Raw genomic sequence first — 111,053 nt, forward strand, 5'->3', positions numbered from 1 at the left:
CATGCGGAAGTCGTCGCCGAAGTGCCCGTCGACGGCGAGAGCGCCTTCCTCGACATCGATACGCCGCAGGCGCTGGAAGCGGTGAGACGCGGATGATTCCGTAGGGTGGGCAAAGCGAAGCGTGCCCACCACTTCTCCCTCAATCCGCGAAAGATGGTGGGCACGGCGCAAGAGCGCCTTTGCCCACCCTACAAATCGGGTCTCCTCGTCGCCTCCCAATCGCCCGATTTCAACCACTCGTTCACCATCTGGAAACGACCGGCCGATAGAGTCCCCTCCGCCTGCCTCGGGGGAGGGGAATATCCATGGCTTCGAACGTCGTCGCGCGCCGTTGCGCGATGTTTTTCTTTGGGCTGAGCGTTATCGTGGCAGGAGCCCGCTACGTCACGGATGCGCACGCTGCCGGCGCCTTCGCGGTCGGCAAATGCGGGGCCTACGGCCACGCCTACGACTTCTCCGGCGAAGCCGCGGCGCGCGCAGCAGCACAGAAGCAGTGCAAGGGCGAGTGCACGACCGTGACCATGAAGCGCGCCTGCGCCGCGATGGCGATCGATCTCGCCAACCCCTGCGGCGCCTACGGCTATGCCGTGAAGCCGAAGATATCGAGCACGCTCAACGCCGCCACGCGCGAATGCTACAAATATGGCGGCAAGGAATGCGTGATCCGCGCCTGGGCCTGCGACGCCAAAGGTTGAAGTCTGCATCCTCCGCGGTGGCTTGCGGTGGCCTGACCGATCAGGCCTCCGCCTCGATCGACCAGGGGACTTTCGCTTTCACGAAGTCCGACCACACTTTCCTAAGGCGCGGTTCGGTGCCGACCATCGCGTGTGCCTGCCAGCCGGCGATCGCGGCAGCCGCAGTGCTGCCGCTTGCGGACTCCATGCCGATATCCGCGAGCAGCGAAGCCGTTGCCGCCATGTCGTTGTAGATGCCGAGCTCGTGCTGCAGATCGGCCAGCCGGTCGGAGAAGCGCGTTGCGGACTTGCGCTGTCCGTAGAGCGGCAATAGGAAATCGGCGACATAGCGCAGTTTCTTGACGGCCAGCCGCAAGCGGTGCAACTCTTCAGCCGTGAGCGACTTGAAGCGGCGGCCGCGCTTGAGCACCTTCGCATGCTGGGTCGACAGGATGCGCCGCGCGAAATTCATGGCTGGCTCGGCCAGTTGCGCGAGTTGCTCCGCAGCGACGTCGCCGCGCCAGCCGCGCGCTTCGATCCAGCCGCCAAGCCCGATCACGAAATACGAGGCCCGTCGGTCGGTCAGCGCCAGGCGCGCCTTGTCGTATGAGTCGGTGCGGTGCTGCTCTGCGGCCCGCTCCAGCGCGTCGAAGCCGGCGATCGAGGGGCAGCCTTGCGCGACGGTGCGCAGTGTCTCGTGCTGGAAGACGTCCCACTCGCGTGCGGCGGAGAGATTTTGTCCCAGCCACTTGGCGTCTGCGCGCAGCAGGTCGAGCTTGCTCACCGGCAGGACCGATTGCATCAGGTGCATGGCGGATCGGAGGCGCCGCAGCGCGACGCGAAGCTGATGAATCCCTTCGGGATTGCGGCCGTCCTCGGCGGCGGGAAGCGACTGGAGAAGATGAAGGAGGCAGGCGCGCAGGATCGCGGCAAAGGTCTCATCGAGGGAGGCCGATGGGTCGAGGCGCAGCTTGCGCGGCCTTCTTGCCGTCGGCGGGGTGTCGGCGGCGAGGTCAAATCCGCGCGCCGATTTGCTGCGGATGGATGGTCTGACCGGCCCATGCTCGGCGAGCCGCAGGGCAAGCTCGTAGATCGCAGACGCGCTGCCGGACTTGAGCTCGAGCTCGATCTCGCTGACCGGCATCGATCGATCGCCGGATTTGAGGAAGCCCTGGTCGAACGCGACCTCCACCGTGCCTGATGGCAGGTCGATGATGCGCTGACGCCGGTGGATGTCGGTGGTGAAGACCGCCTCGAGCGGACGACGATCGAGACCGGCGCGCAGCTTCTCCGGGATGAACGGCAGTGCCAGCGCGATATCGGGAGCAGCGGATGGTACGCTCGCCTCCCACTCGCCACGTCGGAGCGGATCGTTCGCGGAGTCGGCCTTCACGGTCTGCGTGAATCGCGCGCCGCTCTGGCGGACCCTGAAGCTCAATCCGTTGCGCTGAAGCGCACGCTTGGGCGTATCGTAGTAGACGGCCTTGAGGTGCTTTCGCGTACCATTGCTGCGCGCGTTCGCCGCGATGATCGGTGCATTGTTGAAGTCCGCCAGGCGATCGGCGTCCACAAGCAGCTTGAGCTCGAGTTCGGTGGTGCGTGGAGCAACGTCGCCAGAGGTTTCGGGGCGAGGTGCCTCGGCACGAGCTTCGTCAGCACCAATATCTTCGGTGCGCAACGGCTCGCTGCGAAAAAAGTCGGCTTGAACGAGTTCCAGCGAGTTGGGCGCTTGCTTCTTGCTGGTAGCGATAGGGGCCCTGGTTTTCTTTTTGATCTCCGGAGCGAGATGACCGTTCGGCTCGGCTACGCTCCGCACGGTTTCGAGGGCCGGCTTTATCGCGCCAGTTTCCGACATGTAATTCTTGTGACAGTTTGATGACAGGTGCCGATATATATCCGACTCTGTTCGAGCGGGGAAGCGGTCCCCGGTTGCATTCAACTTGAAACTTTCGAATTGTGATCAATAGGTCAAATCACATTACATTCGGCCTCGGACAATGCTCGCGCGAGGAATCTTATTTCTCGATGCGCGGGATGCGTGGGGGAGGTCATGCAGTTCGACACCAAGATCGCCGTCGTGATCCGCACCGACCTCCAGACGTGGCAGAAGCTCAACGTGGCGTCCTTCCTCACCAGCGGAATCGCCTCAGCCTTTCCGGAGTGCATCGGCGAGCCTTACGAGGATGCGTCCGGGACGAAATATCTTTCTTTGATCGGTCAGCCGATCCTGATCTATGGCGCCGATAGTCCTGCACTGTCCCGCGCGCTCGATCGCGCGCTGGCGCGCAACGTGACGCCGGCGGTCTATACCGAGGACATGTTCGCGACCACGCATGATGCCGCCAATCGCGAGGCGGTGAGGGCGGTCAGCCGCGCCGATCTCAATCTTGTCGGTATCGCGATGCGTGCCGAGCGCAAGGTGATCGATAAAATTTGCGATGGTTTGAAGTTCCATAGCTGACGCTTTCGCTGAACTCTCGAGAAGTTGTTGTCGCTGCGTCGTCATACTGGTGCTTCGCCGTGCGCAAAGATTGTGCTGTTTGACCCCAATCAAGGGCGCGCCGCGCTCGGCCAGTAGTCTGTCTCCCGCAAATGCAAAGGAGCAGACCGATGCCGACCATGAAAGCCGCTGTCGTCACCAGTTTTGGCAAGCCGCTCGAGATCCAGGATGTACCGGTGCCGCAGCCCGGTCCTGGCGAGGTCCTGGTCAAGGTGAAGGCTTGCGGGGTCTGCCACACCGATCTGCATGCGGCCTCCGGCGACTGGCCGGTGAAACCGGTTCCGCCTTTCATTCCCGGTCATGAGGTTGCCGGCACTGTCGCGGCGCTGGGACCCGGCGTCACCAACCTCAGGGTCGGCGATGCCGTCGGGGTCGCATGGCTGCACGATTCGTGCATGGCTTGCGAATATTGCGAGACCGGCTGGGAGACGCTGTGCGAGCACCAGCACAACACCGGCTACAGTGTGAATGGTGGCTTTGCCGAATACGTCATCGCCTCTGCCGCCTTCGCGGCGAAGCTGCCTGCCAATATCGATTTCGCCGGCGTTGCGCCGATCCTGTGCGCCGGCGTGACGACGTACAAGGGGCTGAAGGAGACCGAGGCACGGCCCGGCGAATGGGTGGTGATCTCGGGCGTCGGCGGTCTCGGGCATGTCGCGATCCAATACGCCAAGGCCATGGGGCTCAAGGTTGCCGCCATCGACATCGCCGCGGACAAGCTCGCGCTGGCGCACACGACCGGCGCCGATCTCGCAGTCAACGCGTTGAATGCGGATGCCGTCGACAAGGTGCTGGCCGCGACCGGGGGAGGGGCGCATGGCGTCCTGGTGACGGCCGTCTCCACCGCCGCCTTTGCGCAGGCGCTGAAGATGGTGCGCCGGAAGGGCACCGTCAGTCTCGTCGGTCTGCCGCCGGGCGAATTCCCGACCCCGATCTTCGACGTCGTGCTGAAGCGCATCACGGTGCGCGGCTCGATCGTCGGCACGCGCAGGGATCTCGACGAGGCCATCGCCTTCGCCGCCGACGGGAAGGTCCACGCCGAAGTCACCAAGGTGCCGCTCGCCGAGATCAATACGGTGTTTGACAAGATGAAGGCCGGCAAGATCGACGGCCGCATGGTGCTCGATTTTACCTAGCGCCGGCGCCTCACGCCGGCGGCATGGTCTCGAACTTCGGCAGGCTCGGGTCGAGGTGATCCCAGCCATGACCGCGCGCGGCGTAGGTTATCACCTGCGGCTTGTAGCGGGAGGGATCGTCGAGGCTCGCGGCGCGAATGGTGAAGATGTCGGGCATCGCGGCGAAGGTCATGAAGACCGGCAAGCCGCACACGGAGCAGAAGGCGCGTGTCTTCACGTTGCCACTGTCGCCGACCATGTCCCATTGCTTGGCCTCGCCTGTCACCGTGACGCCTTCACGTGGGAAAGTCATGTACGAGCCGTGACCGCTGCCGCTTTCACGCTGGCAGTCCCGGCACTGGCAGTGATTGCTGAACAGGGGCTCGCCGGTAATCGAATAGCGGATCGCGCCGCAAGCGCAGCCGCCGGTAAAGGGCTTGTCCATTGCGATATCTCCCACTCACTCTTCGCCGCTGATCTCTTCGAGCTGTCTGACGACCTTTTTCCAGCCGCCGCTCATGACCGTGTAGGCCGAGTCGTTCCTGGGCATGACGAAGCCCGCATGAACCAGGCGGATCCGCGTGCCGGCCTCGACCGGGGTGAGGGACCACGTCACGACAGTGTCGAGCGGCGCGCCGTAGCCGGTGTTGCGCTCATCGCCGCCCTTCCAGGCGTAGACGAGACGCCGGTTCGGCACGACCTCCAGAACCCGGCAATGGATGACGCCATCCCAGGCCCCGCCCGGGGTGGTCTGGAATGTGAAGGCCTTGCCTTCGATCGCTTCGAAGCCGGTCGGTGGCATCAGCCAGCGCGCGATCAACTGCGCACTGGTCAGCGCCTTCCAGATCGTCTCGGTCGCGTGAGGGAAGACCTCGTCGATGACGATGTCCTTTGTCTCGGCTTTCAACTCGGCTGCACTCACGGATCGATCTCCTTCAAGAGGTCACGCAGGTTCTGGAAGCGTTCGCGCCAGAAGACGCCGTAGTGATCCATCCACTCGACCAGAGGCTCGAGCCCTTGCGGCGCGGCGCGGTAATAGACGTTGCGGCCCTCCGCGCGCTCGGCGACGAGACCGGCTTGCTTCAGCGACTTCAGGTGCTGCGAGATCGCGCCCTGGGTCACGCCGCTGCCGCGCGTCAGCTCCACGACGCTGATCTCCTTGCTCTCGAAGACGCGCTCGAACACGGCCCGGCGGGTCGGATCGGCGAGAGCGCGCATGACGGTGGTGATGGGGTTTGGGACCGCTTCGAGCATGATCATTAAATTAGCAATGGCTAATGCATTAGTAAATACTAATTTGTTTCGATATCTCGGGCATAACGATTGCTTGACATTGACTGACCGGTCAGTCATAAGTTGAGGATGACAAAGAAGCCGACCAAACCCGCCATGTCGTCCGCAGCCCGCGCCAAGGGTCATGCGCCCGAAGCCAGCGACGAAGCTGCCACTCCCGGATCAAACCGCGCCACGCGCGCGGCGGAGCGACGTGCGGCGATCGTGGAGGCGGCGCTGGAGGAGTTCATCGCGCGCGGCTTCGCGGCGACGCGGCTCGACGACATCGCCAAGCGCGCAGGCGTGGCGAAAGGCACGATCTACCTGCACTTCAAGGACAAGGAATCCATGTTCGAGGAGCTGGTGCGCATCGTCATCGTGCCGGTGGTCGAGCGGCTCACCACACTGCCGCCGCCGACCGGCTCGGTGCGCGACCTCGTCGAGGCCTTTGCGACCAATTTCCTGAAGGAGGTTGCGAACACCAGGCGCGGCGACCTCGTGCGCCTGATCGTTGCGGAGGGACCGCGCTTTCCGGCCGTGGCCGACTTCTACTACCGCGAGGTCGTCTCACGCGGGATGGCCGGCATGCGCGCGCTGATCGAGCTCGGGATTGCCCGCGGTGAGATTCAGCAAAAGAACCTCGCGCGCTTTCCCCAGATCCTGGTCGCGCCGGCGCTCATCGCGGTGATCTGGCAGAGCCTGTTTGCGCGGCATTTCCCGCTCGATGCGCAGGAGATGCTGCGCGTCCATCTTGATTTGATTTTTGGCGAACGGAGGACGACATGAGGTCGTCGCAATTGATTGTCCGCAGCGTATTGGCCGTTGCTCTCACCATTGGACTTGCCGGCTGCAAGGAGCAGCGCGATCCCGGCTTCCAGGGTTGGGTCGAGGCCGACATGATCTTCGTCAGTCCTGATGAGGCGGGACGTGTGATCAAGCTGAACGTTCGCGAGGGCGACGAGGTGAAGGTCGGCGACGCCCTTTATTCGGTCGACGACGATCTCCAGCTCGCCGATCTCAACCAGAACAAGGCGACGCTGGCGAACGCGCAGCAGACCTATGATCGGGCGGCCTCGCTGAGGGGAACTGGCGCCGGCACGCAGGCCAATCTCGATTCCGCGGTCTCGGCCTTGCGGGTCGCGGAGGCGCGCGTTGCGACCTCGGAAACGCGGCTTGCGCGGCGGAAAGGTTTTGCGCCGGTTGCCGGCACCATCCAGCAGATCTATTTCCGCGAGGGCGAGATGGTGGCGGCGCAGCGGCCGGTGCTGTCGATCATGCCGCCCGGAAACATGAAGCTGCGCTTCTTCGTGCCGGAGACCGAGCTGCCAAAGCTTGCGATCGGCGATCAGGTCCGGGTCGTCTGCGACAATTGCGCTGATGATCTCACCGCGAAGATCTATTTCATCGCGACCACAGCCGAGTACACGCCGCCGGTGATCTACAGCCTCGATGAGCGCAACAAGCTCGTCTATTTGATCCAGGCGCGGCCCTCCCGGCCGGATGCGCTGCGCGTGGGCCAGCCGATCAGCGTTTATCTCAATCCCAAGACTTCTGAAATCAAGACCCCGGTAGCGGACAAGCGATGAACGGGACAGCCGGCAACGGTATCGCGATCGACGTCAAAGGGCTGACAAAGTCCTTTGGCGGCCGTGAGGTCGTGCATGATCTGTCGATGCAGGTGAAGCGCGGCTCGATCTACGGCTTTCTCGGCCCCAACGGCTCCGGCAAGACCACGACCATCCGCATGCTCTGCGGGCTTTTGACGCCCGACAGCGGCGAGGGCACCTGCCTGGGGTACGACATCAGGCGCGACGCCGAGCGGATCAAGCGCCAGGTCGGCTACATGACCCAGCGCTTCAGCCTGTATCAGGATCTCTCGGTGCGGGAGAACCTGGAGTTCGTCGCACGGCTCTACGGCATGCGCGATGCGCGCGGCGCGGCGGGTGAAATGATCAAGCGGCTCGGCCTCTCCGGCCGCGAGGAGCAGCTCGCGGGCGAGCTCTCCGGCGGCTGGAAGCAGCGGCTGGCGCTGGGGGCCTGCACGCTGCCCAATCCGCAGCTCCTGCTGCTGGACGAGCCGACCGCCGGCGTCGATCCTAAGGCGCGGCGCGACTTCTGGAACGAGATTCATGCGCTCGCGGCCGAAGGTCTCACCGTGCTGGTCTCTACCCATTACATGGACGAGGCCGAGCGCTGTCACGAGATCGCGTACATCGCCTATGGGCATCTCCTGACGCACGGTACCGTGGACGAGGTGATCGCGAAATCCGCGCTCACGACCTACACCGTCACCGGCGATGATTTGAATGGCCTCGCCACCGATCTCACCGGCAAGCCCGGCGTCGACATGGTGGCGCCGTTCGGCACCTCGCTGCACGTCTCGGGCCGCGACGTCGCAACGCTTGATGCCAGCATCGCGCCCTGGCGCGACAAAGGCGGCCTGCACTGGCAGAAGTCGCATCCCTCGCTCGAAGACGTCTTCATCGAGCTCATGAACCGCTCCAGGGACAATTTCCAATAAGGACAGTTTCCAATGAGCGCTACTGACGTATCAGGTCACGGTCACGACATCCGCGAGCGCTTCGGCTTCTGGCGGCGCTCTTATGCGATGGTGGTGAAGGAGTTCATCCAGCTCCGGCGCGACCGCGTCTCCTTCGCCATGATCGTGATGATCCCCGTGATGCAGCTTCTGCTGTTCGGCTACGCCATCAACACCACGCCGCACAATCTGCCGAGCGCCGTCCTGCTGCAGGAGGATAGCGATCTCGCGCGCTCCGTGCTGAAGGCGCTGGAGAACACCGCCTATTTCCGTTTCACCCGCGAGGTGCACGACGTCGCGGAGTTCGACAACCTGCTGAAGTCCGGCAAGGTGCTGTTCGGCGTCGAGATTCCGCGCGGCTTCGAGCGGGCGGTGCGGCGCGGGGACAGGCCGGCGCTGCTGGTCGCGGCCGATGCGACCGATCCGGTCGCGGCCAGCGCCGCGCTCGGCTCGCTCGGCATGATCGTGCAGACCGCGCTCAAGCACGATCTCTATATCGGCGATCCCCCGGAGATGCCGTTCGAGATCCGCGCGCACGCCCGCTACAATCCGGCCGCGTCGTCGCGGCTGAACATCGTGCCGGGCCTCGTCGGCACCATCCTGACCATGACCATGCTGATCTTCACCGCGCTGTCGGTCACGCGCGAGGTCGAGCGCGGCACGATGGAAAGCCTGCTCTCGATGCCGATCAGGCCGGTCGAGGTGATGTTCGGCAAGATCATCCCTTACGTGCTGGTCGGCTTCATCCAGGCCTTCCTGATCCTCTCGATTGGCGTGTTGCTGTTCGGCGTGCCCGTGCTCGGCAGCCTCACCTTGCTGGCGCTGCTGTCGACGCTGTTCATCACCACCAATCTCGCGATCGGCTACACTTTCTCGACCATCGTGCAGAACCAGCTCCAGGCCATGCAGATGTCGATGATGTTCTTCCTGCCGAGCATTTTGCTGTCCGGCTTCATGTTCCCGTTCGCTGGCATGCCGGTCTGGGCGCAATATCTCGGCGAGGGGCTGCCGCTGACGCATTATGTGCGTATCGTCCGCGCCATCATGCTCAAAGGCGCAACTGTTCAGAACCTGCAATACGACGCGTTGGCGCTGGCGGCCCTCATGCTGGTCGCCATGATCATCGCCGTGACGCGCTTCCGCCGCACGCTCGATTGAGGCAAAATGCCCGCAACGAGAAGGGGGCGCAGATGGTCAGTTTTGCAAGCAGGGCAGCCGGGCAGCAAGCCGCGATATCGGCGGATTTCGAGCACGAGCTGGCACGCGAGGTGCTGCGGACCGAGCTGTTGCGCGTCAAGGCCCTGATCGTGACGGGATGCGTCATGATCCTGTTCATCACTGCGATGTACCTGTTTGCCCCGAGCGTCGTGGAGCGGGTCTGGCATGGGACGTCCGGGCTGATCGAGGTCTACGGCGTGCTGATCGGGTTTGTCCTGTTCGAGGTCTGGGTTCAGTCCCAGATCAGGCGAAATCTCAGGCTCGATCGAGACGTGCCGGTGGTCAGACGGTATGTCGGCGCGCTGATCGAAACCTCGCTGCCGACGGTCATCCTCGTCCTGGAGATCCGGAGCATGGGGGCGATCCCGGCACTCGGTTTTGCCGTGCCTCTGGTCTATTTCATCTTCATCATTCTCTCGACGCTGCGCCTCGATTTCCGGTTGTCGGCCTTCACCGGTTTCGTGGCGGCGGCCCAGCTCTTCGCCGTTGCACTCTATTTTGATCCCGTCAGCGGCGCCGGCGAGCCTCAGGCCTATTTCCACGCCGTGCGCAGCTGCATCATCCTGGTCTGCGGCGTGCTCGCAGGCGCCGTCGGCGCACAACTCCGCCGGCAGTTCGCGGCAAGCATCACGGCAGCCACCGCGCGCGACCGCGTCACAAACCTGTTCGGCCAGCACGTCTCGCCGCAGGTCGTCGAGCGGCTGATGGCGGAGGGAACTAGCGCCGGCGGCGACATCAGGCGCGTCGCGGTGATGTTCGTCGACTTCCGCGGCTTCACCGCCGGCGCACGCTCGCGCTCGCCGCAGGACGTGGTCGATCGGCTCGACGGCGCCTTCGCCGTGCTGGTCGACATCCTCGATCGCCATGGCGGCATCGTGAACAAGTTCTTGGGCGACGGCTTTCTCGCACTGTTTGGGGCACCGCTCGCCGCATCCGACGCCGCGCACCGGGCCGTCGCTGCCGGCCGCGAGATGCTCACCGCGATGGACCGCATCAACGCACAATCGAGCTGGCCGCTGCGGATCGGCATCGGCATCCATTTCGGCGAGGTCGTCGCCGGCAATATTGGCTCACCGCGGCGCAAGGAGTACACCGTGATCGGCGACACCGTGAACTTTGCTTCAAGGCTGGAGGCGCTGAACAAGGATTTCGGCTCGCAGCTCCTGATCTCGTCCGCGGTGCGCGATGTGCTCGGCGATGATGGCGACGATGCCGTCGCGCTTGGAGAGGTCGAGGTGCGCGGCTACGAGCGGCCGATGGCGGTGTTTCAACTGGGATAGTGGATTCCGCTGATGATGCCCGTCATTCCGGGGCGCCCGGAGGGCGAACCCGGAATCTCGAGATTCCGGGCTCGGCTCTTCGAGCCGCCCCGGAATGACGGTGCGTCTGGCCTGAGAGAGGTATTATCGTAGCGCTTGACTCCAATTTCATCTAGTCATCTATATGACTATATGAATTCAGTCCCGCTCGACGACCGCCTGCCTCGCTATCAGCGTCTGCGCGACGATCTCGCCGCGCGGATCAACCGCAATGAATGGCGCCCGGGCGAGCCGATCCCGTCGGAGGCCGAGCTCGCTGCGCATTACGGCGTCGCGATCGGCACCGTGCGCAAGGCGATCGATCAGCTGGTCAGCGACGCCGTGCTGGAGCGCCAGCAGGGCCGCGGCACCTTCGTCCGCCGCGCGCGCTTCAACTCCTCGCTGTTCCGCTTCTTCCGCTTCCAGTCCGAGAGCGGCGAGCGCCGCGTGCCGCAAAGCCGCATCCTCAGGCGGAAATGCGTGCCGGCTACCTCCGCCGTCGCATCCGCGCTGCGCATCCCCCAAGGCGAGCCCGTGATCAGCCTGTCGCGCCTGCGCCTGATCGACGACGTGCCGCTGCTCGCCGATGAGATCTGGCTGCAAAAGTCGCGCTTCGCGGCGATCCTCGACATCGACCCGTCCGAATTCGGCGACCTGCTTTATCCTCTCTATGAGGAGCGCTGCGGTGAGGTGGTGGTGTCGGCGGAGGAAATCCTGACGGTCGAGACCGCGAGCGAGATGCAGGCCCGCCTGCTGCGGCTCGAGGCGCACGCGCCGCTGATCGTCATCGAGCGTCTCGCGCTCGATCTCGAACGGCGCCCAATCGAATGGCGCCGCTCGCGCGGGCCTGCCAACCGCTTCCGCTACCACGCCGAGATCCGGTGAGCGCGGGCGACACACACACACATCAAGCAATAAAGAATTCAGGGGAGAGACGATGGCAAACTGGTACAGCGAAAGCTCGCCGCTGGAGCGGCGCACCTTCTGGGCAAGCTTCGGCGGTTGGGCGCTCGACGCACTCGACGTCCAGATGTTTGGCCTTGCCATCCCCGCGCTGATCGCGGCCTTCGGGATCAGCAAGGCTGATGCCGGCCTGCTCGGCTCGATCACGCTGTTCTTTGGCGCCTTCGGCGGCTGGATCGGCGGCGCGCTCGGCGACCGCTTCGGTCGCGTCAAGGCGCTCCAGATCACGGTCGCCACCTTTGCGCTTGCGACCTTCGCCTGCGCCTTTGCGATGACCTACACCCAGCTCCTGGTGCTCAAGGCCATTCAGGGCCTCGGCTTCGGCGCCGAATGGGCCTGCGGCGCGGTGCTGATGGCCGAGATCATCCGCCCCGAGCATCGCGGCAAGGCGCTCGGCTCGGTGCAGAGCGCGTGGGCGGTGGGCTGGGGCGCAGCCGTGCTGCTGTCCGCCCTGGTCTTCACCTACGCGCCGGCGGACATCGCCTGGCGGATCCTGTTCGCGATCGGACTGTTGCCCGCGCTGCTGATCATCTTCATTCGCCGCGGCCTGAAGGAGCCGCAGCGCGCGGCGGCGAGTGCAGCCCCGCCGCCGTTCTTCGCCACGCTCGCCGGCATCTTCCATCGTGACGTGCTGCGCGCGACCCTGATCGGCGGTCTCTTCGGGACCGGCGCGCATGGCGGCTACGCCGCGCTGACGACGTTCCTGCCGACCTATCTTCGCGAGGTACGGCATCTGTCGGTGCTGGGCTCGAGCGGCTATCTCGCCGTCATCATCATCGCATTCTTCTGCGGTTGCGTGATGAGCGGCATCGTCAGCGACCGCATCGGCAGGCGCGCCAACGTCGCGCTCTTCGCCACCGCCTGCATCGTCACCGTGCTGGTCTACATCTTTGCGCCGCTGACCAATTCGCAGATGCTGGTGCTGGGTTTCCCCTTGGGCTTCTTCTCGGCAGGCATCCCGGCGAGCATGGCGGCGCTGTTCAGCGAGCTCTATCCGGCGGGTGTGCGCGGCACCGGAGTCGGCTTCTGCTACAATTTCGGGCGCATCGTTTCCGCCGCGTTTCCGTTCCTCGTCGGCTATCTCAGCGACCATATCGGCCTTGGGCCCGCGATCGGTATCGACGCGGCCTTTGCCTATTCGCTGGTGCTGATCGCGGTGCTGCTGCTGCCCGAGACCCGCGGCAAGGTGTTTGAGCAGGCCGCCGTCGGTACGCGCGCCTGATCTGCGAATGTGGAGTAACAGACATGACGAGAAACGAACGCGGCCTGACGCGCCGTCAATTCGGCGCGGGCGCTGCTGCCCTTGCCTCAGTGATCGCCAGTGCGGGCAGGGCGATGAGTGAGGTGAAAATTCCGGCGATCGATACCCATGCCCACGTCTTTCACCGTGGCCTGAAGCTCGCTCCCGGCCGGCGTTACGCACCGGACTACGACGCGCCGCTCGATCTGTATCTGCAGCAGCTCGATCGGAACGGCATGACTAATGGCGTGCTGGTACAGCCGAGCTTTCTCGGCACTGACAATTCCTATCTTGTCGAATGCCTGAAGGTGGCCGGCGGCCGGCTGCGCGGCATCGCCGTCGTCGATCCCGCGGTCCCTGCCGAGGAGCTTGCCGCGCTCGATCGCGAAGGCGTGGTCGGCATCCGTCTCAACCTCGTCGGCCAGCCCTTGCCGGATCTCGGCGCGCCCGAATGGAAGTCGTTGCTCGCATCGGTCAAATCGCTGGGCTGGCAGGTCGAGATCCAGCGCAACGCCTCCGATCTCGCAACGCTCGCGCCGCAGCTGCTCGACCGCGGCATCACCGTCGTGCTCGATCACTTCGCGCTGCCCGATCCGAAACTCGGCGTCGCCGACCCGGGCTTCCAGGCTGTGCTGAAGCTGGGTGCGACCAAAAACGTCTGGGTCAAGATATCCGCGCCGTACCGCAACGGTGCCGCCGGCGAAAGCTTTGCGAAGGAAGCCTATCCCCTGCTGCGCACAGCTTACGGTCTCGACCGTCTGTTGTGGGGCAGCGACTGGCCGCACACGCAGTTCGAGGCGGTGCAGACTTACGAGAAGAACCGCCGCTTCCTCGACGAGCTCGTCACGGACAAGGACGAGCGCGCGCAAGTGTTGGCCTCGCCGCGACCACTCTTCCGCTTCTAGATTCTCTTGCGCGATTGCACCGAGTGCTCCGAGTTTTGGGGCATGACGGCTTATAGCGTCGGCCTGTAACATGCAGGCCGATGCAGCCGGTCGAGGCTGCAATTTGCGTGAGGGAAGCAAGATGCAACGGCGCTACATCACAGTCGACGTATTCACCAACCGCATCTTCGGCGGCAACCAGCTCGCCGTCGTGCTCGATGCCGGCGGGCTGTCGACGCAGCAGATGCAGGCGATCGCGACCGAGTTCAACTATTCCGAGACCATCTTGGTGCTGCCGCCGCGCGACAAGGCGAACGATGCCGAGGTGCGCATCTTCACGCCCGTCAGGGAGCTTCCCTTTGCCGGGCATCCCAATGTCGGCACGGCGTTCGTGCTTGCAACGCTCGCCAGGGAGCCGAAACAGCGTCTGCTGTTCGAGGAGAAGGCGGGCCTCGTGCCGGTGGACATTCAGCGGGAGCAGGGCAGGGTGGTCAACGCCGAGCTCACCGCACCGCAGCCCTTGAGCCGCCTCTCGCAACTTTCTGCAAACGACGTTGCAGCCTGTCTTTCGCTGAGTGCAGAAGACATCAGGTTGGATCGGCACGCGCCGCAGGTTGTCGGCGTGGGAACGCCGTTCGTGGTGGCGGAGGTGGGCTCGCGCGATGCCGTGCGACGGGCGAAACCCGACGCTGCGGCGTTCGGCCGGGTGATGCCGCGCGACGGCGCCTTTGGGGTCTATTTCTACACGCGCGACGTTCCTGCCGCTGAAGCGCCTTGCGATCTCCAGGCGCGGATGTTCTTTCCCGGCGCCAGCGGCCTGATCGAGGACCCCGCCACCGGCAGCGCCACGGTCGCCGCTGCCGCCCTGTTCGCCGATCTCGATCCCCAGCGCGATGGCGAGTTGAAGCTCACCATCGGCCAGGGTTTTGATATGGGCAGGCCGAGCATCCTGCTGACGCGCGTGGTGAAGCAGAACGGCGCGCTGCTGTCCTCCCACGTCGGCGGCTAGTGCGTGCAGATGATGGAAGGAACGTTTCGGCTCGCGGGGGAGGGGTAGGCTCTTTCCACTCGTCATTTCTGACAAGCGACGCGCGCCCCTGGCAGACCCGTCATCCTGAGGTGCGAGCCCTTGCGAGCCTCGAAGGATGGACGGCCGAGGTGCTGCAACGTCAGCGGCACGCCGTCGTCCTTCGAGGCCTCCGCTTCGCTACGGCACCTCAGGAGGACGGCTACTGCTAGATCGTCATCTCGTCTCGCGCCCGGAATGACGGCGGAGCCAGCTACACCTGCCGCCCGACCAAATTCTCCACCTTCACCCCATCGCGGTCCTCGATGATCTCCGCGATCATCTGGCGGTGGCAGTGGGTGTGGTCGCGCTCGTAGCAGAGCAGGCAGACGGGGCCGCCCTTCTTCACCAGCGCCGACAATTCGTCGAGCTCTTCCTTCGCTTGCGGCGTCTTCAGGTGCTTTGAGTAGATCTTTTCAAGCGCCGCATACTCGCCGCTGCGCGCGGCGAGGCGTCCTTCCTTCGGCGTGCCCAGCGCCGCCAAATGGACATAGGCGATGCCGCGCTCGTCGAGCCCTGCCGCGAGCTGCTTCTTGGAAAAGCCCGGCCGGCGCGAGGACGTCACCGCGCGCACGTCGACGAGCAGCTTGACGCCGGCCTGCTCCAGCTCGTCCAGCACCGCCTTGGGCGGCGTCTGCTCATAGCCGATGGTGAAGAGCTTTTTCGCTTTGGCCATGCCGGACCTCAGGCAACGCGCGCGATCAGTTCCATGGCGCCGGCTGGCGCGCGCACCTTGCCCTCGTGGATGACATAGGCGAACACGTCGCGCGGCTCCTTCTTGGGCTTTGCCTTGTCAACCTTCGGCAGGTCATCCGGTTCACTACCCGAGGCCCAGGCCTGAAACCGCGAGCCCCAGGCAACGAGATCCCTGGGCGGATAGCAGGTCTTCAGCTCGTCATTGCCCTTTTGAAGCCGGGCGTAGACGAAATCGCTGACGACATCCGCAATCGCCGGATATTTGCCGTGCTCGGCGAACACCACCGGCGTCTCGAACTCGCGCAGCAGCGCGACGAAATCGGGCGTGCAGAAGCTGTCGTGACGAACCTCGACCACATGACGCAGCGCGCGGCCATCGAGCTTGCGCGGCAACAGCTCCAGGAACTTGCCGAAATCGGCGCCGTCGAACTTCTTGGTCGGCGCGAATTGCCACAGCACGGGTCCAAGGCGGTCGCGCAGCTCCAGCACGCCGGAATCGTAGAACCGCTTGATGGAATCGCCGGCCTCCGCCAGCACCCTCCGGTTGGTGGCAAAGCGCGGTCCCTTGACCGAGAAGACGAAGCCGTCGGGCACTTCGGAGGCCCATTTGCGAAAGCTCTCCGGCTTCTGCGAGCCGTAATAGGTGCCGTTGATCTCGATCGAGGTCAGCTTCGATGCGGCATAGGACAGCTCCTTCGCCTGCGTGAGCTTCTCCGGATAGAACACGCCGCGCCAGGGCTCGAAAGTCCAGCCGCCGATGCCGATGAAGATGTTGCCCGATTTTTGCGACGCGGTTTTTGCTTTGGCCACGGAGGATCTCGCGCGGATGAGGGGAGGGCTCTCATCCTAATCAAACCAGATGTGATTGGCCAGTTGCAGCGTCCCGTCTAAGCTCGCGACCGGGATCTGCGATAACAGGAGAACAAGATGCGGATGCTGATCGCGCTGGTGCTCGTCATGATGACGTCTGCTGCCATTGCCGATGACGATGATGCGGGAGGGGCGCACAAGCTGGCGATCCAGGGCCGCGACGATTATTGGCACTGCCTGGCGCGGGAATATTCGCGCGACAGCAATCAAGGTCTCTCGGAACAGGACTTTTCCCGCTCGGTCGCGGGCGCCTGTCCTTCCGAGCGGCAGTATTATCGGGTCGCGTTGCTCGACTATCTGACGACGCAATATCCCAGCATCGATGCCGGCGCTCATCTCGCGACCGCGAACAGGGCGGTGGAATCGGCGCAGAAGGACATCGTGATGGCCTTCGTGAAGCACAGGGCACCCGGCACTGGCTCCTCCAATTAACCGTCGGAACCCGCGGCCCTTCCGGCCGGCCGCGCTTCCGTGATATCAGAAGGGTTCATCGGAACGGGAACGGGCAGGATGACGTCTGAGTCGGTCGGAGGCATTTTTGGCGCGATCGTCGCGGCGGTCGTGCTCGCGGTCGCCGTCGTGTTCGGTCCGATCGGACAATATGGCAAGCCGCCGAAGCCCAAGGCCGCAGCCCAGCCTGCACCGGCTGCAGCCGCAGCCCCTGCCGCGCCCGCCCCGCGGGGACCGATCATTCGGGAAGTGCCGAACCAATAGCGGCGGGCCCCCTTGCGGATGGGCATTGCAGTTCCTATTTAGCTTTTAACGGCGACGTTGCAGCTCACCGCTCCGGCGCCGGGACGACCTTGGAATAGCTCGGCTGCGCCGGATGTACGCGCGGTCCGTTATTCTGGGGTCGTTGGCATTTTTGGTCCCCTTTTCGGCGCTTTCCCCTTAAAACCCCGGCTTGGCATCGCAGGACGCGGCGGATATACGCTCCCCGTCATGAATGAAGCGATCAGACCGGGCCCCGAATCCTCGCCGCAGGCCCCGCAGCCAGGCCCGCGCTCGCCGGAGCTGTCCGTCGTCGTCCCGACTTTCAACGAGCGTGACAACGTCACGGTCCTGTATCGGCGGCTGGAGGCAACCCTGGCCGGCATCGCCTGGGAGGTCGTGTTCGTCGACGACAATTCGCCCGACGGCACCTGGGACGTGGTGCGCGCGCTCGCCAGGCGCGACAGCCGCGTGCGCTGCATCCGCCGCATCGGCCGCCGCGGCCTGTCGGGGGCCTGCATCGAAGGCATTTTGGCCTCAAGCGCACCCTATGCGGCAGTGATCGACGCCGATCTCCAGCATGACGAGACGCAACTGCCGAAGATGCTCTCGCTGCTCGCGAGCGGAGAGGCCGAGCTCGTTGTCGGCAGTCGCTATATCGAGGGCTACAAAAGCGAAGGCTTCAACAAGCAGCGCGCCGGCGCCAGCGCGCTTGCGACCGAAGTCGCCAAGCAGGTGCTGCAGGTCGAGATCGCCGACCCCATGAGCGGCTTCTTCATGATCCGCACCGACCGATTCGAGCAGCTGGCGCCAAAGCTCTCGGTGCACGGCTTCAAGATCCTGCTCGATGTCGTCGCCTCCGCGCGCGGCGGCTTACGCGCCGTCGAAATTCCCTACACCTTCGGCGCGCGCCAGCATGGCGAGAGCAAGCTCGATTCCATGGTCGCGCTCGACTTCCTGGGCCTGGTGCTGGCGAAGCTCACCAACGACGCGGTGTCGCTACGCTTCCTGCTGTTCGCGATGGTCGGCGGCATCGGCCTCGTCGTGCATCTGACGACGCTGTTCATCGCCCTCGAGGTCTTCAAGGCGCCGTTCGCGGAGGCGCAGGCCTCCGGCGCTCTCGTCGCCATGACCAGCAACTTCATCCTCAACAACTTCCTCACCTATCGCGATCAGCGGCTGAAGGGCTTTGCGATCCTGCGCGGCCTGATTGCCTTCTACATCGTCTGTAGCGTCGGCCTGTTCGCCAATGTCGGCGTTGCCTTCTCGGTCTACGACCAGGAGCCGATCTGGTGGCTTGCCGGAATGGCCGGCGCGCTGATGGGCGTGGTGTGGAACTACGCGATGTCCGGACTGTTCGTCTGGCGCAAGAAATAGCGCATCATGGGCGGGGCCGACGCGCGGATCGTCCGTAACACCGCGCTGATCATCATCGCGCTCGTGATGCTGCGGCTGGTCGCTGCCGCATTCACGCCGATCACCTTCGACGAAGCCTATTACTGGATTTGGTCGAAGAGCCTGGCGGGCGGCTACTACGACCACCCGCCGATGGTCGCCTACGTCATCCGCGCCGGCACCATGATCGCTGGCGACACCGAGCTCGGCGTGCGGCTGGTCTCGATCCTGCTCGCGCTGCCCATGAGCTATGCGGTGTATCGCGCCGCCGCGATCCTGTTCGGCGGCGCGCGCGTTGCCGCAACCAGCGCGATCCTGCTCAACGCGACGCTGATGGCCGCGGTCGGCACGCTGATCGTCACGCCCGATGCGCCGCTGCTGGTCGCCTCCAGCTTCGTGCTGTTCTTCCTGGCCAAGGTGCTGGAGACCGGGCGCGGCGTGTGGTGGCTTGCGGTGGGTGCTGCGGTCGGCGCCGCGCTGCTGTCGAAATACACCGCCCTGTTCTTCGGTGTCGCGATCCTGATCTGGCTCGCCGCCGTGCCGAAGCTGCGGCGCTGGTTCATCTCGCCCTGGCCCTATCTCGGCGGCATCGTGGCGTTTGCGATCTTCTCGCCCGTGGTGCTCTGGAATGCCGATCATCAATGGGTGTCGTTCCTCAAGCAGTTCGGCCGCGCGCGGATCGAGGATTTCCGTCCCGTCTTCATAGCCGAGCTCATACCCACGCAATTCGCATTCGCAACGCCGCTCGTCTTCATCCTCGGTGCGATGGGTCTTCACGTGCTGACCTGGCGGCGGATCGGCGCGTCGGCCTCGCGCATCCTGGTCGAAACGATGTTCTGGACCATCGTCGTCTATTTCGTCTGGCATTCGCTGCACGCGCGCGTCGAGGCCAACTGGTTCGCGCCGGTCTATCCCGCCTTCGCGGTTGCGGCCGCGGTCGCCGCGCACATCGCGCAATGGAAGCCGCGGCAGCAGGAGCTCGTCGCATTCTGCCTGAAATGGGCGGCACCCACCGGCATCGCGATGTTTGCGGCCCTCATCGTGCAGGCCAATACCGGCTGGCTATCCGGCTATCGCCGCGACGCCACCGTGCGCAGCGTCGGCGTCGGCTGGCGCGCGCTCGCATCGGAGATCGAGGCGGTCCGCGCGAAGACCGGCGCGGCCTGCATCCTCGCGCCGGACTACGGCACCACGGCCTGGCTCGCCTTCTATCTGCCGCGCGGCACCTGCGTGTTGCAGCGGGACCAGCGTATCCGCTGGGTCAATATGGGCGAGCCCGATCCGAAACTCCTGGCCGGCAAGTTGCTCTATGTCGACGAGCTGCGCGCCGACGGTCACCCCTTCCTCAACGACACCTTCTCGCAGGTGACGCGCGTCGCGGAATTGCAGCGCAAGAGGGGGCCGCTTGTCGTCGAGACCTACGGGATCGATCTGATGGAGGGCGCCAAGGGCGAGGTTCTCGACCGTACGCCGCCGCCGGAGGTCCGGTAACGGGTTTCGAGCTCTCAGCCCGCGACGCCGGCCTCAGCCGCGGCTTGTCCCGGCTGCCGCTCTTCGTGCCAGAACCAGACGGTAACCGCACCGGCGCGGCCGCGAACCTGCGTCTGCAACGGTCCCGTCAGAATGCCGCGGGGGTCGCCGTGAAAATCGGCCGCGTCCAGCAGGGTATCGCTGAACGCGAGCCGCGCATCGTGCTGGGCTGCGACCTCCATCAACCGGTTCGCCACGTTGACGTTGTCGCCTGTCGCGGTGATGTGCTGGTGGCTTCCGCCGAGACGCGAGGCGACGATCGGACCGAAATGCGCGCCGATCTTGAAGCCGAGCTGATCCCTGTATGATGCTGGCAGCGATGCCCTCCAGCTTTCCACAACGCGGTGCAACTCGACCGAGCATTTGACGGCTCGCGCCGCGTCGTCAGGCGTTGCGCGCGGCAGGCCGAACAGGATCATGGCGCCATCGCCGAGAAATCCGGTGATCATGCCACCGGATGAGACCGCCGTCGTGTCGACCAGCGCATGAAACGCCTTCAACAGGTCGCGAAGCGTGTCCGGATCGAGCCGTTCGCTGAGCGCAGTGAAGCCGGAGAGGTCGATGAAGACGACAGCGGCATTCTGGTGGACCGGCTCGCTGAGGAAATCGGGATCGCGCGCCAGCCACTCCTGCACGGCGGGCGCCTGGAATTGCGCCAGCGATCTGCTCCTTGCCGTCAGGTACTGCGTCCTGCGGCCTCCCGCCCACAATTGCACGCCGGCAAAGATCACAACCGGCGGCACTGCGGCCGCGAGCGTGGTTGCGGCGTTGAGCCAGATGCCGTGCGTGAACGCGAACAGGTTGAGAGCGGCCCAGGCCATCATCACCACGGCGGCCGCAATCAGGCCGATCGCGCTTCGCCGCCAGGCAAGCAGGCCCACCAGGACCATTGGCAGCAGGATCGCGGCGAATGCATCGGCGATATGAACCTTGCGGTCGCGCACGATGCCGTCGCCGGCGACGAGATGCGTGATCGCGGTCGAGACGACCTCGACGCCGGGCATCAGGGTATCGAACGGCGTCGGAAAGAAATCGCCGCCGCCGGCGACCGATGCGCCGATCACGACGATCCGGTTCTCGATTGCCCCGCGATCGAGCGTGCCGTCGAACACGTTCTGCGCGCTCAACGTACGGATCGTGCGGCGCGGGCCGTAATATGCAATGGGTAGCGAAAAGTCCGTGTCGGTCGGGACAGTGCGCTCGCCGAGCATGAGGTGATCGGGCGCAATCGTCAGCGGCTGGCCGAGCGCCCGGCTCGCCACCCGCAGCGGAAACGACAGCTCGACCTTGTCGCCCGTCCGGAACAGCATCGGGACCGAGAGTGGGGAGCCGGACTGCCCCGTCGCAACGTTGACGATGCCGACCTCGGCGTGATCGGCGAAGGCCGGCAGCGGCAGCAGGAAACGTTCGGCCTGGGGCAGGGCGGCGAGCGGCCCTTCGCTGCTGGTTGCCACGGTATCGGTGGCGGTTGGAAAGATCGCCGCGGCGGCCAGGACCGTGGACGCGGCGGCGAGCGAACGTGCCAGCATGGCATCGCCGAGTCTGGCGCCAGGATCGACCAGAAGGAGGTCGACGGCGATCACCTTCGGCTTGAATTGCGCGACGGCATCGACGACGCGCGCGAGGTCGGCGCGGGGAAGCGGATAGCGGCCGCCGCGCTTCACGACGGTGTCGTCGACCGCAATGATGGTGACGAGGTCGGGGGGAGGCTGCGGGCCGCGCGCCAGCGTGCGCAAGTCCGTCAGCGTCGCCTCGAGACGATCGAGAAACTGCAGGTGGCCGTTCGCGTGAGCGACGCAAATGGCGGCGCCCCACAGCGCGGTGAGGACGAGCGCAACCAGGATTTGAACGCGTCGGCTACTCATACCCGTCGTTCTGCCGTCACCTATTGTCCGAGCCTTATTGTCCAAGCCTCTATTGTCCAAGTCTTATTGTCCGAGCCTTGCCATCAAGGCGTCGATGCGTGGTTGGCCCCAACGCTTGACCTCCGCCATGCTGGTCGTCTCGACGTCGACACCTTCGCCCGGTCCGAGCAGGACGGCCCGCCCGCGGGCCCTCTGGCTGACGCCGACACGTCCGTCGGCGACGAACACGGACGTCTTGCTGCCGTCGGCGGCATCGACGGCCCATTTCGTGCCGCGTACTGCGGCGATCGCCTGCGGCGTCAACACCTTGAAGGGATTGCCGCCGGGCTTCTTGGGAACCTCGACCAGCAGCGCCTTGCTGCTCAACTCGACCGAGTCGATATGTCCGTCGCGGTTGGCGTCCTTAAGTTCAAATCTGGCGCCATTTTCCGCAACGATCGTGATGCCGTTATCGCAGCGCCACATCTGCGTTCCCGCGGCCGACGGCGACGACGTGCAACCCGCAATGGCAGGCTGCGCGACAGCCTGACCGATCAACAAGAACGACGACGCCAGAGCCCAAAATCCGGCGTGTGAGACCCTTCTCATGCCAGCCTCCATTGGCGTGCTAGGCACATTTCAAGGCGATGTGTTGATACGGTACCGTATCATTCGCAGAGGCTGCTGAAAAGTGCCGAGGTTGGACCTATTTTGCCGCGGGGCTCTTTTCCAGATGATGCGCGATCAACTCTCGGTCAGCGCGCCGTGTCGCGCGAGCGCTCGGTGCGCGATGTGATGTGTGCTCGCGTGTCGCGCGTCGCATCGAAGGTGGGGTCCGCCAGCCTCGCGCAACGCTCCGTCGCTATGATCGGGCGGCGTTCAAGATCACGAAAAGGCCGTTGTTGGATGCGTCATGAGATGCGGCTGGAGGCACGCCAAACCGGCCGAGAAACATGGTTAACAACTTCGTCTAAGTCCGTAGTTCTGCGGACTATTTCCCGAAACGGGACAGCTCTGCCGAGCCGCCCCACATCCGCCCGAACTTAATCCGCATTTAACTAAAAGTCGCCTTAATGACGCTCCGACCCTCTGCGAGATGCAGCTTTCGGATCGTGACCAGCAGCGGCACTTCGAAGGGGGACTGAGTGACACCGTCCTGGACGCAAGGCGAATGAGTACGAGTATCGCTGCGCAAAGTAACGCGGCACGGAAGTCCAAAAAATCTTCTCGGAAGTCTTCCCGGAAAGTGACCACCCAGACCATCGTCGGCGCCGCCGCGATCGGCTGTCTCGTGCTGGGCGCCGGCTGGACCGTCCACAACTACATCTTCGGTGCGAGCGTCTATCCGACCGTCGGCACCGCAGGCTACGACGAGCCCGTGATCAAGCGCGCGCCGAAGGTCGCTCTGCGCGAGGCCGGCGAAGCGGTCAGGGAAGTCTTTGCGATGCTGCCCGATCGCGGGCAGGTGGTCACGCCGATCACGCGCGAAATGTTCAACGAGCGCTTTGCTGCTGCGGCCCCACAGAGCGTGGCGTCCAACGCGGCGAACGCCGCGCCGCAGGCTCCCGCTACGAACGTTGCCGACGCCAAGGAGGCCGCGAAGCCCGCCGCGCCCGCGAAGGTTGCGGAAGCGCAAAAGGCGCAAGGCCCCGCCAAGATCGCAGACGCCGCGAAGGCCAAGCGTGGCGCGGATGCGCCTGTGCAGGTTGCTTCGGCCGAGCCGGCCGAGACCGCGCGCGTGCCGGAGGCGAAGCCCACGAAGTCTTTCGCCGATCGCGCGAAGGCGGCGGTGATGGCGATCACCGGGCCGCGGCAGTCGATGGTCGAGAAGCTCTGGGGCAAGCGTGAGCCGTCAGGCGGATTGCTGGCTTACGCGTCAGCCGATGCCAGCGTGACCGCGAGCATCGCGCCGAGGGAGCAGAACCCGATGTTCGGCGGTGCGCCGCCCTATGACCGCGACACCGCGGTCTACGACATCACCGCGAAGATGGTGTACCTCCCCGACGGCACCAGGCTCGAGGCGCATTCCGGCCTCGGCTCCAATCTCGACGACCCGCGCTCCTCGCGCGTCCGCATGCGCGGCGTGACGCCGCCGCACATCTATATGCTCAAGCCGCGCGAGGCGCTGTTCCACGGCGTGCCCGCGTTGCGGCTGACGCCGGTTGGCGGCGAGAACGCGATCTACGGTCGCGACGGCCTGCTCGCGCACACCTTCATGCTCGGGCCGAACGGCGATTCCAACGGCTGCGTATCGTTCCGCGACTACTCCGCCTTCCTCGACGCCTACCGCAACAAGGGCATCCGCAAGCTCGCCGTGCTCGCGCGCGTCGAGTGAGGCCTTAAGCCGTCACCGTCTTGCGCAGCGCAGCCTCGATCGCGATCGCCTCTCTCAATCGCGGCCGCGCCTGCATGCGGTCGAGATAGCCGGCCAGTGTCGGCCATTGCGCAATGTCGACGCCCGCGGGACGGAGCAGCAGCAAAGCCCAGGTCAGATGCGCATCCGCAATGGTGAAGCGGTCGCCGACGAGGAATTCGCGGTCGGCGAGATGCGTGGCCGGCACCGACAATGTCTGTCCGATTCTTGCGCGGGGCTTCGCAAGCGATGCGTCGTCCTTGTACCAGAAGAACGGAAACAGGAAGCCCTTGTGGATCTCCGCGCCGATGAAGCTCAGCCATTCCTGCAGGCGATAGCGATCGGGAGTGCCGAGCGGTGGGGCGAGGCCCGTCTCCGGTTTGAGATCGGCGATGTATTGCAGCACCGCTGCGCTCTCCGTTAGCCGGTCGCCATTCTCCAGGATCAGGACGGGCACCGCGCCTTTGGGCGAGACCGCGCGGAAGTCGGTATCATCCTCGATGCGCTTCTTGGTCAAGAGGTGGACGAGATGGTAGCGCGCCTCGATGCCGGCCTCCATCAAGGCGATGCGGCTGGCGAGCGAGCAGGCCATTGGCGAGAAATAGAGCTGCAGCATGGTCCAAGGACTCCGTTTCCAGATTGATCAGCTCAGTGCGTCGCTGCGCGCGATGATCGCGAAACGATCGGACAATTCCGCGAGCGCGACGTCGTGGATGGTGGCGGCGGGAATTGCCCCGCCGCGGCCGTCGGGCAGGTCGCGCGTCGCGCAGGCATCCGAAGCGATGGTAGTGCGCAGGCCCAGATCGAGCGCGGCGCGCGCGGTCGAGCTGACGCACATGTGGGTCATGAAGCCCGCGAGCACGATATTCTTGCGTCCGGTCGAGGCCAGCCGCGCTTGCAGATCCGTTCCGGCGAAGGCGTTCGGCAGCGGCTTTTCGATCACCGGCTCGGTTGCGAGCGGCGCGAGGCTCGCAACGATCGCGCCGCGCTCCGCCTCGCGGTCGAACAGGCCGCCGGCTCGGCCCTTGTGCGCGACGTGAAAGATCGCAGCACCCGCCTGTCGCGCGCGGGAGAGTAGCCGCTCTGCGCGCGCGATGGCCGGCTCGGCGTCGGGCAGCGCCAGCGGCCCCGTGCGATATTCGTTCTGCAGGTCGATCAGGACGAGACAGCTTTCGCTGAGCCGGGGCGGGCTCAGATCGGCGCCGGCGAGTTCAAGGAGGGTTTTGGGAGCGGTCATGGCGGAAGGCTGCCTTTTGGTGGAGTTCGGATGGATGAAACCTAGCCGAGCTCCGGCCTGCCATTGTGCAGGACTATTGCAGCAGATGGCTGCAAATTTGCAGGCAGGCCGGACCCCATGCTAAACGAGGGGAATGAACTGGGACGATCTGCGCATCATTGCGGCCGTGCGGGACGAGGGCACCTATGCCGGCGCCAGCGCGCGGCTGCGCATCGACGAGACCACGGTGGGGCGGCGGCTGGCGCGGATCCAGCGGAGCCTCGGCGTGCCGCTGTTCGAGGCGGTCGATGGTTTGCGCCGGCCGACCCGCCACTGCGAGGCGGTACTCGAGCACGTCAAGGCCATGGCGGCGCATGTCGCCGCGATCGATCGCATCGGCGAGAGCGAGCCCGGCGCCGTCGGCCGCCTGCGCATCGCCTCCACCAACACGGTCGCCGAGGAGCTGTTGGCGCCGCGCGCGGAAGGCTTTCTGCGCGACAATCCGGGACTGACGCTGCAATTCCTGACCTCCAGCGAGAACGTCAAATTCTCGCGCTGGCAGGCCGATCTCGCCATCCGCCTGCGCAAGCCGGACAAGGGCGACTTCACGATCTCCAGGCTTGCGGATGTGCGCCTGTATTTCTTCGAGCCGGCGGACCGCAGCGAGGTTGATCCGATCGTGTGCGCCTATCCGGACGAGCTCGACACGATCCCCGAGGCGCAATTCCTGCGCGCGAAGCGGCTGAAGAATGCGCGCTGCGTCACCGACAACGTCCGCGTCATCCGCACCCTGATCCAGTCGCATCAGGCGATCGGCGTGCTCCCCGAATATGGCTGCGAGGCGTTGCTCGCCGATCGCAGCCTGCGCGCCACCTTGCTCGCAAGGCGCCGCGACGTCTGGCTGCTGGTGCAAAATCACCTCAAGCGCGATCCCGCGACGCGCCTGACGATCGAGTGGGTGCGCCGATGCTTCAAGGATGTCGCGCGGGAATGATTGATCAGCGCTTGACGAACGTGAAGTTGCAGGGCCGCAATTCGTTGCGTTTGCCGGTGCCGCGGGTGCGTTCGAATTGGGCGTCGATCGTGTACGCGTAGGCCGAGCCGGGAGCGGCGTTGTTGACGGTGTAGGCGCTCGGGCCTGTCGTGCCCCGAGCACTCAGCGTGGCCTTTCCGTCCGCTTGAATTTGTCCCTCGATGGCAAGCCAGTTCGCCTTTGCCTGGTCCGCATCCTCGGCGTGGAACGCTCCGTTTGCGATCGTGGCCGTGAGGCTCCTGGTGTAGCCGAGCGCCTTGCCCGCATTCGCACAACTGACGCTGACGTCCCATTTGCCGTCGAATTCCTTGCTCGCGGCGGGCTTCGCGTCGGCCGCCGGCGCGAGCGCGGTCTTCTGTTTCAGGCCGTCAATCCTCGCCTTGGCGAGATTGGCGAAGCTGCAACCTGAAAATCTTGCGAGATGATCTTCGTAGGCGGCGATCGTGCCGATTGCGTCGGCAGCCTTCCAGTGTGCCTCGGCGGCGGCGCACGGATCGGCTCGCGGCGCAGGCTGAGGAGCCGACGGAGCAATCGTCACCGACACCGGTCCGTTCAGATAAAATTTGCCGATGATCGACAGCGAGAGCTCCGGGAGCTGGGTCTTGCCGCTCGTCTCGTAGACGTCACCGCTGATGTCGCGAAAGATGTCGCCGATCTCGTGCGGCTCCCCGATATGCTTCAGGAATGCGGACGTATAGGGGCTGTTGCGGCCGCTTCCGTCTGCGGCCGTTTGCCCGGATTGCGTCGAGAACGATACGATCGTGCCGAGCGGCGCTTCAACTTTCAAAAGCCTGCGTCCGATCGAAGCGGCGCGCGTCGCGCCGGCGGAACGCTTCAGGCTTTCGGCCAGCGGATTATCGCGACAGGAATCGAGCACCAGGATGCGCAGATTCTTGGCCTGTTGCAGATCGTTCAGGATGTCATCCACGCGGACGAAGCGCTTCAGATCCGCTTCGTCCGTGAGCACGGCGTCGACCGGCATCAGATAGTTGACGCCGTTGTACTGCATCGCGTGACCGCTGTAGTAGAACATCGCGACGTCGGCTTTGCCTGCGGCGCGAGCGAAACGGATCGTCAGGTTCTGCATGTCGGCCTGGCGCAGGTCCGTGCCCTGGATGACCTCGAAGCCGCTGCGCGTGAGCGCGGTCGCAACGTCTTCCGCATCGTGCGACGGATTGGCGAGCTGAGCCGTATTGACGTAGGCGCCGTTGCCGATGACCAGCGCCACCCGCGTCTCCGCCGATGCGGGACACGAGCCGAACCAAGCGGCTGCGAGGACAACGCAAATTCTGCAAAATGCGCGCATGGATGTCCCCCGAGAGAACATCGGAAATATCGCTGAGATTAGCGCATGCTAGGCCAACATCAATGCCGTCTCTGTGAAGCCGGTCACATCCGCCAGCGGGCACACGGCCGCTGAGCTTACGACAGGCAGAGCGAAATATTCGTTCGACCCTCTTGCCAAGTCGCCGCGCTTGCCTTATGAGCGCGCTCCTTCGCGATGGCCATGGGTTCGGGCTCTCTGAGACCCGACTGGCGCGGGCCGGTTTCCGGTTTCGTGTTCCGCCGAACGAAGGAGAAAAGCAGGCGTAGCTCATGGAGAGCGTCGGGCTGAAACCCCGAAGGCATCGGTTCGATTCCGGTCTCTTGCTCCACAAAGGATAGCTCAGTGGTAGAGCAGATGACGTTTAATCATCGTGACGCGGGTTCGAATCCCGCTCCAGCGCTACGGGTCAGCCTGAAAAACTGACACCTCTGACGAGGACCGGACGCGCGCTTCAGTCGCAGTCCGGCCGTTTTGCCCAAAAGGCTTCCGTCCGAACAACGACACTGTGAGACCGGCTTCGCGCCGCGGTGGATACCGCTTGCGCTGATGCCGGGTGGCTCGGCATGACCGCTCGACACGCGCCGAGCGATCGCGCGCGTGCGCCCGGCATCACGCAAGCTCAAGCCCCGGCCCGCCGTTTTTTCAGGAAGCGTCGTCCGTGTCCTCACGTCCTTTGCAAACGAAACCCGCCGTCCGGCCGCGTCTGGCCGGAGGGCAACATGATGGAGGCGTGCCATGAGCTGGCATTTGCTGATGCTGAACGTGACGGTGAAGGATGGCGAGCGTGCGTTGCTCACGCGCAACGGGCAGCTCGTGCGCGTGCTCGCGCCCGGTCGGCATCGCCTGTTCGATCCCTTGCACGAGCTGAAGGCCGAAGTGCTCGATGTGGTCCGCAGCGAATTCTCTGCGGATCGCTACGCGGTGCTGAAGGCCGCGCGGCCTGATCTTGCCGCCGAGCTGTTCGAAGCGGTCGAGACCAAGGCGGACGAGATCGCCATCGTCAGCCTCGACGGCCGGCCCGTGCATCTGATGACGCCCTGGCAGGTGCGTGTCTACTGGAAGGTCGCAACCCGCATCGATGTCGAGCGCATCGATGTGTCGCGCGATCCCCGCGTCGACGCGCGGCACCTGACCATGATCGAGCGCAACCGTTCGACCGTCGTGAGCGAGACGGTGGTCGAGAACCACGAGGCGGGCCTGCTCTATGTCGAGGGCCGGCTCGTGGAGCGGCTCGCGCCTGGCCGGCACGCCTTCTGGATCGTCGGCCGCAAGATCGAGGTGAAGCGCCTCGACTTGCGGCCCCAGGCGGTCGAGATCACCGCGCAGGAGATGCTGACCAGGGATCGCATCGCGCTGCGGGTGACGCTGACCGCGTTCCGCAGGATCGTCGATCCCGAGCGCACGGTCGCGACCGTGCCTGACGTGGATGCGTGGCTGTACCGCCTGGTGCAGTTCGCGATCCGCGAGGCGGTGGCCGGCCGCACGCTGGACGAGGTGCTGTCTGCGAAGGCGGCGCTGGATGCGGAGCTGCGCGACTATGTGCGCGCACGCGTCGCGGTATCAGGCGTGGAGGTCACCGAGCTCGGCGTCAAGGATGTGATCCTGCCCGGCGAAATCCGGGAGCTGGTGAACAAGGTGGTCGAGGCGGAGCGGGTCGCGAAGGCGAACCTGATCCGCCGGCAGGAAGAGACCGCGGCGACGCGCTCGCTTCTGAACACCGCCCGCCTGATGGAGGAGAACCCCCTGCTGCTGCGGCTCAAGGAGCTGGAGTCGCTGGAGCGGCTGGTCGAGAAGGTCGGCCGCATCGACCTCCATGCCGGTGACGGCGAGGGCCTCGATGCCCTGCTCACCCGGCTCGTGCGCCTGAAGGCGCCTGAGAGCGTGTGAGTCAAGAAAGGCCGCCCACGGGCGGCCTTTCGTTTGTCCGGTAAGTGAAGTGCGCGGGCGCAGCGACCGAGTTGAGGCGAGCATTGCGCGCGCCGTCCTGCGCGAGGAAGGCAGTGAGGTGAGGGATTCTCGGCTCGTCATTCCGGGCTCGCGACTTCGTCGCGCCCCGGAATGTCGTCACAAACAAAAACCCCGGCATCGCTGCCGGGGTTTCGCATTTCGCAATTTGCTTGGAAACGGCTGGATCAGAAATCCATGCCGCCCATGCCGCCGCCCGGAGGCATGGCGGGGCCGGCAGCTGCCTTCTTCGGCAGCTCGGCGACCATAGCCTCGGTGGTGATCAGCAGCGCCGCCACGGAGGAGGCGTTCTGGATCGCGGTGCGCACGACCTTCGTCCGGTCGATCATGCCGATTTTGACGAGGTCGTCGTATTCATGAAGTCTTTTGGCCGAGCATGGCTCGTAGGAGTTCAGTTGCGGCCGTCAAACCACGAGCAGTCAGAGTGAAACCGGTTTCCTTGCTTCCGCCCGCGTCGACAGCGAACGATCTGATGTAAGCTGCGAAATTTGCGCCGTCGTACGCATCATAGTGTAGGCACGCTTCTTTGAACTGCTCGAAGGTGACGCGGGCGGCGCCCGTGCCCAGATAGGCCGCAACCCCCTTCAAGAGTAGCACATTGTGCATGCGTTCCTTCTTGTTGCCGCCAGGTATGGCTCTTGCAACTAGATCAATCTCGTCTATCCCAAGACTAAAGAATGGTTGAAGACTCTTCGGATCTAGATTGCTACGTTTGAGCCACTTCAGCGCCACTGAATTGATGCCCTCGGAATCGTCGCTGGAATGGTCATCCTCTGGTCCCCTAGGAGCTGGAGAAGAGACGGAGCCCGCGAGTTGCCGATCATTATCGCGTGCGACGGTAGTTGCACCGGCGATGTCGTACTTCAGTCCAAGCATCTCTGCCGCATATCGCAAAACACGAAGCTGCGCGGAAGCGTCAAGGTCCTGCAGCGCCGAGTAGACATTTCCAATTGCGGCGATCTCTGGCGAGTCAGCATTCCGGCCGGGCTTCTTTCCCATTATCTATCTCTCCCCTGCAAGGTAGTGGGCCACAGTGCATCCCATTCGGCTTTTAGAAAATCGACGGCAAATTCAGCAGCCATGAACGCTGCAAAGGTCTGCCAAGAATCCGTCTTTTCCGCCGCGAAATCGCACACAGCTTTGAATGAAGCCATACGCGGCTTTGGATCAGGAGATTCGTGGCATGCTCGATAAACCGCGTAGGTTTCCATTTCTACGCCGACAAGCTTTCGCCAATTCTTCGTAATCTCCAGAATCCGGGTCGGATCGTCGATTACCTGATCTGCGGCTCCGACCGGTCCAATGTGCAATCTATTCCCGTTCTTGGGTGTCGCTCCAGTCCAGCGTTCCCGTATCCTAGTGAATACCTGCTTATTTCCAGAATATCTCTGCAAAACGCTACGGAGCCGAGCGTTCAAGCCAATGGGATATGGATCGGGTAGGAATTCGCGTATTCCATTTACGTCGACGACCTTTCCGGAATTGTAGTCGACGCTCGGGTCGGCAACTAGAACGTCTCCAAATTCTTTGTTCTGAACCGCCACGGGTTTGCCGGAGGCTCCAACTCCTGAGAGGATGGAGCCATGACAAGCAAGACGACGAACAAGTTTTCACCCGAGGTCCGGGCTCGTGCGGTTCGGATGGTTCTGGATCATGCGAGCGAGCACCCGTCGCGGTGGGCGGCCGTGACCTCGATTGCGGCCAAGATCGGCTGCACACCGCAGACGCTGCACGACTGGGTCAAGAGGGACGAAGTCGATAGCGGACACCGGGCCGGCGTTCCGACCGACATGGCCGAGAAGCTGAAGGCGCTGGAGCGGGAGAACCGTGAGCTTCGGCAGGCGAATGAGATCCTGCGCAAGGCGAGCGCGTATTTTGCGATGGCGGAGCTCGACCGCCGGTCCAAGCCATGATCGCCTTCATCGACGATCATCGTGGGGCGCATGGGGTCGAGCCGATCTGCAAGGTCTTGCCGATCGCCCCTTCGACCTACCACGCCCATGTGGCCAGGCGGCGCGATCCTGCCAGGCTGTCGGCGCGCGCCAGGCAGGACGCTACCCTGAAGATCGAGGTTCGGCGGGTGTTCGATGAGAACTTCCGGGTCTATGGCGTGCGCAAGGTCTGGCGGCAGCTCGAGCGGGAAGGCTTCGATGTTGCCCGCTGCACGGTGGCGCGACTGATGCGGGACATGGGTTTGCAAGGAGTCATCCGCGGCAAACCCGTCAAGACCACGATCAGCGACAAGGCCGCGCCATGCCCGCTGGATCACGTCAACCGCCAGTTCAGGGCGCCAAGGCCGAACGTTCTTTGGCTCTCCGACTTCACCTATGTCGCGACCTGGACCGGCTTCGTCTACGTCGCCTTCGTCATCGATGCCTACGCCCGCAGGATCGTGGGGTGGCGGGTCTCGCGCACGGCGCATGCGGGCTTCGTGCTCGATGCGCTGGAACAGGCCCTGCACGATCGCCGGCCGGTCCATCGCGGCGGGCTCGTGCACCACAGCGACAGGGGCAGCCAATACGTCTCGATCAAATACACCGAGCGTCTGGCTGAAGCTGGTATCGAACCTTCTGTCGGCAGCGTCGGGGACTCCTATGACAACGCTCTCGCCGAAACCATCAACGGCCTCTACAAGGCCGAGGTGATCCATCGGCGCGGGCCATGGCGCAGCTTCGAGTCCGTCGAGTTCGCGACGCTGGAATGGGTGGACTGGTTCAACAACCGAAGGCTCCTCGAGCCCATCGGCAACATCCCGCCGGCCGAAGCCGAGCAACGCTACTACGCCATGCTGGAACAACCCGCCATGGCGGCATAACTTAAACCAAATTGCCTCCGGCAAACCCGGGGCGGTTCAGTTCCCAGATCGAGTCCCCGCTGCAATTCCTATCATCACGACTAGGCGGGGTCGAAACTGCAAGATTAATTGCGTCGTAGCGATGGCTGCCGCCGTAAGGCCCATAGACGTGGAAGCGGTCGCAACTACTCGCAGCTTTTTGCCGGAGTTCGTCGTTAACGTCGTCTCTTGATAAACATGCGCAAAACTTGCATCGCCAATCTCTCGCCAGGCCTTCGCTCCTCCAAAGGCTTCTCGAACCGCATCAAGTTCGGGCTGCTCAAGTGCGCAGATTATTCCAATATCCGTACCAAAGGCGGCCTCGGGTTCGACGGTAGGCAGGGCAAGGTCGCTTAGACTTCGTAGGCGACCGATACCTTCCGGCTTGAGGAGCCAGCGCATCGGAGGACCCGGGTCAACAGGCTCGACGTACGAACTGTATTTTCGAAGACTTGCGCTCACATTCGATGGCATTTTCGCGCCAAGATGAAGCCTCAGCACTTGGCTTATCTGCTTAACTGTGGCGGGAAGCAACTCGGCATTCAGTGAATGGAGCGCTGCTAAGATGACGTACTGGTCGCTGCGGTCGCGTGGTTTGACGGCGCTCAAAATTGTCGAGAAGCTTATTGGCAAAACCGCCTCATGCAACAATCAGTATTATTCAAGGAGCCACAGGCTAAAGCAACGACCCCATCATACAACGATAAGTAGCGGTGCTCAATTCGCCAAAAACAAAAACCCCGGCATCGCTGCCGGGGTTTCGCATTTCTTGAGTTTGCCTGAAACGGCTGGATCAGAAATCCATGCCGCCCATGCCGCCGCCCGGGGGCATGGCGGGGCCGGCGGCTGCCTTCTTCGGCAGCTCGGCGACCATGGCCTCAGTGGTGATCAGCAGCGCCGCCACGGAGGAGGCGTTCTGGATCGCGGTGCGCACGACCTTGGTCGGGTCGATGATGCCCTTGGTGACGAGGTTGCCGTACTCGCCGGTCTGCGAGTCGAAGCCGTAGGAGTACTGATCCTTCTCGAGGATCTTGCCGACGATCACCGAACCGTCTTCACCGGCGTTGATCGCGATCTGGCGGGCCGGAGCGGACAGCGCCTTGCGCACGATCTCGACGCCGGTCTTCTGGTCGTCGTTCTTGGTGCGCAGGCCCTTGAGCTGCTCGGAAGCACGGAGCAGGGCGACGCCGCCGCCCGGGACAATGCCTTCCTCGACCGCGGCGCGGGTCGCATGCATCGCATCATCAACGCGATCCTTGCGCTCCTTGACCTCGACCTCGGTCGCGCCGCCGACGCGGATCACCGCGACGCCGCCAGCGAGCTTGGCGAGACGCTCCTGGAGCTTCTCACGGTCGTAGTCCGAGGTGGTCTCCTCGATCTGCGCCTTGATCTGGGCCACGCGCGCCTCGATGTCGGCCTTCTTGCCGGCGCCGTTGACGATCGTGGTGTTCTCCTTGTCGATCATCACCTTCTTGGCGCGACCGAGCATGTTGAGCGTGACGTTCTCGAGCTTGATGCCGAGATCTTCCGAGATCGCCTGGCCGCCGGTCAGGATCGCGATGTCCTGCAGCATGGCCTTGCGGCGATCGCCGAAGCCCGGAGCCTTGACGGCCGCGACCTTCAGGCCGCCACGCAGGCGGTTCACGACCAGGGTCGCGAGCGCTTCGCCTTCGACGTCCTCGGCGACGATGATCAGCGGCTTGCCGGTCTGCACCACGGCCTCGAGCAGCGGCAGCAGCTCGTTCAGCGAGGAGAGCTTCTTCTCGTTGATGAGGATGTAGGCGTCGTCCATTTCAACGCGCATCTTGTCGGCGTTGGTGACGAAGTAGGGCGAGATGTAGCCGCGGTCGAACTGCATGCCTTCGACGACGTCGAGCTCGGTCTCGAGCGACTTGGCTTCCTCGACGGTGATGACACCCTCGTTGCCGACCTTCTTCATGGCGTCGGAGAGGAACTTGCCGATCTCCTGGTCGCCGTTGGCCGAGATGGTGCCGACCTGGGCGATCTCCTCGTTCGAGGTGACCTTCTTGGAGTTCTTCTGGAGGTCCGCGACGACGGCGTCGACGGCGAGGTCGATACCGCGCTTGAGGTCCATCGGGTTCATGCCGGCGGCAACCGCCTTGGCGCCTTCACGGACGATCGCAGCCGCGAGCACGGTCGCGGTGGTGGTGCCGTCGCCGGCCGCGTCAGCGGACTTGGAGGCGACTTCGCGCACCATCTGGGCGCCCATGTTCTCGAACTTGTCGTCGAGCTCGATCTCCTTGGCGACGGTGACGCCGTCCTTGGTGATGCGGGGAGCGCCGAACGACTTGTCGAGGACGACGTTGCGGCCCTTCGGACCGAGCGTGACCTTCACGGCGTTGGCGAGGATCTCGACACCGCGCAGCATGCGGTCGCGGGCGTCGACGCCGAATTTCACTTCTTTGGCTGACATATTGGTTTCCCTGAGTTGTCTTGGTCTCATCTCACCCTTGGCGAGGCGCCCGGCAGGCGCTCCTCAGGGGTGAGCGATGCGAGCGGTTGAACTAGGCGGCCTTCTTCTTCGAAGCGGGAGCTTCGAGCACGCCCATGATGTCGCTTTCCTTCATGATCAACAGGTCCTGACCGTCGATCTTGACCTCGGTGCCCGACCACTTGCCGAACAGCACGCGGTCGCCGACCTGGACGTCGATCGGGATCAGCTTGCCGCTCTCGTCCCGGCCGCCGGGGCCGACGGCGATCACTTCGCCCTGCGAGGGCTTTTCCTTGGCCGTATCGGGAATGATGATGCCGCCAGCGGTCTTCTCTTCTGCGTCGATGCGCTTGACCACGACGCGGTCGTGAAGCGGACGGAATTTCATGCAGTCCTCCTAAGCATTTGCACAAGATGGAGATTTTTGGATGTTAGCAGTCGATGCCCGCGAGTGCTAGTGCGGGCGAAGCTGAGATAGGACAGGTTTTTTACGGGAGCAAGGGCTTCTAGCAGAAAAATCAGCACTCAGAAGGCCTGTCTGCCAAAAACATTTTCCATCGTTAACCGGACCCCGCCCGGCTATTAGCAGGCGCCGCGATCTGCTGCTAAAGCATTGAATTTCAACAACTTGTTAAACTTTTGGGCTTGAGATGGGTTGGCAGTGTGCGTCACATTTCTCTCATGTGAGCGCATCGTTTCCGGGTGGCTCTTTAGGGCAGTCCGAGTAAGTCACCCCTTGAATATGCGCTCCTGCAAAGGAGGCTGGCATGGGCTTGCGGGTTGGGGGTGTTTCCGACGACTTCCGGAAACAGTTGCTGGGTTACGGGCTGACGACGGCGCAGATCCTTTATCGGATGCCGGATCATCCCTCGCTGCTCCAGACCTACATCTGGCAGAACTACGATCTGTTTCCGAAATTCCCGGCGCTGACGGATTTCCTCGCCTTCTGGGAGGAGAAGCTCGACGGTCCCCTCTATTCGGTGACGGTGGCGCACTCCAAGCTGATCAAGCCCGCCGAGCTGCGCGCCGTCGATGGCGTGTTCAGGCTGCATTGAGAGCTGCCGTAGGGAAGGCAAAGGCGCGAATGCGCCGTGCCCACCAAACGCGTCCGCCATTTGGTGGGCACGCCACCGGCCGCGCGTTCGCGCGACCGCCGGCTTTGCCCACCCTACGATTCCCAAATTCCGTGCTAGCTTCCCATCAGAACAAGAACGGGAGGCAGACAATGGCCAAGCGGAAGGTGACCTCGCGCAGCGCGGCGCAATCAGCGGTGAAGAAGAAGTGGCACGGCAACAAGGTCGCTAAGCGATCTTCGGCCCGCAAGGCAGTGAAGGCCAAAGCTCGCGCGACATCTGCGAAAACGCGCACCCGGCCCAAGCAGCGCATCGCCGTCAGCCATCACCGCGAAGAGGATTTCAAAGCCGACGGCCTGCGCGCCTACGCGCAGTATCGCGATCTCGGTATCGCAGCGGCAACGCATGGTCTCGCGCAGGCCCATGTCATCCGCCTGCTGCCGCCGTGCAATCCGGCCGAGGTTTCGAAGCTGCACTATCACGCCGTCGAATTCCAGATGGTCTACGTGCTCAAGGGCTGGGTGAAGACCTACATGGACGGCCAGGGCGAGACGCTGATGAAAGCGGGGAGTGCCTGGACCCAGCCGCCGAAGATCAAGCACATGATCCTGGATTATTCGGACGACGTGGAATTGCTGGAGATCATCCTGCCGGCGGAGTTCAAGACGGTGGAGATCACGGCGTAACCATTCGCAGTCATTCCGGGTTCGGTGCTTCGCACCGCCCCGGAATGACGGAGCAACCTACGTCAACACCCCCACGATCGCGCCCATCAGGCACGTCGTCAGCGTCCCCGATACGATCGACTTCAACCCCAGCGCGTTGATTTCCTCGCGTCGCTCCGGGGCCATGACGCCGAGGCCGCCGATCATGATGCCGAGGCTCGCGAAGTTGGCGAAACCGCACATCGCGTAGAGCATGATCAGCCGCGAGCGCGTATCGAGTGCGTCGGGTGCGAGTTTCGACAGATCGACATAGGCGATCAGCTCGTTGAGCACCGTCTTGGTGCCCATCAGGCTGCCGGCCGTGACAGCCTGATCCCAGGGCAGCCCCATCAGCCAGCACACCGGCGCCATCACGAGGCCCAGCAGTCGTTGCAGAGAGATCGCTGCGCCGCCGATGCTCGGCAGCAGGCCGAGGACGGCATTGACGAGATAGACCAGCGCCACCAGCACGATCAGCATGGCGACGATGTTGAGCAGCAGCTCGAGCCCTGCTGAGGTGCCCTTGACGATCGCATCCATCGTGCCGGAGGCGTGCATGTCGGGGTCTTCGAGCGAGCCGCCGGTGAGCCGGTCGACCGTCTCCGGCACCATGATCAGGCTGATCAGGATCGCGGCCGGCGCGCCGAGCACCGAGGCAATGACGAAATGCGCGGCCGCGTCCGGGATCAGCGGCGCAAGCAGCGTCGCATAGAGCACCAGCACCGTGCCGGCGATGCCGGCCATGCCGCCGGTCATCACCAGGAACAATTCGCTGCGCGTCATCTGCGCCAGATAAGGGCGCACGAACAGCGGCGCTTCCACCATGCCTAGGAAGATGTTCGCTGCAGTCGACAGCCCGACCGCGCCGCCGACCCCCAGCGTGCGCTCGAGCAGCCACGCCATGCCGCGCACGATCGGCGGCAGCACGCGCCAATAGAACAGCAGCGTCGTCAGCACGCTCATCACCAGCACGATCGGCAGCGCCTGGAAGGCGAGGATGAAATCGGCGCCGGGTGCCTTGAGGTCGAAGGGCAGGGGGCCGCCGCCGACATAGCCGAACACGAACGACGTGCCGGCGCGCGCGGCCGCCGAGATCGCGCCGACCGCGTCGTTGATGGCGCCGAAGGCATGCGCGACGAACGGCAGCTTGAGCAGGACGATCGCGGTGAGGAAGGTGACGACGAGGCCGATTCCCGCCTGGCGCAGCGAAACCGCGCGACGGTTCTCCGCCAGCGCGAACGCGATCAACAGCAATGCGAAAATGCCGAGTGCCGATTGCAGTCGCAGCATGATGTCCCCAATCCCGCAATGATTATGGCAGCCGGGCCGTTGCAAAGGCAATGCCGGGGCGCACCGGAGCCCGACCGGTTGTTGACAAGACTTCCGGGCTCAGTCACGCCTCAGCGTCAACACCAGCCGCGCGGGGCGCCACGGGCCTCGCCGAAAAAGAGCAGCTTCAAGAGCAGCCGATGTCCGCGAACCCGCCGGTCAGTGCCGGCGACCTCCTCAAGCACAAGCCGTTCCTCTTCTTCCTGCTCTCGCGCAGCCTGTCGCGCTTTTCCAGCCAGATCGCGGCGGTCGCGATCGGCTGGCAGATCTACGATCTCACGGGTTCAGCCTTCGCGCTCGGCATGGTCGGGCTCGTGCAGTTCCTCCCCACAGCGCTTCTGGTGTTCGTCGCTGGCCATGCCGCTGACCGTTTTGAGCGCAAGCGCGTCGTCCAGCTCTGCCAGCTCGCGGAAGCCGCGACCGCGCTCTATCTCGCCGCGAGCACCTATCTCGGCGCCATCGGCGAGGTGCAGATCTTCATCGCCACCTTCGCGCTCGGCATCGCCGGCGCATTCGAAAGCCCGACCACCGCGGCGCTGCTGCCGTTGATCGCGCCGCAGGGCTCGCTCCAGCGGGCGACTGCGATTGCCAGCGGCGCGGCGCAGGTCGCGACCATCACCGGGCCGGCGCTCGGCGGCTTCGCCTATGCGGTCGCGCCGCACTTCGCCTATGCCGTGATGGTTCTTTTCTGGATTCTCGGCATGATCCTGACCGGTTTCATCCAGCCGGGCCCGCAGGCTACGCCCAAGGATGCGGCGGATGACGACATCTTTGCCGGCGTGCGCTTTATCCGCTCCAATCCGGCGATCCTCGGCACCATCTCGCTCGATCTGTTCGCGGTGCTGTTTGGCGGCGTCACCGCGCTGTTGCCGATCTATGCCCGCGATATCCTCCAGGCTGGCCCTCTTGGTCTCGGCGTCCTGCGCGCCGCGCCCGCGGTCGGCGCGTTGATGATGACCATGGTGCTGGCCCGTCACGCCATTTCGCGGCATGTTGGCATCAGGATGTTTCAGGCGGTGATCGTGTTCGGCATCGCCACCGTGGTGTTCGCGCTGTCGCCGTGGATGTGGCTGTCGGTGCTGGCGCTCGCGGTGCTGGGCGCCGCCGACACCATCAGCGTCGTGATCCGTTTCTCGCTGGTGCAGCTAGCTACGCCCGACGAGATGCGTGGCCGCGTCGGCGCGGTCAACTTCCTCTTCATCAACGCCTCGAACCAGCTCGGCCAGTTCGAGAGCGGGCTCACCGCCGCACTGTTCGGCGCGATGCCGGCCGCCGTGCTCGGTGGCATCGGCACCATCGCGGCAGCGTTGCTATGGATGAAGCTGTTTCCGAGCCTGCGGAAGGTGGAGCGGCTGGAGTAAAATAATACCCCCTTCTACCTCTCCGCCTACTGTGCATGGGGTTGTTTTTCACTTTTTTTGAGCGGGGGCGACGCTCTCCCCGCAAGCGGGGAGAGCGAGAGGACAGAATTTAGCCGCGGCCCACGAACGGCATCTTGGTCGCCATGACCGTCATGAACAGCACGTTGGCGTCTAACGGCAGACCGGCCATGTAGGCGACGGCATCGCCGACCGCCTTCGCGTCCATGCGCGGCTCGTGCTTCATCGTGCCATCGGGCTGCATCACGCCGGGGCCGGCGACCATGCGGTCGGTCATCGGGGTCGCGGCATTGCCGATGTCGACTTGGCCGACCGCGATGTCATAGGCGCGGCCGTCGAGGTTGGAAGCCCTGGTGAGGCCAGTGATCGCGTGCTTGGTCGAGGTGTAGGCGGCCGAGAACGGCCGCGGTGCGTGCGCCGAGATCGAGCCGTTGTTGATGATGCGGCCGCCACGCGGGTTCTGGTCCTTCATGATGCGGAACGCGTGCTGGGTGCAGAGGAACGGGCCGGTGAGGTTGGTGTTCACCACCGCCTGCCACTGCTCGAGGCTGAGATCCTCGAAATTCACCGGAGGGGCGCCCATGCCGGCATTGTTGAAGAGCACGTCCAACCGGCCATAGGTGTCCTTGACCTTGGCAAACAGCGCGGCGATCGAGCCGGGATCGGTCATGTCGGCGGAGACGCTGAGGCTTTTTCCGGCAGGTCCAAGCTTTGCGGTCTCCTCGAGCATCTCGAGCCGGCGTCCGGCCAGCACCACGGTGAAGCCGGCGTTCATCAGCGCCAGTGCGGCTGCGCGTCCGACACCGGTGCCGGCGCCGGTCACCACTGCGATCTTTTTCGCTTCGCTCATCGTTTCCTGCCTTTTCTTCTCTTTCAGGTTTTGGATTCTTTGTCGTTCTTGTAGGGCGGCCGCGGAATGTTCTGATGCGCGGCGCGCAAGGCCGCCGACCAGCGCGAGCGCAGGTCGTGGAAATAGGGTTCGCCCGCCTCGATGCGATGGTTGAGATCGGCGTCGCACGCATCGGTACGCACCACCAGCACGTCGATCGGCAGGCCGACGCCGAGGTTGGAGCGCATCGTCGAGTCCATCGAGATCAGGCTGGTCTTCAGCGCCTCATAAAGCTCGATGTCGTAATGCATGGCACGGTCGAGCACCGGCTTGCCGTATTTGTGCTCGCCGATCTGAAGGTACGGCGTGTCGGTGGTGCACTCGATGAAATTGCCGGCCGGATAGACCATGAACAGCCGCATCCGCGAGCCCTTGATCTGGCCGCCGAACATGAACGACACGTCGAAATTGATGTCCTCGGCCTTGAGCGCAGCCGCCTCGGTCGAATGCACGGCGCGGATGGCGCGGCCGATGCGCTGCGCCGCCTGGAACATGGTCGGCGCGTTCATCAGCGTCTCGATGTCGCCGGTGTCGGGATCCTCGAGACCCTCGGTGAGCGTCGACAGCACCGACTGGCTGATCGCGAGATTGCCGGCGCTCGCAATCGCCATGATGCGATCGCCGGGTTTTGAGAAGATGTGCAGCTTGCGGAAGGTCGAGACGTTGTCCAGCCCCGCATTGGTCCGGGTGTCGGCGATCATGACCAGACCTTCCCGAACCAGGATTCCGCAGCAATAGGTCATTTCAGTCCCCGAACGCGAACAAGTTGCGCAAGACTAGTAGCCAATTTCGCGTGGCCCTCCAACCCCATTTCCCCGGCCGCGGGGCCCGTGAAACCTTATCCTTGGCGCGCGCCGTAGCAACCCGCTAGAAGGCAGGCGAGGGACGAGGGAGGGGAGATGAGAAAGCTGGTGATCGGCAGCCTGATTGCGGCTGCGCTGGGCATGACGAGCCCCAAGGCCACTGCCGGCCCATGGGAAGACGGCATGGCCGCCTACAACCGCGGCGACTATGTGCCGGCGATCCAGGTGTTCCGCGGCATGGCGAAGGCCGGCAATGCGAAGGCGCAAGGCATGCTGGGCGCGATGTATCAGCGTGGGCAGGGTGTGGCGAAGAGCTCGGCGCGCGCCTTCATGTGGCTGAGCCTGGCTGCCTCGCGTGGTGATGCCACGGCCAAGGCGCAGCTCAAGACCGTCTCGGCGACGATGACGCCGGAAGACAAGGCGCGCGCGAAAGAGATGATGCAGGCCTGCGAGACGTCGGACTACAGGAATTGCGAGTATTGAATTTCTTTCCTCATGGTGAGGAGCGTGCGAAGCACGCGTCTCGAACCATGAAGGCCCCGCTGTCGCCCCCGGCCCATCCTTCGAGACGGCGCTGACGCGCCTCCTCAGGATGAGGTCCGCGAACTACCCCTGCCACTGCGATTGCGACTGACCGGAACGTCCGGCCTGATCCACCTTCACCGTGACGCTCAGCGTCTCCGCGCCGCCGCCATAGCGGGTGCCGCGCACGGGGGCGGCGCCGAGATAGTCGAGCCCGATCGCGACGCGGACATGGGCATCGGTCGAGCAGATGCAGTTGGCGGGATCGAAGCCGACCCAGCCCAGATCAGGCACGAAGGCTTCGGCCCAAGCATGGCCGGCGTCCTGGTGGACGGTGCCGTCCGAGCGCAGGAAATGGCCGGAGACGAAGCGCGCCGGCACGCCGGCGGTGCGGGCGCAGGCGATGAAGATGTGGGCGTAGTCCTGGCAGACGCCGCGCTTGAGCGTGAACGCCTCGACCGCCGAGGTTCCGCTGTTGGTCGGGTCCTCGTCGAACGTCATGTGCTCGCTGACCTCCGACATCAGCGCGTGCAGGAAGCCGAGCGTGTCGCTCTCGGCTTCGCTGCGCAATTGGCGCGCAAAGCTCGCCATTGCCGGATTGACCGTGGTGAGCTCGGTCGAGCGCAGGAACAGCCCCGACGGAAAGCGCTCGTCGGCGCCTCGCAGCACGCCGCCGGTGTCATGGGTCTCGATCAGGCCTTCGGCGCTGATCTTGATGTCGGCGACGGGACCACAGGACAGCACATGGGTGACGTTGCCGAAGGCGTCCTCGTGCATGTCGAGCTTGGTGTCGGCGGAGACGTCGATCTGCCATTCCGCCACATACTGCCCGTCATGGCTGCCGGGCGTCATGCGCAGGATCTGGATCACGCTCGTTGCCGCCGGCTCGTAGCGATAGGTCGTGGTGTGCTGGATTCGCAGGCGCATGGTGTTTCTAGGTCGGTCATTCCGGGATGGCTCGAAGAGCCAGACCCGGAATCTCGAGATTCCGGGTTCGATGCTTCACATCGCCCCGGAATGACGAAAGGGTGAGAGGGTCGGTCCTGGCTAGATCAAATACTGCTTCGTGACGATTTCGCCCAGCCTTGAATTGTCCGCGATGAATTCCTGAATGAATTCATGCACGCCGTGCTGGAAAATGTCGTTCATGTTGGAGTGTTCCAGCCGGTTGCGGATGCCGCGGGCGTGGCGCTGGGCCGGGCCCTGGCGGCCATAGGCGACGCCGATCTGGTCGAGATTGCGCACGAGATTGCCGTAACAGCTCGCCAGCGACCGCGGCAGCGTGTCGTTGAGGATGAGCAGATCCGCGATCAGCCAGGGTTTCAACGTCTCGCGATAGACCCAGTGATAGGCGGTCAGCGCCGAGACCGAACGCAGGATCGAGCTCCACTGATAGAAGTCGAGCGGGCCCCCGACATGCTCTTCTTCCGGCAGCAGCACATGGTACTTCACGTCCAGAATGCGCGCGGTGTTGTCGGCGCGTTCCAGATGCAATCCGAGCCGCGAGAACCAATAGGCGTCGTTGCGCAGCATGGTCCGGTAGGCCGAGCCGTCGAAGCGCAGCGAGGTCTCCTGCACGAAGCGCAGGAATTTTGCCAGGTCCTCGCGTGTCGAGGTGCCCTTGCTCCAGACCTCCTGGAGCTCAATCCAGGCCGAGTTGATGGTGTCCCACATCTCGCTGGTCAGCGCGGTGCGGACCGAGCGCGAGTTCAGCCGCGCCGCCTCGATGCAATTTCTGATCGAGGACGGGTTGGTCGCCGAGAACGAGAGATAGTCGATGACGTTGCGTTCGTTGGCTTCCTCATAGGTCTGATAGAAGCTTGCGGCGACGCCGGCGGTGAGTAGCGCCGAGTCCCATTCGTTGGTCTTGCCGACATAGGTCGCCGGCAGGGCGGTGACGCGCAGCGTCGCATCGATGGTGCGCGCGAGATATTCGGCGCGCTCGACATAACGGGCGAGCCAGTAGAGGTTTTCGGCGGTACGCGACAGCATTCTCTCTACTCGTCCAGTATCCAGGTGTCCTTGGTGCCGCCGCCCTGGCTCGAATTCACGACCAGAGAGCCTTCCTTCAGCGCCACGCGGGTGAGCCCGCCCGGCACGATGGTGGTGCGCTTGCTGCCCGTCAGCACGAAGGGCCGCAAGTCCACGTGGCGCGGCGCGAGGCCGGTTGCGGTGCAGGTCGGGCAGGTCGACAGCGCCAGCGTCGGCTGCGCGATGAAACCTTCGGGCTCGCGCTTCAGCTTCTCGCGGAAGGCTTCGATGGTCGCTTTCGTGGCAGCGGGGCCGATCAGCATGCCGTAGCCGCCGGAGCCGTGCACTTCCTTGACGACGAGCTCGCTCAGATTGTCGAGCACATAGGCGAGGTCTTTCGGCTCGCGGCAGCGCCAGGTCGGCACATTCTTCAGGATCGGCTCCTCGCCGAGGTAGAATTTCACGATGTCCGGCATGTAGGAGTAGATCGCCTTGTCGTCGGCAATGCCGGTGCCGACGGCGTTGGCGAGCGTGATGTTGCCAGCCGCATAGGCCGACATCAGCCCGGGCACGCCGAGCACGGAGTCGGGGCGGAAGGTGAGGGGATCGAGGAAGTCGTCATCGACGCGGCGATAGATCACGTCGACGCGTTTCAACCCTTCCGTCGTGCGCATGAACACTTCGTTGTTCTTGACGATGAGATCTCTGCCCTCGACGAACTCGATGCCGAGCTTGTCCGCGAGGAAAGAGTGCTCGTAATAGGCGGAGTTGTAGACGCCGGGCGTGAGCAGGGCGACCGTCGGCTCGGCCGAGGCACTGAGCGGAGCCACCGAGCGGAGTGCGGCGAGCAACTCGTCCGGATAGCGCTCGACCGGCGCCACCTTGTGGCGGGCGAACAGGTCCGGAAACAGCCGCATCATGATCTCGCGGTTTTCCAGCATGTAGGACACGCCGGACGGCGTGCGCGCATTGTCCTCCAGCACGATGAAGTCGTTGGCGTCGACCCGGACGATGTCGATGCCGGCGATGTGCACGTAGACGTCGTGCGGCACCTGCTGGCCGTTCATCTCGGGCCGGAACACCGGGTTGTGGAAGATCAGGTCGTCGGGGACGACCTCGGCGCGCAGGATATCGCGGCCATGATAGATGTCGCGCAGGAACATGTTCAGCGCCCGCACGCGCTGCTTCAGGCCCTTCTCCAGGAGCGCCCATTCCTTGCCCGACATGATCCTGGGAATCACGTCGAACGGGATCAGCCGCTCCGTGGATTCGGAATCCCCATAGACTGCGAACGTGATGCCGATCCGGCGGAACAGGAGCTCCGCTTCCTGACGGCGATATTCGAGCGCCTCGGGAGGCGTCTCCTTGAGCCAGCGTGCCAGCTCCTGATAGGCGGGGCGCAGGTCCCCGCCGGGAATGTTCATTTCGTCAAACGCGACTGCCATAGATCCCGACTGCTCTCCGTGGCCATGCTTGCGAGAGTGCATGACTTACCCCGGTAGTAGCAAGGGCCGGGCCAGCGCGATAAGCATCTGCTGTGGGCATTTGCCGGGGATGGCCGGAGACTTGCCTGAAAAAATGGCTGAGGACTGCTTATTTCGGCAGCAAAACCGCGTGACTTCAACGCGTTACCTCGGCAAAGTCGGCGTCACAGGTGAGGGACAGGTTTATGAGCGATATCGTCACGGCGGGCATTCTGGTCATTGGGGATGAGATCCTGTCCGGCCGGACCAAAGACAAGAATATCGGCTTCATCGCCGAATATTTGACCAATATCGGCATCGACCTGAAGGAGGTCCGGGTCGTCTCCGATGACGAGCCCGACATCATCGCGGCGTTGGATGCACTGCGGCATCGATACACCTACGTCTTCACCACCGGCGGCATCGGGCCGACCCATGACGACATCACCGCGGACAGCGTGGCAAAGGCCTTCGGCGTCGGCATCGACCATCACCCCGAGGTGGTCGCCCGCTTCCGCGAGCGCTGGAGCGAGCAGGACCTCAACGAGGCCCGCCTGCGCATGGCCCGCATCCCCGACGGCGCCGAGCTGATCCAGAGCGCGACCATTCTCGCCCCCGGCTTCAAGATCGGCAATGTCATCGTGATGGCGGGCGTGCCGTCGATCATGCAGGCGATGATGGACATCGTCTCGCCCAAGCTGAAGTCGGGCGTGCGCATGCTTTCCGAATCGGTCCGCGCCAATGCACGGGAAGGCGACATCGGCGGTCCCTTGCGGACGATCGCCGGCGCCCATCCCGACACCATCATCGGCAGCTACCCCTTCATGGACGAGGAGCAGAAACCGAACACCAACCTGGTGGTGCGCTCGCGCGATCCGGAAAGGCTGGCGGCAGCGATGGCGGCGGTGAAGGAAATGCTGGCGGGATTGAACGTTAGCCGCTAGCAGAAGACGCTTGAGACGAATGGAGACGACGATGGGCCAGGCGCCGGAACTGAGTGCGCAGGAGCGGGCCGGCAAGGCCTTTCCGGTTTCGTGGGACCAGTTTCACCGCGACTGCCGGGCTCTGACCTGGCGCCTCAACGAAGTTGGTCCGTTCCACGCGGTGATCGCGATCACCCGCGGCGGCCTGGTGCCGGCGGCTATCGTGGCGCGCGAGCTCGGGGTGCGCGTCATCGATACCGTCTGCATCGCGAGCTACGACCACGACAAGCAGGGTGATTTGCAGGTTCTCAAGGGCATTTCCGACGCGGCGATGAAGCTCGGCGGCGGCACGGGCAAGGGCCTTCTGATCGTCGACGACCTCGTCGACACCGGCAAGACCGGCAAGCTCGTCCGCGAGATGCTGCCCGACGCCCATTTCGCCACCGTCTATGCCAAGCCCAAGGGTCGTCCGCTGGTCGACACTTTCATTACGGAAGTTTCGCAGGACACCTGGATCTTCTTCCCTTGGGACACCGCGCTGTCCTACCACCCGCCGCTCCGCGACGGCGCGGCCTAAGCAAGCGGGATGATCGGCGATGGCTGGACAGGCGCGGTTGGCATGGTTCGGCTTCGTCGTAGCCTTCGCGGTGACGCTCTTCGCGGCTGAGGCCCGATGCCAGGATCGCCAGGCCTCGGCTCTTGACCCTGCCGTGATCGAGGACATCGTGGTCGGCAGCCGCGTTCTCGCCGAGCTCGGGGTGCTCGACGGCTTCGGCCATGTCAGCGCCCGTGATCCCAAGGGTCCCAATCACTTTTTGATGTCGCGCTCGCTGGCACCGGCGCTCGTCACTGCCGACGACATCATGGAGTTCGATCTCGACGGCAATGCCGTGGACGCCAAGGGGCGCAGCGTCTTCCTGGAGCGCTTCATTCACAGCGAGATCTACAAGGCCCGTCCCGATGTGATGGCAGTCGTGCACACGCACTCGCCCGGCGTAATCCCGTTTACGGTCAGCCAGGCCGGCTTGCGGCCGGTCTTCCACAACGCGGCGTTCCTCGCCGCGGGCGCGCCGGTCTGGGACATCCGTAAGGATTTTGGCGAGACCAACATGCTGGTCAGCAATTCGGCCATCGGCAAGGGACTGGCGCTCGCGCTCGGCGACAAGACGGTGGTGCTGATGCGCGGCCATGGCGACGCGACCGTGGGACCGTCCGTGAAAGTCGCGGTCTTCCGCGCCTACTACACTGACGTCAACGCGCGGCTGCAGTCGCAGGCGATCGCGCTTGGCGGCGAGGTGAATTATCTGACGGCAGCGGAGGGTGCCAAGGCCGATGCGATCAATCTGCAGGTTCTCGACCGCGTCTGGAATCTGTGGAAAATGCGCATCACCACGGCGCCACCAAAATAGTGCCGCTGCAAAACCGTGTCATGCCGACGGGTGAGATCATCGCCACCCCACATCGCGGCATGTTCACGGGCAACCGCGGCATCATCCACGATCCCGCGACGAAGACGCTGCTGAAAAAACGCTGGTCGACGCCGGCCTGGCTGACCTGCACGTGCGAATTCCGCGGCCGTCGCCGCGAGGTGATGGCAACGCAGAGCTGGACCGAGCTGTTCTTCCTGGACGAGGCCACCGCGCTCGCTGCCGGCCATCGTCCCTGTTTCTATTGCCGCCGCGACGATGCCAATCGCTTCCGGGCCGCATGGCAGAAAGGCAATCGCGTGCAGGATGCCCGCATGCACGACATCGACGCGGTGTTGCACCACGAGCGGCTCGATCACGGTCAGAAACGACTGCACGCGCTGCTGATGCCGCTCGACCAGCTTCCCGTCGGCGCGATGGTGAGCCAAGGCGAGGAGAGTTTTCTGGTGACGCAGGGCAGGGTGCTCTTGTGGTCGCCGGCAGGCTATGCCGAGGTCGAGCGCCAGCCCGGCGAAGCAAAGCTGCTGACGCCGCCGTCGACGCTGCGCACACTCCACGCCGGCTATCAGCCCGTGCTGCATGCGACCGCGTCGCCCTAGCGCAGAGCCGTCCCTGTTCATCCACTGTCATCCGCGCATCGCGCAGCGCCCATTCGCGGATCACCTGGCGGCAGCGAGAGATCTCGGCATCGCTTGCCACGCCAGTATCCTTCGCCGCGCGCTCTACCGTTGCCTTGCAATTGACGAGCACGGAACGGTCCTCGGCGTGCGCCGGCATCGCCAGCGCTGCCAGCAGCCCGATGCTGTAGGCAAGCGGCATCAACCCAGCCTCTCGCGCGCCAGCGCAGCGCCGGCGCCGAGCGCCATCAGCTTGGCTTCCGCGATCTCCCGCCGCATCGGCGCCATGCCGCAATTGGTGGTGGCGATGATGTTGCTCTTGGGCACGAATTTCGACACTGCGTCGATCACTTGAACGACATCATCCGCCGTTTCCACCGTGTCGCTGGCGACATCGATGACGCCGGCCTGAACGATCTTGCCCTTCAACAGCGCGAGCAGATCGAGCGGGACCCTGGAATTGCGGCATTCGATCGCAACCTGCTGGATCGAGCTGGCATCGATCGCGGGGAAGATCTGCTCATACTGCCGCCATTGGCTCCCGAGCGTCTCCTTCCAGTCGGTATTGGCCTTGATGCCGTAGCCGTAGCAGATGTGCACGGCGGTGGTGCAGGTGAGGCCCGCGGCGGCACGCTCCAGAGCCTTGATGCCCCAATCGTTGACCTCGTCCATGTAGACGTTGAAGGCGGGCTCATCGAACTGGATGAGATCGACGCCGTCGGCCTGCAAGGCCTTGGCTTCCGCGTTCAGGAGATCGGCGAAGGCAAAGGCCATCTTCACCCGATCGCCATAATAGCGATCGGCGATGGTGTCGATGATGGTCATCGGGCCGGGCAGGGTGAATTTCAGCTTCTTCTTCGTGTGCGTCCGCGCCACGCGCGCTTCGAAGGCATGGACGCGGTCCTTGAGCTGCAACGGCGCGACCACCTGCGGCACCATCGCCTTATAGCGATCCTTTCGGATTCCCATCTCAACCTTGTGCGCGAAGTCGATGCCCTCGATCTTCTCGAGAAAGCCGTGCACGAAGTGCTGCCGCGCCTGCTCGCCTTCGGTGACGATGTCGATGCCGGCGTCTTCCTGGACCTTCAGCCAGATCAGCGTCGCGTCGCGCTTGGCGCGCAGCAGCTCGTCACCCTTCGACTTCCAGGGCGCCCAGAGCATGTTCGGCTCGGCGAGCCATTCCGGTTTCGGCAAGGAGCCGGCGATGGTGGTTGGAAACAGCATGGCGCCCTCCGCATCTGATATCATTGCGCACCTTCCTGCCATGTCTTAACGTCGAGGTACAGAACGACAAAAGTCGGTTGTTCCGGGAAGCCGTGAGCCATCACCACCTCGTCATTCCGGGGCGCGACGAAGTCGCGAGCTATGATGCGCAATTGCGCATCTGAGAATCCATAGCCGCGATCGGGAGTATGGATTCCGGGCCTGCGCCGTTCCAGCGCATCCCGGAATGACGCTGACGAGAGAGCGAGCGAACAAACGAAAAGCGACCTAAGGAAACGCCATGATCGAGTTCTTCTTCGACTGCTCCAGCCCCTGGACCTATCTCGCCTTCCACAACATCCAGCCGCTGGCAAAGGAGCTCGGCGTCGAGATTTCCTGGCGGCCGATCCTGGTCGGCGGCATCTTCAACAGCGTCAACCCTAGCGTCTACGCGCAGCGCGAAACGCCCGTGCCGCTGAAGGCGCGCTACATGCTGAAGGATCTCAACGACTGGGCGCGCTCGTCGGGGCTTGCGATCAAGATGCCGCCGACGGTGTTTCCGGTGAACAGCGTGAAGGCGATGCGCGGCTGCATCTGGTTCGGCAACGACATGGTGCCGTTCGCGACCTCGGTGTTCGAGACCTATTGGGGGCAGGACAAGGACATCTCGCAGGACGCAGTGCTCGCCGACATCTGCAAGACGGTCGGCGTCGACGCGCAAGAATTCTTCGCCGGCATTTCCGAGCAGGCGATCAAGGACCAGCTCAAGGCCAACACGGAAGAGGTCGTCGCGCGCGGTGGCTTCGGCTCGCCCACCATCTTTCTCGACAAGACCGACATGTATTTCGGCAATGATCGGTTGCCCCTGATCCGCGAGGCGCTGCTTCGCCGCAAGGCGAGTGCGGCCTGATGGTGCGGGCTGTCGTTTGCCGCGCGCTCGGTCCGCCCGAAAGCTTGCGGCTCGAGACCTTCCCGTCCCGGCCGCTAGGGGAAGGCGAGGTGCGGGTTGCGATCCGCGCCGCCGGACTCAACTTTCCGGATATTCTGATGGCGGCCGGCGAATATCAGCTCAAGCCCGAGTTGCCGTTCACGCCGGGCGTGGAGGCCGCGGGCGATGTGACCGAGGTCGACGCCGCGGCGCGCGGCGTTGCGGTGGGCGACAAGGTCATCGTGAAAATGCGCTACGGCGCCTATGCCGACGAGGCAGTCGTGGCGGACTCGCAGCTCACGCGGATGCCGTCGACCTTCGATTATGCGGAAGCAGCGACCTTTCTCGCCGGTCACGGCACCGCCTATCACGCGCTGATCGATCGCGGCAAGGTCGAGCCGGGCGAAGTCCTTTTGGTGCACGGTGCCGCCGGCGGCGTCGGCCTGGCGGCGGTCGAGTTGGGCAAGATGCTGGGCGCGACGGTGATTGCCTGTGCGTCATCGGACGAGAAGCTCGCGATCGCGAAGGAAAGGGGCGCCGATCACCTCGTGCTCTATGCGCGCGAGCCGTTTCGCGATGCCGTCAAGCGCATCACGGACGGCCGCGGCGCCGATGTCGTATTCGATCCGGTCGGTGGCGAGGTCTTTGAGAACTCGATGCGCTGCATCGCCTGGGGCGCGCGGCTCCTGGTGATCGGCTTCACCGGCGGTATCGGCTCGGCGAAGACCAATCTCCTGCTGATCAAGGGCGCGAGCGTGCTGGGCGTGCGCGCCGGCGAAGCGGTACGCAAAAATCCGGCGCTGGGCGAGGCGCGTCTCAAGGCGCTGCTCGCGTGGGCCGATGAGGGTAAGCTGCGCCCCAACGTCTCGCATCGCCTGCGGCTGGAGGATTATGCGAAGGCGATGCGGCTATTGATCGACCGCAAGGCGATCGGACGCGTGGCGCTGGTGATGGATTGATGCTGTGTAGGGTGGGTTAGCGAAGCGTAACCCACCACTTCTCTCGACACGCGGAAAGTAAAGAGGTGGGTTACGCGCAGCGGACTGCGCTTCGCGCAGCCGCAGGGCTAACCCACCCTATGATCTCGAACTACGAACGCGTCGGGAAGCGTCCGTTCTGCAGGAAGGCGATGGTCGCAGCGATCGCTTCGTCGTTTCGCATCAACCACGGATGCGACGCGTGCACCACCATGTGGTCGGCCATGCCGTCGACCCCGGTGTTCGCGACCGAGACCCGCCCGTCGTGGGGGCGCGGCAGCAAGGCGCCGGCCACCGGATAGATCGAGCGATCGCCGGCGATAATGCCGAGAGGATAGTTGATTGGCGGCAGCAGTGCCGTCGTCGCGGCGTCGCGATGCGTGCCGAGCTGCTGTCCGGCCGGACCGAAAAAGGCGCGGTAGGGGAAAGAGCCCATCAGGCGGTCGGCGATTTCGCTGCCGCCGTTGGGCGTTCCCAGCATCACGACGCGCCCGAGGTTTTGCGTCCGGTGCCGCGCGAGATAGACGCGAGCCAGGAGGCCGCCCATGGAGTGGCAGACGAAATGGACGGTGCCGCTCACCGAGCCGGCAAATGATTCGATCGTGGGATGAACGTCGTCCGCGAGTTCTTGAAGCGCCTTGCGGCGGCTGGCGTAGTCGAGGTTGAGTGTTGCGTAGCCGGCGCGCTCGATCGCGATCTCCATCTTGCGAAACGAGCGCGCCGTCCGGCTGATCCCGTGCAGGAGGACGACGCCGTCTTGCGGCTTCGTCGGCTCCAGGCTCACTTGTACTCGCGCTCCGTCCACCACGGAAAATAGTCCGGCATGTCGCTCGACACCTTGTTCTTGAATTGTGCGGGACGCTTCTCCAGGAACGACGTCACGCCTTCCTTGACGTCGTCGGAGCGGCCGCGGGCATAGATGCCGCGGCTGTCGACCTTGTGGGCTTCCATCGGATCGTCGGCACCCATCATGCGCCACATCATCTGGCGGATCAGCGCGACCGACACCGGGGCGGTCTTGGCCGCAATCTCCTTGGCGAGCGCGCGCGCGGTCGGCAGGAGGTCATCCGGCGGCACCACCTTGCTCACCAGCCGCCCGGCGATCGCCTCCTGCGCCGGGAAGACGCGGCCGGTGTAGCACCACTCCAGCGCCTGCGAGATGCCGACGAGGCGCGGCAGGAACCAGCTCGACGCCGCCTCCGGCACGATGCCGCGCTGGGAGAACACGAAGCCGAAGCGCGCAGCTTCCGAGGCAATGCGGATGTCCATCGCAAGCTGCATGGTGACACCGATGCCGACCGCAGGCCCGTTCACCGCGGCGATCACCGGCTTGAGGCTCTTGAAGATGCGCAGCGTGACCTGGCCGCCGCCATCGCGCACCTGCGGATCGCTGTAGTCGACCTGGCCGCTCGCAAGCCGCTTCACCGGCCCGCGCCGCGCGTCGCGGTCAAAGGTGTCGGCGCCGGAGGACAGATCGGCGCCGGCGCAGAAGGCGCGGCCTTCACCGGTGACGATGATGGCACGGATGTTGTCGTCCTTGTCGGCGGCGTCGAACGCCTCGATCAGCTCCGCCTGCATCTTGGCATTGAAGGCGTTGAGCTTCTCCGGCCGGTTCAGCGTGATGGTGAGGATCTCGTCGGCGATCTCGTATTTGATCGTCTCATACGCCATGGTGGTTTCCTTCCCTCGTTTCTTGTCTTGACATCTAGCACGTCATTCCGGGGCGATGCGAAGCATCGAACCCGGAATCTGGAGACGTGGCGCGAGATTCCGGGCTCGTCGCTCGCGCTACGCCCCGGAGTGACGAGGGGGCTACTTCGCCGGCGGCGACGGCCAGGGCCTTTGAGCGCCGCGCAGTCCCTCGAACGCCTTGGCCAGGCCGAGCACGCCGATGTCGTCGAAGCGGCGGCCGACGATCTGCACGCCGATCGGAAAACCCTTCGCGTCGAAGCCGCCATTGATGGAGACCGCCGGGTTCTCCGACATATTCCACGGCACGGTATAGCAGATGTGCTCGAACGGCTTCATCGGATCGTTGGTGGGCGAGGCGAACTCGGCCGGGAAGTTGACGTTCGGCGCCGTCGGCGAGATCACATAATCGAGCTCGCAGAACAGCTTTGCCGCGGCAGCGCGGATCGCCATGGTCTGGTTGAAGCCGCGGATCACCTCGACGCCGGAGAGTTTTGCGCCGGACTCGCCCCATTTGAAGATGTAGGGCAGCACCTTGGCTTGCTCGGCAGGCGCGAGCTTCGAAAGATCGTCCCACATCCGCGCGCGCCAGAAATTATCGAGGCCATCGAGCATCTCGCGCGTCAAGATGCCGTCGATCTCGGTGACGACGGCGCCGGCGGATTCGAACGCCTTGGCGGTTTTCACCGCGACCTCGCGCACCGGCTTTTCCAGTGGCAGACCGACGCCGAGATCGAGCATCAGCCCGATGCGCAGTTTGCGCGGCGATTTTTCCAGCGCCTTCCAGTTGATGGTGTCGGCTGGCAGGCTCATGCCGTCACGGCGATCGGGCTTTGCGATCACGCTCATCATCAGCGCGCAATCATCGACCGTGCGGGTCATGGGACCTGCGACACGGCCGACATAGGCTGGATCGATCGGCACGCGGCCAAAGCTCGGCTTTAGGCCGACGAGGCCGCACCAGCCGGCAGGCAGCCGCACCGAGCCGCCGATATCGGTGCCGAGATGCAGGGGACCGTAACCGGCCGCAGCAGCGGCGCCGGCACCCGCGCTCGAGCCACCGGGATTTTTTGAGAGGTCCCAGGGGTTGCGGGCCAGCGCATGGAAGCTGGAAAGACCCGACGACAGCATGCCGTAATCGGGCATGGTGGTCTTGGCGAAGATGATTGCGCCGGCTTCACGCAGGCGCGCGGCTGGCGGGGCGTCCTTCACCGCCGGCACGAGCTTAACGCTCGCCGCGCCCAGCGGCACCGGCACGCCCTTGGTCGCGATGTTGTCCTTCACCGTGACCGGCACGCCGTCGAGCGGACCGGACGGCTCGCCGCCGGACCAGCGCGCGGTCGATGCCTTTGCGGCCTCGCGCGCGCCGTCGGGATCGAAGGCGTAGAGCGCCTTGAGGTGCGGCTCCCACGCTGCGACATGCGCGATCACGTCCTCCAGCACCTCGCTCGGCGAGAACTGTCTGGCCTTGTAGCCCGCGATCAGATCGACCGCGGACAGATCGTGCAGCGAGGTGAGCGTCTCGTCGGCGCGGGGCTTATGCATGGCCACCGACCGGCATGCGGGACTCGATGATGCGGGCGAACATGCTGGCGCCGATCGGCAAAATCTTGTCGTCGAGCAAATAGCCGGGATTGTGCACGGGCACCGAGCCGTCATGCCCGACCCAGAAATAGGCGCCGGGAATGGTCTGCAGCATGTCGGCGAAATCCTCGCTGCCCATCTTCGGCTGGGTGCGGGTGATCACCTTGGCGGGATCGACGACGGTGCGCGCGACCTCCTCGACGACCTTGGACTGCTCGACCTGGTTCACCAGCACGCCAAAGGCGTCGCGGATGTCGGCCTCGATCTCGACCTGGAAGGCGCTGGCGACGCCGGCGCAGATCGTGCGCATGCGCTCGCGGACCAGCGCGCGCACTTCATCGGAGAAGGCGCGCACGGTGCCGCAGAGATGCGCTTCGCCGGGGATGACGTTGTAGGCGGAGCCGGCATGGATCTGGGTGATCGACACGACGGCGGCCTGCAGCGGCTCGACGTTGCGGCTGACGATGGTTTGGATCGCCTGCGCCAGCGTTGTTGCGATCACCACGGCGTCCTTCGAGCGCTCCGGCATCGCGCCATGCGCGCCATAGCCGTTGATGCGCAGGTCGAAGAAATCGGCGCCGGCCATTGCAGGGCCGGGCAGGATCGCGACCTCGCCGAGATTGAGGTCAGGCGCATTGTGCAGGCCATAAAGTTCGTCGCAGGGAAACTTCTCGAACAATCCGTCCTTGATCATGGCACGCGCACCGCCGAGGCCTTCCTCGGCCGGCTGGAAGATCAGATGCACGGTGCCGTCAAAGTTCTTCGTCTCGGCGAGGTAGCGTGCGGTGCCGAGCAGCATGGTGGTGTGGCCGTCATGGCCGCAGCCGTGGAAGCGGCCTGGAATGGTGGAGCGCCATTTCAGATTGGTGTTCTCCTCCATCGGCAGTGCGTCCATGTCGGCGCGCAGTCCGATGCGCTTTCCGCTCGAGCCCTTGCCCTTGATGACGCCGATCACGCCGGTGCCGCCGAGCCCGCGATGCACCTCGATACCCCAGCTCTTCAGCTTGTCGGCGACGATGCCGGAGGTGCGGACCTCCTCGAAGCCGATCTCGGGGTGGGCGTGGAGGTCGCGGCGGATGGCGGTGAGTTCGTCGGCATAGCCGTCGATGCGGTCGATGGTGGGCATCTTGTCGTTTGTCCCGTTAGCGTGATGAAGGAATGAATGCGGGGCCGTTTGGCTTGATGCGGATTCCGGGACGCAGCCGCGTCCAGGGCAGCGAGGCGGTATCCGCCGGCATCGCGCCGGGCGCGGCGCAGATCAAGAGCTTCGCGGCGATCGGCTCGAAGTCGGCGCGGAAGTGCACCGAGCTCTTGTTGACGAGGATTTTTTGCGCGGTCGGCTCGATGCCGACATAGCGGTACATCGCCTGGTCCGCGAGCTGCGCCTTGTGCGAGCTCACGACGATGCGGACCTCGCCGATGCGAAGGCAGGCGGAGGGACCCATCTCCATCTCGCGGCCACCGTAATAGGGGCCCGGCGCGATGAAGCGGCCGTCGGACAGCTTTTCGACGACAAACGTCTCCTGATAGGGCTCATCGCCGGGAATGCCCGACTTGCCGCCGAGCGACAGCGCCACGGTCGCACCAGTGCCGGCCGCATGCGCGGCCTTGGCGGAGACCGGATCATAGATCACGCCGGTCGCCGCGCTCGCCTTGTTGCGCACCAGCGCACGCAGCATGCCGGTGGTGTCGGAATCTCCGCCGGCGCCGGGATTGTCCTGGGTGTCGGCGATGATGATCGGCTTGCTGGCGCTCTTCGCAAGCTCCATGGCGTGACGGACACCTTCGTCGGGCGAAAAGATCCTGCCGTCGAAATCGTCCTCATGGCTTTCGATCAGTTTGACGATCGCGTCCGCCGCGCGGTCGGCGTCTTCTTGCGTCTCGCCATAGGCGAACACGCTCGGTCCGCAGTCGCGGAAATCGGCGGCGGGGAAGCCGGGCGCAAAGGATAGCGTCGGCACCGCATCGCTTTCGAGCGCGGCAAGCTTTTCGTAGATGCTTTTGGTGGGCTGGTCGTTGGTGCACTGCCAGCTGATCGGGATCAGGAACGGTACCTGGCGGAACGCCTTGGCGAGGCGCTGCTTGGTCTTAAGAAGCAACGCGAGGTGCCTGGCGCAGGCGCGGCCCGTGTTGGCCATGTCGACATGCGGATAGGTGCGGTAGGCGATCAGCGCGTCTGCGTGTTCCACCATCTCCGGCGTGACGTTGGCATGCAGATCGAGGCTGGCGACGAGGGGAACATCCGGACCGATGACGCGGCGCACGCGTGCGAGAATTTCGCCTTCGCCATCGTCGAGATGCTCGGTGACCATGGCGCCGTGCAGGTCGAGATAGACCGCATCGAGCGGGCCTGCCGCTTTGATGCCGTCGACCATCACCTTCACGATCCGCTCGAAGGCATCCTTCGTGACATGTGCCGAAGGGCTCGCACCGCAGGCGATGGTGGGGATGAGTTCCCAGCCATTGACCTCAGCCGCGTCGACGAAACCGGCGAGACCGACATTGATGCCACGCATCACCTTGAGCACATCGGCGCCTTGCGTCATCGCCGGCCAGCCGCCGCCATGCTGGAAGTCCGCGAACGTCGCCTTCGTCGGAGCGAAGGTGTTGGTCTCGTGCAGGAAGCCGGCGACGGCGATACGGGTCATTCAATTCTGGTCCAACGCAAACGATGCGCGCGACGTTACCCGCCTTTGCGGCAAGAGCAAGCAAGGGACTCCATCGCGCCGCGCATGGCCTCAAGCCGTTTTGGGAATGGTGCGACACACGCCACTGTTGTTGGGACCGACAAGCAGCCACATCTTCGGAGTCGTCCCGGCGAAGGCCGGGACCCATAACCCCAGGAAGAAGTTTGGCGAAGACTGGTCGTTCGGGACGCCCACCGAGCACGATGGATAGATTCCGCGGTATGGGTCCCGGCCTTCGCCGGGACGACCAATACGGGAAGATCTTACGCGCTCGCCGCCGCGCCTTCCACCGGCCGGAAATTGGCAAAGTCCCAGCCGCGGCCTGGTGCCGCATCGAGCAGGGACCTGGTGTAGGCTTCCTTCGGGTGCGTCAGCACCTCCGCCGCCGGGCCCTGTTCGACGACGCGGCCGTGCTGCATCACGACGACCTCGTCGCAGATTTGCGCGGCGACACGTAAGTCGTGGGTGATGAACAGGATCGCGATGCCGAGCCGCTTCTGGATCTCATCGAGCAGTTCCAGCACCTGCGCCTGTACGGAGACGTCGAGTGCGGAGACCGCTTCATCCGCGACCAGCACGTCGGGATCGAGTGCGAGCGCGCGCGCAATCGCAATGCGCTGGCGCTGGCCGCCCGAGAACTGGTGCGGATAGCGCGACACCGCATCGGCGGGCAGGCCGACCAACTCCAAAAGCTCGCGTGCCCGCTTCAGCGCATCGGCGCGCGAGACGCCGTAATTGATTGGACCTTCCGCGATGCTCTCGCCGACGCTGACGCGTGGATTGAGCGACCGGTAGGGATCCTGGAACACGATCTGGATTTTCTGGCGATGCGGCTGGAGCAGCCGTCGCGACAGGTCGGAGATTTCGCGGCCCGCCAGCCGCACGCCGCCCGAGGTCGGGTCGATCAGGCGGACGATGCAGCGCGCCACCGTCGACTTGCCCGAGCCGCTTTCGCCGACGATGCCGAGGGTCCGACCCTTGCGAAGCGTAAGGGTGACCTTGTCGGCGGCGACCACCTCGCGGCCTTTGCCGAAGAAGGTGCGCTCGCGATAGACTTTTCCGAGGTCGTTGGCCTCCAGCACCACCGGCTCCTTGGTCTCCGGACGCGCCGCGCGCGGCACCAGGCTCGGGACCGAGGCGAGCAGGTTGCGGGTGTACTCCATCGACGGATTGCGCAGGATGCCGTCGAGCGTGCCGGTCTCGACCAGGCGGCCCTGCCGCATCACCGCGACACGGTCGGCGATCTCGGCCACGACGCCCATGTCATGGGTGATGAACAGCACGGCGGTGCCGTGATCGCGCTGGAGGTCGCGGATCAAGGTGAGGATCTGCTTCTGCGTGGTGACGTCGAGCGCGGTGGTCGGCTCGTCGGCGATGAGCAGCTTGGGCTCCAGCACCAGCGCCATCGCGATCATGATGCGCTGGCGCTGGCCGCCGGAGAGGCGGTGCGGGTAGGAGGCGAAGATGCGCTCGACCTGCGGCAGCCGCACCTGCTCCATCATCTCGAGGATGCGCTTGCGCCGGGCCTTGGCGTCGAGATCGGTGTGGGCCCGCAGGACCTCGTCGATCTGGCGGCCGACAGGAACGACCGGGTTGAGCGCGGTCATCGGCTCCTGGAAGATCATCGCCATTTGCGTGGCGCGCAACTGCCGCAGGCGGCGGTCGGTCGCGGTGAGGAGTTCCTCGCCGACGAGCTTGACGCTGCCGCCGGTGGGCGTGAGCGAGCCCTTCTGCAAAAGGCCCATCACGGTGAGCGAGGTCACCGACTTGCCGGAGCCGCTTTCGCCGACGAGGCACAGCGTCTCGCGCTCGCGGACCTGGATGGAGATGCAGTCGATGATCTTCGGTCCGCTCGGCGTCTTGCCGATGGAGACGGTGAGGTTGTTGATGTCGAGGACGGTGCTGGTCATGCAATCTCTCCACCGTCGTTCCGGGGCGCGCGCAAGCGCGAACCCGGAACCTCGATATTCCGGGTTCGGTGCTGCGCACCGCCCCGGAATGACGGACTAAATGGTTTCACTTGCCCTCCCGCTGCTTCATGCGGGGGTCGAGCGCGTCGCGGGCGGCGTCGCCGATCAGATTGATGCTGAGGATGGCGAGCGAGAGCAACAGGCCCGGCCAGAAGATCAGCGACGGCTTGATCTGGAAGAACTGGCGTCCCTCGGCCATGATGTTGCCCCAGGTCGGCGTCTCCGGCGAGATGCCGGCGCCGAGGAAGGAGAGGATGGCCTCGGTGAGGATCGCGGAGGCGCAGACGTAGGTGCCTTGCACGATCAGCGGCGCGATCGTGTTCGGCATCAGGTGGCGCCACATGATCTTTGGCAGGGACGAACCGACGGAGATCGCCGCTTCCACATAAGGCTCTTCGCGCGCGGACAGGACGACGGAGCGAACCAGGCGCGCCACGCGCGGGATCTCGGGAATGGTGATCGCGACCAGCACGGTCCAGATGCTGGCGCCCGACAGCGACACGACGGCGATCGCGAGCAGGATGCTCGGCATCGCCATCAGGCCGTCCATGACGCGCATCATGATGGAATCGACCAGCTTGAAGAAGCCGGCGACGAGGCCGATCGCCAGCCCAATGGCGATCGAGAGGATCGCCGAGCCGATCCCGATCAGCAGCGAGACGCGGCCGCCATAGATCACGCGCGACAACAGATCGCGGCCGAAAGCGTCGGTGCCGAGCAGGAATTGCGCGGAGGAGGGCTTCAGCCGCTGCGAGGGCGCGAGCAGGACCGGATCATGCGGCGCGAGGACCGAGATCAGCACGATCAGCGCGAGGCAGATGGTCGCGGCCGCGATGATCGGCGTTGATGTGAGGAATCCGAATTTTGGCCGCAGCGGCTTCGTGATCGGAATGGACGATTCGGGGAGGGTGTCGATCGACATGCTTGACCTTGTTTATCCCTGCCTCAGTACCGGATCCGCGGATCAAGCAGCGTGTAGGCGACGTCGATCAGGAGATTGACGACGACGTAGATCAGCGACGTCAGGAGGATCATGGCCTGGATCACCGGATAGTCGCGCGCCAGTACCGCATCCACCGTGAGGCGGCCGATGCCGGGAATGTTGAACACGCTTTCGGTGACGACGACGCCGGAGATCAGAAGCGCAAAGCCGGTGCCGATCACGGTGATGACGGGAACGGCGGCATTGCGCAGCGCGTGCCGCATCATCACCGCGACCTCGCCGATGCCCTTCGCGCGCGCGGTGCGCACGTAGTCCTCGCCGAGCACGTCGAGCATCGCCGCCCGCGTCATGCGCGCGATCAGCGCGATATAGATGAAGGACAGCGCGCAGGTCGGCAGGATGATGCGCTCGAAGAACGGGCCGAAACCGGCGGTGATGCTCTTGAAGCCCTGCACCGGCACCCAGCGCAGGTCGATGGCGAAAATCTCGATCAGGACGTAGCCGACCACGAACACGGGCACGGAGAAGCCGAGCACCGAGAGGCCCATCACGAAGCGGTCGATCCAGGTGCCGTGCTTCCACGCCGCGATCACGCCGAGCGGCACGGCGACGACGACGGCGAGGATGATGGTGGAGAGCGCGATCGAGATCGACGGCTCGACGCGCTGGCCGATCATCTTCAGCACCGGCAGGTTCGAAATCAGCGACGTCCCGAGATCGCCGTGCAGGAGCTTGTTGATCCAGGTGATGAACTGCACGATCAAGGGCTCGTTGAGGCCGAGCGAGGCGCGAATGCGCTCGAGCCGCTCGGGCGTCGCGTTGTCGCCGGCGAGGATCGCGGCGGGATCGCCCGGGGTGAGCCGGAGCAGGAGGAAGACGAACAGCGCGACCACGCCCATCACGGGAACGGCGGCGAGGATTCGGCGAACGAGATATCCGAACAAAAGTTGAACCCGTCAGATTAGAGTCAAACCGGCAGCGCCCACCATCATGGCATGGTTCTGCCGCAAGCCCAAGAATTCAGCAATTCTCGTGCCATCGGGCCCCCACTTTTTGCGATGCAGCCAACGTTCTTTGCGCGCGTTTTCCACTTCTCTGAGTCATTCCGGGGCGATGCGCGAGTATCGAACCCGGAATCTCGAGATTCCGGGTCTGGTCCTGCGGACCATCCCGGAATGACGGCTTCGCCGTCAAGCCAGCGTCGCCAGCAGCCCCGCCATCAATCGCCCGCGCTCGGCGAGGCTGTCGACCTCGATGTGCTCGTCGAGCGTGTGGGCATTGGCGCCGCGCACGCCCAGGCCGTCGAGGGTCGGAATGCCCATCGCGCCCGTGAAGTTGCCGTCGGAGCCGCCACCGGCGCTGGCATGCGGCAGCTCGACGCCGAGCTCACGGGCAATCCCGCGCGCCTTCTCGTACAGCGCCATGGTGCCGGCGTCGGGTTCCCAGACCGGACGCGTGACGCCGCGCGTCACCTTGAAGCCGACATCATTGGTTGTGCCCGACAGCGCCAGCATCTTCTCGACGCCGCGCTCGAGGTCGGCCTGGCGCTTGGCCATGGAGAGCGCCTCGCCGGTGGCGGTGGTGGCAACGCAATTGACCCATTGTCCGCCATGCACGATGCCGACCGAGAAGGTGCAATCCTCCGTGGTCATCGCGTCGATCGCGAGAATCTGCCGCGCCATTTCCCGTATCGCGGAACGTCCCGAGGAGAGCGTCGCGCCGGCATGGCTCGGCCGCCCCGTTGCTTCGAGGTTGAAGCGCGCGATCGCGTAGCGCCCGGTGACGACGCCGTTGTCGGGCCGGCCGGGCTCGGGCACCAGCACGTATTTGTTGCGCGCCGCCTCCGCCTCGATGATGTCGCGGGTCGATGGCGTGCCGACTTCCTCATCCGGCGTGAACAGCACAGTGATAGGCAGCGGCGTTACGAAGGAGGCGCGGGCCAATTGCCTGATAGCCTCGAGCGAGAGGTAGTTGCCGCCCTTCATGTCGAAGATGCCGGGGCCGTAACATCTGTTGCCCTCGCGCCGCCATTTCAGCTTCTCGATGGTGCCGACGGGATGCACGGTGTCCATGTGACCGGCGATCAGGATGCCGGGCTCGCCTTGCTTCGGATGCGGAAAGCGTGCGCGCACGACGCCGCCAAAGCCCTGTCGGCCGGCGATGCGCTCGATCGTCGCACCCATGATCGCCATGTCGCGTGCGGCGAGGTCGAGCATGCGGTTCACGGCAATCGCGTCCCAGGTCGGACTTTCGCATTCGACCCAGGCGCGCAGGCCTTGCAGCATGACCTCGGAATCAAAGGGCAGATTGGCCGGATTCATGGGCGGTCTCCTTCAGCTTCGCAACGCGTGGGGCGCGCATCGCTGCGCGTCGGGAAACGATCGGCGGAGGCCTTGTAGAGCCAAACGCGCACGCGCGGAGCCCGTGCGTGCGCCTGCATGGGCATGCAGCGAAAGCGGATTGACGCCTTCGATGCGCTCTGCAAGTCTCGAAAAGATAAAGGCATTGCATGAGGTTGGTTCGCCTAAAGAACGATCCGAATGCTCAACCAATAACCCGCCTTTGACCAGTTTCACGTCAGGAGAAACTTCGATGTTCCACTTCTTGCGCCGGGGACGCAGCGCGATCGTCTCCAAACTCGCGCTGTCGGCCGTCGCGCTCACCGCACTGGCTTCGCCGGTCCTTGCCGCCGGCAAGACCATCACGGCGGTGATGCACTCCGACCTCAGGATCATCGATCCGATCTTCACGACCGCCTACATCACCCGCGACCATGGCTACATGGTCTACGACACGTTGATCGCGACCGATTCGAATTTCAAGATCCAGCCGCAGATGGCGGACTGGAAGATCTCCGACGACAAGCTCACCTACACCTTCACGCTGCGCGACGGCTTGAAGTGGCATGACGGCACGCCGGTGACGGCCGAAGACTGTGTCGCCTCGCTGCAGCGTTGGGCCAAGGTCGACGGCATGGGCCAGAAGCTGATGGACTTCACCGCCAGCCTGGAGGCGACCGACGCCAAGACCATCACGCTGAAGCTGAAGGAGCCCTACGGCCTCGTGCTCGACTCCATCGGCAAGCCGTCCTCGCGCGTTGCCTTCATGATGCCCAAGCGCCTCGCCGAGACGCCGCCCGACAAGCCGATCCCCGACCAGATCGGCTCGGGTCCCTTCAAGTTCGTGCAGGCTGAATTCCAGCCGGGCGTGAAGGCGGTCTACGAGAAGAACAAGGACTATGTGCCGCGCAAGGAGCCGTCGAGCTGGACCGCCGGCGGCAAGGTGGTGAAGGTCGACCGCGTCGAGTGGGTCACGATGCCGGACTCGCAGACCGCGGTGAACGCGCTGCAATCGGGCGACATCGATTTCATGGAGAACGTTCCGTGGGACATGCTGCCGGTGCTCGAGGCCAACAGCGATCTGAAGATCGAGGTGCTGAACAAGTTCGGCTACCAGACGCTCGGCCGCATGAACTTCCTCTTTCCGCCCTTCGACAATCCGAAGGTGCGCCGCGCAGCACTGCTGGCGCTGAGCCAGAAGGACGTGCTGGACGCGCTGGTCGGCAATCCCAAGTACTACAAGGTCTGCGGCGCCTTCTTCATCTGCGACACGCCGTTCGCAACCGACGTCGGCTCGGAGACGCTGGTCAAGGGCGGCGGCCTGGCGGAAGCCAAGAAGGCGCTCGCCGAGTCCGGCTATGACGGCACGCCGGTGGTGATCATGGCGCCCGGCGACGTGATCACACTGAAGGCGCAGCCGATCGTGGCGGCGCAGCAGCTGCGCGAGGCCGGCTTCAAGGTCGACCTGCAGGCGACCGACTGGCAGACCGTGGTGAGCCGCCGCGCCAGCCAGAAGCCGCCGAAGGAGGGCGGCTGGAACATGTTCTTCACCAACTGGGTGTCTGCCGACGTCTCCAACCCGATCGCCAATCTCTCGATCGGCGGCCTGGGCAAGAAGGGCGGCTGGTTCGGCTGGGCGGAGGACGCCAAGATCGAGCAGCTCAAGGACGCTTTCGTGCGCGCACCCTCGCTCGACGAGCAGAAGAAGATCGCCACCGAGATCCAGAAGGAAGCCTATGATCAGGTGATCTACGTCCCGCTCGGGCAGTATCTGGCGCCGAGTTCCTGGCGGAAGTCGATCTCGGGCGTGATCGACGGCCCGGCGACGCCGGTGTGGTGGAACGTGGACAAGTCCGAATAGGCAGTTCGCATCGGAGGGGTATCACGATGATGGCCGGGATCGTTCGTCCCGGCCATTTTCGTCTGCGCGGCGAAACCCGCGCTTTTAACCGTTCCAGTCTCTGATTCTTGCCATTTGTTTCTGCACCTGAAATAGAGTGAGCAAACGCGCCACCTTCGCGCGCATCACTTTTCCCTTTCTCCGATTTGAATTGACGTGCCGATAGATTTTGCATTCCAGGCGATGGCCGAACGCTCGGACTGCGCGCCTGCGCGCTGGCGCCGTCCCTTCCTGCGCTGGCTCGACGGCGTGGAGGCCGGCTGGGCCGTGCCGCTGCTGCTCATGGCCTTCACCGCAGTCTGGACGCTGTATCTCGTGATCGCCTATCTCGGCGCCGGCCTGCATCCGGACACGCTCGAGGCCTGGACGCTGGGGCGGCATTTTGCGTGGGGTTATCCAAAACATCCGCCGCTGATGGGGTGGGTGGCGGCTGCCTGGACCGCGATCTTCCCGTTGAGCGACTGGTCGCTGCAGTTGATGGCGATGGCGAACGCCGCGCTGGCGTTGTGGTTCGTCGACCTGATCTCGCGCCGCTTCGTGAGCGGGCACAAACGCCTTCTGGTGCTGCTGCTGTTGATGCTGACGCCGGCCTATCAATTCCACGCCCAGCGCTTCAACGCCAACAGCGTGCTGCTGGCGACCTGGCCGCTCGCGACCTTCTGCTTCCTGCGCGCCTTCGAGACGCGTGCGGCGTGGTGGGCCATTGCAGCGGGTCTTGCGACGGCGCTGGCGATGGTCGGGAAATACTATTCGGTCTTCCTGGTCGCGAGCTTCGTGCTCGCCGCAGCGATGCATCCTGCGCGCCGCGCCTATTTCACCTCGGCCTCACCCTGGATCTCCACCGTCACCGGGCTTCTGGCTTTGTCGCCGCATCTTTACTGGCTCGCGACCACGGGGGCCCCGACCTTCTCCTATGCCCTGGCGCATGCCAATGCCGACCTCGTCACGGCATTGGGCGAGGTGAAGTCATTCGCGCTCGGGCTCGTCGCGGCGATGAGCGCTGTGGCGGTCACCTGGGTGATGATTGCGGGCGACCGTCTGAAACGCCTGCCGGCCGACTTCGGCGCGATGGATCTGGGATTGAAGCTGCTGTTCTACGTCGCGCTCGGCACGTTGCTCTTGCCGATGCTGACCTCGCTCGCCATGGGCACGGATCTGCCGTCGCTATGGGCGTTGCAGGGCCTGTTCCTGTTCGTCGTGCTGATCGTGTGCGGCACGCGCTATCCGATCGAGCGCTTCTATGCCGTCAATGCCACGGTGCTGGTTGCGGGCGTCAGCGTCGTCGCGCTCGTGGTCGTGGCCCCCATCCATGCCGCCTACCGCAACGCGCACGGCTACGAAGAGGGCCGGGAGTTCTATTCAAAAGCGGCTGTCGAGCTCACGCGGCAGTGGCGCGATCTCACCGGCGTGCCGCTGTCGGCCGTCAGCGGCGACGATGCGCTGGCCTTCGCCACCGCCTTCTACAGCCCCGATCATCCGCATTATTCGCGGCCGTTCGCCTATCAATATACCTGGGGCGTGCCGCGCAAGAGCACGCTGGAGCGCGGCTGGGCGGCGCTATGCTTCCACGACCAGCCCGATTGCCTCGGCTGGATGGAGCAGACCTCGGCGCGTGCCGGGGATTTCGTCAGGCGCGAATTCACGCTTCAGGCGGAGCTGCTCGGTCGGGGTGGCGTCACGCGCAAGCTGGTCGCGCTGCTCGTGCCGCCGCATGATGACGGGTCCAAGCCGCCCGCGAGCGACGCGGATGATTTCAGCGCGAGCAAGCGCGCGCCGCGCTAAGGCGCCGATGGAGGAGCGAGCGAAGCTCCTAGCGCGACTCAAGTACCCGCGCGATGATGCGGCTGGAACAGCCGGCCCTTCTCCACCACGGCGACGACGATGAGCGCGGCCAGCGTGCACAGGAAGAAGCCGGTCGAGAACGGCAGCAATGTTCCGTCGAAGCTCTGGCCGATCGTCATGCCGACGACGATGCCGAACAGCGTCGTGATCGAGCCGTAGAGCGAGGACGCGGTGCCGGCGATGTGGCCCTGCGGCTCCATCGCGAGCGCTGTGAAGTTGGCGATCATCATGCCGAACGAGAACATCATCATCGCCGAGAGCACCATGAACAGCCACAGCGGCAGCACGTGGAGGATCGCGGTGAGCAGCATGAGGCCGGCGACGACGGCATAGCCGACCAGCGCGCCATGCGAGATCACGCGCATGCCGAGGCGGCCGACCAGCCGCGCATTGGCAAAGCCTGCGATGGCGGTGCCGGCCGCGATCCCCGCGAAGGCGAGCGGAAAATAATGGCCGAGATGATAGATGCCGGTGAACACCTGCTGCGCGCAGAACACGAAGGCGAACAGCGAGCCGATGACGAAGCCCGCGGCGACCGCGTAGCCGAGCGTCTGCCGGTTGGTCAGGGTCTGGCGGAAGGCGTCGAGCACCTCGCGCGGCGCCAGCGACTTGCGCTCGCTCTCGGGCAAGGTCTCCGGCAGCCGCAGCACGGTCCAGCCGAGCGCCAGAAGGCCATAGGCCATCAGCACGATGAAGATTCCGCGCCAATGCGTCACCAGCAGCACCGCTTGTCCAAAGGACGGCGCGATCACGGGCACGGCGATGAACACCATCATCGCCAGCGACATCACGCTCGCCATGCGCCGGCCGACATAGCAGTCGCGCACGATCGAGGTTGCGATCACCCGCGTTGCCGAGGTGCCGAGCCCTTGCAGCGCGCGCGCCAGCAGCAGCGTCTCCAACGAGGGCGCCGCAACCGCCAGCACGCTCGCGATCGCATAGACCGTCATGCCGCCGAGCAGCACCGGCCGCCGGCCGAACCGGTCCGACAGCGGCCCCATCACGAACTGCCCCGCGCCGAACCCGATCAGGAACGTCGACAGCACGAGCTGGAGATGATTGGCGACGGGAATATGAAATGCCGCCCCGATGTTGGGCAGCGCCGGCAGCATCATGTCCATCGCGAGCGGATTGAGCGCCATGATCGCGGCGATCACGATGACGAATTCCGGAAACCCCATCGGACGGTGTCCCGAGGACACCCAACTGTCGGCGTTGACGTCGGACACGTAGCTACCTCAGCATTTGCGGAGGTTTGTCTTACTGGGGATGCTGCGGCGCACAACCCACATTTGGGGATGGCAGCTAGGCGAGGTGGGAACCCGACAAGAGTGCCGCGCGCTGACGTCAGGAGGGCCGCTGAACAGAAGGCAGTTTGGACGACGATGTAGCTCTCACGGTCTTATCAAGAAGAGACCCGCAATTTCCGGGCTCGTGCTCTGCTCTCCCAGCGATCGAGCATTTGTCCCAAATCCCCGAGCTCGGCGGGAACAGCTTCCGTGCGAGCGAGGGCTTCATTCGAGTTCGCCGGCCGCACCCATTCGGGCTCCCCATAGCCCTTCCACCTGCGTGCCTGTTCGCGCCGTTTTCGCGAGATATGATCGCGCGTGAAATATCCGGCGGCGAAGGACATCGACAGAAGGACCAGAAGGACAAGAAAGCCCTGCACCAAACTTGACTCCGCTTCTTTCCGGGAACGACAAAGGGGGGTTACCAGGACGAGGAGCAATTGCAAAATGTATCGCGCTTTTCATTGACGGAAACTTGGCCAAGTTGGGGAAGCCGGTAGAGCTGGCCGCGATCAGATCTGAATGCGGCGTCCGCCGCGTCTCGTATGCGGTCTAGGCAGGCTTGCGAAACCGCATCGCTCTTCGCCGTCGCAGGCAAACTTGACGGGTTTCGCCGCACTCTGCTGCGTGTGAAGCATTTCACACAGTTGTCATCACCGTTGTCGCGTCCATGCTGCGTGTGATGCGAGTGACTGAATCGGTTGTGAGATTGCCAGTCGACAACCGTGCCACAGTTCCATTTGCTCAATCCTTCATCAACAAACACAGCAAACGTCGTCCGCGCGATCACGTGTTGATTCAAATCGACGCGTGATGCACGCCGCGTTGAACCGGGTCGATAGCCAAAAGACCAATTTGCAACTGGAGGTGATAAGCCGCCAGCCGCTACGCAATGGATTGATGGGGGCGTGGCGCGACGACACGCGAATTGATTCAAAATCAGCCATTTTGAAGGAGCGTTGAAATGTCGGACATGAAAAGCGACCAGTTGCAGGGCGGACATGGCGGGCAGGGTTCCGATGCCGCAAGCTTCATGCGCCTGTTGAAGCGCGAGACGTACCAATCGTTGCAGCTCGCCGATCCCGACACGATCGTGAGCATCATCGCCAAGACCATCGACCAGGGTCTGGACGATCCCTCCGATACGCCGGACGACGAGGAAAATCCGTTCGTGCCCGCGGCCTACACCTATCTCGGCCAGTTCATCGACCATGACCTGACGTTCGACACGCGCTCGACGCTCGCGACGCTCCCGCCGGGCCTGTCGAGCTTCCCCAACGACGTGCGCACGCCGCGGCTCGACATGGATTGCCTCTATGGCCTCGGGCCGTCTGCTTCGCCCTTCATGTATGACGAGGACGGGCGACTCGCGACCAACATGGTCCGGCCCTACGACCTGCCGCGTTCGACGATCTACTACAAGCCCGACGATGCCGGCAGCCATCGCGCCATCATCGGCGATCCCCGCAATGACGAGAATTCCATCGTCTGCCAGCTGCAACTCGCCTTCATCCACTTCCACAATGCGATGATCGCGTTCTTCAAGTCGCAGGGCCTGACCGGACAAAAGCTGTTCCAGACCGCGCAGCAGGAGGTCCGCTTCACCTACCAGACGATCGTCGTCACCGACTTCCTCAAGCGCATCGTGCAGAAGCCGGTCTATGACAGCTTCGTCCAGGACCGGGCGAGCAACGGCGATGCGGCCTACAAGCTGTACAAGAGGGGCGATCGCACGGCGCTGCCGCTGGAATTCACCGGAGCTGCCTATCGCTACGGCCATTCGGCGATCCGCAACGCCTACCGGCTCAACGAGAACTTCCAGCGTCGGATTTTCGATGGCGCCGACAACGCCGCCGAAAGCCTGGTCGGCTTTGGCGATCTGCCGGAGAGTCACCGCATCGACTGGTCACTGTTCGTCACCGATCAGCTCGCGCCAGGCACCAAGGGCGACAACCCCTCGCAGGTCGGCGGCGTGGACGTGGAGCCCGACAAGCACCGGCTGCAATACAGCTACAAGATCGACACCAGCCTCGTGAATCCGCTCCTGGTGCTGCCGCCGCGGATCGGCGGACAGGACATGCTGTTCCGCTCGCTCGCGGCGCGTAATCTCAAGCGCGGCTATAATTTCTCGCTGCCCTCGGGCCAGGATGTCGCCGCAGTGCTCGGCGTGAGCAGCCAGCCGCCTCTGGTATTCGGCGAGCGCCTCTTGTCGTTCAAGGACATGCCGGAAATGCCGGGTGCGGACGCCAGCAAGCTGGACGCGAAGACGCCGCTCTGGCTCTACGTGCTGGCCGAAGCCCAGGCCTGCCTCGCCAAGGCCGACGGCACGTTCGACATGAAGATCGAGGACGGCGTCAAGGTCGCCGACAAGGACTCCGACGCCGGCACCCAACTCGGCCCGGTCGGCGGCCGCATCGTGCTCGAGGTCTTCTTCGGCATCCTCGACGATGACGACAGCTCCGTCGCCAATGCCAGCGGGTGGACCTCCGTCATCAAGCCCGATGCGCCCACCATCACGCTGTGGGACATGCTGCGGTATATCGGGGAGGTCTGAGCCCGCGAGGCTCACGACAACGCGAGAGACAAGGGCCTGGCGCGCCGCGCCGGGCCTCTTCGCATCGGAAAGCAGTTTGCGCTGGTGCGGGCAGCCGGGTCGAACCGGCACAGCGCTTGCGCACCGAAGGATTTTAAGTTTTTTGCACCTGAGCTATCTATATGACTTATTTGAATAAATGTCCATCGCCGAACCCTGATGTGTAAGTTTCCGTGTAAGAAATGAGTCCCGGCTTGAAGAATTGTCAGACAAATGTGGAAGGAGCTGTGGAAGCAAAATCCTTGCGCAGCGAACGGGCTGGAAGCCTTGACCAGCCGCCACTGTTGGCGGCATTGCCGTTATCGTCTCACGTAAGACGATCTACCGAAGCTATGGCTATGACTCTAGGCGTAACTGCCTAACGGATTCTTGCCGCTATTGACGCCCCGGACTCCCTGACTCAGAATTCCTTCGCATCGCTTTCTGGATGTGTGTTGGAAGGGCCTGTGGTAGGGCCCTTTCTATGTTTTCAGGCGCGAATGGCTGACGACGTTAGTGAACGTCAGGCCGGACCAGATTGAACCCCTCATAGCTGGCGAGACGTGCGCGGTAGTATTCCCGTTCCCGCTCGGCGCCCTCCAGTAGCCCTTTGAACGACTCAAGAATCTCTTTCTGCTCTGCTTCGGTAAAGGCCGTGGTCGGTTCAGACCAGGTTTCGACGTCCTTCTTGTAGCGTGCGATATTGCTGTCGATAACCGCCAGCCTGGTTCGCATGTAGGCGAGTTGTTCCGTCCGGTGCTTTTCCAAAAGCTCATCAATGCTCATGCATTTAGTATGGGGCAGCATAAAGAGAGGTCAAGGCGAGGTGTTGACGAAAGCCCTGTCTGGACTCACCATACAAATGAGGGGCCTGGTCAAGGGTCCCTTCTACTTTTTGGCGCGTGAGTACTTCTTGATGATGCGTGCTCGTCGCTCTATCGGCGACAATCCTAGGCGATCAAACTCCGCAACCATAGCTTCGGCTTCCTTGCTGGGTTCAATTCCTTCAACCGCGGAGATTTTGGCCCACGCCTTGCGGCCTACGGTGAAGCCAGCGGGCTTTGAGGAAGGTTTGGGCTTCTTGGTGGCCATGCTTGCAACCTACGCCGAACGGCTTCTGCTGCCTATGCGGTTCGGTTTTGACAAAGATTTTTGACAAAACCGTACATCACCTATCGTCCTGTTTCTTGATATTCAAAGACTTGGATCGGCTGACTTCGCCTTGGCCGCAGGTTTATCTCCCCACCAAACCAGGTTGCCGTTGGCTACATCTAGCAGCCTGAGAAGTGCCTGGTTGGACGGATCTCGAATGAAGACCTGATAGTCGGGCGCAATTGCTGCCGGGAACGCGACCGCACTCTCAAGTGAAAACATGATGTCGTTGCAGGCCTCGATGGTCTGCAGCACAATATTAGCCAGCCACGGCCGCAGCGAAGTAAGGGTGGGGTTGTAATAGTGCTCCGGTTTCCAGGAAAAATCCCGGAAGTACCTGGAGCTTGGCTCGACGCAAAAGCCTTTCTCCGTCACGAAAATCAGATCAACGCTTGAACCGCCGTGAACAATACCATCCCTCATTGCCCGTAATGACAGGAAGAACGGCGCATGCTTCACGTACACCTCGCTCATCGCCTGCAGGAGTCCATAATTCTCAACAATCTCTGCCGCTGTCCGAGGGGTCTTATCGTTGAGCACTACCTTCCTGAATGTGTCGGGTAATTTGAACTTCCTCGGCGCCGGCTTGGCCGTTGCGTCGGTAGGCTGGATACGTTCGTTCCAGAAGTGCGCCATAATCTCCTGCAGGAGATCAAATATCGACCGGGCGATGACGATGAGATGCTCAACTTCGCTCTGTACGAAGGAGCTGATGAGGTTTTGGTCGATGCTCTCCCGATTTTCATGGAAGTATTCAAGCTTGGCTGCGATCGTTGCCATGAGATGGAAATCATCGCAGATACCCGTAGTAAGCTTGAAAACCTCAGGTGAACTCAGGCGCTGCCACATCACATCGACGAACGGGATATGGATGTCATCAGGCCGAGCTGGCGTTTTCGCCAGGTAGTTCGAGCGAACCACATCAACGACACTGAACTTGACAGGCTGCCCACCAGGACCATCAACCCACTGATTCCAGGCAGTGCCATCCCAAAGCGGCATTAACAGGATTGTGCGCCCTTGCAGGGCGGCTACGTTAATGTGCGGGAGCTTGGCTAATTCAGCTGGGTTTGCTGTACGCATGAGCTTAGGACGTTACTAGGGTTCTGTTCATGCAATAGCGTCGCCTATCTTGGTGAACTTAACAACCTAGCTGACGATTTCTGATAAGCTCAATACATGCCAAAAAAGAGCGACCCCAAGGACGTCTGGGTGCAGGACGTCGAATTCGTACTGTCGGAATGCGTGCGCATTCAAAAGATCATGTCCGCAGGCAAGCCAGCAGACTGGATGAAAGAGCTCTCGAACAATGACATGTTGGCTTCGTTGCCGCGCCCCGATCGGGGTATTCTTATCTGTGGTATGGCTGCCTACACTAGACTTAGACATCTCGCAGCAACTGCGCTCACACAAAGCGATGCGAAAGGTACAGTCACTCCAGCGAGGGTCTTCGAGGCATTACGCAAGCTCGTCATCCAACGGTTCATTTTCGACAATTGGGAGATCGACACCCGAAGAGTAGAAAAGGTAATGGCCGCCGCGGTTAGAGAGGCTAAAAAGAAACGCGCAACCACCACTCACTATATCCCGTGCCGGCTGATGTACGCCAAGGATCCTGACACCTTCAACGTCGGGCCCATTACCTTCAGAACAAAGCCTGCATTTAAGAAGGCCATGGGAAGTCTCTATGAACAATATCTAAAGCAAGAACCATCGACAGCTCGAGATCCTTACTACCTTGATGAAGCCAAGAAATATTACGAGACTTTTAGTTGGATTGCCGAAGTGCAAATTCAGAACTGCGATGCCGAGATTTCAAAACAAAGGGCAGAACTGGCGGTAACTGCAGCCGTCGATATATTGCATATCGTATTCGGGTCTTATCATACGAAGAGAATGGCAATCGGTGGCCCTGTTATGGAGAATGACAATCGGGCGCATATGACCTCGTCTGCGGGTTCACTACATGTCTCTCTTTCTTCCACGTCGACTTCAGCTGTCGGATTTATGGATGGTTGGGGTAAGTTTTTGACTCGCCCTGATATTGAACCGCCACGGGTTTGCCGGAGGCTCCAACTCCTGAGAGGATGGAGCCATGACAAGCAAGACGACGAACAAGTTTTCACCCGAGGTCCGGGCTCGTGCGGTTCGGATGGTTCTGGATCATGCGAGCGAGCACCCGTCGCGGTGGGCGGCCGTGACCTCGATTGCGGCCAAGATCGGCTGCACACCGCAGACGCTGCACGACTGGGTCAAGAGGGACGAAGTCGATAGCGGACACCGGGCCGGCGTTCCGACCGACATGGCCGAGAAGCTGAAGGCGCTGGAGCGGGAGAACCGTGAGCTTCGGCAGGCGAATGAGATCCTGCGCAAGGCGAGCGCGTATTTTGCGATGGCGGAGCTCGACCGCCGGTCCAAGCCATGATCGCCTTCATCGACGATCATCGTGGGGCGCATGGGGTCGAGCCGATCTGCAAGGTCTTGCCGATCGCCCCTTCGACCTACCACGCCCATGTGGCCAGGCGGCGCGATCCTGCCAGGCTGTCGGCGCGCGCCAGGCAGGACGCTACCCTGAAGATCGAGGTTCGGCGGGTGTTCGATGAGAACTTCCGGGTCTATGGCGTGCGCAAGGTCTGGCGGCAGCTCGAGCGGGAAGGCTTCGATGTTGCCCGCTGCACGGTGGCGCGACTGATGCGGGACATGGGTTTGCAAGGAGTCATCCGCGGCAAACCCGTCAAGACCACGATCAGCGACAAGGCCGCGCCATGCCCGCTGGATCACGTCAACCGCCAGTTCAGGGCGCCAAGGCCGAACGTTCTTTGGCTCTCCGACTTCACCTATGTCGCGACCTGGACCGGCTTCGTCTACGTCGCCTTCGTCATCGATGCCTACGCCCGCAGGATCGTGGGGTGGCGGGTCTCGCGCACGGCGCATGCGGGCTTCGTGCTCGATGCGCTGGAACAGGCCCTGCACGATCGCCGGCCGGTCCATCGCGGCGGGCTCGTGCACCACAGCGACAGGGGCAGCCAATACGTCTCGATCAAATACACCGAGCGTCTGGCTGAAGCTGGTATCGAACCTTCTGTCGGCAGCGTCGGGGACTCCTATGACAACGCTCTCGCCGAAACCATCAACGGCCTCTACAAGGCCGAGGTGATCCATCGGCGCGGGCCATGGCGCAGCTTCGAGTCCGTCGAGTTCGCGACGCTGGAATGGGTGGACTGGTTCAACAACCGAAGGCTCCTCGAGCCCATCGGCAACATCCCGCCGGCCGAAGCCGAGCAACGCTACTACGCCATGCTGGAACAACCCGCCATGGCGGCATAACTTAAACCAAATTGCCTCCGGCAAACCCGGGGCGGTTCAAGCCAAGGATCTGCAACTGCGCTGCGTCGCAGCTAAAGCCGCCAATCCAGAAAGGCGCTTTATTGTTGGGATCGCAATGGACGCCGCCGGCGTGAAAGGTTCATCTGAGGATTTTGTTTTTATGGATACAGCGGGCTGGACCGCTGAAGAAATCCAGAACGCGCAAAAGATGAGAACGGAGCTTGGATATTTCAAGGAGGGGACCGCAATCATGTCTCGGCTCTCAGAGGATGAATATCCAGGGAGTCGGCCTGCGGTTGACGTTCCGAAGCTCGCGAATGAGCTATCTAGCCTGACTGTCTCGGAGTCACTCCAGCTCGCGGCGATGCTTAAGGACAGGTGGGGGCGGTCGGACTCTGCGACCTGATTTTGCGGTAGTGGGTATTGCGAAAGCCCCGCACCGTTTCCGGTGCGGGGCAACCGACTCTGCACCTTGCGGGTCATCAGCTCTCAACGGACTTCGACCACCGGTATGAGGGTGGTTTCCCTTGTCACGCCAGCGTGCCTGGCCGCTGCTCCGGGAAGGAATCGCACAGAGCCTGGTCGCTCGTTGCGTCAGGCTCCGGTCAGGAGCTTCCTTCCTTGCGCTCGCGGATGACGAGCCGGCCATTGGCGGGTAGGGCGACGAGTTCAACGTTGAACCCCTTGCCGTCGTCGTGAGGCCAGACTCCGCCGATCTTCGTCCAGAACGCACTATCGCCTTCACCGGTCACGACGAAGGCCTCGTGACTCGGCTTCTTTGCTTTCGCAGCCATTGCATTCTCCCATTGGTGAGCCGCCAGGGCGAGCCGTCGGGGAGACAAAAACGTTATCCGCCGGACATGCCGGCAAGCGGGTGGAAGGATGCTTACCTAAGCGCCTTGTTCGGAGAATTTGCAGATGCGAGAAAGCGCTGCCTGACGAGGTGCCGGTGCAACGGTTTGTAGGACGGTTGTGAGGGAATTGCCGGCCGCGGCACTAGCGGATAGGGGGACGACCATCGTGTTCGCAGGAGGGCGATATTCCTTTCGTCGGGGCAAGCTCTGCTGAGCTGTCGGCGCTTCAACGCTTTCCTTAATTGTTGGCTTTGCGCTACCCTAGGGTATGTCCTACGATTTTTTCAATTTGTCCCCCGCCGACTTCGAAGACTTAGCCGCTGACCTGGTTGGTCGGGAGCTTGGAATCCGGTTTGAGGTGTTTGCCGCAGGCCCGGGAGCTATGCGGGAAACTGGGTGATGACGGACTGAGATAGGCGGCGTATCGAGGCGGGTGTCGAGCCTGCCAGAACCTCTCAAGGAGAGCGATACGCCATGAACGAGACTAGCAATATTGTTGCCCTTCGTCAGCCCGACGATATCGACGATCCACTGACCAATATTCTGCGAGCTGGTGCTCGGCAACTTCTGGCGCAGGCCGTGGAGGTCGAAGTCGAGACGTTTCTTGCCACGGTGAAGGATTTGAAGCTGGCCGACGGGCGCGCCCGTGTCGTGCGACATGGTTACGGCCCGGCGCGGACGATTGCGACCGGCATCGGCCCGGTCGAAGTGGCGCGGGCAAAGATTCGCGACCGTGGAGCGGCCAGCGATGGCGAGCGGATCCGGTTCAGCTCGGCGATCCTGCCGCTGTGGGCGCGGCGCACCCGGAGCCTGGATGCGCTGTTGCCGGTGCTGTATCTGCGCGGCATCTCGACCGGCGATTTCCGGGAGGCACTGACGGCCCTGCTGGGCAAGGACGCGCCAAACCTGTCGCCTGCGGTGGTTTCTCGGCTGACGGCCGAGTGGCAGGGCGAGTACGAGCGCTGGCAGAAGCGCGATCTGTCGGCGCGACGCTACGTGTATGTGTGGGCCGATGGCGTCTTCCTGCAGGCGCGCATGGAAGACCACGGCGAATGCATGCTGGTGCTGATCGGCGCGACGCCGGAAGGCAAGAAGGAGCTGATCGGCTTTCAGGTCGGCGTCCGCGAGAGCGCGCAGAGCTGGCGTGAGCTCCTGATCGACGTGAAGCAGCGCGGGTTGCAAATCGCCCCTGAAATTGCCGTTGGTGACGGCGCGCTCGGCTTCTGGAAGGCGCTTGACGAGATCTGTCCCGGCACGCGGCACCAGCGCTGCTGGGTGCACAAGACCGTCAACGTCCTGGACAAGGTCCCGCTCTCGGTGCAGGCCAACATGAAGAAGGACCTGCGCGAGGTCTATTGGGCGCCGAACCGGGCGGCCGCCGAAGCGGCGATCGACATCTTCGCCCAGAAATATCGCGCCAAGTACGGCCGGGCGGTCGAATGCCTCGCCAAGGACCGCGACGCACTGCTGGCCTTCTACGACTTCCCTGCCGAGCATTGGGATCACTTGCGCACGACCAACCCCATCGAAAGCGTGTTCGCGACCGTGCGGCACAGAACCGTGCGGACGAAAGGATCGCTGTCGGCAACGACCGCCAGGCTGATGGTGTTCAAGCTGGTTATCGCCGCATCAAAAACCTGGCGGCGGCTCAAAGGCACAAATCAGTTGCCGAAGATCATCGCAGGTGTCAGATTCAACGACGGCATCGAGGTCATCCAAATGCCGGCAACCCACGCCGCCTGATCACCTCGTCACCCAAAATTCTGCATAGCTCCAGGCCCGGATGGGGGAGTAGACGGTCGACATACCAAAGGCGGAGCCTCCACTGTTCTCCAGGCCAAGCACTATGCGAGGTCGCCCTATACGGCCCTCAAGTCGCAGATGACCCGTGAGCGCGCATCGATCGATAAGCTTCGCCCCTCACGGTACATATTGGCCACCTCGTGCTCCATCACTCCGCCCAACAAGGCAGAGCTGAAATCCATCCTCGGCCCTACCGTCCTGAATGACTCAGATATTAAGGGCCCAGGTGATCTGAACGGACTACTTAGAAGCTTTCCCGACATCGAAAAGGCCCACATCAAGCTCTGGCTCTCAAGCGCCGCAATGCTTGAACGCCTGGTTCACTCCTCTGCGCACACGTTCAACGCGCTGACGAAAACTGAGATCGAAGCGAAGATTCGGGTATTCGCACCTAATCCGAGCTTCGACGAAGCATTGGGCATCCTGGAGAAGAGGCACGTCCTCATCATCTCGGGACCGCCGGGAGTCGGTAAGACGACTTTAGCCGAGATGCTGGCCTATGCGTATATCGGTAAAGACTGGGAGCTGGTTGCTATTCGTAGCCTGGACGACGGGCTCAAGTTTCTCGATGACACCAAAAAGCAGGTGTTCTTCTTCGACGATTTTCTGGGCAAGGTTGCCTTGGACAAGCAGGCGCTGGCTCACAAGGATTCTGATCTAGCGCGATTTATCAAGAGAGTCAGAACGTCTGCCAATGCACGTTTCATTCTCACAACACGAGCCTACATTTTTGAGGAGGCGCGCCGCGTTTCGGAGCACCTTGCTGATGAACGACTGGACGTCACGAAATACGTTCTAGATGTCGGGCTTTATACGCGCCGCATCAAAGCGCGCATTCTGTATAACCATCTGCTGATCGCGGGAACGCCCCAAGCCTACATCGCGGCCCTGATTGATAGCGGGGGCCTCAAGAAAATTGTCGACCATAAGAACTACAATCCCCGGGTCATCGAGTGGATGACCGACGCGGAGCACATCAAAGACATCGATCCTCTGTCATACCCCGCAGCGTTCCTGGCCGGCCTCGCGAACCCCTCGGCTCTCTGGGATACTGCCTTCCGCACCCATATATCAAAAGCGTGCCAGCATCTTCTCTTCACGCTATTTTTCAGCTCGCAGTATGGCGCTCAGATCGCTGAATTAAGGGCCGCGTACGACAGCCTGCACTCGCAGCTCTGTTCTGCGTTTGGCGATTCATGGAATCCGAAGGACTTTGAAGAGGCGCTGAAGATTCTTGAAGGCGGCTTCATCGCGATCAACAATCAGGCCGTCAATTTCATCAATCCCTCTCTGCGCGATTATCTGAATGGGTACCTTCAAGATACCTCCATACTTCTGGAGTGTGCGAAAGCTGCGCAGCAGACCGATTGGGCTCGTAACGTCTGGGAATACTCCAGGGGATCGGATAAAGAAGACAGAAGCAAGCTCGCGCTGGCCTCACTGGATGTCGCCAACGCCTTTAAGACCCTCCCGGTTTGGTCGCGGACACTGAACAACGGGATCACCTACATCAGCGCGGTTGGCATTTCGAGTACCGACCGGATAAGCCTGCTTTTGGAATGGTGGTCTGCAACGAAGGATCAGCGGTTCTGGGATGTCGCTATCGCACTGGCCGAAGCCCCGATAGAGGGCTTGGACTCATGGCGCGATGGACCAGAAGCGATAGAATTAATTGGCAAGCTCAGAGACGGGTTCTACTTTGAAGATCTTCCCGATGCTGAAAAGCTTGCGGATCGTATTGAGGTCGCGGCGATCAAAATGATCCGGGGTCCAATAAACATTGACGAGCTAGAAAAGATCGCTGACGCCATGGAAAATTGGTCGAGCGCGCTCAGCGACGGGATTACTGATGCTTTGGACGCAGCAATACGGGACCAATTTAGGGAGGTTGCAACCGCGGTGGCGGACATCGACTCGGAATCAACGCTGAAAGATCACATCGCGTCGCTCAAGAAGCTAGGTGAGCGTGTGGCACTGGAACCGGTGCAGGTGGAATTGGCAGTATCTTACGTGGATGATCGAATCAACGAAGTCGCTGAAGCTGCGGAAAATACTCGCTCGTCTTCGCCCGACCTCCGCACGTCTAGAGGGCCTGAGCAGTTTGATGATGTTGCCCTCAAGGGACTGTTCACCCAGCTTCTCCAGTAGGGAGAAGACGACCCCAAGGCAAAGCGCTAGGTCTCGATTTCGACGACGTTCTCAATGCCGATTTGAACAGCAACAGGCGTATAGATGTCCACGTTCTCGTCGGGCGTCGAAATCGACACGATCAACGTGTAGCGCGCCTTCTTGTCCACACGCTTTTCGGCGGGACGGGTACGCCACCACCCAAGTGTGGGGAGCACGGCGATATGGTTTCGTTGTGCGAGTTCAGCGGCAGAGCCGCGCCAGATGTTGGAATGTATGGACCCGTTGGTCGGGCCACGGACGCCTAGCTCCCAGCGCCCGGTCTCGCCAGCGTGGGTTTCGTCATAGTCATCCTCGCGATCGTGCGCGTTGATGCGGAGCTTGAAATCGTCCAGGGTCTCTGTCGCGCGAATAACCCTGAAGCGGAGCCCATGCGAAGGATATCCGTATTTGCGGTCCCAGCCGCGCTCTCCGGGGCTAGGCTCGACGAAGTACGACAACGTCACGCGCATTTCCACTGGCGTGTCGAACGGCAAGGCAAGCAGCGCGTCGCGCGGCCAAGGCAACTCGTGAAATTTGATATCCTTAGTCTTGATGGAGCCGTCCCTGTCCTTGAAGAAAGGTTGGAGACTATCCTCCGCAATCAATGTCAAGGCGTTGCCGGCGCTGTAGAACAAGCGCTCGGGATCAGGCGCTCCATAACCGAACGTGCGGAGCATGCGTTCCGGGTCGAGACGCCCCTGTCTATCTACGGCGCGCGCCCTCATGGCGTCGGTCCACCTTGCGCTATGGACGAGCAATCCACGGACAGTTTCGGGCGAATAGTCAGGGTAACGAGCCATAACCCGCGCTGCGAGATTGGCCGCCAGTGCAGCGGCGGCGCTAGTGTCGTGAAACTCCACAAATGGCGCTTCACCAGCCGCGAACTCGTTGCTCGTTGTGAGCAACTGCAACTCGGGCAGAAACAAAGGATCGCCGTCGCCTGGGGGCCGTCCCATGTTGCCGGCCTCCATGACGATGTCGGGCTTATATGGGGTCTTCGTCGAGCGCGGCCAGGTCATGGACGTTTTGCTGGAAGGAGCAAGGTCGCCGCGCGACGCCAGCGGATTCCAACCGAAGTTGACATTGTCATCGATGAAAATCCGATCGGTGTAGCCACCGACCGTCAAGGCGTTCCACGATTGGCCGGGGTCCTCGATCGAGGAGGCCTCGTTGTAGGCAGGATAGTCTCTCCGGGCTTCGGGCGGCGTGTTGCCAGCCGAGAGAATGATAAGCCGACGCGTGTCGTTAATGGCGCCATACGCGAGATTGTCGACAGCTGCTGACCATGAAGTGGGCCGGCCTCTCTCGCGAGCCTCCGCCGAAATAGCCATACAGAATGCCTTCCGGCGAGCGGCGTCGATTTCGAGCCGCGATATGCCCTCGATTGTTACCGCGCCGTAGAGCTCCGGCCGGTGCGGGTCGGGAGCGTGATAGAGCTTCAGCGATTGGACACCGTGGGTGATCTCTATCGGGCCGCTACCGGCAAAGAGAGGGGTGAGGTCGCCATAGATAGCGAGCCCGGCCATTTGCGTGCCATGCCCGTGCCGATGGCTGTCGTGACCGCCCCAACCGGGCTTAAAACCGTCAACGTCAGTTTCAGCGACAATCGGCGCAAGCAGCGGGTGGGCGCGGTTGACGCCCGTATCTAGTAGCGCGACGACGGGTGAGCCGCCCGGCAAGGCGCCAAGCCGCTGGATGAACGCGGCAGAAAGGGCGTGCTGGTCGGCGGCCGGCTGCATGGAATAGAAGTCCGCAGTCACCTTCGCTTTGCGGACTTCGGCGATAACGCCGAGGACATCGGAGGACAGCGCGAGCTGTTCGCGTGTGCCTCGTACAAGCACAACGGTACGATCGATGAACGACAGGTCGTTTGAGATGACCTCATAGCCGAAATTGGGCGCCGCCTCGCGGAGGACCGCGCTCGGCGAGTTCTCTCCCTGCATCGCCGAGCGAAGCCAGACTTCCCACGTAATAGCGGTGTTGGCTGCTGGATAAAGCTGGGGCGTATCCGTCCAAAGCTCCGAGAGTGTCGCCAGCTTGATGTTGGTGATGCTTTCGACCAGCTTTCTATTATCGCGCTCATCGCCGTCTTCGGCGTCGCGATACTTCTCGAATTTGCGAAGCAGAATTTGAATCTTATCGTCGGGGACGTGTATCGTGGCGTAGGTACGAGCCGTTTCTTCGTCGCGCGTAACCGCCAGCAACTGAATTTTGCTGCGGCGTAGGTCGAGGCTTTCGAAGGCAAGCGGAAAGCCCGGCTCGCTTTCAAAAGTCAGCGTCAGCCCTGGTGATTCATAGAAGCCGTTTCCGACCTGGGTAGGAAAAGGGCCGCGCGAGTTTTGCGCGGTCTGCAACGCGTTGATGACGGTCGCTGCATGCTGGGCACGGTCACGGTCAGGAGTGTCAAATTTCGGAGACCGACCACGATCAGCGGTATAACGCTCCGTTCCCGCAGCGTCGACGAAGAGCAAATGGGGATACCGTGCCAAGCGTTGTCGCTCTTACTTGCGGTTGACGTTCCCGTGCTGCAGGGCCGCCTTGCGCTCATCGATCGCGGAGAAAAGGTCTTTCTGCGTCAATGCATGTCCTTCGATCAACGCGTGTTTGAGCGCGTCTTGCGTCGCGCGTGTCACATCCGCGTAGCTCAGACCCTTGGCAAACGTCGCGAGCTTGGCCCAATCGATTTTCCCGCTCGTCTTCGCGCCCGCAATCTTGGCTTCAAATGCAGTACGAATTTCCTTGGTGGTGGGAAGTGAGTATTGAACGATGTCGTCAAAACGACGGAAGAGAGCCTTGTCCAAAATAGTGGGATGGTTCGTCGCAGCAATGATCACGCTATCGGAAGCGTCTTGCTCGACCATTTGAAGGAAGCTGTTCACGACGCGGCGTATCTCACCAACGTCGTTGCCGAGACCCCGTTCTGAACCAATGCTGTCGAACTCGTCGAATAGATAAACCGCACGCGTCTGCGCAATAGCGTCGAAGATCAACCGCAGTTTGGCGGCGGTCTCGCCCATGTATCGGGTGATGAGGCGATCGAGACGTACGACGAAAAGGGGCAGGGCGAGTTCACCCGCGATAGCCGATGCGGTCATCGTCTTCCCGGTGCCTGGCGGTCCGACCAGCAGTAACTTTTTGCGGGGAGCCAGACCGTGGGCGCGAATGTCACGAATGTTTTTGTGCTCACGGACGACGCGATGCAAAATGCTCTTGGTCTTCGCCGTGAGGACCAGGTCTCCCAAATGGACTTTGGGATAGGTGACGGTGAGTAGATCCGCGATTTCGCCGCGTGGCTTGGCGAGGGGGATCGGCGACGGTCCGGGGCTTGGGACGCGAGCGCGCGACTGGTCGATCAGTTCGCGGAGTTCTTCGGCCAGCTTGCCATGTCCGACGCGAGCCTCGCTCGCCGCAATCTGCATCGCGATGGAGTGGAATTGCGCGTCGTCGCCCGCAGCGAAGGCTTTTATGAGCGCTTTGAGCTGATCGGCGCTAGGCATGGGGCATACTTTGTTGGTCACTGACGAGTCTAAGCGTAGCTTTCAGATTCTGGCAACTAAAAGTGGCAGAGAGGGTATATTTGTCGTTGATAGATGGTGCGGACGGCCGGACTCGAACCGGCACGGGCAATGCCCAACGGATTTTCGTACCAACTACGACTTTCGTCGCCGCCAACCTGGCGTTTGTGGTCTGGACTATCCCTTCACCTTGGCGTTGTCGCTTTAGGTGCTGCCCGTCTAGTCTCTACACCTTCCCCCAGGATTTAGGGGCTTGGCTCGGGATTACCAGCAAAGGCTTCCCCGAATTTGAGCAGTTCTGCATCCCGGGTTTCCCGCAGGAGCACTCAATTTTTGGCTTAAGTCCGTTGCGTCTACCAATTTCGCCACGCCCGCATGCCGGGCCCTTCATAACCCGTGTCGGTCCGGTCGCCAAGGTGTCAGGTGGGGTCAGTGCGGTTTGCGACGGGTGTAATTCTTGCCGGTCGGGCGCAAGCGATTTTTCGGAGCCGCAGGCTTTGGTGGCGGGGGCGACTGCGGCGCAACCTTGTTTTCTTCGTTCCGGGGAACGCGTTTGACGTTGATGGCGGCTGCGCTCAACTGGTTCTTGATGTGCGAGGCGTAGAATTTCTCGATCATCTCGACGCTGGTGCGGCAGTTCTTGGCAACCTGGTAGATGTCAGCACCTTCCATGAGACGCAGGCAGATGTAGGTATGCCGCAGGCTGTAGGCCGTGCGGCGCTGCCCTTCGCGGTCGAACTTGAGGTTTTCCTCCTCAAGGATGTTGTTGAACAGCACATGCTGGTCGTTTGGGAAAATGCGATCAGTCGGCTGGGCCTTGTTGCGCTTTCGCAACCTGAAGAAGGGCATGACGGCGCTGGGCATGCTCTTGCAGTAGCCGACACCGCGCTTGCCGCGCACTTCGATTTCAAGAATGCGCTCGTCGGTTTCGCGATCCTTGACCACGGTCACGTCGCGATATTCCAGCCGCTTCGCCTCGTCAGGCCGCAGGCCTGTGTTGGCCATGAAGATGATGAAGTCATACAGTTCCTGGCCGTGGTAGCGATAGCGCTCCTTTTTGGGATCGTCCGCGCGCTTCGCGGCGGCGAGGTAAAGCTGTCTGTATTCAGTCGGTGAGAACCAGGCGCGATGGGAAATCTTCCCATTGCTGCGATAGGGCTGCGACATGTCGGGCAGGCTGGCGAGCCAGTCGTGCCGCATGGCTGTCTTCAAGGTCTGGCGCAGCGCGACCATCTCTTGGTGAACAGTGCCGCGGGCAGGCGGCTTGCCGCGTTTTTCTTTCGATTTCTCGATGCGGTCGATGCGGTATTCCGCTATCGCGCCAGATGTGACCTGCGAGAGTGGTTTGTCCCCGAAGAAGGGGACGAGGTAGTTGCGCAGGCGCCTCTGGTGGCCTGCGGTGTAGATAGGGCTGCGTTGCCCCTCGGTGAGAACCGGAAATTCGCGGAGGAATTGTTCTGCGGCGTCCTTGAAAGTCTTTTCGGCGTTGACGGGGACCAGCTTGCCCAGTTCGCCGCGAATGTGCTTGCCGCGCAATTCAAGATACCACTCCTCGGCAAATTGCTTTGCAGCGGAGAATCCTTCGAGCTTGGTGCTCGCTCTGTGATTTCTGCCGGAGACATAAGCGGCAACCTGCCAGTGCTTGCTGTCGTTGCTGCGCTTGTAGATGTAGCACTTGCCGCCCATCAGTTCGTAGCGCTCGATCGTGCCGTCCTTCGCCGGTGGTTGCTGTTCTTGAGTTGCCGTCTCCATCGGGAAATCATCCCTTTTTGTGTAAATGTGTAAGCCTTGTGGAAGGGTATTGCAAATCTAGATTTTCGTCAATCTATTTGATTTTACTGAGTAATTTTTCATTTTAGTCTGACAAAGAAAAAATTTTAAGTCCCTTGCGTCTACCAATTCCGCCATGCCCGCTTGATCCAACGGGATCAAACACTTAAAGCCCTTGCTGGCCGCCTGGCTTGGGGCCGGACGGGGCGAAGGGTGCCCTTCCTTAAGCGAGCCGGCCGCACAAGGCAAAGCCTCAATCCGGGATATGGCGCTTGCGCCTCAATCCGGGATATGGGGCCAAGCCTCAATCCGGACATCTCGGGCTGCTTTAGGCAATGTCAATTTACGGGGACTACCAATCCGGCATGTCTGTTTCGATTCTCAACCGCTGCCGTCCCGCGCTTGCGCTGGTCGTGCTGCTTGCGCTCGGCTCGGGGCTCGGCGGCTGCGCCAGCGTCGGCGAAACCATCAGCCCGGCCTTCGTCGATCCCGGCAAATACGATCTTTGGGATTGCAAGCAGCTCGCGCCGGAGCGGAAAAGCCTCGCCAACCGTCTCGTGGACCTTGAGCGGCTGATGGCGAAGGCCGAGACCGGGACAGGCGGCGCTGTGGTCTCCGAGCTCGCCTACCGCAACGACTACATCTCCATTCGTGCGCAACAGAAGCTGCTGGAAGAGAACTGGCGGCGCAACAAGTGCCGCGAGAGCGACATGGTGCCGACGCCCCCGCCGGCGTCGCCTGTGCCCCCGACCGCCGCCAAGCCTGTGGCGAAGCCGGTACCTGGCTCTAAGTCCAGCAGCGCCGCTCACTGAAGTCAGCATCGCGCCTCACGCGCGCCAGCGATAGATCCAGTCCTGACGCGCCAGCATGCGCTCCGGCCCGAGTGCGCGGATCGCAAGATCGCGCGCCAGCGCGAAGGGGCCTGCTAGATGGTAGATGCGGCCCTGCTGCCGCGCGGTCCGCTGCACGCGCCTGACGCGGGCCTCGCGCGCCCGGCCATAGCGCGCCAGCGCCGCCGCGATGCTAGCTGCGCTCTCGGTGGCGTTGCCGCTCAGATGCTCGGCGAGCACGGCGGCGTCCTCGATCGCCATTCCTGCGCCCTGTGCGGCGAAGGGCAGCATCGCATGCACGGCATCGCCGACGAGCGCGATCGCGCCCTTGCTCCAGCCGACGCCGTCGGGCAGCGTGAACAGCGCCCATTTGCGCCAGCTGTCGACCGCGGTGAGCATCATCCGTGCCGGACCCGGCCAGCGCGGCGCCGCGAAGGCGTCCATCACCTCGCGGAGATCGCCCGGCGTGCTCCAGCCCGGCCTGTTCCAGGTGCCGGGCACGACCGCGACCACGTTGATCTGGCGTCCGCCTGCGATCGGATAGGCGACGAGATGGGCATTCGGCCCCATCCAGAGCTGCACGCGGCGCGAGGTGTATTCCTTCGGCAGTTGCGTGGCCTCGAACGTGCCGCGCCAGGCGATCAGGCCGGAGAAGCGCGGCACGACGTCCGGAAACAGATGCTGGCGTACTGTAGACCAGACGCCGTCGGCGCCGATCAGCGCGCTTGCCACTTCGCTCCGGCGCAACGTGCCGCTGCGATAGACCACGGAGAGTCCCTTGGCGTGCGCGGCGACGTCCTCGAACGTCCCGCCCAGCCGCAAATCGATATCAGGATGGTCCGCGACCGCGGCGGCGAGCGCCGCTTGCAGATCGGCCCGGTGCACCACCCAATAGGGGGCTCCGGCGCGCTCGGCGGCCGCCGCGCCCAGCGGCAGGCGCATCAGCTCGCCGCCGGCGCGCGTGCTCATGATGCTGACCGCCTCCGGCGTCACCGCGCGCGAGCCCAGCCGGTCCTTCAACCCGAGCTCGACCAGGATGCGGCTCGCATTGGGCGACAATTGCAGGCCGGCGCCAACTTCCTCCAGCCGCTCGGCCTTCTCCAGCACGACGACGCGAAAGCCCTTGGCGGCAAGCGCGAGTGCGGCCGTCAATCCTCCGATTCCGGCACCGGTAATGATGATCGTTCGGGAGACGGCCACCCCTTAGCGGATGCCGCCGGTCAGGCCACCCTGTCCTTCAGCACGCATTCGGGCGGGCGCGCCTCGCCGGCCTTCAGGTCGGTCGCGAAGCGGTACAGCGTGGAGCAATAGGGGCAGATGATCTCGTTGTCGTTGCCGAGATCAAGGAAGACATGCGGATGGTCGAACGGAGGGTTGGCGCCAACGCACATGAACTCCTGCGAGCCGATTTCGATGACGGGGACACCGGCATCGTTGTGGAAGTGCGGGACGACATGGTCGGACATCGGAACTCATCCTGGAGTGGCAATGGCGGCAGACACAATCAAAACTGACGCGGCATCATTGAACGCCGCGGACCATACTGGCGGGTGCAGATGATTGCTAGCCCAGCGGAACCGAAAGGTTGCAACTGCCCCATGCTCATTTGCTCATGCAAATTCGACACAATCTTGTCGCCTCAGAGAAGCCCTTCTTTCGTCGGGGCCGTTGTGTCGCAAATTTGGCATACTATGTCTGTGGGCGAACGAAATCCCGGCGGCAGGCGAATTTCCAGGCGAACGTCCAGGCTTTGAGCATGAAGTGGCTGCGAATCAGCACCGCGTTGGCCACCCTCGTGGCATGCAGCGTTGTCCTCGTGCAGATCGTGCCGCATGCGCGCGAGGCGGGCGCTGTGCTGGCGGCGCAAGACGATCCGGCCGCGCTGTCGGAGCTGCAGCTCGATTCCCTCCTGGGCAAAAACACGTTGGTCAATACGCCGGGCAAGAACGCCGCGATCGTTCAGGACAATATCGAAGCAGCGCTTGCAGCCCACGATGCCGATCTTGCGAGCAGCTTCGTCGAGCTCGCGCGCGATCGCAGCATCGCGCTGCCTGACGACCTCTTGAGCCGGGTCGGCGACGCTGTGAGAGAAGAGAATTCCACCTCGCATTTCGCCAAGCGTTTTGCCACGGGTCTCGTCACCGGCAGTGCCGACGACGTCGCGAGCCTCTCTGGCACCGTGGCCGGCGATCTCTTCGTGATCGGCGACGTCAGGGACGTTGTGCGCGAGGGCAAGCATCTGGCCATGGGCGAGGAGACCGACCGCCTCGTGCTCGGGCTCGCCGCGGCCGGTCTTGCGGTGACGGCGGCGACCTATGTCTCGGTCGGCGGTGCAGCGCCGGTGCGCGCCGGCCTGTCGCTGGTCAAGGACGCCCGCAAGGTCGGGCGGCTGGGCGAGGGGCTTGCGGCTTGGGCCGGGCGCTCGGCGCGCGAGGTGGTGGACACCCCGATGCTCCAGAACGCGGTCGCCACCGGCTCGGTGCTGCGGCCGGGCGAGACCGCGAGCGCGATCAAGGCCGCGTTCCGGGTCGAAAAGGCGGGCGCACTGGTCAGGCTCGGCAAGGACGTTGCCCGTGTCACCGAAAAGGCGGGCACCCGCGGCGCGCTCGATACGCTGCGCGTCGCCGAGGGGCCGAAGGACGTCGTGCGCGCGGCGCGGCTTGCAGAAGCGAGCGGCGGCAAGACCCGCGCTATCCTGAAGCTGCTCGGCCGCGGTGCGCTGTTGCTCGCAACCGGCGCATTCGATCTCGCACTGTGGCTGTTCGGCGCGCTGGTGACGCTGTTCGGCGTCCTGTCCTCGATCAAGGCCACGACCGAGCGGCTGACGCAGGCCTGGTGTGACCGCAGGCGGGCGCGGCGGTTGCGCCGGGCGCAACTTGCGCTGGCGGGCGCAGCCGTCAGCGCGCTTTAGGTTTTCGTTTGAGCAGGATCTTTTCGGAAAACCGCCACACACTTTTCCGGATCATGCTTTAAGATCATCCTCTCCCCAACAGACGCGGACTTAAGTTGATGCCGAGCTTTCACAACGGCGCAGTCGAAATTGCCTATCTCGACGAAGGCGAGGGTGACCCGATCATCCTGGTGCACGGCTTTGCCTCGAGCAAGAACGTGAACTGGGTCTATCCGACCTGGGTCTCGGAACTGCGCAAGAATGGCCGCCGCGTGATTGCGCTGGACAATCGCGGCCATGGCGAGAGCGCAAAGCTCTACGATCCCGCGCAATATTCCATTCCGGCCATGGCGGGCGACGTGCTCGCGCTGATGGACCATCTCGGCATCCCGCAGGCCGACATGATGGGCTATTCGATGGGGGGGCGGATGACCGCCTGGCTCGGGCTCAACGAGCCGCAGCGCCTGCGCTCGGCGATCCTCGGCGGCATCGGCATCGGCGGCCTGATCGAGGGCACCGGGCCCGGCGAGAACGTGGCCGAGGCGCTGGAAGCGCCCTCGCTCGACGACGTCACCGATCCCGTCGGGCGCACGTTCCGTGCATTTGCGGATCAGACGCGCTCCGACCGCCAGGCGCTCGCCGCGTGCCTGCGCGGCACCCGCGATCTGATGAAGAGGGAGGAAGCCGCACGCATCGACGTGCCGGTCCTGATCGCCGTCGGCACCACCGACGATGTTGCGGGCTCAGCCTCGGCGTTGGGAAGGATCATTCCCGGTTCGGAAGTGCTTGATATCCCGAACCGCGATCACATGCGCGCGGTCGGTGACAAGGTCTACAAGACCGGCGTGATCGACTTCCTGTCTCGCCGCGGCTGAGTCCTCGTCTGCCGGCTCGTCCCTGCCGAAGGCGCGCGCCAGCGCCGTCAGCACGACGAAGGTCGCAAGCCACACCATCCGCGCGCCGTAACGGTCGTGCGGGCCCGAGATGACGGCGCAGATGAAGGCGTTTCCGAGCAGCGCCAGCGTCACGGTCGATGCGAGCAGCGTCAGGTCGTCGAGCCGCCGGCTTGCCAGCGCATGGCCGAGCAGGGCGACGAGCGCCAGCATCGAGGCGAGTGCGACCGGTACGTGCAGCCAGTTGACGTCATCGAAATCGATGTCCCAGTGCTGCTGCCGCGCCGCGCGCATCGGCGCGATCTGGGCCGGGATGTAGCGCTCGATGATGCCGTAGGTATGGGGGATCCAGCCATTGGTGCCTTCGCCGGTCCCGACATGCAGCAATTGCTGGCCCATGGCGCGGAGTGCCGCGCCCGCCTGCCAGGCCGGGTAGTCGGCGAGCGAATGCACGACGATGTAGCTCATCTCGTCGTTCATCCCCTCGAAGCGGCCGAGCGTGTTGAACATGCTGTTGCCCCACAGAAATTCGTCCGCGGTCGCCGGCAACTCATTGCGGTAGGGGCAGAGCTTGAAATTCTCACGCGGGCAGTGATCGCCAAGATAGCGCGCCACGATGCCGTCCTGCATCATGCGGCCGAAAGCGACGCCGTAGCCGCCGGGCGTCCAGGCCCATTGGCCCGACAGCGCGTGGTTCGCCATGACCAGCATGGCCCCGCCTGCGACGATGGTCAGGCTGCCCTGCGCAAGTCCTGCAAGGGGAAGGCGCTTGCCGAGCAACGGCCGCACCAACCAGCCGGCCGCGCAAAGCCCGAACAGGACGCCGAGTGTCGCGCTGTGGGTCGCTGCGGCAAAGGCGGTGAAGGCGAACAGGGAGATTCGCTCGATGCCCGAGATCCGGTCGCCCCCGATCACCAGGATGAACAGCGACAGCACCGAGAGCCCGGCGAAGATGTCGGTGAGCAGCATGCTGGCAAGCCAGGGCAGCGCGGTCGACAGGATCAGGAGCAGGCTGATCGCGACGAAGCGGAAGGTCTGCATCAGGCCGAGCACGCGGAGCGTCAGTTGCAGCAGCCACAGCGTTGCCAGCGACTGTGCGGCGAGGTTGAGCCAGAAGCTCGAGCCCTCGCCCATATGCAGATAGAGCCCGAACACCGTCGAGCGGCTCGGGACCAGATAGCCCTCATACCAGCGCGCCAGATAGCCGCCGGTGTCCCATTGAAGCAGCGGGTAGCCGTTCCAGAACGCCGGCGCGATCAGGAGGAGGGGCAGGGCGACGGCGGCGAGCCGCAGCCACAAGGACCCCGCGGCGCGGGCGCGCAAGATGTCGGTGGTGATGCTCAAATCGTCTCCGTCGTCTCTCGACCATGCCCGCAATAACGGTTTGGGTGAAATTCACCAATAGTTTGACGCTGCCGAGCTTGATTTTGGCAAAACGCTGACCACCTTCAACGAACCTTTGCAACGAACCTTGCCGTATCAGGGGTGCTGCAAGAAAGTCTTTTGATTCAACACGTTGACGGGCTTTCGGCGGCAACCCGGTGTTCACTCTCAGGCAAGCCGGCAGCGACAGGGCACGCTAGATTGTGCTATAGGCCAAACCAAACGAGCGAATTTCGAGAGCACGCCATGGCAATGCATCAGGTCAATCCGGCAGGAAAGCTCGCCGCGCTCGATCCGATCTGGGATCGGATCCGGGGCGAGGCCGAAGACATCGTCCAGCGCGAGCCCGAGCTTGCGACCTTCATCTATTCGACCGTGCTGCATCACAGTCGGTTGGAAGACTCGGTCGTGCACCGGCTGGCCGACCGGCTCGATCATGCCTCGCTGTCGGGCGATCTCGTGCGACAGACTTATAACGAGGCATTGCGCGACGAGCCCGATCTTGGCAACGCCTTCCGCGCCGATCTCGTCGCGGTTTATGACCGCGATCCCGCGACCTCCCGCTTCATCGACCCCTTGCTCTACTTCAAGGGCTTTCACGCGATCCAGACCCATCGTCTCGCGCACTGGCTCCATCTGAAGGGCCGCAAGGATTTTGCGTATTATCTCCAGAGCCGCGCCTCGGCCGTCTTCCAGACCGACATCAATCCGGCCGCGCGCATCGGCCGCGGCATCTTCCTCGACCACGCCACCGGTTTCGTCTGCGGCGAGACCGCGCTCATCGAGGACGACGTCTCGATCCTGCACGGCGTCACGCTCGGCGGCACCGGCAAGGAGAACGAGGACCGCCATCCGAAAATCCGTCACGGCGTCATGATCGGTGCCGGCGCAAAGATCCTCGGCAATATCGAGGTCGGCCACTGCGCGCGCATCGCGGCCGGTTCGGTCGTGCTCGAGGCTGTGCCGCACAACGTCACCGTTGCCGGCGTTCCCGCCAGGATCGTCGGCAAGGCCGGATGCGCCGAGCCGTCGCGCACCATGGACCAGATGATCAACGCCATGGGGCTGTGATATGGGACTTTGATCCCGGTTTGACCTGAATCGGGGCCTTGCCTTCCGGCCCCGATCGTCCCCAGAATTCTTTGGGAATTCATGCTGGCGGTTCGTCGCGTCTCGTCCTAAAACCCCGCCCCGTTAGATTTGGATTGGAGACTTGCCGTGGACATCAAAGAAGTGAGGAAGCTCGACGCGTATCTGAAGCGCGTGTTCGGCAATCCCAAGATTCGCGTCCAGCCGCGGATCAAGAAGGACGATTCCGCCGAGGTTTATATCGGCGAGGAGTTCATCGGCGTGCTGTTCGTCGACGACGAGGACGATGATCGCTCGTTCCAGTTCCAGATGGCGATCCTCGAGGACGATCTCATCGATCAGGAATGAGCCTGATCTGGACCCGAAGGGCCGCGTTAGCGCAAAGTGTGAAGCAGTTTTCCCTCGCGACAACGCGGAACGCGTTTGCGCGGAGATCATGCTCAAACGATAACCTACGCTAGGACCGCTGCGGTGTTGCAGCTCCGTTCGGGGTTACGCATCCATCGCGGCGAGCATGTCCGGGATCGTGACGAATTTCTCCCGGGCTTGCCGAGCAGGGCTCCCCTGCGTTTCTCGGCCGCGTCGATCGCGGTCCAATCCGGATAGCTCACGATGCGTGCGACGCGGCCAGCGAGGCGCGCGAGCAGTGCATCGGGAGTGTCCGGACGCGGCCGCCGATCGGCAAGGTCGGCCAGCACGGTCTCAGCCGTCGCAATCCCGCAACCGCGATTGGTGCCGATCGTGCCGTTCGGTCCGCGCTTGCTCCATCCGCAGGCATAGAGGCCCTCGACCAGGGAATGACCGATCGCGACGCGTCCGTCGATGTTCGCATGGACGCCGCGATGCGCGTCATAGGGAACACCGGCAACAGGCGCTGTCCTCCGGCCAACGCTGCTGAACGAGAGGCCGCACGCGATGTCCTCCACGTTGCCCGACCGGTGCCTGAACGAGATAGTCTCCAGGCGGCCTCGTCCGATGATTGCGACGGGTGACAGACCAAACCGAAAAACACAGCGCCGCGGCTTCGCGATGGCCGCCTGCGAGAACGCGCGCAGCAGCGACAGCTTTTCGGCCAGCTCTGGATCATCAGCGCGTTGCGGCTCGAATTCATCGGGCGTGACGTCGCGCGCCTCGACCGAGGTGTCGCATGCGCTCAATTCGAGAAAGTCACGCAATTCCTTCGCGGTGAATTTGGCCTGCGCCGGCCCGCCGCGGCCGACGACGTACACGTTGCGAATCCGGCTTTCCGCCAAAGCCTCGAGCGCATGGCGCGCGATGTCGGTCTGGCGCAGCTCTTCGGCCGTTTTCGCAAGAATGCGCGCAACATCGAGCGCGACGTTGCCATGGCCGATCACGATCGCCGCCTCATGGTCAAAATCGAACTGGCGATCGCGGAAATCGGGATGCCCGTTGTACCACGCGACGAAATCGCCGGCGCTGTGGCTGCCGGGCAGTGCTTCGCCGGGGATGTCGAGGGCCCGGCTCAGTTCGGCGCCTGTCGCGAGCACAATGGCATCATAGGCCTCGCGCAACTCGTCGACCGTGACGTCATCTCCGACCGTAACGCCACCGATGAAGCGAAAGCCCGGCGTTCCGGCGATGCGGTCGAAGGCGGTCGTGACCTGCTTGAGCTTCGGATGGTCGGGCGCAACGCCGAACCGCACCAGCCCATATGGCACCGGAAGCCGTTCGAACATGTCGACCGCGACCGCTGTGCCCGAGCGCAACAACGCCTCGGCCGTGTAGAAGCCGCTCGGTCCGCTGCCGACGACGGCGACGCGGCGTGCGCTTGCAGCCGAGCCAATCATCGGCCCAGCGCCTGCCTGCGTTCGTCGGCGCCTGGAAGGGGCGGCAGGCGCGCGCTGAGGACAGGGGTTTCAGCGGCGCGTTTGCGGTTGACGTCGATCCAGAACTTCTTGTCCGCGGCGAGGCGGTAGTCGGGCTCGATCGCGCCGACCGGGCATGCCGGCGCGCAGCCGCCGCAGTCGATGCAATTCTCCGGATCGATATAGGTCATGGCGTCGTCGACGTGGAAACACTCCACGGGGCAGACGGTGACGCATTCCGTGTATCGACATCCGCGGCAGTTGTCGGTGACCACATATGTCATCGTCAGGCTCCGCTGACTTGAGTGCCGCTGACTTGGACGAGGATGTCCGAGAACGTCGGCGCACGGCCGAGGTCGGCGAAGGCGGGAGGCGTCAGTGCGTGGACCGTTGCGCCCTTGCGATTGGAGCGCTGCCAATAGCCGGACGGAGCCACCACGACGCCCGGCATGATGTCCGATGAAACGGTCGCAAAAGCCTCGAACGAGCCCCGATCGTTGAACACGCGAATGGGCGCGCCCGCGACGATCCCGCGCTGTGCCGCGTCGTGCGGATTGAGGAGCACTGCCTGCTCCTCACCGGCCTGGGCGATCTGGGCCGGCAGGTTGCCGTAGTTCGAATTCAGGAAGGCGTGGCTCTTCGGCGAAATCAGGCTGAGCGGATAGCGCGTGGCGAGCGCGGGCGCCGTGCGCGCGTTCTCGTTCGGCGGGATGTAGTGGGGCAGGGGATCGACCGCCGTGCCGTCCTGGTCGCCATTGTAGCCTTGGCGGAACAGTGGCACCACGAAGTTGCCGCCGCCGGCGATCGTCGACTTGAATTCGCACTTGCCGGAGGCAGTCGGAAAATTGCCCTCGCGATGCGGCGCCCAGTCGCCAGGTGCCGGCATGTTGAGGCGCGCATAGCCCTTGGCCTTGACGTCATCGAGCGTGATGCCCTCGAGGACCGGGTTGCTCCAGTCCAGCGAACCTTCGATCATCTCGTCGTCGGTCCGGAAGAAGGCCGGGTCTGTGATGCCCATTGCGCGCGCGAGCCGGCGGAACAGTTCGGTGTTGGGAACGGCTTCGCCGAGCGGCTCGATCGCCTGGTTGTTGTAGGACAGGTACAGGTGTCCCCAGGAGAACATGATGTCCTTCTGCTCGAGCTGGGTGGTCGCCGGCAAAACGATGTCGGCGTATTTTGCGGTGTCAGTCAGGAAGTGTTCGCTGACGACGGTGAAGAGATCCTCGCGCTCCAGTCCCTTTTCGAGCTTGCCCTGTTCGGTCACCATCGCCATCGGATTGGCGTTGTAGACGAATAGCGCCTTGATCGGCGGGTCGAAACCGAGTTCGCCGGTCAGCGCCGCGCCGAGGCGCCAGGAATTGAGCACGCGCATCTTCTCGGGCTGGAGATCGGGACGCATCAGCACGTCCCATCTGACCGGGAAGGCCCAGATCGGAAGCTGGAGCAGGCCGCCACCGACATGCTTCCACGCGCCGATCAATCCCGGAAGGCAGGCGATCGCGCGCACGGTCTGGCCGCCGCCGGCATGCCGCTCGACTGCGACGCCGATGCGCACGACGGCGGGCGGCGTGGTCGCAAATTCCCTCGCCAGCCTGACGATGTCGTCGACGGGAATGCCGGTCTCCTGCGACGCGAATTCGGGGGTGTAGCTCGACACCCGCTCCGCCAGCTCATCATATCCGACGGTGTGCTTGTCGACGTAGTCGCGATCGACGAGGTTCTCCTTGATGATGACGTGGATCATCGCGAGTGCGAGCGCAGCGTCAGTGCCGGGACGGATCGGGATATGCCAGTCGGCGAGGCGCGCGGTGCGGGTCTTTACGGGATCGATCACCACGAGCTTGGCGCCGGCCTTCTTCGCCTGCTCGATGAACGGCCAGTGATGCGAGTTCGTGCTCAGCGTATTGCAGGCCCACAGGATGATGTATTTCGAGTGCACGAAGCTTTCGGGATCGACGCCCGGCGTGTGTCCGATCGTCATCATGTAGGCCGTGCATGAGGCGGAATCGCAGAACGTGCGCTCCAGAACCGTCGCGCCGAGCTTGTTGAAGAGGGGATCGCCGACGTTCAGCCCGTTGATGATGCCCTGCGTGCCCAGATAGCTGTAGGGCAGGATCGCCTGCGCGCCGTGCTCGGCGATAACAGATTTCCAGCGCGATGCGATGGTCTCGATGGCTTCGTCCCACGAGATCCGTTGAAACTGCCTCGAGCCTTTCGGGCCGACCCGCTTCAGGGGATGGAGGATGCGCTTGTCGCTGTAGACGCGCTCCTCATAGTTGTTGACCTTCACGCAGAGCCGTCCACGCGTGAACGGATGATCGGGATTGCCGCGGACGGCGATGGCCTTGCCATCCTCGACCGTGGTCAGGATGGAGCAGGTGTCCGGGCAATCGTGGGGGCACGCGCCAATTACCGTGGTCCGGGCCATGGGTCTCTCCGTTTCCCGATTCAAGACGGTGAAGGATGCGGCGGCCGGGCGCGGCCTGGCTTTTCAAAACGTGCGGTGTTGTTGTCCCGGACTGCTCTCGGCCCGTGGACGGCCGGTCGGATCTCTGGCATGGTAATTGCTGGACCCAGCAATACCTTTTTACCCACATCGCGTTATCTGGCGGAGATTCCCGATGGGTATGCTTGGCAACTCTGTCGATAAATATGTTACCGGCAGAATGCTTCAGACGTCCAACGACCGGCGATGGGGGCACCTCCTCGCCGAGCGATGGAGCCATGAGCCGGGCGATCTGCCGCCGCAGTTGCCGCGCGACACCGAGATCGCGATCCTGCTGCGGGGCAACTCGGTCGTCGACCGGGAAGGCGCGGGAATGCGGCAGCGGACCTTCGGGAGGAAGGGCACCGTGTGGCTCTGCCCGGCCGGCATCCGCGAAGACTTCATCCGTGTCGAGAACCAGATGCAGGAATGCCTGCATCTCTTTCTTCCCGGCAAGCCGTTCGACGACACCATGCTCAGGGATCTCGACATCGACCCGTCGGGAATCTCGATCCGCTACGAGAGTATCGATCAGGACATGTTCATCGAGCACGTCGCGGACCGGATCCTGAAGGAGCTCGAACAGGAGACCTCCACCGGCCGGCTCCTGATCGAAAGCCTCGGGCGTGCCTTGTCAGCCCATCTGGTGCACGCGTACTCGGCCACGGCGGTCAGGCTGCGGCAACTCAATGCGGGTCAGCGACCGCTCGACGCCAGGCGGTTGTCGCGCGTGACGGAGTTCATCGACGCATCCGTCGAGCGCGATTTCACGGTCAAGGATCTGGCGTCGGTGGCGTGCATGAGCCCTGCGCATTTCTCCCGCAGCTTCAAGGCGGCGACCGGTGCGGCGCCGCATGAATATGTCAGCCGTCAGCGTCTTGATCTCGCCAAGCGGCTGCTGGCCACCAGCGATCGCCCGCTCGTCGATATCGCCTATGCCGCGGGATTTTCCTCGCAGGCCAATTTCAACCGCGCCTTCCGCAAGGCCGTCGGTACGACGCCGAGCCTTTATCGCGCGCAGAAGGTTCGCGATTGACGCGGCGGGTCGCCGATGGTCGAGAAAATTGCATCCCCTCGTGCTGCGGGCTCTTAATCCGTTAGACCCTTCAATTGTGGTGGACTTTCTTGGAATGAGATGCGCGCTGCTTAAAGAGACGGCGCCGATTCATATCGCAGTATGTATTCCACCGGCCGGATGCTGAAGCCAGACACTGCTCCCTTGTCTGGTAAGAACAGTCGCCAGAGGCGCCAAGCCCTCCGCCATAGACACACCAGGGATAATCGTGTGCAGCATGAGCGGTGGTGACGGCTGCTGATAGCGTCAGTGCGACTATGATCGTGCGCATCGTACCTCCAATGGAAAGCGGGAGTTTGTGACCGCCATGAGCGGGCGCAGAAACAGCAAAGTGACTGTTGAGCTGGATCAAACGTTTGCAGCTCGCTAGAGCATGATCCGGACCCGAAGGGCCGCGTTAGCGCAAAGTGTGAAGCGGTTTTCCCTCGCGACAAACGCGGAACGCGTTTGCGCGGAGGTCATGCTCAAACAACAACCTAAAACGCGATGACGATTCATCCTAATCTCATCGCGCTTTAGCGTGTCAGGCCCCTCTCATATGCAAGGAGGCGATCGGTCAGCCCTTCCGGATTCGACAAGGCGACGAGATGGCCACCGGGAATTTCCTCTACCTCCTTTCCGAGCCTTTCACGCGCGACACGCCGTTGAAATTCGACCGGGAAAAAACGGTCGTCTCTTGCCGCAAGAACATGAATGGGGATGTCGGGCCAGCGCTCGAAGCGACACGGCTCGCCGAAAACGGCGTCGGCTTCCTCGCGTGGTTGTTCCGGGCCGGCGCGCAGCACGTCCTGCGGAACGTCGTGCAGAAAATAGGTTGCCACATCGAATTCCGTCGCATAGCCGCGGCGCGTCGCGGCTTTCTGCCGCGCTTCGACCGCTCCTGTGGCGCCCCACCACGCACCAGCGGTCTCGCCGGGCTCGGGGATCATCGCGTTGACGAACACGGCCATCCGCACGGGCGCACGCACGCAAACAAGCGGCGCCGTGAAGCCCGCCAGCGACTGGGCGACGAGTATCACGCCGCTTCGTTTCGCGATCGCGCGGATGACGATGTCCGCATACGCCGCGAGACCGGAATTCCCATCGTCGCCTGGCAGATCGACCGCGATGGCTTCGTGCCCCGCCGCGCGAATGAGCGGGGCCACGCGGTGCCAATACCAAGCCATGCCGCCTGCCCCGGGGACAAGGACGAATGTTCCCATATGAGTTCTCCTCCGTTGGTGCCGGAATAGTTGCCCAACGAGCTCGCCCCGCTTGATCAGGATTGATCTTACTACGATGTGAGGCTGGGCTGGTTGGCGCCTACGGGCCCACAAGCTGCCTTCATGGTTCGCTCGGCGATGCGAAGCATCGTCCGGAGACGCGCCGCAAGTGGCGCTCCTCGCCATGAGGGTCTAAGATTTTGCCGCGAACATGCCCTCATCCTGAGGAGCCTGCTTAAAGCGGGCGTCTCGAAGGATGGGCCGCAAGGAAAGCTCTTGCCGGGTTCTTTTCAAATGCGATTGCCCTGAAAAATACAGCGCGGAGGCGGCATGAGGTATTTGACCGCGAGCGTCGTCGCGATTGGGCTAGCGAGTGTTCCTGCCGTAGTGAGCGCGCAGGTGGACTGCGCCACGATACCTCGCGGACCGGCGCGCACCGATTGCTACCTCGCCCTGAGCCGGTTCTATCAGGGACAATCGGAGCTGGCCGCTGCCAGAGCGCAGGCGCAATCAGACGCCGCGTGGTATCGGGCAATGACGGGAACGGACCCTCCGAAATTTAAGCCGCATCGCCGGAAATAGGGGTTGCACACGCTGCACCGGCCTTGCGACGCTCTCGCCTGCCACCACTCGCTGCGCCCAAGATCGGCCGTGCGTCGGTTACCGGGCACTCCGCACCAACGGTCCCACAACGGGCGGCCGCTACGGGACCGTTGGCGCGATGCCTATCGGGTTGCCGATACGCACCCCCATAGAACGCGACAGAACCGAAGCGTGCAATTGTCCCTAGAGACAATTGTCCGTGGTGATTAGAGCAAATGCTCCCAACGCGTACCGAGACCGCCGCTGCCGTGCGGTTTCCGGGAGTAGACCGGACGTGGTTCAGGTCACGGCAGAAGGTCTGTCTGTGACCCAAAGCGCCATGGGGCGCAGGCTGAGCTACCCAGCCGGATCGCGTCGGCTCGAAGCGATTGATCGTTCCACGTGACGCACCAACACTCGTGCACTACGATACAGGAGGGGGCTCGCTTGATCCGTTGGAGAGCAACCATGGCCTACGCGATCATTCATCACTTCCCCGGCGGCACGAAAGATCAGTACGAGAAGTCGATTGCCGCCGTACATCCGAGTTCGGGCGGCCTTCCGGCGGGTCAGATCTTCCACACCGCGGGGCCCACGCCGGGTGGTTGGACCGTGATCGCGGTGCACGATACGAAGGAAAGCTGGGAACGGTTCCGCGAACAGATCCTCATGCCGCGCTTGAAGCAGGGCATCGCAGGGGGGTTGGCCGGGCCGCCGCAGGAAACCGCGTTCGAGACGCAGACGCTCAACATGTAGCGTCGCTATCATCGCCAATCAGGTGGAGCAGCTGCTGGCCGGATCAGCGCACCGACCACGGCCATGCCAACAACGATTGCGGTTTCTTGGCCTGCGATCGCTCCGCGGTTGGCGCCGGCTTTTGCGTCTGGGCGACATTGGCCGGCTGCCGCGGACGCGGCAGTGGTATTTCGGGCATCACCTTTGGCTCTTCGGGGCTCACCTTTGGTGGCGTCTCGGGCATCGCCTTTGGCTCTGAAGCGTTGGCGACGACCTGGGCGAGTTGTTCCTGGCTCGTATTCAGCCGCTCGGCAAGCATCTGGCTTTCGTGAGCCATCTCGACCTGGTCCGCCTTGATCTGGTCGATGATGCTGTTGTTGCGTGCGCTTTCATCTCGGCTCGCCTTGAGTTGGCTCGCGAGATTTTCATTGTCGCTGACCAATTGGTCTTGCCTCGCCTTGAGCTTTTCGACCATTTGGCTCAAGGCAGCGACGTCGCGCGCGATCGGTTGGAGCTGCTGCGCCAACTCGGCATGCAGGGCAACGACAGTCGGCGCGACGTCTTTCGGCGCGGCGACGTCAGGCGTGGCATGTGTCAGACGCGTGGTGTCGGCGGGGGCCACCATCGCAGTATCAACGGGGGATGACCGCCACGCCGCAGCGATACCAATGGAAACCGCCAATAGAGAACCGACGAACGCGACACGGCGCCAATCAGCCAACCGCCAATCAGCCAATCGCCAATTTGCCAATCGATGAATCGCTGCCAGGGGGGCGCGAGACGTCTCCATGCTGGTCGGCGGGATGCTGGTCGGCGGGTCCCAAGGACTGACTCCCGCTTCGCGTGCCAGGTTCGAAAGCTGTTCCTCCAGGCTTGCGACCTGTCCTTCCGGGAGCTTGTCGTCCAGCGCGGAATTCATTGGCTGCTCCGTATCAAATGCATTGGCATCCGCCTGAGAGCGATCCACGCATCTGCGCCACGGCGAAGCTGACATTCAACGGAACGCAGATGGTTCTTGAGCCTGCGGCGCTTCTCAGGGATGAGCATGCAACTGCATGTCAATCGTTTTCTTACCAACCCGGTTTAACGCAGCCGAGAAGGCGGAACTATGTTCACGGCCGGAGAACTACGGAAGGAACCCTGACCCGTCGGGAGAACGAAAATTCGTCGCCGGGTTTCTCAACTCTCGGCTCTAAGTCCTAGGCTCGCGATTCCGTAGACACACGGGGAAACGACTCCGGCGCGGGGTTTGCACCAGTGCGTAGGATGGGTGGAGCGCAGCGATACCCATCATCTCGCCCTCGGCTCCGGCGCACGTTCACCGAACGCATCATCGTGACCTGAGACGTTGCTGGCTCAATCTTCGGGATAGATTCCGAGCTTCACCATCCGATGAAAGGACGACGCATCTCCCTGAACGCGATCCGCAATTTATCGATGTGCTCCGTCGATAACCGTAGGCGGCGTTCTGCCAGGTTGATGGTGAAGAAGAAGCTGCCTCCAGCGATGAAGTTGCGGCGGTAGTCGGTCATGGCGGGAGGTTAGCACAGCGTGGCTTGATGGGTATCGCTGCGCTCCACCCATCCTACGGGCTGTGATGTGTTGCCGCATCGTTCAAATCGATCAGCGCGATTGTCCGCAAACAGTTGGACGATCGGGCGGCAGGCGCCGAACAAGGCCGCTCGGCTGCGGCGGCACCGGCAACAATCTGTGAATGGGAAAGTGATCGCTGTGATCTAAATTGACGTCGATCCTCATCGAAGACGTCATGGCAAGATGGACGCAAAGCTTCCTGAAATTGAAGACCTGACCGTTGAGTCGGGCCTGCCTGCAATCATCGCCAAGCTTCAGTTCGCGTTTTGGGGACCCCTGACCGGCCACAGCTCGGCCGCGGAGTACGAGCAATTTTTGTGCTTCGCTGCGCGTTCGCGTCAATTGCCAACGGTTCTGGTCGCTAGGTGCGGCGAGGCGCTTCTCGGCTCGGTCAATTTGCTCGTACACGAGATGACGATACGCCCCGGGCTCTCGCCCTGGATGGCACAACTATTCGTGCCTGGCGCAGAGCGCAGCCGAGGCGTCGGAAGGGCATTGATAAATGCTTCGCTTGTCCGCGCCGCTGAGTTGGGATTCCCGCGACTATATCTCTACACGTCGGGCACATTGCCAGCGTACTATGCTGCCCTCGGCTGGAAGCCGATCGAGGAGCTCGAATACCTCGGCAAGATGCGCACCGTGATGGCATTCGGTCTGCTCTAGCAGTGGGGCTGGCGCGACACGATCGGCGCGGCCGGCTTGAGGTGCGCCATGATGCCATCGTGCCCCTGATTTGCCCGACGTGTCAACTGATATTCGTAAAATACGAAATTCGTTATGTTGGCGTCCGGCTACTTTGCATGGGGTTGTTTTCGACATTTTTGATTGGAGGCTTCACGGCAGGGCAGGGAGGTCGCGCTCAGCCCTTCGGCCCGCGCAGCTGCGCCGTCAGCCTGTCCATCGCCTCCGCCACGTCGCGCCACTGCGACAGCCAGCTTCGGGGAAATCGGAAGGTGAGGTCGGCGCCGTCGACGCGGCGCTCCGAAAGGCACATGCCGGGGGTGGCCGCATCGCGCGTGCAACGCGCGGTCAGCACGGGGCTCGTCGCGGAGAACAGATCCTCGCTGGCATAGGGCGTGTCGGTGCGGAACATCCGCATCGTCAGCCCGTCCTCCGGCGAGGTCGCGGCCTGATCGAGATAGCGCGGATAGATGGTGCCGACCCGCAGCTCCGGCGCAAGTGCATCGTGATGCGCCGCGATCGACAGGAAGATGCGGTCGATCGGCTGCATCGTCGCCTCCGCCGCATCGGCGGTGACATGCTTCGGCGCGCCCGGCACTTCGAGCGAGGGGTAGAGGAAATCGATGTCGATGCGCTCCTGCGGTCCGGAGTGCCGCTGGATCTTCATCCGGATCGCCGCCGTCGGCACGTTGAACAGCGTGCCGCCGACGCTGACCGGCAACCTGTCCGGCGCGCTCGCGCCGACCACCGTCCCCCAGGTCGGCCACAGGAGATAGGCGACAACGGCCACCGCGCCTGCTGCGAACACGCCGCCGAGCACGAGTGGGGTGAGATGCGCTCTTGTCCGGCCCTGACGGCCGCGGGTGGAAGTTGCCGAGAACACGCTCATTTACTGGGGTCGCCGGAATGAGATCGCCGCAGAGTCGGCCGCTGGCCGACGAATCAACCGCGAATATGCCACGCGGCGGGGGTTCCGCGCAGCCTGCCGCGCCCCATGGGGGGATGACGCCGGCGGGGCGCTCCGTTAACCTTTTCTTAAGACTAATGTAGCGTTAAGCGGCACTTTTTGTCACAGGAAGGGGCCAGCGTTGCGTATGGGCGGAACTTCCGATGACTCCTGAGACCTTGAATTCCTTCTTCTCCATCTGCATCGGGTTCGCGCTCGCGGGTGCGCTCGTGAACGGCTACCAGGCCCTTTCGCAGCGGACTGCCGGCTTCGGGCTGTTGCAGGAGGGCGTGGCGCCGAAGACCTTTGCCGCCGTGCCGTTCCTGGTGTTCGCGGCGCCTTTCATCATCATGCGCAACACGCTGCGCGGTGCGCGGCTGGAAAGCCGCCGCGTCGAATTCGTGATGATGGCGACCATCATCGCGGGCTTCTGGAGCATGATGAGCGGCACATTCTTCCTGATGACGTTGCGTGCCGCCGGCGTGCTGGCCTGAGCGCGCGCCTCGCGGCTGTCTGCTAAGCGCCGCCCTTTGCTTGAACGTCACCGCTCCGCTATGCCAAGGTTTCCTGACAGGAGACCTCCATGGCGATCTACGAGCTTGACGGGCAGGCGCCCGACCTTCCCGCCGACGGCAATTACTTCATCGCCGACACCGCAACCGTGATCGGCCGCGTGCGCCTCAAGCCCGGCGCCAGCGTCTGGTTCGGCGCGGTGCTGCGCGGCGACAATGAGTGGATCGAGATCGGCGAGGGCTCCAACGTGCAGGACGGCTCGACCTGCCACACCGATCTCGGCTTTCCGCTGGTCATCGGCCAAAACTGCACCGTCGGTCATAACGTGATCCTGCACGGCTGCACCGTCGAGGACGGCGCGCTCGTCGGCATGGGCGCGATCGTGATGAACGGCGCGAAGATCGGCCGCAACAGCATCGTCGGCGCCGGCTCCGTCATCACCGAGGGCAAGGAATTTCCCGAACGCTCCCTGATCATCGGCTCGCCGGCGCGGGTGATCCGCACGCTCGATGACGCGCAAGTCGCGAGGATGGGCAGCGCGGCGAAGTTCTACGTCGCCAACGGCCCGCGCTTCAAGAAAGGCTTGAAGCGGATTGGCTGAGGCCGGGCGGCGTGTCGTCGGTCAGCGGGATCGGGTCTTGCTTTCCTTGGTCTTTGCCGCCGGTCGATCGACCGCTGCGCTCTTGCGCAGCGCGTCCTTCAGGTCGGCCGGTATGCCGTGCTTTTCCAGGAGGTCTGCGAAGGCCTCGTCGGCCAGATCCTGAAGAGTCTCCATGCGGTCGCGCGCAAGCTGCTTGAGCTTGCCGAACGTGTCCTCGTCGAATGCGATCAGCTTGCGCATGACCGTCGCGGCCTCCCTGGTCAAATCGTGCGTGACGGAAATGTTCCGGAACGCGCCTGTGCGCCCATCGTTGGCATGGGATCCGGTGGAGATCGAGACAGGTCGGTCGACTCGGCGGTCGATGCGGAGAACAGGCAGATCGACAAGACGGTGAAAAGCATCCGCCGCGGCTGCTGAGCTGGCAGGGACGGGCCGACCGCTTAAGTGTTTGAAAAGGGGCCGTAAAAAACAAGGCCGTTGACGCAATATACCGCCAACGACCTTGCCAGCCCCGGATATTGAAATTGGCTCACGCCATCCGGTAGTGGCCACCATGACGCGGAATCATACGGGGGAATGTGATCTAGTTCACAAGCCGCAAAATTTTGGCGCAGGGGACAGGAACAAATCGTCGCAGGCCGGATCAGCTCCGCGATTTGCTCCGCCTGCGCAGGCTGGCATGGCGGCGCGCTGGTTTCTTGCGGGCAACCGACGGCGTCTCGGTCTCCGTGGCCTGTGCGCTGGCGAAGGACTGTTTGAGCCCGTCGATCGATTCGGTCAGGGTCGCGACCTGCTCCGACAGGCGTTTGGTGTCGGCCTGCTGCGAGGCGAGCAGGCGTTTGACCGTCAGAAGCTGGTCCTGCACCACCTGAAGCTGGTCGATGGATTCCTGCTGGGTGGCTTCCAGCCCCTTGGTCTTCTCGACGAGCTGCTCGGAGGCCTGCGCGGTGCGCGCCTGCAGCAGCCGGGCGGTGACCACCCGGTCGGACTCCGGGGCGGTGCCGGTATAGACGCGCCAGATCGCGATCGAGGTGACCCCGGTGATGAGCAGGAGCAGGGCCGCAGCCGTGAGCGCGATCGGCTGGCTGCCGAGACGGGTGAAGGCGCTGGTTCGCGCATCGCGCGGTGCGAGATCGATCATCGCTGACAAAGCCCAAAAATGAACTGAAATGGCGAAGACCAGCGGCAACGGCCGCCGGGGCGTCCCGAAAACGTTACATTTCGGCAGGAAATGGGACCAAAAAGAGGCTAAGGGCTGAAAAAAGGGCCGTTGTGGCCGAAAGAGGCCGTTTGGGCCGTGGGATTCAGGGCTGAAAGCCGCCCATCGGCCCCAAATAGGGCTTCGTCCGGGGCGCCGCATAGGGGCCGAGCCGCGACGTCTTCAGCCCGAGTCGCACCAGGGCTTCAGCGAGCGGGACGGCGGCGGCGACGCCGTCGACGACGGGGAGGCCATGCTTGTTCGCGAGCTCGACGGCGAGGTCGGCCATGCCGGCGCAGCCCAGGACAATGGCCTCCGTGCGGTCCTCGCGGATCGCCTCCGTGATCTCGCTGGAAATCTTGCCGAGCGCATCGGCATTACGCTCTTCCAGCGCGAGCACGGGGACCTCGGCGGCACGGACGCGGGCGCAGCGCTCGGCAAGGCCGTATTTCCGCAAATTATGCTCGATCGGCACGATGGAGACACCGAGCGTCGTCACCACCGAGAAGCGCGCCGCGATCAGGCTCGCCATGTGGAAGGCGGCTTCGCCGATGCCGATCACCGGTGCTTTTGCGATCGCACGCGCCGCATCGAGGCCGGTGTCATCGAAACAGGCGATGATGTGGGCGTCCGCGCCATCGCGGTCGGCATCGCGGATGCAGCCGAGCATGCCGGGCACGGCGAAGGCTTCGTCGTAGAAGCCTTCGATCGAGACCGGGCCCATCGCGGGCTGGCGGGCATCGATCACTGTGTCCGGCAGGGCGACGGCGCGGGCGGCCGCGGCGATCTTCGCCGTCATCGCGGCCGTGGTGTTGGGATTGACGATGTGGAGCCGCATCAGGTCACACAAGTCCCTTGCCGGCATCAGAGCCCTTAGCGGCCTGCCGCTTGTTCAGCACGTGGATGGCGCCGAGTGAAAGGGTGATCACCGCGAAGGAGACCGCGGAGATGATGGTGCCGAGCGCGTAGATGTCGGGCTTCGTCACCGTGGTGGTGAGGCCCTGGAGATCCAGCGGCAGTGTGTTCACCGAACCGATCGCCTGGCTGGAGCGGGCGAGTTCGTCCCAGGACAGCGTGAAGCCGAACAGCCCGATGCCGATCACGGAAGGAAGGATGATCGGCAGCACGACGTGACGGAAGGTCTGCCACGGCGTCGCGCCGAGATCGCGCGCTGCTTCCTCGAGCCTGGGGTCGAAGCGGTTGAAGATCGCGAACATGATGAGAAGGCCGAACGGCAGCGTCCAGGTCAGATGAGCACCTAAGCCTGAGGTGAGCAGGCCCATCGAGGTCTCGAAATTCTCGTTCCAGTGCGCCTTGATGAGGTCGTCGATGATGCGGAATTCCAGGGAGATGCCGAGCGAGGTGATGATGGAGGGAACAATGAGGCTCGCGATCGCCGAATAGAACAGGATGCTCTGCGCCTTGAACTTGCGCCGGAAGGCCATGCCAGCGGCGACCGACAGCACGACGGTGACCGCCATCACGACGAGGCCCAGTAGCAGCGAGCGGCGGAAGGCGGCGCCGAGATCGACGATGCCGGTGCCCTGGAACAGCTTTGAGAGCCAGTAGGTCGACATCCCGTTCATCGGGAAGGTGAGGCCGCCCTGCGGTCCCTGGAACGACAGGATGTAGATCGCGATCATCGGGCCGTAGAGAAACAGCACATAGGCCGCGAAGAACACGGCGAGCACGTAGAAGCTGCGCGGGCGTCCCTCTCGCATCACAGCTCCTTCCTGATGTCGACGATACGCGACATCATGGTGATGATCAGGAAGGTGATCGCGAGCAGGATCACGGCGTTTGCCGCAGCCGCCGGGAATTGCAGGGCGTTGAGCCGGGTCTCGATGATCTTGCCGGCGGCGGCGATCTGCTGCCCGCCCATCACGCCGATGGTGATGAAGTCGCCCATCACGATGGTGATGACGAAGATCGAGCCGATCACGATGCCGGGCTTGGCGAGGGGAATGATGACGTTGACGAGCGTCTGGAACCCGGTGGCGCCGGCGTCATAGGCGGCCTCGATCAGCGACTTGTCGATGCGCACCATCGAATTGAAGATCGGCACCACCATGAAGAAGGTAAAGAGGTGCACGAGCGCCAGCACCACGGAGAACTCGGAATAGAGCAGCCACTCGACCGGCTGGTCGATCACGCCGACCTTGAGCAACCCGGAATTGACGAGGCCGTTGCGGCCGAGCAGCGGGATCCAGGCGATCATGCGGATCACGTTCGAAGTCCAGAACGGGATCGTGCAGAGCAGCGACAGGCCCATCTGCCAGGTCTTGGACTTGATGTGGAAGGCGAGGAAGTAGGCGACCCAGAAGCCGACGAACAGCGTGATCGCCCAGACCATGAAGCACAGCTTCAGCGTCTTCACATAGGTCTTGCCGATCGTGCAGAGCTCGGGGAGCTGCGCGATGCAGCCTTCGAACGTGTCGGTGTAGCCGCGCCCGGAGAAGGCCGGCAGCAACTGGTATTCGTTGTAGTCCCAGAAGGAGACGATGACGACGAACACCAGCGGGATCAGGAAGAAGGCGAGGAAGACGATCATCATCGGCCCGGCCTGGAGCCAGGAGAAGAAGGAGGGCGACAGACGCGCCGCTTTCTGGCGCGTCTGTGCTGATCCCCGGGCGAGGCCCGGGGATGTCTGTTGCAGGAGCTCGTCGGACGTGTCCGTCACGCTGCGATGAACTCGTTCCACTTGCGGACCATGTAGTCGTTCTCGTCCATGACCGCGTTCCAGCAGGCGACGCCGCCCATGCGGTCCTCGTACGAGCCGCCGTCGCGCACGGCACCGGCCTTCTCGAGCAGCGAGCCGTCGGGCGCCTTGATGTCCTTCTCGGCGGGCTTGCCTTCCATCCAGTAGGCCCACTCGTAGGGCTCCATGTGCGCCTTCGCGGTCGAGAGCACCGCCGAGTAGTAGCCCTGGCGGTTAAGATACGCGCCGGCGTAACCGGACAGGAACCAGTTGACGAACTCATAGGCCCAGTCGAGCTTCGCGCCCGACACGCCCTTGGAGACGCAGAAGCCCGAGGCCCAGGAGCGGTAGCCTTCCTTCAGAGGCTGGAAGGTGCAGGCAATGCCCATCGAGCGCACCTTGGTGACGGCCGGTGACCACATCGACTGGATGACAGTCTCACCCGACGCCATCAGGTTGACGCTCTCGTTAAAATCCTTCCAGAAGGCGCGGAACTGACCAGCCTTCTTGGCTTCGGTCATCACCTTCATGGTGAGATCGATCTCTTCCTTGGTCATGTTGCCCTTGTCGGCATATTTGTACTTGCCGGTGGCTTCCACGACCATCGCCGCATCCATGATACCGATCGAGGGGATGTTGAGGATCGAGGCCTTGCCCTTGAACTCGGGATTGAGCAGCTCGGCCCACGAGCTGATCGGCCGCTTGATGAGATCGGGACGGATGCCGAGCGTGTCGGCATTGTAGACCGTCGGGATCAGCGTTACGAACTCGGTCGCGGACTTCGAGAAGGTCTTGGAGTCCTTGCCTTCGAGATAGAGCACCTTCCAGGGCGCCGTGCCCTGATTGCCAATCTTCTTGCCGCCGGGCGTCTCGCCCTTGGTGAAGACGGGCGTGATGTTGTCGAATTCCTTGATCTTCTTGGCATCGAGGGCAAGGATGTTGCCGGAGGGCACGAGCTTCTTCAGCGAGAAATATTCGGTGTCCAGCACGTCGAAGGAGTTCGGCTGGGTCATCACGCGCTTGGTGACGTCGTCGGTCGTCGCGGTGATGTATTCGATCTTGATGCCGGTGTCCTTCAGGCACTGTTTCGAGATGTCATCGCCCTCGTTCACGGCGGTGCCGAGATAGCGCAGCACCTTCGGCTCGGCCGACATCACGTAGGGGAAGCCGGTGATGGCGCCGGAGCCGGCGGCGAAACCTGCGAGGCCCGCGGTCCCCTTCAACAATGTACGGCGGCTGACGCCGGTCTTCCTCGTCGTCTCTGTCATATCAGTCACTCCTCTGTGTTGCGCATTTTCTGGACTGGATGGCGCTATTGCAGACGCTGCGCCTTGGCGGGATCCCAGGTGGCCAGCACGCGATCACCCGGACGGAAGGGGTGGGCGTCAAAGGTGGCCTCGGGAACGTGGGAGAACAGGACGGTGCCGTCGTCGAGCGTGAGCGAGACTGCGACGTAGGAGCCCTGGTACTCGGTCTCGGTCAAAAGCGCCGGCGCGCCGAAGGCGCCGTCCGCGATCGGCTTGATGCCGAGCTGATCGGCGCGCACCGCGATCGTCTGGCCGGCATCGGAGAGCACGTTGTGTCCGCCGATGAAGCGCGCGACGAACTCGGTCCGCGGATGATGGAAGATGTCGCGGGCACTGCCCTGCTGCTCGATCCGTCCGCCGTTCATCACCACGATGTGGTCGGCAAGCGCCATTGCCTCCTCCTGGCCGTGCGTGACCTGGATGAAGCTGATGCCGAGCTCGCGCTGCAGCCGCTTCAACTCGCCGCGCATCCTGACGCGCAGGAAAGGGTCGAGCGCGGAGAGGGGCTCGTCGAGCAAGAGGATCTGCGGCTCGGTGATCAGGGCGCGGGCCAGCGCCACGCGCTGCTGCTGGCCGCCGGAGAGCTGCGCCGGCAGGCGCGCGGCGTAGGGCGTCATCGCCACCAGTTCGAGCAGCTCGCCGGCGCGCTTGTGGCGCGTCGCCCGATCGATGCCCCGCATCTTCAGCGCGAAGGCGACGTTGTCGATCACGGTCAGGTGCGGAAACAGCGCGTAGGACTGGAACATCATCGCCGTGCCGCGCTTGGCCGGCGGCAGGCCGGTGACGTTGTGGGGGCCGAGGATGATGTCGCCCTCGCTGACCGCCTCATGGCCGGCGATCATGCGCAGCGTCGACGTCTTGCCGCAGCCGGAGGGGCCGAGCAGGCAGCAATAGGTGCCGGCCGGGATCTTGAGGTTGACGCTGTCGACCGCCAGCGTCGTGTCGTAGCGCTTGGTGACCGAGACCAGTTCAAGGGCGGCGGGAAGGGCCATGGGGCTCCCAGGGAAAGGGCGATTTACCGCTTTCCTCGGCAAGGCCCGTGCCAAGCGGAAGTCCGCGGCATTTTTTCGGAACTGCGCAGCAATGTCAGAACGTTAGCCCGGAGACGGCAAATCCGGGCGGCGCGGCGGTGGCCGCTATGGAGCATTATGCACACAAAATGATCAGGGATTGTATAAAGTTTCGCCTGTCATTGGATACGGCTGGTCGACTAACCTTTGGAGCCTGATTTGAGGATCGAGCCCCAAATCAACGAGCCCACATTCAACAAGCCAAAATCTATGGCCGCCAAAGCTCAACCGAAGTCTGACACATCGCTCGCGGCCGACAATGGCAGTGACCGCGTCAGCCGTATCCGGGAGGGCGTGACGACCGCGATCCTCGAGCATCGGCTGCTGCCGGGCACCAAGCTCGGCGAGGACGAAATCGGTGAGATCTACGGTGCGAGCCGCACCCTGGTCCGCACCGCGCTGCACCAGCTCGCGCATGAGGGGATCGTCAGCATCGAGAAGAACCGAGGCGCCTTCGTTGCGCGGCCAACGCCGGCCGATGCGCGAGAGGTGTTCGAGGCGCGGCGGTTGATCGAGCCGTCGATCGTCGATCACGCCATCGACGCGGTGTCGCCGGATTGGCTTGAGCGCTTGCAACAACATCTCGCCGAGGAGCACGCGGCGGAAACCCGCGGCGACGCCAGAGCCTCGATCCGGCTGTCCGGCGAGTTTCACCGGCTGGTCGCCGAGATGTCCGGCCACAGCATCTATGCCGGCTTTCTCAAGGAGCTGATCGCGCGCTCCTCGCTGATCATCCTGCTCTATCGCCGCCACGACACGCCCGCCTGCGGTACCAGCCATCATGCCGAGATCGTCACCGCAATCCGCAGGCAGGACAAGCCGCAGGCACGCGAGCTGATGCTCTCACAT

107 protein-coding genes, 2 tRNA genes, 1 pseudogene and 2 other annotated features (2 of these 112 running past the window's edge) are annotated in these 111,053 nt (G+C 63.4%); of the genes and pseudogenes, 51 read left to right on the forward strand and 59 right to left on the reverse strand.

Going from position 1 to position 111,053, the window contains the following annotated elements; translation table 11 throughout:
• Positions 1 to 96 carry the 3' portion of an NTP transferase domain-containing protein gene (locus NLM33_RS45380; protein ID WP_254105206.1) on the forward strand. Its footprint begins 1,509 nt before the window's first position, so 96 of the gene's 1,605 nt are visible here — the last part of the coding sequence; the start codon falls outside the window, past its left edge; the stop codon is at positions 94 to 96.
• A 209-nt stretch (positions 97 to 305) separates the two neighbouring features.
• Complete coding sequence (locus tag NLM33_RS45385; protein WP_254105207.1) at positions 306 to 695, forward strand: DUF4189 domain-containing protein; 390 nt, start codon at positions 306 to 308, stop codon at positions 693 to 695.
• 40 nt (positions 696 to 735) lie between these two features.
• Here NLM33_RS45385 and NLM33_RS45390 read toward each other — a convergent pair whose 3' ends face one another.
• Positions 736 to 2,529: a CYTH and CHAD domain-containing protein gene (locus NLM33_RS45390; RefSeq protein ID WP_254105208.1), complete on the reverse strand. Its 1,794-nt coding sequence runs from the start codon at positions 2,527 to 2,529 to the stop codon at positions 736 to 738.
• A gap of 195 nt (positions 2,530 to 2,724) precedes the next feature.
• On the opposite strand from NLM33_RS45390, the gene NLM33_RS45395 reads away from it, so the two are divergent.
• The gene (locus tag NLM33_RS45395; protein WP_254105209.1) at positions 2,725 to 3,135 is read left to right on the forward strand and encodes a DUF2000 family protein; all 411 of its coding nucleotides are present in this window, start codon (positions 2,725 to 2,727) and stop codon (positions 3,133 to 3,135) included.
• Positions 3,136 to 3,284: 149 nt separating this feature from the next.
• The gene (adhP, locus tag NLM33_RS45400) at positions 3,285 to 4,310 is read left to right on the forward strand and encodes an alcohol dehydrogenase AdhP (protein ID WP_254105210.1); all 1,026 of its coding nucleotides are present in this window, start codon (positions 3,285 to 3,287) and stop codon (positions 4,308 to 4,310) included.
• A 10-nt stretch (positions 4,311 to 4,320) separates the two neighbouring features.
• On the opposite strand, the gene NLM33_RS45405 is transcribed toward adhP, so the two are convergent.
• From NLM33_RS45405 to NLM33_RS45415, 3 genes are read right to left on the reverse strand one after another with little or no spacing between them, the layout of a single operon-like run.
• Positions 4,321 to 4,734, reverse strand: a complete 414-nt coding sequence (locus NLM33_RS45405; RefSeq protein WP_254105211.1) for a GFA family protein — start codon at positions 4,732 to 4,734, stop codon at positions 4,321 to 4,323.
• A gap of 15 nt (positions 4,735 to 4,749) precedes the next feature.
• On the reverse strand, positions 4,750 to 5,211 hold the full coding sequence (locus NLM33_RS45410; RefSeq protein WP_254105212.1) for an SRPBCC domain-containing protein: 462 nt from the start codon (positions 5,209 to 5,211) through the stop codon (positions 4,750 to 4,752).
• On the reverse strand, positions 5,208 to 5,543 hold the full coding sequence (locus NLM33_RS45415; RefSeq protein WP_254106171.1) for a helix-turn-helix transcriptional regulator: 336 nt from the start codon (positions 5,541 to 5,543) through the stop codon (positions 5,208 to 5,210). Before NLM33_RS45415 ends, NLM33_RS45410 begins: the two co-directional genes overlap by 4 nt.
• 108 nt (positions 5,544 to 5,651) lie before the next feature.
• Here NLM33_RS45415 and NLM33_RS45420 point away from each other — a divergent pair, with 108 nt between their 5' ends.
• The 9 genes from NLM33_RS45420 to NLM33_RS45460 all read left to right on the forward strand — a co-directional run bounded on the left by NLM33_RS45420 (position 5,652) and on the right by NLM33_RS45460 (position 14,712).
• Positions 5,652 to 6,347 carry a TetR/AcrR family transcriptional regulator gene (locus tag NLM33_RS45420; protein ID WP_254105213.1) on the forward strand — a complete coding sequence of 232 codons (696 nt, stop codon included), beginning with the start codon at positions 5,652 to 5,654 and terminating at the stop codon, positions 6,345 to 6,347.
• Positions 6,344 to 7,147 (forward strand): HlyD family secretion protein, encoded by an 804-nt coding sequence (locus NLM33_RS45425; RefSeq protein WP_254105214.1) that lies wholly within the window; start codon positions 6,344 to 6,346, stop codon positions 7,145 to 7,147. Before NLM33_RS45420 ends, NLM33_RS45425 begins: the two co-directional genes overlap by 4 nt.
• A complete protein-coding gene (locus NLM33_RS45430) occupies positions 7,144 to 8,082 on the forward strand; it encodes an ABC transporter ATP-binding protein (protein WP_254105215.1) in 939 nt (312 codons plus the stop codon). The genes NLM33_RS45425 and NLM33_RS45430 overlap by 4 nt, the downstream gene beginning before the upstream one ends.
• Before the next feature lie 12 nt (positions 8,083 to 8,094).
• On the forward strand, positions 8,095 to 9,258 hold the full coding sequence (locus NLM33_RS45435; RefSeq protein WP_254105216.1) for an ABC transporter permease: 1,164 nt from the start codon (positions 8,095 to 8,097) through the stop codon (positions 9,256 to 9,258).
• 32 nt (positions 9,259 to 9,290) lie between these two features.
• A complete protein-coding gene (locus NLM33_RS45440) occupies positions 9,291 to 10,598 on the forward strand; it encodes an adenylate/guanylate cyclase domain-containing protein (protein WP_254105217.1) in 1,308 nt (435 codons plus the stop codon).
• A 171-nt stretch (positions 10,599 to 10,769) separates the two neighbouring features.
• Entirely contained in the window at positions 10,770 to 11,501 is a 732-nt protein-coding gene (locus NLM33_RS45445) for a GntR family transcriptional regulator (RefSeq protein ID WP_254105218.1), read from the forward strand.
• A 52-nt stretch (positions 11,502 to 11,553) separates the two neighbouring features.
• On the forward strand, positions 11,554 to 12,801 hold the full coding sequence (locus NLM33_RS45450; protein WP_254105219.1) for an MFS transporter: 1,248 nt from the start codon (positions 11,554 to 11,556) through the stop codon (positions 12,799 to 12,801).
• A 23-nt stretch (positions 12,802 to 12,824) separates the two neighbouring features.
• Positions 12,825 to 13,724, forward strand: a complete 900-nt coding sequence (locus NLM33_RS45455) for an amidohydrolase (protein WP_254105220.1) — start codon at positions 12,825 to 12,827, stop codon at positions 13,722 to 13,724.
• 121 nt (positions 13,725 to 13,845) lie between these two features.
• Complete coding sequence (locus NLM33_RS45460) at positions 13,846 to 14,712, forward strand: PhzF family phenazine biosynthesis protein (RefSeq protein WP_254105221.1); 867 nt, start codon at positions 13,846 to 13,848, stop codon at positions 14,710 to 14,712.
• A gap of 271 nt (positions 14,713 to 14,983) precedes the next feature.
• On the opposite strand, the gene NLM33_RS45465 is transcribed toward NLM33_RS45460, so the two are convergent.
• Both NLM33_RS45465 and NLM33_RS45470 read right to left on the reverse strand, forming a co-directional pair.
• Positions 14,984 to 15,445, reverse strand: a complete 462-nt coding sequence (locus NLM33_RS45465) for a DUF488 family protein (RefSeq protein WP_254105222.1) — start codon at positions 15,443 to 15,445, stop codon at positions 14,984 to 14,986.
• An 8-nt stretch (positions 15,446 to 15,453) separates the two neighbouring features.
• Positions 15,454 to 16,275 carry a DUF72 domain-containing protein gene (locus NLM33_RS45470; RefSeq protein ID WP_254105223.1) on the reverse strand — a complete coding sequence of 274 codons (822 nt, stop codon included), beginning with the start codon at positions 16,273 to 16,275 and terminating at the stop codon, positions 15,454 to 15,456.
• Between the two features lie 117 nt (positions 16,276 to 16,392).
• Between NLM33_RS45470 and NLM33_RS45475 the strand changes: the two genes are divergently transcribed.
• The 4 genes from NLM33_RS45475 to NLM33_RS45490 all read left to right on the forward strand — a co-directional run bounded on the left by NLM33_RS45475 (position 16,393) and on the right by NLM33_RS45490 (position 19,932).
• Positions 16,393 to 16,767 (forward strand): hypothetical protein, encoded by a 375-nt coding sequence (locus NLM33_RS45475; RefSeq protein WP_254105224.1) that lies wholly within the window; start codon positions 16,393 to 16,395, stop codon positions 16,765 to 16,767.
• Between the two features lie 78 nt (positions 16,768 to 16,845).
• Positions 16,846 to 17,049, forward strand: a complete 204-nt coding sequence (locus tag NLM33_RS45480; RefSeq protein WP_254105225.1) for a hypothetical protein — start codon at positions 16,846 to 16,848, stop codon at positions 17,047 to 17,049.
• 228 nt (positions 17,050 to 17,277) lie between these two features.
• Positions 17,278 to 18,423, forward strand: a complete 1,146-nt coding sequence (locus NLM33_RS45485) for a glycosyltransferase family 2 protein (protein WP_254105226.1) — start codon at positions 17,278 to 17,280, stop codon at positions 18,421 to 18,423.
• 6 nt (positions 18,424 to 18,429) lie between these two features.
• The gene (locus NLM33_RS45490; protein WP_254105227.1) at positions 18,430 to 19,932 is read left to right on the forward strand and encodes a glycosyltransferase family 39 protein; all 1,503 of its coding nucleotides are present in this window, start codon (positions 18,430 to 18,432) and stop codon (positions 19,930 to 19,932) included.
• Between the two features lie 14 nt (positions 19,933 to 19,946).
• Here NLM33_RS45490 and NLM33_RS45495 read toward each other — a convergent pair whose 3' ends face one another.
• Together NLM33_RS45495 and NLM33_RS45500 are read right to left on the reverse strand one after the other, a co-directional pair.
• Positions 19,947 to 21,836 carry a CHASE2 domain-containing protein gene (locus tag NLM33_RS45495; protein WP_254105228.1) on the reverse strand — a complete coding sequence of 630 codons (1,890 nt, stop codon included), beginning with the start codon at positions 21,834 to 21,836 and terminating at the stop codon, positions 19,947 to 19,949.
• Positions 21,837 to 21,899: 63 nt separating this feature from the next.
• Positions 21,900 to 22,424, reverse strand: coding sequence for a FecR domain-containing protein (locus tag NLM33_RS45500; protein WP_254105229.1), 525 nt, complete (start codon positions 22,422 to 22,424; stop codon positions 21,900 to 21,902).
• A 562-nt stretch (positions 22,425 to 22,986) separates the two neighbouring features.
• Between NLM33_RS45500 and NLM33_RS45505 the strand changes: the two genes are divergently transcribed.
• The gene (locus tag NLM33_RS45505; RefSeq protein WP_371930087.1) at positions 22,987 to 24,150 is read left to right on the forward strand and encodes a DUF2778 domain-containing protein; all 1,164 of its coding nucleotides are present in this window, start codon (positions 22,987 to 22,989) and stop codon (positions 24,148 to 24,150) included.
• Between the two features lie 4 nt (positions 24,151 to 24,154).
• Here NLM33_RS45505 and NLM33_RS45510 read toward each other — a convergent pair whose 3' ends face one another.
• Together NLM33_RS45510 and NLM33_RS45515 are read right to left on the reverse strand one after the other, a co-directional pair.
• Positions 24,155 to 24,784: a glutathione binding-like protein gene (locus tag NLM33_RS45510; protein ID WP_254105231.1), complete on the reverse strand. Its 630-nt coding sequence runs from the start codon at positions 24,782 to 24,784 to the stop codon at positions 24,155 to 24,157.
• Between the two features lie 27 nt (positions 24,785 to 24,811).
• Positions 24,812 to 25,405, reverse strand: a complete 594-nt coding sequence (locus tag NLM33_RS45515) for a cysteine hydrolase family protein (protein WP_254105232.1) — start codon at positions 25,403 to 25,405, stop codon at positions 24,812 to 24,814.
• A gap of 133 nt (positions 25,406 to 25,538) precedes the next feature.
• Between NLM33_RS45515 and NLM33_RS45520 the strand changes: the two genes are divergently transcribed.
• Positions 25,539 to 26,378 (forward strand): LysR family transcriptional regulator, encoded by an 840-nt coding sequence (locus NLM33_RS45520; protein ID WP_254105233.1) that lies wholly within the window; start codon positions 25,539 to 25,541, stop codon positions 26,376 to 26,378.
• 4 nt (positions 26,379 to 26,382) lie between these two features.
• Here the strand turns inward: NLM33_RS45520 and NLM33_RS45525 are convergent, their stop codons facing one another.
• Positions 26,383 to 27,723 (reverse strand): caspase family protein, encoded by a 1,341-nt coding sequence (locus NLM33_RS45525; protein WP_254105234.1) that lies wholly within the window; start codon positions 27,721 to 27,723, stop codon positions 26,383 to 26,385.
• A 277-nt stretch (positions 27,724 to 28,000) separates the two neighbouring features.
• Here NLM33_RS45525 and NLM33_RS45530 point away from each other — a divergent pair.
• The 3 genes from NLM33_RS45530 (at position 28,001) to NLM33_RS45540 (ending at position 29,631) form a co-directional block, all read left to right on the forward strand.
• Positions 28,001 to 28,072: transfer RNA gene (locus NLM33_RS45530), tRNA-Phe, on the forward strand.
• Positions 28,073 to 28,077: 5 nt separating this feature from the next.
• Positions 28,078 to 28,143: transfer RNA gene (locus NLM33_RS45535), tRNA-Lys, on the forward strand.
• 336 nt (positions 28,144 to 28,479) lie between these two features.
• Positions 28,480 to 29,631: a slipin family protein gene (locus NLM33_RS45540; protein ID WP_254105235.1), complete on the forward strand. Its 1,152-nt coding sequence runs from the start codon at positions 28,480 to 28,482 to the stop codon at positions 29,629 to 29,631.
• 245 nt (positions 29,632 to 29,876) lie between these two features.
• On the opposite strand, the gene NLM33_RS45545 is transcribed toward NLM33_RS45540, so the two are convergent.
• Genes NLM33_RS45545 through NLM33_RS45555 form a run of 3 tightly spaced genes read right to left on the reverse strand, consistent with a single transcriptional unit; the run spans position 29,877 to position 31,253 of the window.
• Positions 29,877 to 30,038, reverse strand: coding sequence for a hypothetical protein (locus NLM33_RS45545; RefSeq protein WP_371930088.1), 162 nt, complete (start codon positions 30,036 to 30,038; stop codon positions 29,877 to 29,879).
• Positions 30,039 to 30,063: 25 nt separating this feature from the next.
• On the reverse strand, positions 30,064 to 30,708 hold the full coding sequence (locus NLM33_RS45550; RefSeq protein ID WP_254105236.1) for a hypothetical protein: 645 nt from the start codon (positions 30,706 to 30,708) through the stop codon (positions 30,064 to 30,066).
• A complete protein-coding gene (locus tag NLM33_RS45555; protein ID WP_254105237.1) occupies positions 30,708 to 31,253 on the reverse strand; it encodes a hypothetical protein in 546 nt (181 codons plus the stop codon). The genes NLM33_RS45550 and NLM33_RS45555 overlap by 1 nt, the downstream gene beginning before the upstream one ends.
• A gap of 39 nt (positions 31,254 to 31,292) precedes the next feature.
• On the opposite strand from NLM33_RS45555, the gene NLM33_RS45560 reads away from it, so the two are divergent.
• Positions 31,293 to 32,524 (forward strand): IS3 family transposase gene (locus NLM33_RS45560; protein ID WP_254094988.1). Its coding sequence is split into 2 segments (ribosomal slippage): positions 31,293 to 31,584 and positions 31,584 to 32,524, totalling 1,233 coding nucleotides; the frame shifts between segments, so codons are not numbered across the junction.
• Positions 31,577 to 31,693: a sequence feature (AL1L pseudoknot), on the forward strand. (Overlaps the previous gene by 117 nt.)
• Before the next feature lie 36 nt (positions 32,525 to 32,560).
• Here NLM33_RS45560 and NLM33_RS45565 read toward each other — a convergent pair.
• The 3 genes from NLM33_RS45565 to groES all read right to left on the reverse strand — a co-directional run bounded on the left by NLM33_RS45565 (position 32,561) and on the right by groES (position 35,382).
• Positions 32,561 to 33,193, reverse strand: a complete 633-nt coding sequence (locus tag NLM33_RS45565; RefSeq protein WP_254105238.1) for a hypothetical protein — start codon at positions 33,191 to 33,193, stop codon at positions 32,561 to 32,563.
• 142 nt (positions 33,194 to 33,335) lie between these two features.
• On the reverse strand, positions 33,336 to 34,976 hold the full coding sequence (gene groL, locus NLM33_RS45570) for a chaperonin GroEL (protein WP_254105239.1): 1,641 nt from the start codon (positions 34,974 to 34,976) through the stop codon (positions 33,336 to 33,338).
• Positions 34,977 to 35,067: 91 nt separating this feature from the next.
• Complete coding sequence (gene groES / locus NLM33_RS45575) at positions 35,068 to 35,382, reverse strand: co-chaperone GroES (protein ID WP_212407848.1); 315 nt, start codon at positions 35,380 to 35,382, stop codon at positions 35,068 to 35,070.
• A 379-nt stretch (positions 35,383 to 35,761) separates the two neighbouring features.
• On the opposite strand from groES, the gene NLM33_RS45580 reads away from it, so the two are divergent.
• Positions 35,762 to 36,049, forward strand: coding sequence for an usg protein (locus tag NLM33_RS45580; protein WP_254105240.1), 288 nt, complete (start codon positions 35,762 to 35,764; stop codon positions 36,047 to 36,049).
• Between the two features lie 170 nt (positions 36,050 to 36,219).
• The gene (locus NLM33_RS45585; protein ID WP_254105241.1) at positions 36,220 to 36,753 is read left to right on the forward strand and encodes a cupin domain-containing protein; all 534 of its coding nucleotides are present in this window, start codon (positions 36,220 to 36,222) and stop codon (positions 36,751 to 36,753) included.
• Between the two features lie 57 nt (positions 36,754 to 36,810).
• On the opposite strand, the gene NLM33_RS45590 is transcribed toward NLM33_RS45585, so the two are convergent.
• The gene (locus NLM33_RS45590; RefSeq protein WP_254105242.1) at positions 36,811 to 38,061 is read right to left on the reverse strand and encodes a NupC/NupG family nucleoside CNT transporter; all 1,251 of its coding nucleotides are present in this window, start codon (positions 38,059 to 38,061) and stop codon (positions 36,811 to 36,813) included.
• A 179-nt stretch (positions 38,062 to 38,240) separates the two neighbouring features.
• Here NLM33_RS45590 and NLM33_RS45595 point away from each other — a divergent pair, with 179 nt between their 5' ends.
• Entirely contained in the window at positions 38,241 to 39,461 is a 1,221-nt protein-coding gene (locus tag NLM33_RS45595) for an MFS transporter (protein WP_254105243.1), read from the forward strand.
• Positions 39,462 to 39,570: 109 nt separating this feature from the next.
• Here the strand turns inward: NLM33_RS45595 and NLM33_RS45600 are convergent, their stop codons facing one another.
• Positions 39,571 to 40,329, reverse strand: a complete 759-nt coding sequence (locus tag NLM33_RS45600; protein WP_254105244.1) for an SDR family oxidoreductase — start codon at positions 40,327 to 40,329, stop codon at positions 39,571 to 39,573.
• Positions 40,330 to 40,352: 23 nt separating this feature from the next.
• Positions 40,353 to 41,111 (reverse strand): proteasome-type protease, encoded by a 759-nt coding sequence (locus NLM33_RS45605; RefSeq protein WP_254105245.1) that lies wholly within the window; start codon positions 41,109 to 41,111, stop codon positions 40,353 to 40,355.
• A gap of 156 nt (positions 41,112 to 41,267) precedes the next feature.
• Here NLM33_RS45605 and NLM33_RS45610 point away from each other — a divergent pair, with 156 nt between their 5' ends.
• Positions 41,268 to 41,654, forward strand: coding sequence for a hypothetical protein (locus tag NLM33_RS45610; protein ID WP_254105246.1), 387 nt, complete (start codon positions 41,268 to 41,270; stop codon positions 41,652 to 41,654).
• A 123-nt stretch (positions 41,655 to 41,777) separates the two neighbouring features.
• On the opposite strand, the gene NLM33_RS45615 is transcribed toward NLM33_RS45610, so the two are convergent.
• From NLM33_RS45615 to NLM33_RS45625, 3 genes are all read right to left on the reverse strand, one after another.
• Positions 41,778 to 42,620 (reverse strand): transglutaminase family protein, encoded by an 843-nt coding sequence (locus NLM33_RS45615; RefSeq protein ID WP_254105247.1) that lies wholly within the window; start codon positions 42,618 to 42,620, stop codon positions 41,778 to 41,780.
• A 120-nt stretch (positions 42,621 to 42,740) separates the two neighbouring features.
• Positions 42,741 to 43,685: an alpha-E domain-containing protein gene (locus NLM33_RS45620; RefSeq protein ID WP_254105248.1), complete on the reverse strand. Its 945-nt coding sequence runs from the start codon at positions 43,683 to 43,685 to the stop codon at positions 42,741 to 42,743.
• 5 nt (positions 43,686 to 43,690) lie between these two features.
• On the reverse strand, positions 43,691 to 45,109 hold the full coding sequence (locus NLM33_RS45625) for a circularly permuted type 2 ATP-grasp protein (protein WP_254105249.1): 1,419 nt from the start codon (positions 45,107 to 45,109) through the stop codon (positions 43,691 to 43,693).
• Positions 45,110 to 45,333: 224 nt separating this feature from the next.
• Between NLM33_RS45625 and NLM33_RS45630 the strand changes: the two genes are divergently transcribed.
• Genes NLM33_RS45630 through NLM33_RS45645 form a run of 4 tightly spaced genes read left to right on the forward strand, consistent with a single transcriptional unit; the run spans position 45,334 to position 48,076 of the window.
• The gene (locus NLM33_RS45630) at positions 45,334 to 46,071 is read left to right on the forward strand and encodes a molybdopterin-binding protein (RefSeq protein WP_254105250.1); all 738 of its coding nucleotides are present in this window, start codon (positions 45,334 to 45,336) and stop codon (positions 46,069 to 46,071) included.
• 31 nt (positions 46,072 to 46,102) lie between these two features.
• A complete protein-coding gene (gene gpt / locus NLM33_RS45635) occupies positions 46,103 to 46,627 on the forward strand; it encodes a xanthine phosphoribosyltransferase (protein ID WP_254105251.1) in 525 nt (174 codons plus the stop codon).
• Positions 46,628 to 46,646: 19 nt separating this feature from the next.
• A complete protein-coding gene (locus NLM33_RS45640) occupies positions 46,647 to 47,459 on the forward strand; it encodes a class II aldolase/adducin family protein (protein WP_254105252.1) in 813 nt (270 codons plus the stop codon).
• Positions 47,459 to 48,076, forward strand: a complete 618-nt coding sequence (locus NLM33_RS45645) for a hypothetical protein (RefSeq protein WP_254105253.1) — start codon at positions 47,459 to 47,461, stop codon at positions 48,074 to 48,076. Before NLM33_RS45640 ends, NLM33_RS45645 begins: the two co-directional genes overlap by 1 nt.
• Before the next feature lie 219 nt (positions 48,077 to 48,295).
• On the opposite strand, the gene NLM33_RS45650 is transcribed toward NLM33_RS45645, so the two are convergent.
• On the reverse strand, positions 48,296 to 49,318 hold the full coding sequence (locus tag NLM33_RS45650; protein WP_254105254.1) for a methionine synthase: 1,023 nt from the start codon (positions 49,316 to 49,318) through the stop codon (positions 48,296 to 48,298).
• A gap of 280 nt (positions 49,319 to 49,598) precedes the next feature.
• Between NLM33_RS45650 and NLM33_RS45655 the strand changes: the two genes are divergently transcribed.
• Both NLM33_RS45655 and NLM33_RS45660 read left to right on the forward strand, forming a co-directional pair.
• The gene (locus tag NLM33_RS45655; RefSeq protein WP_254105255.1) at positions 49,599 to 50,207 is read left to right on the forward strand and encodes a 2-hydroxychromene-2-carboxylate isomerase; all 609 of its coding nucleotides are present in this window, start codon (positions 49,599 to 49,601) and stop codon (positions 50,205 to 50,207) included.
• The gene (locus NLM33_RS45660) at positions 50,207 to 51,184 is read left to right on the forward strand and encodes an NADPH:quinone oxidoreductase family protein (RefSeq protein WP_254105256.1); all 978 of its coding nucleotides are present in this window, start codon (positions 50,207 to 50,209) and stop codon (positions 51,182 to 51,184) included. Before NLM33_RS45655 ends, NLM33_RS45660 begins: the two co-directional genes overlap by 1 nt.
• Positions 51,185 to 51,314: 130 nt before the next feature.
• On the opposite strand, the gene NLM33_RS45665 is transcribed toward NLM33_RS45660, so the two are convergent.
• From NLM33_RS45665 to NLM33_RS45705, 9 genes are all read right to left on the reverse strand, one after another.
• The gene (locus NLM33_RS45665; protein ID WP_256570597.1) at positions 51,315 to 51,986 is read right to left on the reverse strand and encodes an alpha/beta fold hydrolase; all 672 of its coding nucleotides are present in this window, start codon (positions 51,984 to 51,986) and stop codon (positions 51,315 to 51,317) included.
• Positions 51,983 to 52,873, reverse strand: a complete 891-nt coding sequence (locus NLM33_RS45670; RefSeq protein WP_254105257.1) for a crotonase/enoyl-CoA hydratase family protein — start codon at positions 52,871 to 52,873, stop codon at positions 51,983 to 51,985. Before NLM33_RS45670 ends, NLM33_RS45665 begins: the two co-directional genes overlap by 4 nt.
• A 141-nt stretch (positions 52,874 to 53,014) precedes the next feature.
• Positions 53,015 to 54,436: an amidase gene (locus tag NLM33_RS45675; RefSeq protein WP_254105258.1), complete on the reverse strand. Its 1,422-nt coding sequence runs from the start codon at positions 54,434 to 54,436 to the stop codon at positions 53,015 to 53,017.
• A complete protein-coding gene (locus NLM33_RS45680) occupies positions 54,429 to 55,601 on the reverse strand; it encodes a M20 aminoacylase family protein (RefSeq protein ID WP_254105259.1) in 1,173 nt (390 codons plus the stop codon). Before NLM33_RS45680 ends, NLM33_RS45675 begins: the two co-directional genes overlap by 8 nt.
• A gap of 16 nt (positions 55,602 to 55,617) precedes the next feature.
• A complete protein-coding gene (locus NLM33_RS45685; protein WP_254105260.1) occupies positions 55,618 to 57,123 on the reverse strand; it encodes a M81 family metallopeptidase in 1,506 nt (501 codons plus the stop codon).
• Between the two features lie 302 nt (positions 57,124 to 57,425).
• On the reverse strand, positions 57,426 to 59,072 hold the full coding sequence (locus tag NLM33_RS45690) for an ABC transporter ATP-binding protein (protein ID WP_254105261.1): 1,647 nt from the start codon (positions 59,070 to 59,072) through the stop codon (positions 57,426 to 57,428).
• 106 nt (positions 59,073 to 59,178) lie between these two features.
• Positions 59,179 to 60,054: an ABC transporter permease gene (locus NLM33_RS45695; RefSeq protein WP_254105262.1), complete on the reverse strand. Its 876-nt coding sequence runs from the start codon at positions 60,052 to 60,054 to the stop codon at positions 59,179 to 59,181.
• A gap of 23 nt (positions 60,055 to 60,077) precedes the next feature.
• A complete protein-coding gene (locus tag NLM33_RS45700) occupies positions 60,078 to 61,019 on the reverse strand; it encodes an ABC transporter permease (RefSeq protein WP_254105263.1) in 942 nt (313 codons plus the stop codon).
• A gap of 246 nt (positions 61,020 to 61,265) precedes the next feature.
• Positions 61,266 to 62,396, reverse strand: a complete 1,131-nt coding sequence (locus tag NLM33_RS45705; RefSeq protein ID WP_254105264.1) for a M20/M25/M40 family metallo-hydrolase — start codon at positions 62,394 to 62,396, stop codon at positions 61,266 to 61,268.
• 271 nt (positions 62,397 to 62,667) lie between these two features.
• On the opposite strand from NLM33_RS45705, the gene NLM33_RS45710 reads away from it, so the two are divergent.
• Together NLM33_RS45710 and NLM33_RS45715 are read left to right on the forward strand one after the other, a co-directional pair.
• On the forward strand, positions 62,668 to 64,275 hold the full coding sequence (locus tag NLM33_RS45710) for an ABC transporter substrate-binding protein (protein ID WP_254105265.1): 1,608 nt from the start codon (positions 62,668 to 62,670) through the stop codon (positions 64,273 to 64,275).
• A 222-nt stretch (positions 64,276 to 64,497) separates the two neighbouring features.
• Positions 64,498 to 66,096, forward strand: coding sequence for a glycosyltransferase family 39 protein (locus tag NLM33_RS45715; protein ID WP_254106173.1), 1,599 nt, complete (start codon positions 64,498 to 64,500; stop codon positions 66,094 to 66,096).
• 38 nt (positions 66,097 to 66,134) lie between these two features.
• On the opposite strand, the gene NLM33_RS45720 is transcribed toward NLM33_RS45715, so the two are convergent.
• Entirely contained in the window at positions 66,135 to 67,385 is a 1,251-nt protein-coding gene (locus NLM33_RS45720) for a multidrug effflux MFS transporter (protein ID WP_254105266.1), read from the reverse strand.
• Between the two features lie 1,024 nt (positions 67,386 to 68,409).
• Here NLM33_RS45720 and NLM33_RS45730 point away from each other — a divergent pair.
• The gene (locus tag NLM33_RS45730; protein WP_254105267.1) at positions 68,410 to 69,999 is read left to right on the forward strand and encodes a peroxidase family protein; all 1,590 of its coding nucleotides are present in this window, start codon (positions 68,410 to 68,412) and stop codon (positions 69,997 to 69,999) included.
• 531 nt (positions 70,000 to 70,530) lie between these two features.
• On the opposite strand, the gene NLM33_RS45735 is transcribed toward NLM33_RS45730, so the two are convergent.
• The 3 genes from NLM33_RS45735 to NLM33_RS45745 all read right to left on the reverse strand — a co-directional run bounded on the left by NLM33_RS45735 (position 70,531) and on the right by NLM33_RS45745 (position 72,252).
• Positions 70,531 to 70,803, reverse strand: coding sequence for a hypothetical protein (locus NLM33_RS45735; protein ID WP_254105269.1), 273 nt, complete (start codon positions 70,801 to 70,803; stop codon positions 70,531 to 70,533).
• 102 nt (positions 70,804 to 70,905) lie between these two features.
• Positions 70,906 to 71,109 (reverse strand): hypothetical protein, encoded by a 204-nt coding sequence (locus NLM33_RS45740; protein WP_254105270.1) that lies wholly within the window; start codon positions 71,107 to 71,109, stop codon positions 70,906 to 70,908.
• 102 nt (positions 71,110 to 71,211) lie between these two features.
• Entirely contained in the window at positions 71,212 to 72,252 is a 1,041-nt protein-coding gene (locus tag NLM33_RS45745; RefSeq protein ID WP_254105272.1) for a hypothetical protein, read from the reverse strand.
• 96 nt (positions 72,253 to 72,348) lie between these two features.
• On the opposite strand from NLM33_RS45745, the gene NLM33_RS45750 reads away from it, so the two are divergent.
• Positions 72,349 to 73,443, forward strand: coding sequence for a hypothetical protein (locus NLM33_RS45750; RefSeq protein WP_254105273.1), 1,095 nt, complete (start codon positions 72,349 to 72,351; stop codon positions 73,441 to 73,443).
• Positions 73,328 to 74,496 (forward strand): IS3 family transposase gene (locus tag NLM33_RS45755; protein ID WP_254106176.1). Its coding sequence is split into 2 segments (ribosomal slippage): positions 73,328 to 73,556 and positions 73,556 to 74,496, totalling 1,170 coding nucleotides; the frame shifts between segments, so codons are not numbered across the junction. Before NLM33_RS45750 ends, NLM33_RS45755 begins: the two co-directional genes overlap by 116 nt.
• Positions 73,549 to 73,665: a sequence feature (AL1L pseudoknot), on the forward strand. It overlaps the preceding gene by 117 nt.
• 605 nt (positions 74,497 to 75,101) lie before the next feature.
• Here NLM33_RS45755 and NLM33_RS45760 read toward each other — a convergent pair.
• Entirely contained in the window at positions 75,102 to 75,290 is a 189-nt protein-coding gene (locus NLM33_RS45760; protein ID WP_254105275.1) for a hypothetical protein, read from the reverse strand.
• A gap of 534 nt (positions 75,291 to 75,824) precedes the next feature.
• Between NLM33_RS45760 and NLM33_RS45765 the strand changes: the two genes are divergently transcribed.
• Both NLM33_RS45765 and NLM33_RS45770 read left to right on the forward strand, forming a co-directional pair.
• The gene (locus tag NLM33_RS45765; RefSeq protein WP_254094380.1) at positions 75,825 to 77,093 is read left to right on the forward strand and encodes an IS256 family transposase; all 1,269 of its coding nucleotides are present in this window, start codon (positions 75,825 to 75,827) and stop codon (positions 77,091 to 77,093) included.
• Between the two features lie 138 nt (positions 77,094 to 77,231).
• Positions 77,232 to 79,301 carry an ATP-binding protein gene (locus NLM33_RS45770; protein ID WP_254105276.1) on the forward strand — a complete coding sequence of 690 codons (2,070 nt, stop codon included), beginning with the start codon at positions 77,232 to 77,234 and terminating at the stop codon, positions 79,299 to 79,301.
• A 26-nt stretch (positions 79,302 to 79,327) separates the two neighbouring features.
• On the opposite strand, the gene NLM33_RS45775 is transcribed toward NLM33_RS45770, so the two are convergent.
• From NLM33_RS45775 to NLM33_RS45785, 3 genes are all read right to left on the reverse strand, one after another.
• A complete protein-coding gene (locus NLM33_RS45775) occupies positions 79,328 to 81,793 on the reverse strand; it encodes a S8 family peptidase (RefSeq protein ID WP_254105278.1) in 2,466 nt (821 codons plus the stop codon).
• Positions 81,794 to 81,823: 30 nt separating this feature from the next.
• Complete coding sequence (locus NLM33_RS45780) at positions 81,824 to 82,819, reverse strand: AAA family ATPase (protein ID WP_254105280.1); 996 nt, start codon at positions 82,817 to 82,819, stop codon at positions 81,824 to 81,826.
• A 447-nt stretch (positions 82,820 to 83,266) separates the two neighbouring features.
• Positions 83,267 to 84,589 (reverse strand): site-specific integrase, encoded by a 1,323-nt coding sequence (locus tag NLM33_RS45785; protein WP_254105282.1) that lies wholly within the window; start codon positions 84,587 to 84,589, stop codon positions 83,267 to 83,269.
• Positions 84,590 to 84,972: 383 nt separating this feature from the next.
• On the opposite strand from NLM33_RS45785, the gene NLM33_RS45790 reads away from it, so the two are divergent.
• Positions 84,973 to 85,419, forward strand: coding sequence for a twin-arginine translocation pathway signal (locus tag NLM33_RS45790; protein WP_254105284.1), 447 nt, complete (start codon positions 84,973 to 84,975; stop codon positions 85,417 to 85,419).
• Between the two features lie 15 nt (positions 85,420 to 85,434).
• Here NLM33_RS45790 and NLM33_RS45795 read toward each other — a convergent pair whose 3' ends face one another.
• Together NLM33_RS45795 and NLM33_RS45800 are read right to left on the reverse strand one after the other, a co-directional pair.
• Positions 85,435 to 86,637: an FAD-dependent monooxygenase gene (locus NLM33_RS45795; RefSeq protein ID WP_254105286.1), complete on the reverse strand. Its 1,203-nt coding sequence runs from the start codon at positions 86,635 to 86,637 to the stop codon at positions 85,435 to 85,437.
• A 20-nt stretch (positions 86,638 to 86,657) separates the two neighbouring features.
• Positions 86,658 to 86,903, reverse strand: a complete 246-nt coding sequence (locus NLM33_RS45800) for a zinc-finger domain-containing protein (RefSeq protein WP_254105288.1) — start codon at positions 86,901 to 86,903, stop codon at positions 86,658 to 86,660.
• Between the two features lie 290 nt (positions 86,904 to 87,193).
• Here NLM33_RS45800 and NLM33_RS45805 point away from each other — a divergent pair, with 290 nt between their 5' ends.
• Both NLM33_RS45805 and NLM33_RS45810 read left to right on the forward strand, forming a co-directional pair.
• Positions 87,194 to 88,348 (forward strand): hypothetical protein, encoded by a 1,155-nt coding sequence (locus NLM33_RS45805; RefSeq protein ID WP_254105289.1) that lies wholly within the window; start codon positions 87,194 to 87,196, stop codon positions 88,346 to 88,348.
• 98 nt (positions 88,349 to 88,446) lie between these two features.
• A complete protein-coding gene (locus tag NLM33_RS45810; RefSeq protein WP_371930089.1) occupies positions 88,447 to 89,202 on the forward strand; it encodes an alpha/beta fold hydrolase in 756 nt (251 codons plus the stop codon).
• Here NLM33_RS45810 and NLM33_RS45815 read toward each other — a convergent pair.
• Positions 89,197 to 90,564: pseudogene (locus NLM33_RS45815) on the reverse strand (hypothetical protein); the annotation flags it as partial. The gene NLM33_RS45810 and the pseudogene NLM33_RS45815 overlap by 6 nt on opposite strands.
• 285 nt (positions 90,565 to 90,849) lie before the next feature.
• Between NLM33_RS45815 and cysE the strand changes: the two are divergent.
• Both cysE and NLM33_RS45825 read left to right on the forward strand, forming a co-directional pair.
• Complete coding sequence (gene cysE, locus NLM33_RS45820; RefSeq protein WP_254105292.1) at positions 90,850 to 91,674, forward strand: serine O-acetyltransferase; 825 nt, start codon at positions 90,850 to 90,852, stop codon at positions 91,672 to 91,674.
• A gap of 147 nt (positions 91,675 to 91,821) precedes the next feature.
• The gene (locus tag NLM33_RS45825) at positions 91,822 to 92,040 is read left to right on the forward strand and encodes a DUF3126 family protein (protein ID WP_254105293.1); all 219 of its coding nucleotides are present in this window, start codon (positions 91,822 to 91,824) and stop codon (positions 92,038 to 92,040) included.
• Between the two features lie 104 nt (positions 92,041 to 92,144).
• Here NLM33_RS45825 and NLM33_RS45830 read toward each other — a convergent pair whose 3' ends face one another.
• From NLM33_RS45830 to NLM33_RS45840, 3 genes are read right to left on the reverse strand one after another with little or no spacing between them, the layout of a single operon-like run.
• Entirely contained in the window at positions 92,145 to 93,500 is a 1,356-nt protein-coding gene (locus tag NLM33_RS45830) for an FAD-dependent oxidoreductase (RefSeq protein ID WP_254105295.1), read from the reverse strand.
• Positions 93,497 to 93,802, reverse strand: coding sequence for a ferredoxin family protein (locus NLM33_RS45835; RefSeq protein ID WP_254105298.1), 306 nt, complete (start codon positions 93,800 to 93,802; stop codon positions 93,497 to 93,499). The genes NLM33_RS45830 and NLM33_RS45835 overlap by 4 nt, the downstream gene beginning before the upstream one ends.
• A 2-nt stretch (positions 93,803 to 93,804) precedes the next feature.
• The gene (locus NLM33_RS45840) at positions 93,805 to 95,946 is read right to left on the reverse strand and encodes a molybdopterin-dependent oxidoreductase (RefSeq protein WP_254105300.1); all 2,142 of its coding nucleotides are present in this window, start codon (positions 95,944 to 95,946) and stop codon (positions 93,805 to 93,807) included.
• A gap of 193 nt (positions 95,947 to 96,139) precedes the next feature.
• Between NLM33_RS45840 and NLM33_RS45845 the strand changes: the two genes are divergently transcribed.
• The gene (locus tag NLM33_RS45845) at positions 96,140 to 97,039 is read left to right on the forward strand and encodes a helix-turn-helix domain-containing protein (protein WP_254105301.1); all 900 of its coding nucleotides are present in this window, start codon (positions 96,140 to 96,142) and stop codon (positions 97,037 to 97,039) included.
• A 70-nt stretch (positions 97,040 to 97,109) separates the two neighbouring features.
• Here the strand turns inward: NLM33_RS45845 and NLM33_RS45850 are convergent, their stop codons facing one another.
• Together NLM33_RS45850 and NLM33_RS45855 are read right to left on the reverse strand one after the other, a co-directional pair.
• Positions 97,110 to 97,349 carry a DUF3551 domain-containing protein gene (locus NLM33_RS45850; protein WP_254105303.1) on the reverse strand — a complete coding sequence of 80 codons (240 nt, stop codon included), beginning with the start codon at positions 97,347 to 97,349 and terminating at the stop codon, positions 97,110 to 97,112.
• Positions 97,350 to 97,593: 244 nt separating this feature from the next.
• Entirely contained in the window at positions 97,594 to 98,280 is a 687-nt protein-coding gene (locus tag NLM33_RS45855) for an alpha/beta fold hydrolase (RefSeq protein WP_254105306.1), read from the reverse strand.
• Positions 98,281 to 99,330: 1,050 nt separating this feature from the next.
• On the opposite strand from NLM33_RS45855, the gene NLM33_RS45860 reads away from it, so the two are divergent.
• Positions 99,331 to 99,618 carry a hypothetical protein gene (locus NLM33_RS45860; protein ID WP_254105307.1) on the forward strand — a complete coding sequence of 96 codons (288 nt, stop codon included), beginning with the start codon at positions 99,331 to 99,333 and terminating at the stop codon, positions 99,616 to 99,618.
• A gap of 43 nt (positions 99,619 to 99,661) precedes the next feature.
• Here the strand turns inward: NLM33_RS45860 and NLM33_RS45865 are convergent, their stop codons facing one another.
• The gene (locus NLM33_RS45865) at positions 99,662 to 100,516 is read right to left on the reverse strand and encodes a hypothetical protein (RefSeq protein ID WP_254105308.1); all 855 of its coding nucleotides are present in this window, start codon (positions 100,514 to 100,516) and stop codon (positions 99,662 to 99,664) included.
• A gap of 463 nt (positions 100,517 to 100,979) precedes the next feature.
• On the reverse strand, positions 100,980 to 101,129 hold the full coding sequence (locus NLM33_RS45870) for a hypothetical protein (RefSeq protein WP_254105309.1): 150 nt from the start codon (positions 101,127 to 101,129) through the stop codon (positions 100,980 to 100,982).
• 244 nt (positions 101,130 to 101,373) lie between these two features.
• Between NLM33_RS45870 and NLM33_RS45875 the strand changes: the two genes are divergently transcribed.
• Positions 101,374 to 101,853, forward strand: a complete 480-nt coding sequence (locus NLM33_RS45875) for a GNAT family N-acetyltransferase (RefSeq protein WP_254105311.1) — start codon at positions 101,374 to 101,376, stop codon at positions 101,851 to 101,853.
• 196 nt (positions 101,854 to 102,049) lie between these two features.
• Here the strand turns inward: NLM33_RS45875 and NLM33_RS45880 are convergent, their stop codons facing one another.
• Positions 102,050 to 102,760, reverse strand: coding sequence for a hypothetical protein (locus NLM33_RS45880; RefSeq protein WP_254105314.1), 711 nt, complete (start codon positions 102,758 to 102,760; stop codon positions 102,050 to 102,052).
• A gap of 221 nt (positions 102,761 to 102,981) precedes the next feature.
• Here NLM33_RS45880 and NLM33_RS45885 point away from each other — a divergent pair, with 221 nt between their 5' ends.
• Positions 102,982 to 103,311, forward strand: a complete 330-nt coding sequence (locus tag NLM33_RS45885) for a hypothetical protein (RefSeq protein WP_254105316.1) — start codon at positions 102,982 to 102,984, stop codon at positions 103,309 to 103,311.
• Between the two features lie 89 nt (positions 103,312 to 103,400).
• Entirely contained in the window at positions 103,401 to 103,931 is a 531-nt protein-coding gene (locus NLM33_RS45890) for a gamma carbonic anhydrase family protein (protein WP_254105319.1), read from the forward strand.
• Between the two features lie 21 nt (positions 103,932 to 103,952).
• On the opposite strand, the gene NLM33_RS50075 is transcribed toward NLM33_RS45890, so the two are convergent.
• The 7 genes from NLM33_RS50075 to NLM33_RS45925 form a co-directional block, all read right to left on the reverse strand.
• A complete protein-coding gene (locus NLM33_RS50075; protein ID WP_371930090.1) occupies positions 103,953 to 104,486 on the reverse strand; it encodes a hypothetical protein in 534 nt (177 codons plus the stop codon).
• Positions 104,487 to 104,574: 88 nt separating this feature from the next.
• Positions 104,575 to 105,072 carry a hypothetical protein gene (locus tag NLM33_RS45900; protein WP_254105321.1) on the reverse strand — a complete coding sequence of 166 codons (498 nt, stop codon included), beginning with the start codon at positions 105,070 to 105,072 and terminating at the stop codon, positions 104,575 to 104,577.
• A gap of 163 nt (positions 105,073 to 105,235) precedes the next feature.
• Positions 105,236 to 105,967, reverse strand: coding sequence for an aspartate/glutamate racemase family protein (locus NLM33_RS45905; RefSeq protein WP_254105322.1), 732 nt, complete (start codon positions 105,965 to 105,967; stop codon positions 105,236 to 105,238).
• Between the two features lie 4 nt (positions 105,968 to 105,971).
• The gene (locus NLM33_RS45910) at positions 105,972 to 106,850 is read right to left on the reverse strand and encodes an ABC transporter permease (RefSeq protein WP_254105323.1); all 879 of its coding nucleotides are present in this window, start codon (positions 106,848 to 106,850) and stop codon (positions 105,972 to 105,974) included.
• Positions 106,850 to 107,809: an ABC transporter permease gene (locus NLM33_RS45915; RefSeq protein WP_254105326.1), complete on the reverse strand. Its 960-nt coding sequence runs from the start codon at positions 107,807 to 107,809 to the stop codon at positions 106,850 to 106,852. The genes NLM33_RS45910 and NLM33_RS45915 overlap by 1 nt, the downstream gene beginning before the upstream one ends.
• Positions 107,806 to 109,095, reverse strand: coding sequence for a PotD/PotF family extracellular solute-binding protein (locus NLM33_RS45920; protein ID WP_254105328.1), 1,290 nt, complete (start codon positions 109,093 to 109,095; stop codon positions 107,806 to 107,808). Before NLM33_RS45920 ends, NLM33_RS45915 begins: the two co-directional genes overlap by 4 nt.
• A 44-nt stretch (positions 109,096 to 109,139) precedes the next feature.
• Positions 109,140 to 110,126: an ABC transporter ATP-binding protein gene (locus NLM33_RS45925; RefSeq protein WP_254105330.1), complete on the reverse strand. Its 987-nt coding sequence runs from the start codon at positions 110,124 to 110,126 to the stop codon at positions 109,140 to 109,142.
• Between the two features lie 288 nt (positions 110,127 to 110,414).
• On the opposite strand from NLM33_RS45925, the gene NLM33_RS45930 reads away from it, so the two are divergent.
• Positions 110,415 to 111,053 carry the 5' portion of a GntR family transcriptional regulator gene (locus tag NLM33_RS45930; RefSeq protein WP_254105331.1) on the forward strand. The gene runs 81 nt beyond the window's last position, so the window shows 639 of its 720 coding nt (coding positions 1–639); it begins with the start codon at positions 110,415 to 110,417; its stop codon lies beyond the right edge, outside the window.

Origin of the sequence: Bradyrhizobium sp. CCGUVB1N3, assembly GCF_024199925.1 — a bacterium.
In the GTDB taxonomy this organism is placed as follows: domain Bacteria; phylum Pseudomonadota; class Alphaproteobacteria; order Rhizobiales; family Xanthobacteraceae; genus Bradyrhizobium.

Excerpts from the sequence above, each read along its gene's own strand:
- NLM33_RS45515 (WP_254105232.1), bottom strand. The coding sequence starts at position 25,405 with ATGACCGCTCCCAAAACCCTCCTTGAACTCGCCGGCGCCGATCTGAGC.
- NLM33_RS45920 (WP_254105328.1), bottom strand. The coding sequence starts at position 109,095 with ATGACAGAGACGACGAGGAAGACCGGCGTCAGCCGCCGTACATTGTTG.
- NLM33_RS45730 (WP_254105267.1), top strand. The coding sequence starts at position 68,410 with ATGTCGGACATGAAAAGCGACCAGTTGCAGGGCGGACATGGCGGGCAG.
- NLM33_RS45745 (WP_254105272.1), bottom strand. The coding sequence starts at position 72,252 with ATGCGTACAGCAAACCCAGCTGAATTAGCCAAGCTCCCGCACATTAAC.
- NLM33_RS45655 (WP_254105255.1), top strand. The coding sequence starts at position 49,599 with ATGATCGAGTTCTTCTTCGACTGCTCCAGCCCCTGGACCTATCTCGCC.
- groES (WP_212407848.1), bottom strand. The coding sequence starts at position 35,382 with ATGAAATTCCGTCCGCTTCACGACCGCGTCGTGGTCAAGCGCATCGAC.
- NLM33_RS45830 (WP_254105295.1), bottom strand. The coding sequence starts at position 93,500 with ATGATTGGCTCGGCTGCAAGCGCACGCCGCGTCGCCGTCGTCGGCAGC.
- NLM33_RS45625 (WP_254105249.1), bottom strand. The coding sequence starts at position 45,109 with ATGGCAGTCGCGTTTGACGAAATGAACATTCCCGGCGGGGACCTGCGC.
- NLM33_RS45430 (WP_254105215.1), top strand. The coding sequence starts at position 7,144 with ATGAACGGGACAGCCGGCAACGGTATCGCGATCGACGTCAAAGGGCTG.
- adhP (WP_254105210.1), top strand. The coding sequence starts at position 3,285 with ATGCCGACCATGAAAGCCGCTGTCGTCACCAGTTTTGGCAAGCCGCTC.
- NLM33_RS45610 (WP_254105246.1), top strand. The coding sequence starts at position 41,268 with ATGAGAAAGCTGGTGATCGGCAGCCTGATTGCGGCTGCGCTGGGCATG.
- NLM33_RS45395 (WP_254105209.1), top strand. The coding sequence starts at position 2,725 with ATGCAGTTCGACACCAAGATCGCCGTCGTGATCCGCACCGACCTCCAG.
- NLM33_RS45465 (WP_254105222.1), bottom strand. The coding sequence starts at position 15,445 with ATGGCCAAAGCGAAAAAGCTCTTCACCATCGGCTATGAGCAGACGCCG.
- NLM33_RS45480 (WP_254105225.1), top strand. The coding sequence starts at position 16,846 with ATGACGTCTGAGTCGGTCGGAGGCATTTTTGGCGCGATCGTCGCGGCG.
- NLM33_RS45905 (WP_254105322.1), bottom strand. The coding sequence starts at position 105,967 with ATGCGGCTCCACATCGTCAATCCCAACACCACGGCCGCGATGACGGCG.
- NLM33_RS45540 (WP_254105235.1), top strand. The coding sequence starts at position 28,480 with ATGAGCTGGCATTTGCTGATGCTGAACGTGACGGTGAAGGATGGCGAG.
- NLM33_RS45925 (WP_254105330.1), bottom strand. The coding sequence starts at position 110,126 with ATGGCCCTTCCCGCCGCCCTTGAACTGGTCTCGGTCACCAAGCGCTAC.
- NLM33_RS45860 (WP_254105307.1), top strand. The coding sequence starts at position 99,331 with ATGGCCTACGCGATCATTCATCACTTCCCCGGCGGCACGAAAGATCAG.
- cysE (WP_254105292.1), top strand. The coding sequence starts at position 90,850 with ATGGCAATGCATCAGGTCAATCCGGCAGGAAAGCTCGCCGCGCTCGAT.
- NLM33_RS45880 (WP_254105314.1), bottom strand. The coding sequence starts at position 102,760 with ATGAGCGTGTTCTCGGCAACTTCCACCCGCGGCCGTCAGGGCCGGACA.
- NLM33_RS45580 (WP_254105240.1), top strand. The coding sequence starts at position 35,762 with ATGGGCTTGCGGGTTGGGGGTGTTTCCGACGACTTCCGGAAACAGTTG.
- NLM33_RS45390 (WP_254105208.1), bottom strand. The coding sequence starts at position 2,529 with ATGTCGGAAACTGGCGCGATAAAGCCGGCCCTCGAAACCGTGCGGAGC.
- NLM33_RS45585 (WP_254105241.1), top strand. The coding sequence starts at position 36,220 with ATGGCCAAGCGGAAGGTGACCTCGCGCAGCGCGGCGCAATCAGCGGTG.
- NLM33_RS45805 (WP_254105289.1), top strand. The coding sequence starts at position 87,194 with ATGAAGTGGCTGCGAATCAGCACCGCGTTGGCCACCCTCGTGGCATGC.
- NLM33_RS45870 (WP_254105309.1), bottom strand. The coding sequence starts at position 101,129 with ATGACCGACTACCGCCGCAACTTCATCGCTGGAGGCAGCTTCTTCTTC.
- NLM33_RS45890 (WP_254105319.1), top strand. The coding sequence starts at position 103,401 with ATGGCGATCTACGAGCTTGACGGGCAGGCGCCCGACCTTCCCGCCGAC.
- NLM33_RS45685 (WP_254105260.1), bottom strand. The coding sequence starts at position 57,123 with ATGACCCGTATCGCCGTCGCCGGCTTCCTGCACGAGACCAACACCTTC.
- NLM33_RS45630 (WP_254105250.1), top strand. The coding sequence starts at position 45,334 with ATGAGCGATATCGTCACGGCGGGCATTCTGGTCATTGGGGATGAGATC.
- NLM33_RS45835 (WP_254105298.1), bottom strand. The coding sequence starts at position 93,802 with ATGACATATGTGGTCACCGACAACTGCCGCGGATGTCGATACACGGAA.
- NLM33_RS50075 (WP_371930090.1), bottom strand. The coding sequence starts at position 104,486 with ATGGTGGCCACTACCGGATGGCGTGAGCCAATTTCAATATCCGGGGCT.
- NLM33_RS45595 (WP_254105243.1), top strand. The coding sequence starts at position 38,241 with ATGTCCGCGAACCCGCCGGTCAGTGCCGGCGACCTCCTCAAGCACAAG.
- NLM33_RS45385 (WP_254105207.1), top strand. The coding sequence starts at position 306 with ATGGCTTCGAACGTCGTCGCGCGCCGTTGCGCGATGTTTTTCTTTGGG.
- NLM33_RS45800 (WP_254105288.1), bottom strand. The coding sequence starts at position 86,903 with ATGTCCGACCATGTCGTCCCGCACTTCCACAACGATGCCGGTGTCCCC.
- NLM33_RS45675 (WP_254105258.1), bottom strand. The coding sequence starts at position 54,436 with ATGCATAAGCCCCGCGCCGACGAGACGCTCACCTCGCTGCACGATCTG.
- NLM33_RS45670 (WP_254105257.1), bottom strand. The coding sequence starts at position 52,873 with ATGGCGTATGAGACGATCAAATACGAGATCGCCGACGAGATCCTCACC.
- NLM33_RS45605 (WP_254105245.1), bottom strand. The coding sequence starts at position 41,111 with ATGACCTATTGCTGCGGAATCCTGGTTCGGGAAGGTCTGGTCATGATC.
- gpt (WP_254105251.1), top strand. The coding sequence starts at position 46,103 with ATGGGCCAGGCGCCGGAACTGAGTGCGCAGGAGCGGGCCGGCAAGGCC.
- NLM33_RS45855 (WP_254105306.1), bottom strand. The coding sequence starts at position 98,280 with ATGGGAACATTCGTCCTTGTCCCCGGGGCAGGCGGCATGGCTTGGTAT.
- NLM33_RS45690 (WP_254105261.1), bottom strand. The coding sequence starts at position 59,072 with ATGACCAGCACCGTCCTCGACATCAACAACCTCACCGTCTCCATCGGC.
- NLM33_RS45865 (WP_254105308.1), bottom strand. The coding sequence starts at position 100,516 with ATGAATTCCGCGCTGGACGACAAGCTCCCGGAAGGACAGGTCGCAAGC.
- NLM33_RS45615 (WP_254105247.1), bottom strand. The coding sequence starts at position 42,620 with ATGCGCCTGCGAATCCAGCACACCACGACCTATCGCTACGAGCCGGCG.
- NLM33_RS45750 (WP_254105273.1), top strand. The coding sequence starts at position 72,349 with ATGCCAAAAAAGAGCGACCCCAAGGACGTCTGGGTGCAGGACGTCGAA.
- NLM33_RS45510 (WP_254105231.1), bottom strand. The coding sequence starts at position 24,784 with ATGCTGCAGCTCTATTTCTCGCCAATGGCCTGCTCGCTCGCCAGCCGC.
- NLM33_RS45875 (WP_254105311.1), top strand. The coding sequence starts at position 101,374 with ATGGACGCAAAGCTTCCTGAAATTGAAGACCTGACCGTTGAGTCGGGC.
- NLM33_RS45695 (WP_254105262.1), bottom strand. The coding sequence starts at position 60,054 with ATGTCGATCGACACCCTCCCCGAATCGTCCATTCCGATCACGAAGCCG.
- NLM33_RS45445 (WP_254105218.1), top strand. The coding sequence starts at position 10,770 with ATGAATTCAGTCCCGCTCGACGACCGCCTGCCTCGCTATCAGCGTCTG.
- NLM33_RS45650 (WP_254105254.1), bottom strand. The coding sequence starts at position 49,318 with ATGCTGTTTCCAACCACCATCGCCGGCTCCTTGCCGAAACCGGAATGG.
- NLM33_RS45845 (WP_254105301.1), top strand. The coding sequence starts at position 96,140 with ATGGGTATGCTTGGCAACTCTGTCGATAAATATGTTACCGGCAGAATG.
- NLM33_RS45435 (WP_254105216.1), top strand. The coding sequence starts at position 8,095 with ATGAGCGCTACTGACGTATCAGGTCACGGTCACGACATCCGCGAGCGC.
- NLM33_RS45705 (WP_254105264.1), bottom strand. The coding sequence starts at position 62,396 with ATGAATCCGGCCAATCTGCCCTTTGATTCCGAGGTCATGCTGCAAGGC.
- NLM33_RS45715 (WP_254106173.1), top strand. The coding sequence starts at position 64,498 with ATGGCCGAACGCTCGGACTGCGCGCCTGCGCGCTGGCGCCGTCCCTTC.
- NLM33_RS45790 (WP_254105284.1), top strand. The coding sequence starts at position 84,973 with ATGTCTGTTTCGATTCTCAACCGCTGCCGTCCCGCGCTTGCGCTGGTC.
- NLM33_RS45810 (WP_371930089.1), top strand. The coding sequence starts at position 88,447 with ATGCCGAGCTTTCACAACGGCGCAGTCGAAATTGCCTATCTCGACGAA.
- NLM33_RS45405 (WP_254105211.1), bottom strand. The coding sequence starts at position 4,734 with ATGGACAAGCCCTTTACCGGCGGCTGCGCTTGCGGCGCGATCCGCTAT.
- NLM33_RS45910 (WP_254105323.1), bottom strand. The coding sequence starts at position 106,850 with ATGCGAGAGGGACGCCCGCGCAGCTTCTACGTGCTCGCCGTGTTCTTC.
- NLM33_RS45495 (WP_254105228.1), bottom strand. The coding sequence starts at position 21,836 with ATGAGTAGCCGACGCGTTCAAATCCTGGTTGCGCTCGTCCTCACCGCG.
- NLM33_RS45740 (WP_254105270.1), bottom strand. The coding sequence starts at position 71,109 with ATGGCCACCAAGAAGCCCAAACCTTCCTCAAAGCCCGCTGGCTTCACC.
- NLM33_RS45420 (WP_254105213.1), top strand. The coding sequence starts at position 5,652 with ATGACAAAGAAGCCGACCAAACCCGCCATGTCGTCCGCAGCCCGCGCC.
- NLM33_RS45550 (WP_254105236.1), bottom strand. The coding sequence starts at position 30,708 with ATGGGAAAGAAGCCCGGCCGGAATGCTGACTCGCCAGAGATCGCCGCA.
- NLM33_RS45770 (WP_254105276.1), top strand. The coding sequence starts at position 77,232 with ATGACCCGTGAGCGCGCATCGATCGATAAGCTTCGCCCCTCACGGTAC.
- NLM33_RS45460 (WP_254105221.1), top strand. The coding sequence starts at position 13,846 with ATGCAACGGCGCTACATCACAGTCGACGTATTCACCAACCGCATCTTC.
- NLM33_RS45455 (WP_254105220.1), top strand. The coding sequence starts at position 12,825 with ATGACGAGAAACGAACGCGGCCTGACGCGCCGTCAATTCGGCGCGGGC.
- NLM33_RS45885 (WP_254105316.1), top strand. The coding sequence starts at position 102,982 with ATGACTCCTGAGACCTTGAATTCCTTCTTCTCCATCTGCATCGGGTTC.
- NLM33_RS45765 (WP_254094380.1), top strand. The coding sequence starts at position 75,825 with ATGAACGAGACTAGCAATATTGTTGCCCTTCGTCAGCCCGACGATATC.
- NLM33_RS45640 (WP_254105252.1), top strand. The coding sequence starts at position 46,647 with ATGGCTGGACAGGCGCGGTTGGCATGGTTCGGCTTCGTCGTAGCCTTC.
- NLM33_RS45545 (WP_371930088.1), bottom strand. The coding sequence starts at position 30,038 with ATGATCGACCGGACGAAGGTCGTGCGCACCGCGATCCAGAACGCCTCC.
- groL (WP_254105239.1), bottom strand. The coding sequence starts at position 34,976 with ATGTCAGCCAAAGAAGTGAAATTCGGCGTCGACGCCCGCGACCGCATG.
- NLM33_RS45500 (WP_254105229.1), bottom strand. The coding sequence starts at position 22,424 with ATGAGAAGGGTCTCACACGCCGGATTTTGGGCTCTGGCGTCGTCGTTC.
- NLM33_RS45520 (WP_254105233.1), top strand. The coding sequence starts at position 25,539 with ATGAACTGGGACGATCTGCGCATCATTGCGGCCGTGCGGGACGAGGGC.
- NLM33_RS45590 (WP_254105242.1), bottom strand. The coding sequence starts at position 38,061 with ATGCTGCGACTGCAATCGGCACTCGGCATTTTCGCATTGCTGTTGATC.
- NLM33_RS45785 (WP_254105282.1), bottom strand. The coding sequence starts at position 84,589 with ATGGAGACGGCAACTCAAGAACAGCAACCACCGGCGAAGGACGGCACG.
- NLM33_RS45440 (WP_254105217.1), top strand. The coding sequence starts at position 9,291 with ATGGTCAGTTTTGCAAGCAGGGCAGCCGGGCAGCAAGCCGCGATATCG.
- NLM33_RS45415 (WP_254106171.1), bottom strand. The coding sequence starts at position 5,543 with ATGCTCGAAGCGGTCCCAAACCCCATCACCACCGTCATGCGCGCTCTC.
- NLM33_RS45425 (WP_254105214.1), top strand. The coding sequence starts at position 6,344 with ATGAGGTCGTCGCAATTGATTGTCCGCAGCGTATTGGCCGTTGCTCTC.
- NLM33_RS45505 (WP_371930087.1), top strand. The coding sequence starts at position 22,987 with ATGAGTACGAGTATCGCTGCGCAAAGTAACGCGGCACGGAAGTCCAAA.
- NLM33_RS45600 (WP_254105244.1), bottom strand. The coding sequence starts at position 40,329 with ATGAGCGAAGCGAAAAAGATCGCAGTGGTGACCGGCGCCGGCACCGGT.
- NLM33_RS45660 (WP_254105256.1), top strand. The coding sequence starts at position 50,207 with ATGGTGCGGGCTGTCGTTTGCCGCGCGCTCGGTCCGCCCGAAAGCTTG.
- NLM33_RS45485 (WP_254105226.1), top strand. The coding sequence starts at position 17,278 with ATGAATGAAGCGATCAGACCGGGCCCCGAATCCTCGCCGCAGGCCCCG.
- NLM33_RS45710 (WP_254105265.1), top strand. The coding sequence starts at position 62,668 with ATGTTCCACTTCTTGCGCCGGGGACGCAGCGCGATCGTCTCCAAACTC.
- NLM33_RS45780 (WP_254105280.1), bottom strand. The coding sequence starts at position 82,819 with ATGCCTAGCGCCGATCAGCTCAAAGCGCTCATAAAAGCCTTCGCTGCG.
- NLM33_RS45475 (WP_254105224.1), top strand. The coding sequence starts at position 16,393 with ATGCGGATGCTGATCGCGCTGGTGCTCGTCATGATGACGTCTGCTGCC.
- NLM33_RS45680 (WP_254105259.1), bottom strand. The coding sequence starts at position 55,601 with ATGCCCACCATCGACCGCATCGACGGCTATGCCGACGAACTCACCGCC.
- NLM33_RS45735 (WP_254105269.1), bottom strand. The coding sequence starts at position 70,803 with ATGAGCATTGATGAGCTTTTGGAAAAGCACCGGACGGAACAACTCGCC.
- NLM33_RS45900 (WP_254105321.1), bottom strand. The coding sequence starts at position 105,072 with ATGATCGATCTCGCACCGCGCGATGCGCGAACCAGCGCCTTCACCCGT.
- NLM33_RS45760 (WP_254105275.1), bottom strand. The coding sequence starts at position 75,290 with ATGGCTGCGAAAGCAAAGAAGCCGAGTCACGAGGCCTTCGTCGTGACC.
- NLM33_RS45490 (WP_254105227.1), top strand. The coding sequence starts at position 18,430 with ATGGGCGGGGCCGACGCGCGGATCGTCCGTAACACCGCGCTGATCATC.
- NLM33_RS45525 (WP_254105234.1), bottom strand. The coding sequence starts at position 27,723 with ATGCGCGCATTTTGCAGAATTTGCGTTGTCCTCGCAGCCGCTTGGTTC.
- NLM33_RS45620 (WP_254105248.1), bottom strand. The coding sequence starts at position 43,685 with ATGCTGTCGCGTACCGCCGAAAACCTCTACTGGCTCGCCCGTTATGTC.
- NLM33_RS45850 (WP_254105303.1), bottom strand. The coding sequence starts at position 97,349 with ATGCGCACGATCATAGTCGCACTGACGCTATCAGCAGCCGTCACCACC.
- NLM33_RS45450 (WP_254105219.1), top strand. The coding sequence starts at position 11,554 with ATGGCAAACTGGTACAGCGAAAGCTCGCCGCTGGAGCGGCGCACCTTC.
- NLM33_RS45840 (WP_254105300.1), bottom strand. The coding sequence starts at position 95,946 with ATGGCCCGGACCACGGTAATTGGCGCGTGCCCCCACGATTGCCCGGAC.